The sequence below is a fragment of the Pseudoalteromonas rubra genome (assembly GCF_000967655.1).
GTDB lineage: Bacteria > Pseudomonadota > Gammaproteobacteria > Enterobacterales > Alteromonadaceae > Pseudoalteromonas > Pseudoalteromonas rubra_A.
Genome location: NZ_JXYA01000004.1, coordinates 1 through 115,343, shown reverse-complemented (window position 1 = coordinate 115,343; position 115,343 = coordinate 1). Strand labels below are relative to the sequence as shown.

Sequence of the window (115,343 nt, the reverse complement as noted above, 5' to 3'; positions counted from 1 at the left end):
TCAACCGCAATTTCACCGGCTGAATTCATTCCTATCGCGGAGGAAGTGGGCTTAATCGAACAAATGACGACGCAAGCACTGCGTCATGCACTTGAGGAGCTGGCGCCGTTTTTCCGCCAGCAGGCATCGTTTTATTTGTCGCTGAACCTCTCTCCACAGCACATTATGCACGACAACCTTGCCACTTCATTAAACACCATTGTGGCAGAGTTTGGACTGAGTAATCACCAGCTCAAGCTTGAGATCACCGAAAACAGTTTTCTGGCAGACAGGCACAAAGCCGGAAAAACGCTGGCCGAGCTCAAGAAATTTGGCTTTACCCTGCTGCTAGACGATTTTGGCACCGGATATTCGTCGCTCACTTACCTGAGCCAGTTCCCCATCGATATTATCAAAATCGATCAGAGCTTTATTCGTACTTTGGAAACCCATCCGCATAACCGCTCAATCGTGAAGACCATTTATATGCTGGCACAAAACCTCCATATGGCGTGTATCGCCGAAGGCGTAGAAACCGCACAGCAAGTAAGCTTCCTTCGGGATTTGGGCTGTGAGTATATGCAGGGGTATTATTTTTCCAAACCCTTAAGCGCAAGCGGGCTGCTTGAACAATATCCGCCGGATGTCGCCGAAGTCGGCTAACGATTTTGCCATCGGTTCAGACACTGGTAGAGCGCATCCGGCTCTATGGGTTTGGAAACAAAATCATCCATTCCCACTTGCAGACACTTCACTTTATCCTCGTTAAAGGCATTGGCTGTAATCGCAACAATATGCGGCGCGCCGTATAGATTGGGGTTTTGCCTGATCCGGCGCGTACAATCAAAACCATCCATATTTGGCATCTGACAATCCATCAGGATAAGCGGAAATCCGGCCCCTTCCAAAATGGCCAGGGCATCCAGGCCATCATTGGCTTTGGTCAGGCTACATCCGGTATGTTCCATCAGTTTGGCTGCAACAATTTGGTTGATTGGATTGTCTTCAACCAGCAGTATGTTTACACCGCGCAAGTCTGGTGCGCTGATCTGCTGTTTCTCCTCAACCTGAGCCTCACCCACCGGTGCAGGAATGACCACAGTGAAGGTGCTACCTTTACCCCAGGCACTGTCCAGATGAATGGAGCCACCCATGGCTTCTGCCAGGCGCTTACAGATAGTCAACCCAAGTCCGGTGCCGCCGTATTTACGGGTTGTCGATACATCCGCCTGTATAAACTCACCAAACAACAGCTTTTGCTTCTCCTGTGCAATACCAACGCCAGTATCTGTTATGGCAATATGCAAGGCTTCATCAACATAACTGGCAGTCAGCTTGATGTTGCCCTGCTCGGTAAACTTGCCGGCATTGCTCAACAGGTTGTTGATGATTTGCGTGACTCTAAGTTCATCCAGTTTGAGATAGTTTGGCACTGCATCACTCACCTCATAACTGAATGTCACCCCGGCTTTGACGCCGGTTTTACAAAATGAGGTAGTCAACAAACGCAACATTTTACGGCACTCAACATCGTGCCGGTCGAGCTCCAGTGCGCCCGCCTCAATTTTCGAGTAATCAAGGATGTCATTGAGGATCAACAACAGATTATGCGCCGACTGGTAGATGATCTGCAAAGACTCAGCAACTGACGAATCATGGGTTTGACGCTGCATATCTGCGGTCATACCAATAATGCCGTTGAGCGGAGTGCGAATCTCATGGCTCATATTGGCCAAAAACAAACTCTTCGCCGAGCTGGCTTTGTTGGCTCTGTCCAGCGCGTCAATCAGCTCTTCCGTTTTCTCCTGCACCTGAGTTTCTAACTGAGCATTAAAATTCTTCAGCTGGGCGTTAAGGGACTGGTTTTCCTGATTCGCCTTTTGCAACTTTTTAAAGCTCATGGAGAGCTTAAACGCCAGCTGAGTGAACTGCTGTTGCAGCGTGATCACTTCAAGAAACGTGGCTTCCTCACGAGGTGACAAGTCATCATTACGGCTGGCGGGGTCGAAGCCATTCAGGCGGGTGCTCAAATCATGCATCGGATTGATCAACATGCGGGTCAGCTTGCTAACCAGCACACTACTCAGGGCAATTATGAACAAGGCCAAGAAAAAAGACTGCCCCCAGGCAGAGGCAACCGCCAAATTGACGTACTTTCGCTCAATCAAGCTGATAACTTGCCAGCTAAACTCCTCTGAGCGTACACTGCGCCTGTAAAACACCTCTTCTGTTTTGCCGATATACAAATTCTGGTTGTCGTTTGTCAGCGCATTCAGTGTTTCATCATCCAATGCATCCAGGGTATTAAAGTCAGACTTCAGTGAGCTAAAGACCACTTTATTGTCGCTATCGAGGATCATCAGATGGCCCGTATGCGATAAAACGCGGGGAATAAACTGCTCAAATGTATTAAAAAATACCGAGCCTTCGACAATGCCGGCAAAGTCCCCTGAGTTGTAAATCGGTGCGGAAATGGCCACAATCGAATCATCTCCAAACCCTCTGCCTCTGAAAATACCCGATACAAAGCCATTGGGATAATAAGGTGCCTGGATAAAATACTGACGATCGGATACGGCCGGCACTTCGCCCGCTAAACTGGTCCTCAATGTATCGGGATAAAAGTGGCTGACCAAACCGCTTGCGTCGGCAGTAATAGCGGTGCGAATATTCGGGTATGACTCAACCAGGCGGGTGATCGTCTGCTGTGGGTCCAGTCCGGCTTCAATATTGTGCGCCGCATCCGCCAGCGCCCGGCGATGATTACCTAAAAAGCCATCTATACGCTGTGCGGTTGTGTTGGCCACATCACTTAGCTGTGCCCGCACCTCAAACTCAATTCGTTCGTAGTGACTGTTGGTCAGCATAATAGTTGTCACCAGCACCACCAGAATAATGAGGTGACTGATCATGTAATTGAGGATGCGATAGAGCGGTTTGGCCTGCCACAACTGTTTAAACAAAAACAGCGACAGCAGGTCAACAATGACCAGACAAATGGCGGCATTAATGAAGTATTTGGCCAGAGCAGTCACTATTACCAGCAGATTGAGATCCAGCGCAAACTTACCAAACAGGAAGAGCAGCGGGATCCCGAACAGTATCCAAAACGCCAGCCCCCGCATAAACAAAGGTTTATTGGGCCTGACACAAAATATCTGCAACCAGGCTATTTCTAACAAAAACACCATCGAGGGCCAGCAATGGCCCCAGCGGTAAAATATGAAGGCAGCGCCTATGGCAACGCACAACAAGGCAGAGCGCCATCCCAGCGACATTAGCGCCAGAATAACAAACAGCTGCCCCAACAGAAACTCTGAACTATCCAGGAACCATAGCGGGAGCAGGTTAGCAAAACCACCTAATAACCCCAGCACAACCGCAATTGCGATCTTAGGTAACGCGATTATTTTCCCGAACAATACTCAGGCTCCTCTTGTTCCCAAAACCTACAGAGCTCTGACACAGCAGACATACTGTTAAGTTCCGGTGCGCCAGCCAGCGCTACAAGCTTTTGAGCGCACCACACAAACTATGCTGACTGAATCTCGCTGACTGGTGATTTTTATTTTATTGATACTGTTAAAAAGTAAAGGAAAAACTGAGTTTTGCCAAGTTTAGTGATCAGGACAATCGTGGCTTTCTATTTGTAATACGCATTGTTTGACCGCATAGGTCTTCATCAAAGCGCGCTCAACCTCCAGCCGACATGCCTCATCATGCATTTCAATTGTACAATGGTGTTTAAGCACAATATGCGCACCCACCGTTAACTGATTGTCCAGATTAGTCACAGTAACATTATGGACACTCTCAACATGCTCCGTCGAGAGGATCAACCGCTCCAGCTTTTCGACCGCCGGCAACAATTGCGACTGTTCTGTCAGACCCTTAATACAGGTATAAATAACCTTAATACCCGTAAACAAAACAAACACGGAAATCAGCATGCTCGATATAATATCGATAACTTCCCAGTTGGTGAGGTGGATCAGTACGCCTGCCACAAAGGTCGAAATGGTAGAAAGTAAATCAAAAAAGGAATGCAGAAAAACAGCGTACACATTAATGCTGTCTTTACGTCCTTTATACAGCACCCAGGCCGACGCCCCGTGAAACAAGAACCCAACGGCCGCAATGCTGGACATGGCAAAGGCGTTCACATTGAGATCATGACCATCGCCGTGATGCCCAAGCCGCTCGCCACCTTCAAGCAAAATGATGGCGGCGATAGATAAATACAGTAACCCATTGAACAGGCCGCCAGTATACTCGGCTTTTTTGTATCCGTCGTTATAGGTTTTCGCTAACTTGATTGCAACTGCCGAAGCGATCAAGGCAATGAGCAAAGAGCTGTTGTGTACAAATAAATGTCCGGCATCGGCCAGAACCGCCAGGGAGTTCGCGTAATACGCACCAACAACCTGAATAATCATAAAGGTACAGGTGAGTGCTAGTGCGATTAGAAGTCGATTTCGAGACGCTTGGTGTGTTGTCAGATCGGTCATTCGAGCAGTTTAATGCCTTATAAAATACAGCAGGGGAAATGATATACAGTCGCAATTGTACCCTGATTTCAATGACTGCGCATCAAAAATGTCAGCTGTAACCAACAAATCAGGCGCTTAATCTCTTATTGTGCTCTCCATAACTTAAAACAGCCTGCTCAAATATCCGCACCTGCTCATGGCTAAACTGACATCGGGTATACCTGAGAATATCTAAAGACACTTCGCTGACTTTACAGCAATCGGGCGGCCGGGTTGGGCTAAACTCAGCATCATCGGGGAATACCACAATCCAGCGCACGCCAAATGGCGTATTTAATACACCAGCCAGTGTTGCAGCACGTTGCGCCGCGGCTGTCAGAGGGTTTGCCAGATAGTGGGTTTTATTTTTATGCCGACAGGGCCAAACCTGACTATCTGTTTCAACGGCAATCAGACCGCTTTGCTCTGCAACAACGACGACAAACACACCAAACGGCGATAACACCACACAGTCTACCGATAGCGCGTCGAGCTGATTGGGGTATAAATGTCGGCTAATAATGGTGTAATTTTTCGCATCCAGCGACGTGGCCAGGCTCTGATACACCTGCCATTTATGCCTGTCAGCTTCGGCTTTATCGGCATCGCGTTTGCGCATCAACAGATAACGGCCAAGTGTCCACACCAGGTAAGCCACAAAACACAGGGCTATCAGGTTAAGGGCGGTAAACTCTGTTCCAACGCGCGCTGTTGCTTCAACCTCAGCCAGCTCACTAGTTTGCTGCTCGGGCGCTGCACTGAATAAATGCCTCTGCGCGTCTTTACCAGCCGCGTTGTCGGGAGTCGCCGCCGCGCCACTGCCGACAATCAATAAGCAAACCAAAATCCATCTAATCATGCCCTCACCTTCTTTAGCGTTGAGCCAGTGCGTTGAGTGTCCACGCCTCCAAAATACCATCACTACTTAAGGTCAGAAGCGTATGTCTGTCCGCTGCATACATGTCCACAATGGTTGCGCCATCGTGAACAAAATTGATTTGCCAGGTACCCAGCTCTTCACCATTTTGCGTATTCCAGATACTTAAATGCGATTTAGATGAAGACGTTGCAAGCAGTTCACTACCTTTTATAAACAAGGCTTTACGAAACACTTTAAAACGCGACATATACTGCAACTCGCTGATGCTCTGTCCGTCGGTCAGTGATGTCACCACCTGTTCGTTCAACGCATCCGAGGCAAATAAGGCTGAAAAATCGTCGCTCACGGCCACACTGGTCACCCGATGATCAAACTCTTTCATAAAAATAGGCTCAGCTGAGCCAAATTTCCACAATGCCAGTTTGCCGTCCTGCGCACCGGTCACAAATAGCTCGCCTTTGTCATCCCAAAAGACATGCTGAACAGGCCGCGAATGTGGCGCAAAACGGTTATTAATCTGAGTATGCAAATCGGCCATGTTAATTGTGCCATCCGCCATGGCGACAATGGCTTTGTCATTTTTCGGGGAAATGGCCATGGCCGTGATCACCGCGCCCGGTGTAACGCCGCCAAATGCGACTTTCGTCACCAGCTTCCCTTTACTCAGTGACCAAAACGCCAGCTCTGTTTCGCTGGCAATCACCAACATCTGCAAGTCTTCGGACAGCGCGATATCTCGTACAAATTCGGGGGTCTTGTCCTTGGGCACGGTAAATTCTACTTGTTGATCAGCGACATTCCAGACCTGGATTTGTTTTTGATTATCAAAGGTGACAAGCTTAGTGCCATCTTTTGAAAAATGGCCCATCACAATACCACTGTCATTCAGCCTGCCAATGTTGCCCTTACTGAGCTGGATCTCGTCATTACACGCACCCAATATCAGTACACACAACAGGACCAGCCATCCCCTAAACCACATAACTCTACTCATGACACCACTAAAACCGCCATTATACGTGTATTCACTGAGAGTAAAAGTACACCTCTGCTTTCGCCCTGCCGGGAGGGTAATCAATTGTGGCGTCGGCTTCTATTACATCTCAATAACACGCTACCTGGCTAGTCGCAGCAAAAACCACACCAGCCTTTATTGGTGATTTAGTAAGGTGCTGATCTGCCAAAACTCTATAAACCCGTCACTGCTCAGCGTTAGCAGCTGACCTTGCGAATCGGTATACATATCCATAATGGTGGCATCGCGACTCAGGGCCTTGATATAAAAAGCGCCAATTTCCTGACCATTTTTTGCATCCCATAACGTCCACCAGGCTTTGGATGAGCCTGTGGCCAGATAGCGTTGATCGGCACTAAAGGCTGCGGCTCTGAACCACCTGAAACGCTCCGGATAACGCAGGGTCACATCATAGTCAGCGTCTGAATAAACTGAAAAAATACGCTGCTCATTCAGTGCGTCGGATGCAAACATGCTGGCTTCGTCGGGGCTTTGAGCCACACTGGTAATGCGCCTGTCGAATGTAAACCGCCGCTTGGTGGTCAGGGTGTGCGCATCGTACAACAGTATTTGACCGTCGTGCCCTGCACTGATCACATTCTGACCTTGGGCGCTCATCGCGATATGCATGACTTTACTGTCGTGGGCCTTTGCTTTTTTAACTAACTGATTATCCAAGTCAAGCAAGTTAATGGTGCCATCGTTTAAGCCAACCAATAATAAATATGGCCGGTTGTATAAGCGCAATGTCGATATTTTGGCAAGCTCTGAGGTGGGATGTACGGACACTGTCCCCAATTGCTTACCCTGCTCGATATCCCACAATTCAACCGATGTAAGATAGCCAATCGCCAGCTGCTTGTTGTCTTCACTCAAACTGAACGCCAGGATTTTGCCTTTGGTATCCCGCGACTGTGTGATTGGGTCGGCCTTGGTAAATATCAGGCCGGCTGTGGCAACATCGAAAACGGCGAGCTTATCGCCCGGGTTGTGCAGCACAACGTAACGGCCATCAGCCGAAAACTGACCCGCTACAGCGCTATGCCCAAGGTTTATTAGTTGAGTGTCATTATTCTCATGGGCAGCATCACAACCGCTCAAACTAAGCACCGTAAGCACACCCAGGCTAACTAACAGATGTGTTGCAAATTGCGCCATCTGAAACACCTCCCGTCTTTCGTGTAATCGGCTGTAATGTACAAAAATCACCCAGCCGTATACCTTTTGACCTGCCTGCCGTGAACTGGTTCATCTGGCAGCGTCTCTTATTTCCCCTGGCAGCGCAGTCAGCTGCCAGTCTTTTGATCAGGCGCTATACTTGGTTAAAGGTGTCTGTTCAGGAGGTTCTTATGCCCAGCCCACCAAAACGTGCAGCCAAAGGTCATGTTTCTGATCATGGCTCAGCATTAAATAAAGCGCTCAGCCCGGACAAGCGCAGGCAGTTTGCCCAAAAAGCCAATCAGGCCTATGAAAAAAAACACCCTGAGGAAACCAATATAAAGAAGGAGATAGCCAAAAACAAGGCAGAGCGGGAAGCCAAGTCGGTTGTTTATAAACTCGAATTGGTGCTGTTTTTTATCGTATTAGGTGCCATCCTTTTTAGAGTTGTATTTATGGATTGATAAGTCGGTCATGCCACCGGCGTGACATGACCGCGATCTTTAATCTTCCAGCAGCTGATAAAAGCGACTGGTTACCCCGTTGGTCCAGCCAAAGCCTTGCTGCACCAGGTACTCACCACCGCCAGCGCGCACACCGGGCACAACCACATTGTACTTTTCAAGCAAACAACCGTGCTGCTCGAAATCGCGCTCCAGCATTGCCAGCCAACGCCTCGCAACACTGGTTGCGAGCTTCTGATAGCCGTAGTTCATCAGCCCTTTGACCGCAAACCATTGCAGTGGCGCCCAGCCATTTGGGCTATCCCACTGTTGATCGGTCTCGGTCAGCGTGGTCACAAGCCCGCCCGCTTTTAGAAAGTCTTGCTCCAGTCGCTGCGCCATGGCTTCAGCTTGCAGTTGGCTGGCCAGACCCAGGAACATGGGCACCACTGCGGCCAGAGACATCACCTGGCTACGCGTTTGCAAGGCGGTATGATAGTCCATAAACCAGCCCTGCTCTTTATCCCACAAATAAGCCTGGATAAGACGCTTTCGCTGCTGAGCCAGTTGCAGGAAATGGGCGCTTTGCTGCGCCTGACCGAGCGCGGCATAACACTCACTGATCTGCCACTCCAGTTGATGTAACAACGCATTGAGGTCGACGGGGATACGTTGCACCGTATTGATACTGCACAGTTGCGCAGGGTCATCCAGCCAGCGGCTGCTGAAATCCCAGCCCGACTCACAGGCCGCGCGAATGTTACGATAAAACGCAGCACGATGCTCAGGCTCCAGTAAATCCGCAGCTTCAATGTCCTCTTTATAGGATTCAGGTCGTGGCTGCGCGCTGTCATCCCAAAAGCGGTTCATCACACCGCCGCAGGGCATGCGCACTACGCGCCTGCTTTCGCTCAGCTCATCGTTGAGTTTGTCACTGTCTGCCATCCAAAAAGCATGCTCGGCTTGCAACGCCTCGGTCACTTTTTGCAGCCAGGCCTGGTCCTGATGATGCGTTTGCCACAGCAAAGATACCATTAACGCAGTCACCGGCGGCTGCGAGCGACTGGTATAATAACTGCGATTGCCATTGGGCACATGACCAATGCGCGTTATCAGGCTGACAAAATTATCGAGCATGTTCGACACTTGCTCGGTACGACCGGCATCCAACAACCCCAGCGCGGTAAAATAACTGTCCCAGTAGTAAATCTCATTAAAGCGACCGCCGGGGACCGTATAGCTGGCGGGTAAGTCCAGTAACGACGAGGCATTGCCTTCGCGTGGCGCGCGCTCAAGACGCGACCATAACTGGCTGATGTAATCTTTCACCGACGTCGCATTCAGCGCCGCCAGTTCAGGTTGCGGCGCAAACTCAAAGTGCTGTGCAACAAAAGCTGCCAGATCTTCGGGCATCTCGTGCTCGTACTGCGCGCAGGCCTGCTCCCAGCTGACTTTTGGAATGGCATCGGCAAAGTGTTTGCTGTCGGCAAAAATGGCCTGCATTTGCACCGCTTTAAACAAGTTTGACTGTTCAAACTGCATCGAGAACTCCTAGAGTGCGCAAGCGCTGGCTTGTGCCTGAGCGCGTCGCTTAAACAAAAATAACGTAATGGCAATGCCGAACATGGGGATCAGAGACAGATAAAACGCCTGCTGGCCGCCAATGTATTCGAAGACAAACCCGGTGATCAGCGAGCCTGTAGTGCCGCCAAGGGCCGAGAAAACCACAATCAGGCCGGTCATTGGGGCATGCAGACGCTCGGCCAGGCTGCTCAGCATCACTGAGTTAATCACCGGGTAAATGGGTGCCATCAGCAGGCCAATCAAAGGCATCAGGTAGGCCGCAAGGGGCGCGTCAAACAGGCTATTCACCGAACGTGGTTCAAGGTTTTCAGTCATGGGTAAGGTCAGCAACACCAGCGCCGCCATGCCGATCAGGCACACATTCAGTAGGCTGTACCAGTGAACATGCTTGAGTAACTGACCTGCCAATAGTCGGCCCACCGCCAGACTGGCAGCAAAAATACTGGTTAGCTGAACCGCAATATCAACTGGTAAATTTAAAACCTGGTTGTTGAATGTCGGCAGCCAGGTCCCGACCCCCTGCTCAATCAGCACATACAAAAAGGCCGACAAGATAAACACCAGTACCAGAGGTTGATAGGCCAGCTTCAGCATACCAACAAACTCATCTTTCAGCGGCAGCTCTTTACTGTGTTGCGGCTTTTTCATCGGTGCACTGATCACCAATAAAGCAGTAACCAGCGTCAGCGCCCCAAGCAGGTAGTAAACATTAAGCCAGGACAAAGAGTCGGCCTGCTCACCGATAAACGCCGCAAAGATCCAGTAGCCGCTGAGCACCCCAACCATAAACAAGCCTTCAATGGTGTTGAGCAAGCTCGAATGTCCCTTAGCATCTTCTGTGACCTGGCCTATCAACGCATACACTGTCACTTTGACAATGGCGAAGGCACAGCCAACGCTGGCAAACAAGGCCTTTAATGCCCAGAAAGCGCCCAGCACAGGTGTGAGCAAGCACATGAGTGCGACCAAAAACAGCGCGCCAAGCAGCGCCAGCCGATAACCGATACGCGGAATAAACGAGGCAACAAGGAAAGACACAATGGCAATCGGTATGTCTTTAAAGCCTTCCAGGCTGGCAGCCTGAGCTTTTGACACGTCAAAGGAGTTGATCGCCTGCAATATCACGGTGCCGACACTGTTGAGCAAAATCGCAAACAAAAAGTAGCAGGCCGCCATGGCCAGCACGACTCTGGTGTGCTTCATAAGGGTACTCTGTAACCATTCAATAACAGTCAGTCTAGCCGCGACAATTTACTTTTGCAATCGTTTGCAATTCTAAAATTAAAATTTTGTACGGATTGTTTACAGACTCAGATGCAACAAGAAGATGGCACATCTTATCCTTGTAGTATTGAGCACTCTGTGAAGCTTAGCTCGACTGGCGCTTGATCAGTTCCACGTCCAGCTGCGCAGGCTGAGGCTTATCACCTTGCAACTGCGCCAGTAATTTATCGACCAGCACTTGCCCCGCCAGACGGGTATTTTGTTTGATGGTGGTCAGCGACGGCGAACTGATATCCGCCATAGCTATATCATCAAAGCCGACGATGCGCACATCATTGGGAATGCTGACGTAACGCTCTTTGAGTGCTTTCATCGCGCCCAGGGCAACCATATCACTACAGGCAAAAATGCCATCAAAGCTTAGACCTTCGCTCAGCAGCGTGTGGTTAATAACCTCGTATGCGGCCTGGCTGGTTATGTCGATTTTCAGTAGCGAGGCCGTTGCATCGGGCGTTTTATCTACCTGTTCGCAAAAGCCACGATAACGCTCTGCCAGTTCGGCGTGAGCCGGGTCGCCCATAAACAACACTCTGCGTGCACCCTGATCCAGTAAATGCTGAGTGGCCATACAACCGGCCCGATAGTTATCGCTGCCAACAATGGGATAATCCCCTTCGGTTTTAGGGTCGCCCCACACCACCAAAGGCGTGCCAGCACTGGCCGAGCGCTCGATACGAGCCTGCTGTTTACCCTGACCGACCACAATCACCCCGTCGGCGCGACGGCCATCAATAAAGTATCCGTGCCAGTCATCACCAGCCATATAAGAGTTTGACAGCAGCAGCTCATAGCCCTGACGATTCACTGCCAGATTAATGTCACTCACCACTTTAAGTAAGAACGGATCATCAATCGACTGCTCCGTTTCGGCATCGAAGTTGATCAGCACCGCAATAACATTGGTTTTTTGTAACCTGAGACGGCTTGCCGCTGCATTAAGGCTAAAGTTGTGCTTCTTCGCCAGTGCCTGCAACTTATTGCGGGTTGCTTCTTTGATCAGCGGATTATTATTCAATGCCCTTGATGCGGTAGACGTCGACACGCCTGCCAATTTTGCCAAGTCCGCGAGTTTCATTTTTTTTGACTGCATCTTTACCGCACCACCAAAGAACTATTGTAACAAGTTGAAAATATTAATTTTAAAGACAGTGTTAATGCCTGTACACCGCATTATAGCGCAGCGCTTACTCACCTGTCTTACCTTTTCTGAACGCATTTAAGCACTCATCGGTCCAGTAACAAGTTTGCACAAGCGTGCTAAAAAAGTTGCGAACACCCTATTGCAAACGTTTGCATAACGTTCTATTTTAAAATGACGCCGCGTGCAACCTCTGCTCTTTTGTGTTTTAAACACACCCAACTGAGCCTAACCGGCGGCGCATAACAATAGCAATGAGCACAGCCAAAGCTGTGTAGACACTGACAACACATATGACAACCAAGGGGGCAGTTCCTGTGAACCTAGGCAACAAATACTCTTTAATCGCATCCGCGGTGGCCGCAGCCATAACCGTATCGGGCGCTGCACAGGCGGAGCAACAAGCCGCAAAGCAAGACAAAAAAGTCGAAACCATCATTGTATCGGGTACTCCCGGTGGTGCCGGTATTCGTAAGCTGGACGCCAGCTTCGCAGTTACGAACGTCGATGCCGTACAAATTGAGCGCCTGGCGCCAAAAAGCACGGCGGATCTGCTTAAATCAGTTCCTGGGATCTGGGTTGAGAGCTCAGGCGGTGAGTCTGGCGCTAACGTATTTGTGCGCGGCTTTCCTGGCGGTGGCGATGCCCCATTTTTGACTGTCAGCCTGCAAGGTTCACCTATCTACCCGGCCCCGACTTTGTCATTCCTGGAAAACTCGTCTATTTTCCGACTTGATGAAACCATAGCCCGCATGGAAGGCCTGCGTGGCGGACCAAACCCGGTTGTTTCAAACGGCCAGCCAGGTCTGACAACCAACTTCCACCTTAAGCGCGGCTCAGAAGATACCGAAGGCACAGTAAAATACACCACCTCTGACTACGGCTTGCAACGTATTGATGGCGTACTCAGTGGTGAACTCAGCGACGATTTCTACTACATGATTGGTGGCTATGCAAAACGCTCTTCGGGGATCCGTGATGCAGGCTTTACCTCAGAAAAAGGCCATCAATTCACCATTAACCTGACTAAAGAATTCGATAATGGCGAGTTCAACGTCTACACCCGTCAAACCGATGACACCGGCGCCTGGTACTTGCCAACTCCGCTCAATGTTGAGGGCGTCGATGCTGGCTTTACCCAACTGGGCACCCTGAACCGCCAGGCCGTCATTCATGTTGCCGGTCAGGACATGGAGATTGATTTGGGTGAAGGTCGCGGCTGGAAGGGCCATGTTTCGGGTGGTAGTTTGAAACTTGAACTGGCCAATGGCTGGCAACTGATTGACCGCTTTAGCCTGACAAAAGGCGACGCAAACACCTATGGTCTGGTGCCTGACGGTGCAGCAACAAAGCTCGCCAGCGTAGCTGATGACGGTATCAGCGCAACAGGTGCTGTGACTGGCACTGTGTACGACGCCGATACCTGGGTACAAAACTATGGCCGCTGGGTTGTGCTTAAAGACATTGAGGCATTCACTAATGATTTAGCCATCAGTAAAGCGTTCTCATCAGTGAACAGCGCCTTTGGTATTTACACGGCAACCACTTCAGCAAAAGACTGGTGGAGCCTGGGTAACTCAGCTTATCACGTACTTACCGCAGGCGGCGAAGCGCTCACAGGCATTGAATGTAACAGCAGCGCCGACGGTTGTGGTTTTAATTACGACATCAACAGCACTGGCGACGCAACCACAGTGGCGTTTTACACCACCCACAGCTATCAAGCTACCGACGCGCTCACGCTGGACTTAGGCCTGCGCAGCGAAAAGCACGAAGTAGACTACTCAGTTGATGAAGGACTGGACGGCACCATAGATAAGTTTGTTACTTATGATGAGCGTAAAACCTCCTGGACCCTGGGTGCCGACTTCAAACTGGATGACCAAAGCGGTGTCTTCGCGCGTATGAACAAAGGCTACAAAATGCCTTACTTCGACGATTTTCGCGACAACTACGGTGCCTATCAGGGTGGCGAGCGTCTGATCAAAGAAGTCACTCAGGCCGAGATTGGTTATAAATATATGGGCGAAAGCAGCGATGTATTCGCGACCTTATTCGCCAATGAAGTACAAGGCGACACGTTTGTGCGCAAACCAGGTGACCCAGCGGAGATCCTGACCAACGAAGCCATGGGTATTGAAGTCGATTATAACTTCAACCACAGCTCTGGTTTTAGTGTCAACATGAATGCCACCTGGCAGACAACTGAAATCACTGAAAGTCCGAACAATGTTGGCAACGAAGCCCAGCGTCAGCCTGGCTGGCAGGTGCGCGTAACACCAAGCTACGAATTCGAGCTGGGTGATATGTTTGCCACTGTTTACGGAACTATCTCAGCCGTTGACGACCGCTTTGGTAACAACGAAAACACTGTGGTACTGGATGGCTACGAGAAGTTCGATCTGGGCTTTACACTGGAACCAACGGAGCAGGTAAAACTCATGGTATCGGTAGATAACCTGACCGATGAGCAGGGTATCACTGAGGGTGACCCACGTAATGCCGACGCACCAAACGGGCGTTACATTATGCCGCGCAGTGTTAAACTCAGCGTAAGCTACAGCTTTTAAACTTCTCGTTTAAAAACTATACAGCCCAGGCACTATGTTTGGGCTTTTTCGTTTTTATCACTAAACTCATTAATACAATAATATGATGACTCTTTGCACTGTTTTACTGACAAATAGGGGAAATATCATGAATATTGAAGACGTCCGTCACGGCGAATGGGTTGAGTATCATAAACACCCGGTCGAGGTGCTTAGCATAGATAAACAGCACAACATGGTGACAATTTACGATGCGCGTTCGCAAAGTAAGGTCGATGTGCACATTGACGAGCTGAAAGATGATCCTCAGTGTCACTGCGACTCATATTTGTATTTTTGAGGTATTTGGTCGAGTGTTGTTAAAGCGCACCCAGTCAAAGGCAGTCTGACAGCCGCCTTTTACTGGATCTTGTGAGCGTGGTTTTTTAACTTAAAATTGTTTATTCTCAAAATGCATAAACAGCAAGTGCGATACACTCGACAGCACAATTAGAGCAATACCAACCAGCCCTAAAACAGACTGAGTTTGATTAAGAAAGAGGTACCCTAAAATACTGGAAAACAGGATCTGTGCGTATTCCAGCGGCATCAACTTTGATAAATCGCTTTTGTTAAAAGCAAAAAACCTGGCTGCCAGTTTGGTGATCAACAGCGCGCCATAAACCACAATCAATAACCAGCTCCCCGTATCTAGCGGAGTCCAGACAAAATACATGACCGGCAGTAAGAGCAATGCTGAGTACAAGGGTCCAAATACCATTTGAGGTATCACTTTTTCCGCATTACCAATGCGTTTCAGGTTCACGTTGTAAATCACTAACGCTGTAACAGCGCATAGAGAGAACGCTAACCCTGTTAAGGGGCTTTCACTATTGCCAACCTCATTGAGCAACTTAGGTGAAAGCATCAACAGTACCCCAGCCAGATTTAAAACAATTGCCCCATAAACATAGTGCTCAGGTTTTTCTTTGAAAATATAGACAGATAACACCGATGTGATCAGAGGAACAAAAAAGTTGATTGCAGTTACTTCGGCCAGGCTCAGATACTGCAAGGCATAAAAAAGGCACACGGTTGAGCTAACGCCAAGCGCGCCTCGAAACACATGCAAAGACATATTAGTTGGCCGGATATTTTCCCATCGCCCTTTTGAAAACAAGGTAATAGCAGCAATCGCCGCCATGGCATTAACCAAAAAAACAACCTGAAATGGACTCACGGACTTGCCCAGGATCCCACCCAGTAGCAACATAAGGCTAAGAATAAATGAGTCAGATAAAATCCAAAATACGGCCGCTTTTTGATTTTTATCCATAAAATTGCTCTTGATAAATCCCTTAACTTGAGTCCATTAAATGAGCCCTTAGTATTGCTCATTTCAGTCAAAAATACAGAGTGGTTACTATCCAGCCCACTTTGATTTATAAAATAATTAAGCACGATAAAAAGACAGTTTCAAGTTAAATAAAAAAGCAAAAATTGTCAGTACCAATGAATAAAACAAACAAAGTTACAAAGCGTCAACTCCTATTAAGAAACCTTACAAAAGACATTTTAAAACAGCACTTTATGCGCATTTAAATAGGCCATAAAACCCCAAAAAAGCCACTCATGTATTGGAAAAAAGTCAATAAGGTCATTTAAGGTGTTATGGCCCCCTGCCGCAACAATTTAAATTTTGCTGTCCACAGGGTTAACGACAGAAATGAGACGCCGACTATGTCTCGACTGCAATAATAAATGAACGTTTCAGAGAAAAAGTGGCGCACCTGAGCACCATTTGCAGTACTGTAGATAAGCTCTTTTTGTACGCCTCATCATGTGCTTATTTTTAGAGAGATATAGAGAAAATAGAATAGTGTGCCCGAATATTGGGCACACTGGGCTGATAAAACGCAAATACACTATCGGTATTCAATCATCCATTTCGCATTGTCGTTACTTGCTTCACCATGGCGGTTCAGATGTAGCTGCTGTGTGCTGGTATCAAGCCACACATACTGGTCCCAATGGGTATTTTTGAGATTCCAGACCCCACCCTGGTCTATTAAATCAAACCCGGATTCTTTCGCAGAATCCCATAGCTTGACGTAACCACTCGATGACGCGCTGTAGCTCAAAAATAATTCAGCATTGTAACGGCTGCGAAAATACACTTGCTGATCTTTGCCCGTTACCTCCAAAAACTCCACCGGCTGTCCGCCGCTGGCTTTTAGTCTTGCGTTGTTTTCAAGCCCGGACTCGCTCGACACGGTCAGGCCAGTTTCAGCACTTTTAAGGATCATGGCCTGAGATGCATCGGCAGGTAACTCGGGTGCCGTCCAGCCGTCAGGCGCGGTTTTCCAAAATGGCGATTTCCATTTCCAGTTATATGGCATGTCCATCAGCGGATCGTTCACGTCTTCATAGCCCTCTACAGCCTCTACATTATAAAGGCACTGACGACGCTCTTCATCTAGCTGCGCAACGCGTTCAAGTTGGCTCACCGTGCCCACATTCAGCTCAGCCATACACTGTTCAAGAGATTTACCTTTACCTGATTCACCCGGTGCCAGGACATAGGTGTGATCGCGACGACTTTCGTCGTCATACCACTGACGCATTGCCGTTTCGTCGAATGATAGCCAGGCGTCGACCAGCATCTGAGCTTGCGTACGTGCATAGCTTTCTCGCTGTTCAACTGGCATTGCCATAGTGCGGATAAACGCCGCCCAAAGGTCTTTACTCGCTTCCAGCGCCACCAGTGCCACGGGTTTCATGTTACTCGGACGATAGCCATCCCAGCTGCCATCCGTACGTGTACCTGGGTGCCAGATCACATCACCACTTTCATAGTTGATGGCATCGCCGGTTGCATGTGTGTGCTGCTCTGCGCCTTCAGAGCATAAATAGGCTTTTACCTGCCACACTTTTTCGTAGTTGTCTTCGGGCAGGCGCACAGTATGCTCCGGGCTGAATGAATCCTGGAACAAATGTACAGCACGACCGAACAGGAAGTAGTTGTGGTCGACCTCTACAGCACTGGCATAACCACCGCCATCCCAGACCTTGATCTGCTTGCTTTGTGCCATAGCGGCATTCACAAAGTGATCAATAAAACGCGCCTGTCCGCGCTTAGCCGCATCGACGCCACCAGCGCCGCCTACGTCGTCATAACGGCGCATAAAATGATCTTGTTGCAGATCGGCTGGCTCCTGAGCCACTGCGTTAAAACAATTCGGACCGGTCGGGTCAATACTGGCATTGGTAACGTTAAACCCGGCAATATCGACCCAACGCTCACCCACAATGGCGGCAAAAATCGCATCGTATTCTGAGTAGTAAGTGTTGTCATTACGACGATTGGCAAGAATTTTTACGACTTCCGTTTGTGCGATGTTCAGCTCTGTTGATTTCGCCAGGCCCTGCTCCCAGCTTAGACGCGGATCGTTCGCATCTTCCACTTTAGTGTCTTGAGCCAGCAACTCAAGCGCTGAGGTTCTGGTGAGCCATTCGTGGCCTATGGGCATAACGCCGCCGCCACCGAGCTGGGTAAATGCGCCGACTTGAGCACTTGCTGCAACTGCAACAATACAAGCAAGATGTTTTAACTTCATAATTACTCCTTAACTAATTTTGCCCACACATTGTCACACAATTGAAATATGAAATCTTTAATAAAACATAAAAAATTCATCAAAATCACATCAATTAGAATATTAAGTGAACAAAAAATCCGTTTGAGTATATAAATTCATCGAAAATACGTTTTTGAGATATACGAGAAGGAAAGCTCAGGCCCTGGCGACCCGATAAGGCAATGCAAGTTCGCAAAGAGAAATGTTAACAGTTTTCTTGGGTTGAAAGGGGTCACGTTCGCCCTTTCCACCCACATTATTTACCTGACCGACACAGTGCCCGCTCAGCGTAAGTCTGCAGGCGTTGGGTAATCCGGATGCTCAACGTCTCTGTGTGACCAAACAGCCGGGATGGGTGGCTCCCACTTTTCTTTGATCAGGTTCACCAAAGTGGCCAGCTCGTATTGCGGTTCGCCATAAAAAGCCAGCCAATCTGCAGGTACGTCTTTAGGGTCGGCCCTTTTGATGACATGCGCCATCCATTGCTTTCTGAGTTCGGCCCATTGCACGCTTTGTTTACCACTTTCGGCTATCCCTTCGACAGGACGCAGTTCAATATAAATCGTACGCCGCACACCTTCGCTTCTTTTTGGCTCAGAGCTGTGCAGTATCATCATATCCTGCACCAGAATATCGCCCGCTTTTGCTGGCTGCTGAACAACGCCGGGAATTTGCCAGCCATGCTCACTGGAAAGCGTATAGATATCTAAAATTTTGTGCTGGGAGTCGGGAATATACCTTAAACAGCCATCATCAAGATCGGCATCATCCAGATAGACGCCTACATTCAGGTACGGGTAGTTCCTTGGGTGTGGTGCACCATGATGCCAGGCAATGTGCGGATGCGGGTGCGGATATTTGTACACCAGATCAAGCTGCATAGGCACACAGCCAAGGCCCACCATGCTTTCGCATATTGCCAGCATAGTTGGACTGGCGAGCAGCTCTAACACCAATTCAGGATCATCAAAAAAGAGATCATTGTAACGAAACAGCCTGGGCTCTCCCGATTCATTCGACAAATAGTACTGATTGCGCACCGCACCATCTGCCAGCTCTTGTTTTGCCGATGCTTCTAATCTGACCGACAATTCTCTCAGGCGCTGTAACAATTCTTGCGACAACGCGTGTTCAAAGCGCACAAAACCATTTTGCTCGTAAAAGCTCAACTTTTGTTTTTCTATAGAAGCCATAACCAAACCCTCTGTCCTTATATTACCAGTCACTTAGCTTTGCTCATTCTTTTCAATATAGCAATTACGCTCGGTTACGCCAAAGCCTTGTTTTTCCTAAGCGAGCGATGTATTGAGTGCACTTTGTACATGAATAGCGGTGGTGTCATAAAGAGGAATATCAACATCGGCGTCGCCAATAAGTAAGGCGATTTCAGTACAACCCAGAATAACCGCCTCAGCCCCCGACTCTTGCAGCGCTTTGATGATACGTATGTAATCCTGCCGCGCGCTGTCAGTTACCTTGCCAAGGCAAAGTTCCTGATAAATCACATCATGGACACGTTGCTGGCAAGACTCCGCTGGTACACACACTTCCAAGCCAAACTGGTCCGCCAGACGAGTGCGATAGAAAGCCTCTTGCATGGTGAAGCGTGTCCCCAGTAGTCCCACCTTCCTGATCCCGTCTCGTACCAGGGCCTGCCCGGTTGCATCCGCAATATGCAAAAGTGGGATCTCTATCGCCTGGCGTACTTCCTCTGCAACCTTGTGCATCGTGTTGGTACAGATCAGAACAAAGTCTGCCCCAGCCGCTTCAACAGACTGAGCAGCGCGCGCCAAAAGTGCGGCGGCCCCTTGCCAGTCTCCTTCTCGTTGCTGCGCTTCAACTTCAGCAAAATCAACACTGACTAATACGATTTTTGCCGAGTGCAGCCCACCCAGTGCTGCTTTTACTCCCTCGTTCAGCAAACTGTAGTAGCTTAAGGTTGACTCCCAGCTCATGCCGCCTATCAATCCGATGGTTTTCATTGTGTTCACCCTGTTGTATTCGTGCTTACCACACCAGACTCTCACAGCGGGTGGTTAAAGTGCAGCTTTTTGTTACCCAAAATAGTCTATCCATCGATAAGCCGGCAAGTATCTCCCTGTCATCATTTCGTTATTGTACCCGTTTAGATTGACCTTGATTGCTTCCATACTCAATTTGCCAGAGCCCACGGAGCTCTGGCCACACTAATTAAAAGGATAAAACAATGAAATGTGCTACCAAGAGTCTGCTGACATTGTCGGTGATATTTGCCCTAACCGCCTGTGATGGCGACAATGGGAAAGACGGACAAGCGGGAACGAATGGTAAAGATGGCAATCACGGTAGTGCCGGGCAAACTGGCAGCAAAGGCACTGACGGTGCCAACGGGATGACTAGTTTGCTAAACCAGCTCACCTTACCTATGGGCAATGAGCACTGCTATTTTGGTGGCATTGCGCTGCAATCGGGTATTGATAGCAACAGTGATGGCAAACTAAACGAACCAGAAATCAAGCAAACCAATTATGTATGCCAGCCTTCGCCTGTGACAAGCCAGGGCGCTGTGCTACCTTATACAGCCATGCGCAGCGACCTGCAAAATGGGGATATTGCGGGAAGCACCTTTGAAGTGCGCAATGGGGGTTATGGCTCCGACATGGTTGCCCACCCTACCAAAAATACGCAATTCTATGCACTCACCGATCGTGGCCCCAATGCCACCTACACAGGCGATTACGGCAAAGGAAAAAAGTTTCCAACTCCAGACTACACTCCCCGTATCGGCTTATTTGAACTACAAAACAATGGCCAGATAGTTAAACTAAAAGAAATTCTGCTCAAACGTCCCGACGGCACGCCCATCACGGGCTTACCCAATCGCTCTGGCCTCGGTGGCACCGGCGAAACCCCATACGACGCCAACGGCACCCCCATTTTGGTTGATAACACGCAACCTTATGATCCCGTAAATAACCCGCTCAAACTCGACGACTACGGGCTGGACGGTGAAGGTCTGGTTGCCTTGAAAGATGGTACTTTTTGGATCAGTGATGAATATGGCCCACATCTTGTTCATTATGATGCTAACGGTGTTGAACTATCACGTATCAATGCATTTACAGGAGATGACCGGGTCGAACTAAACCTGCCCGCTGAATTTGCCAACCGTCGTGCAAACCGCGGCATGGAAGGCCTGGCCATTACACCGGATGAGAAAACCCTGGTCGGTATTATGCAATCTACTTTGTATAACCCGTCTAAAACCGTTAAAGACTTAGACATAGTTCGTATTGTAACAATTAACCTGGAAACCAGAGCCGTTGGGCAATATTTGTATAAACAGGAAAAAAACCAAAACTCTAACTCAGGGATAGTCGCCCTGTCTGCGACTGAGTTTTTGGTAATTGAGCGCGATGGCGCGTTTTACAACACCACACCAGATGCTATGAAACGCATTTATAAAATCGACCTGAGTGACGCCACTAATCTGGAAGAGGTCGCTTCGTCAGGACAACTGACACAGGATGAAGAGCGGGGTTTATTGCTACAAGATAATACCCTCGAGGAAGTTGTGCTGGAACAAGGCTGGGACGCTTTAAATACCGCAGGCATAGTGCCTGTAAGCAAGTCGCTGGTGCTCGATTTGGTTGAACAAGTGAGCTATCCGCACGATAAACTCGAAGGTATGTGGCTTATTGACTACACCAGGCTTGGCGTACTCAACGATGACGATTTTGCCACCTGGTCTACCAATGGCACACTGGAGCAGAAATATCTGGATGCAGGAAAAACACAAGTGGATGGGAATCGTCTTTACTTGTTTGAGGGGTTAATACTCAACAAGTGATAGACAAACTGAACCCAACAATATGCTGGCTGTTGGGTTCAGAACTTTTTGCTGTTAATGTTAGTCTGCCGACGGGCACGTCATTACAGGCTGTTCAGCGCCTGGATCAGCCTGTCGATATCTGCACGACTCACACCCAGATGCGTAACCAGACGCATTCCCTGATAACCCGGCGTGATCTGGATCCCCTGCTCAATCAAGTCTTTAGCAACCTTATGAATATCAACTTGATTTGCTACATCAACATAAACCAGATTGGTATGTACTGGATAAGCCGAGGTATCAAACCCAGGCAGTTCGTTCAGTCGCTCGGCCAGATAACGCGCATTATCGTGATCTTCACGTAAACGCTCTACGTTATTTTCCAGCGCGTACCTGCCTGCCGCAGCTAATATGCCCGCCTGGCGCATACCACCCCCCAGCATTTTTCTTAATCTGCGGGCCTTGCTGATAAACGCCTTGCTGCCCAGTAACAAAGATCCAATCGGAGCCCCCAACCCTTTAGACAAGCAAATGGTCATAGAATCGAAATGCTGTGCAATGGCCCGGATGTCGACCTCAAGTGCCACTGCTGCGTTATATACCCGGGCACCGTCAAGATGTAGCTGCAGCTTGTGTTGATCGCAAAACGCGCGTGCCTGAGCCAGATAATCCAGGCTCAACACTTTGCCGCCAATGGTGTTTTCCAGGCTTAGCAATTTAGTGTGGGCAAAGTGAAAGTCATCGGGTTTGATATAGGTTGCCAGTTTTTGCAGATCCAGGCTGCCATCCGGCTCGTTTTCTACTGGCTGAGGTTGAACCGACCCCAGTACCGCCGCACCACCGGCTTCATAGCGATAGTTATGGGCGCTTTGTCCGCACAAGTACTCATCACCACGCTCACAATGGGCCAGTATCGCCAATAAATTAGCTTGTGTGCCTGAGCTGACAAACACCGCCGCCTCAAATCCATGGCGCTGCGCCGCAAACTGTTCCAACTGATTGACCGTAGGATCGTCACCATAGACATCATCGCCAACCTCTGCCTCAACCATAGCCTGAAGCATGGGTTTACACGGTTTGGTTACGGTATCGGATCTGAAATCTATCATGGTTGTTTTTCCTTTTACGGCAATAAATTAAAGCGCCAGTAGAAAACATTTTTCACTTTTATACAAGTCTCATACGCTGGCCGGTTTTACTCACCGGCATAACGCTTTTCAACTCGCCATGGTGGATTAAGGCGATTTTCGCCCGCCCAGTATAGCTTGATCTTATTCCCGGATGGGTCGGCTACTATTGCTTCACGCCACAAATAAGGCTCGTCGGTTGGGGCCTGTAACAAAGTGATGCCACGAGACTCTATCATTGCAATCCACTGCTCCAGCGCTTCATGTTCAAAATAAATGGTGGTGTTATGCTGGAGCTCGTCCTCAGACAATAACAGCGAGAAGGTTGCATCGCCATGCGGGCACACAAAACGCGCATAATGGGGCGTTTCCACAATTTGCGTAAAGCCCAGCTTAAGATAAAACTCAACCGCTTCGTCCATATCATTCACACTCAAAGTTACCTGATTTAAGTTCATATTCCTCTCCTTTGTGGTTGTCACAACACTATGTTGCGCTGAAAGAAAGGCAAAGATAAAACCTCAAGATAACTTTAGGTCAATATGTTTTTTAGAAATGTTTTTTATTGATGACGACAGAGCGCCCCTAAACCATTGATTTGGGGGCGCTCAAGCGGACTAGGCTTTGGCCTGTGATTCACTCAGGTGGTGTTGAGCTGCTAGGCCTCTGTCTTCGAGGATCACATATAGGCAGGGCAGGATAAACAGCACCAATAAAGAGGACGCTGCAATGCCAAACAGCAGGCTTACCACCAGGGGCTGTAAGATCTGTGCCTGCAAGCTGGTTTCTAAAAGCAGTGGTAACATGCCAGCCACTGTGGTCGCGGTGGTGATAAAGACTGCCCTGAAGCGCTCCCGCGCCGCCTGCACTGCTGCCTGATGTGCATCCAGTCCTTGCTTTTGATGCTCCTTGATATAAGTCACCAGCAAAATGGAGTCATTCACAACGATCCCGGCTAAGGAGACGAACCCCATCATGCTGGGAATGGTAAAGTCGTAGCCGAGCAGCACGTGCCCCCACAGCGCCCCGATCAGCGCCAGTGGGATGGCCAGCATGACCATTACAGGCTCCATATAGCTTCTGAACTGAAAGCTCAAAATAATGAAGACACCCACCAGCCCCATCAGGAACTTTTTGCCAATCGACGAGCCGGTGCTGCCACCTTCTTTTACTTCCCCTTCATAGCTCACAGACAGCGACGGATATTTGGCCAGTAGTGACGCCACTACGGTTTGGTCAACCGCGGCGATGATCTCACCGGTATTGGCAATGGCCGCGTCAACGTCGCCAATTATGGTTACCGAGCGCTGACCATCAACCCGGTTAATCCGCGCATAGCCCCGCGCGGGGATCAGCTCAGCCACTGCCGACAGCGGGATCTGCCTGCCATCGGCCAGCGTGATCGGGTAATTCTGTAACTGCCACCAGGACGATTTATCTGCTTTTCTCAGCCTGACGTCCAGCTCAATGGTTTCATCACCACGCTGAAACTCATCGGCCTTTTGACCAAAGAAAGCGGTTCTTAGCTGATTGGCGATGGTTGCGCCATCCACGCCCAGCGACATTGCCCCGGGCAGCAGACGCACCAGCCATTCTTCTTTACCCGGACGCAGGTCGTCCATCAGGTTTTGCACCCCATCATATTCAGCCAGCGCCTGCTGAATTTCGAACGATGCACTCGACAACATGGCCAGATCGTCGCCATACAGGCGGATCTCAATGGCGCGCCCGGCAGGCCCCACTGCAGGCTGCTTAAATGCCAGTGCCAAGGCACCGGGAATTTCACCAACCGCTTCGCGCCAGCGGTCCTGTAACAACAGCAAACTGGTATTGCGTGTTTCAGCCGTCAGCAAATCGGCACGTACAGTCGCTACGTGGGTGCCCTCCTCACCGGCATCCTGGTTGCTGTTGTATTCCACAATCACGTTTTGCACCAACGCCTGTTGTTCTGGTTGCTCCGGCGTAAACGCTTCATCTAATTTGTTTAGTTCATTCACGGCTCGAGCAACCAGCAGCTCTGTTTCATACAAAGGCGTGCCCTGTGGCATCAGCAGGCGCATTTCAAGAATATCGCCCTCAAGTTCAGGAAAGGCTTTAAACTTCAAAAAGCCCCCTGCCATCAGAGAAATACTCAGGAAGAACAGCGCAAGTACCCCGCCCACGGCCGCATAACGGTATGTCACTGCGCGTTCCACCCAGTCGACCAACACCTCAGTGCGAAAACGTTCAAAGCGCTGGTTAAACCGGGCCTTAAAACCAGATGCCGGCGCATCCTGTTTTTTATGCAGTGAATGCAACAGATGGTTGGGCAGAATAAGGAAGGCCTCAACCAGGCTCACAACCAGCACGGCCAGCAACATTTGCGGAAATACCTTCATGATCTGGCCAATATCGCCCGCGATAAATGCCAGCCCGACAAACACAGAGGCGGTGGTCAAAAACGACGACAATACGCCAGGCGCAACCTGTTTAACGCCTTTGATCACCCCTTCTTCGATGCCTTCGCCACGCTCAACATGACTGGCAATGCTTTCGGCAATCACAATGGCATCGTCCATCAAAATGCCGATAGCCATTAACATGCCCACCATAGAGATCATATTGATGCTGACACCCAGCACCGTCATCAGCCAGAATGCGCCAAGAAACGAAATAGGCAAACCCATAGATACCCAGAACGAGTAACGCCAGGTAAAAAACAGCCACATGACGGCAAACACCAGTAAAAAGCCCTGCCAGGAGTTAGTCGTAAGCATAGCCAAACGGTCAGAGACAATTTTGGCCTGATCTGAAGTCAGTGCCATCTCAATCCCTACGGGGATCAGCTTGCGTTCCAGTTCAACAAATTCATATACCTGCTCAACCAGGTCCAGTGCATCCTGCGCTTTGGTTTTCTTGATTTTCAGCAAAGCGGCCGGTTTACCATTAAACTCAACTTTTGCCTCGTCCAGTTCAAACCGCTCGGTCACCTGACCTAAGTCTTTAAGCTTAAGTTGCCCGCCCGACTGAGTGCTGGCTATTACCAGCTCGCCCAGCTCTTTGGCCGTGACACCCTGCTGGTCAAAACGAATTTGCAGTGTTTTACCCTGGGTTTCTAAATTACCGGCGGGCAGTTTGATATTTTGTCGCTCAATGTGACTGACCACATCGTTAATCGACAAACCGTACTGGCGCAGTAAAGCCAGAGACAGTTCAACTCTGAGCTGGCGGTCAGAAAAGCCGTGGATCTCTACCAAAGAGATATCCGGCAGCCGCTGCAATTTGCGCTTAACCGACTCAGCATAGTCTTTTAACTCAGCCGCAGGTAAATCGGCACTGATAGCTAACGTGATCAACGACTCAGTGCGACCAAGCTCTTTAATAACCGGGCTTTCGGCCTTGTCCGGAAAGGTGTCGATGGCGTCGACCTCGGTTTTTACATCCGACATCAGCCGGGTAATATCGCCACCTTCTTGTATTTCAACAATCATTTTGGCCATGCTTTCGCGTGCTTCGCAGGTGATCTGCTCAATATCACTGAGTCCGTCCATGGCTTCTTCGAGCGGTACACATAACGCAAGCTCAGATTCTTCCGGGTTGGCACCTGGGTATGGCACGCTCACCTGAATTTGACTTGGTGCGATCTCAGGAAAAGTTTCTCGCTTCAGCTGAGGGAGTGCACTCAGCCCAAGCACAATAATGGCCAGCATCAGCAGGTTGGCCGCTGTCGGATGACGGGCAAAGTATGCAATCATAACGTTTGCTCCTTGGCCACCTGGCTTTGCGCACGTAAGGCGCGCCCGGGCACGGCAGGGATCACATCACTTAGTACAATGACATCGCCTTCGCTAACGCCGCTTTTAATCACAGTCCGGCCATTCGATTCAAATGCAACTTCCACATGACGGATCGCCAGCTTTCCGTCTTCGAGCAAATATAATCTGTCGCCATGAAGTGCATCCGATGGTACTGATAATAACGACAATGACGCACCTTTTACTTTAACCTGGACATACATATCGCTAATCAAAGGAGGGCGTTTACCGGGTTCAAACGCTTTGTAGTCAAATGCCACATCCACAATCAAAGTGACGGTATTGCCTTCGGGGTCGATGCTTTCACCCACGCTGGTTAGTTTGCCCTGCCAGCTAAACTGCTTACTACCAACGTACAAACTGGCTTCGGCGTCCAACTGCCAGGTTTGCACATCCGGATATTCTCCCTGAATCAGCTTAGGTGCAATATACTGTCCAAAATAACGCATATCGCTTAGCGCAACCTGTACAGGGATCTCCATCAAGTCGGTTCTATGTGCTGTAACCAGACTTTCGCGCTCTGCAACTACCTGTTGCATTTCAACATTCACAGCCGCAATTTGGGCATCAAATGGCAAAGTAATCGTAGTTTTTGCTAATTTACGCTCGGCCTCAGTCAGTTTGGCCTGTGCCAGTTTCACTTTGGCCTCAGCAACCGCTATATTGTCGGGGTGCTGATCCACAGCGTTTTTCACATCCAGCACTTTTTGTTCCTGAGCCCAGACATTAGCCTGCTCGGAATCAACGGTAGATACCGACACTGAACCTGATTTAAGCAGACCCTGCTTTCGTTTAAGTTCCTTTTGCAGCACACTCAAGCGCTGCTCTTCCAGTCGTAACGATAACGCCAGCTTTTCGTCGTTAAGCTGAGTACGAGACAATTCAGCCTTAGCAGAATTAAGATCGGAACGGGCCTGTGCCAACTTAAGCTCATAATCAATTGGGTCTATTTTAAGTAACACAGTACCAGCCGTGAGCACTTTACCCTTTTCCAGATTAGGATGGCGGTAAATAACCCGACCCGTCACCTCAGATAGCGCTTGCCAACGCTCCTTTGGTCGTGCCCGGCCAAACCCCGTGACATAAGGCTCAATCAGCTCCTTTTTAACTTCTACTGTTTCGACCAGTAACGCATCTACCCCATTATTATGTTTTTGAGGTGGCTTTTTACCTGATGCCAGGGCAATTAAAATCGCAACGCCCAGCAGAGGAAATACAAGCAGCCAGCGCCTTTGTTGCCAATTAATTTTCATCTTTTACTCGCTCTTTAAAACAACCGTACTTAAACATGTTTGCGTTGTGAGTTGCCATTCTAGACAGCTGTTCATCGTTAAACTCTATGCCCATTTCTGTTGCCATATTCTCACGCATGTACCAAGGAAATATCATCAACCCCATCAGGTTCAATATAAGCAATCGCTCATCCAGCTCTTCTCTGATCAGCCCTTGCTCCTTTAGCTGAGTTAAAATACTCAGGAAAAACGGCTTGCGGGTCCTTTCGATTTTTTCAATCAGATAGTCACGGCAGATCCCCTGCTCCAGCACAATTTCCTTAAACATTAAAATAGGAAATGACGGCGACTGTTTGATCACGTCATAGAAGATGTGAAAGATATCTTCCAGGTCAAATGGCTTATCATCACTAATTGCTTGCTCAATGCCCGCAATAACCTCTCCGGTTACCTCCATAAACATGGCTTTGTACAAGCCTTCTTTATTTTCAAAGTAATAGCGGATCAGCGCAGCATCGACACCAGCCTCTTGCGCCAGCATACGCGTAGTCACCTGAGAATAAGGGGCGGTGGTAAAACAGCGCCTGGCAGCCAGCACCAGCCGTGCTCTGCCATCTTCATCGTTTTTATCGGGACGACCTCGGGATTTCATAATGCTCCTGTTTACACCTGCGCTGACGCTGCGGTTTATATACCACACCAAACGCAGGCGATTAATTCAACACCTGATGAATAAGCTAATTCTAGGGCACAGATAATTTTTGACCACAGAAACAATTCTTCAAGTCAGGGGCGTTTGATGAATTGCCAGGGTTGGAGTGGCGAGAAAAGCTGCCTGACATGTTGTTAGCGAGCAGATCCCGTAGTTGAGCGCTGAAACGACCAGTACATACCCAAAACAGTCACCCGACAATGCGGATCACCAGTTCAAAAAAGAAACATTTTGATAACTTAAACCCCGTTCAACCTGATAAAACCAAGCTGGGTAGTAAGTTTCCCGTTAAAAAAGTTACAAATGATGAACACATTAATATTCAACTGGGCTATTATTTAACACCATAACAACAGTTGCACGCACTTACTTCAATCACAGTGAAATGAAAGTGAGCATAGCGTAAGTCGTAACCTCAAAAGCTAACTTATTGAATAACAAGACTTGAAGGAGCCAAGACATGTTTGAACAGTTTAAATCATGGGCAACGTCAGCCCATAAGTCAGGCACAGACATGTTTACGTCAAACCTAGTGCCATTGAGCGATGTCCAGATCAAAACTGTGTTTAACCAGGGGGTGCACGACATTGCTAAGTACTCGCGCAATGGCCGCTCAGTGTACATAAAGCATGTGTATCTTAATCGTCTTAACGAGACGGTAAAGCCCAATATCAGTGCCAACGATATCGACTTCTTTCGTTCATTAGACCAGATTTTTCAATATTGCTATGTGCTGGTTTATGTCAAATGCAGTCGTTCTAATAAATACGATACCGCATTCTTCCTTGATGATTACGAAGCAATACAGGGGATCAGCAAAAGCGAAGCCATGCAGCGCCAGACCGATCTCACCTCCATCGCCAGGATCATCAGAAGCGAACTACTCTGACGCCCTGCCGCCTGGCCTCGGGGTTACAGTCTAAAACAGTAAAACGCACTTAACATTCCCCCTAAAACCGGTGCTCAGTAAGTTTCTGCCGCGTTATCTGGGCATAGCTATTAGTAAACCGGCTCTCTCGCGTTTCAAAAATTGACTGAACCTGAGCAAATCCAAGTAGATCACATGGGTTTTTCTGCTCGAGACGCATATAGTGCTTTAATTGCGCTCGGCCATGCTGTGAGCTCATAAGGTAGTAAACAAATCCCCAGCTACTCCTGTATATCAGGCTCTGAGACTTGCCTTTCCATGAGCCAGCGGCTTCAAACAAGCCATCAGGGTGCACCAAGCTGCCAACCAGATAGTTATTACGAACCCAGGCGCCATTTGGCTTGAGCTGGCTCAGATTCATAGACGTTTCGATATACTCAAAATACTCCGCAGCCCCTTCATTAAACCAACGCGGCGTATTGCCAAGTACCGCCTGATTAATCGCGTGTACCGCTTCATGAATAGCAGTGCGCATAGCTTGCGCCTCGTTGCGATACTCAACCACCGCAATGTTATGGGCTGCTTTGTAAATCCCCTGATTGCCTGCGGCACTGGAGCCGAGCACCTCGAGCATCTTGCGATAAGCGCGGCGATTATTTGCAATCACTATACGCAACTTAACCTTGCGCATAGCTTCCAACCCAACAATCCCAGTGTAAGTACGAAACACCGCGTTCAATCGGGCCTCCAGACGATTGCGAAAGTCATGGCTTAGGGCGCCATAATCGAGCTCAAGATCAAAATAGTCCAACGCCTGATTAGACTTAAACTGGTATTCAGTCGCACCTTGTTGTGGTGGTCTGTCGCCAAAATGAGTGATGCCTCTGTCATCCTGCCAGGTGTAAATCCCATCAGCACTTTGAATTTTTACCTTGCCCAGCGCCGCACCATTGCACCGATACTGGATTGGGACGCCACAGGCTGCATGTTCTGTGTGATCTGAATCCGGCTCAGCTGAATGATGTGCGGTTCTTGACCCAAGGCTATGAAGCTCTGCATTGCTGGCTCCTGACTGCTCGGTTGCTTGAGGGGTGGCCAGTAATCGGGTCTCCAGCCACCTAGCAAGGGCTTCCCGATTCAGGTAAAGGGCTAACAATACGAGCCCGGTCAGTAACAGGTTTGCTTTCCAGTCTCTCATGCTCCGTCTCCTTGGCAACTGAGGTATCTTGGGTGATGCCTCATATCATACCAACAATTTGCACAAAATTCGTATTACTCCTTTTGCTCTGCGCTTTGCCAGTATTCTCTTATTTGCTGGTAGCGACCCGTCTGGATCAGTTTGGTCAGGCTGGTGTTAAACGCGTCTCTGAGCTGCGCATCTTTGAATGCAACATAAAACCACAGCGGGTTATTTTCGAAGGGCAGCAGCACCTTGCCCCATTGGTTATTGATGTATACTGAGGATGACCGGTTAAGTTCAGACAGGTGCCAGCGCAGCAGCGTGTCGTCAATCAGGATCACATCACACTTACCATTGAGCCACTCAATTACCTGGTTTCGTTGCTGGGGAAATTCCAGATAATCTTCTTTTCCCGCTACGATTTCGCTGAGCTCCAGATGCTCAGACGCGTTCTGCCACGCGCAGATACTGTGCCTGGCAAGCTCCTGCATAGAGTTCAGTACAAATCCGGGATTGCGGCTGTGGATGGCATAATTGCTGTAGGAAATAAAAGGAATGGAGTAATGTAAACCGGGCTGAGCACGTGACATTTCTACCGCAACATCTATCTCGCCCCGTTCAAGTAACCGCTCCATGCGCTTGATGGAGACAAAGAGTGTTTTGTATTGCCAGCCCAGCTCCCCGGCAGTTTCCTTAAATAGCTCTACACTGATCCCAGAGCCACTGCGTTCATCCACATAGGGCGGGCGGCTAAGGCCAAACGCGACCACTAACTCCTTTGCCCACACCGCATGACTAACCAGCACCATATAAGATGTGATAACCAAAGCAATCAATGGCTTAAAACGTTTACCCATGCAACAGCCATACCTTGTTACAGCCCGACCCAAATTTGAGTCTAGCATATAATTTACCGGCGCTCGGTTATCCGGCAGTCACATGGTTGGCTGAAACTCTGTAAATACAGCCGAGAATAATGAGAACCTTAAGACGTGGCTGTATTAGAAGATCCCGGCATCCCGTGCGCCAACACGGGAGCTGCTTACCGGCAGCTCAGTGGCTAAGACAAAGCAAAACCTGCAAAAGCCACACGGTCATCCCGTGAACCAACACGAGAGCTACTTACCGGCAGCTCTGTGGCTAAGTTAATGCACAACCAGCAAAGCCACGCCGTCATCCCGTGCACCGACATGGGATCTACTTACTGGCAGCTCTATGGCTAAGTTAATACACAATCAGTAAAAGCCACACCGTCATCCCGTGCACCAACACGGGTTCTGCTCACAGGCAGCTCAGTGGCTAAGATAAAGCACAACCAGCAAAACCAACGAAGTCATCCCGTGCACCGACACGGGATCTGTTTACAGGCAGCTCTTTGGCTAAGATAAAGCACAACCAGCAAAACCAACGAAGTCATCCCGTGCACCGACACGGGATCTGTTTACAGGCAGCACTGTCGCTAAGTTAAAGCACACTAGCACCACCACACCGTCATCCCGTGCGCCAACTCAGGATCAGCTTACCGGCAGCTCAGTGGCTATATAAAGGCTTTAAAAAACAAAGAAAACTAAGGTAGGTTATTGGAGTCTTCGCGCCAGTCGTAGTTGCGGGCATCATACAAGCCCGCATAAGGGTCTTTGCGCACATGCCCCATGGTCAATGAGCCTTCTTCAAGCATTTTGAGTATAGGATTGCCTTTTCAAGTGGGCCTTTTACACAAGGGCCCCACACCATTTTTTTGTCTTCAACATACTCAAAAGGTTGATCGGCCCAGCGCTTTGGCTTTGGTTTCGACCTTCTGGTGAACAATCTAACAAGCCGAGCTATCATGATTGATAAAGCCCGTTACTTCTGGCGTAACCAGAACAAGCTGCCTTCAACACTCAGCCAGGCTTTTTTGCCACCCGCCTCTAGGTAAAAATCTACCTCTTCTTCGCTGCCAGGTGAGTACGAATCATGACAAGGTTTAGTTCGTTTCTGGCCGGTTGCAACTTTCAAAAAGTGGCTGTTGTGCTCTTTAAGGGCTCTTTTGGCTTCGCGACTGTGGGCTGTGTCGCCCTCGGTGGCATACGACATAAGTGCATGTGCGGCCTGTGTAAAGGTGGAGCATTCGCTAAGCTGCCCCAAACAATCTCTGAGCTGTGCCCAATCCTGCATCACAATAAAACAGTTCAGCAATAAATACCGGTTGCCCTGATTGTCGTTGGGGTTTAGCCGCAACAGATCCTGAAGCTCTTCAACCGCTTTTTCTGGCTTGCCGTAACACAGGTTAAGTTGTGCCCGCTTGGCGCGAAGCATCATGTATGGCCGAGTCTCGTGCATTTTCCAGAAAACCCCCATGTTCTCTGTGACATACTCGGGGGTGATCATGTTTTCTTCAAACCGCATAACCAGGCGGTCGTAATCTGCAATCGCCTCTTCATCGTCACGGTCTAAGACCTCTTCGAGCATCTCATTGAAAGCTTCGTGCGCCTGCTCCAGCATTTCTTCGTCGGTAATGCCATACTCGCCGAGCACTTCAACCATATCATCGGCAAAACGCATTGCATAAGCGGTATTGGCCACATAAGTTGGGATCATACGACGCTGCTTAAGCAGCACTTTGCCAAAGTCCTGGCCCTCGTCGTCAAACTCCCGCCGGGCCTGCTCATAGCTGGTAAAACCGCGTAAAATCTCTTTCAGCCACTGTAGCTGCTGGCGCTGCTCCGCATTGATATGCTCTGTATTGATCCAGGTAAGCGCGCGCAACATGCCCATGCAATACAAAGACAGTGGCTTATCGGCGCCCAGGCTTTCTTCAGGAGCGGTTTTAGATAGCGCACATTGCTTAGGTAAGGCATTTTCGTCGCGGATCATTTTGCGAAAGCAGATGGTATGAAAATCCATCACCGCTTCTAACTGCTTGGCATGCTCAAGCGTGTAGTGACCAAATAAGTGCTCAAGCCATTCGCTTGGCAAAGGGGGCTGCAACGCAACACCCAGCCCCATTAAATATCCTTCAATGTAAAGAATATCTGGCTGGAGCTCACTATTTGCCGACAAGGCTTTTACAGCTTTTTTAATCAACTGAATAGACATAGAAATTTGTTTTTGCATGAGTTTAGAGTGTTATACCGTCCAGCAGCGCGAAGGTAAAGGCATTAACCATTAAATAACAGCTGTTATACAAAAAAAACGGTTGTTCGCTCATTAAATGCGCACTTATACAGCGTTACGGATGGCTAGCCTTGTATAATCACCAAAGTAATAAAACATAAAAAAAGCAATGCCACACAGGGAGCCTGACATTGCTAAAAGGGCCATCTGACTATCCAGATGGTTCACATGAGACAGGAGTTAACAGACACCTGTTTTCAGCATGGTGTACATTGAGCTGGCCAGGCCACCCGCAACTAGCTTGGTCGCGGTACTGCCCAGCTCAGAGTCATCCAGTTTTTTGATCACTTTTTTATTCAATTTAATCTTCATCAGGTCCCCTCCTAACTTTTATTCTTCCAATAACGCTACTCATCAATTACGGCAGCCTTTTCAGCCAAGCTAGTTGCATCGAAACACAACTCTGTTGCCTGACATAATTTAAATCGTTCACTTTACCGACAAACAAAAACAACGCTGTCATTTATGACAATGCTCGTGCGGTCATAGCCAATTTTATTAGCAGTAGCGCTGCGATGTAGCTGGCGTATAACAAGGTCCGTTATAGCTGTTAGAGCCACCACCCGTGCCACCGGCCACTTGATTGGTCAGCAACTTAGTCAATGCAGCGTTATCCAGATTTTTAATAATTTTCTTGTTCAGGCTCAGTGTCATTTTTTTAGTTTGCATTGCTTTTCCTTGTCAATGTAATGAATATATTCATGCTCATGCGCAAAATATATGTGCTTGCTCTTTGCGTGTAACCTGCCAGCTGCGGCCTGTTTAAAACACCAGGCTTTCACAACCCAGTGCCAAAGCAATTACAGACGGTTACAATATAACCACATAAAGGGTACGCAACAAAGCCTGGTGATATTAGATTATAGTCTTATAGCCCTTCGCATTAAGGCTCGTAATACGCGATGGGCAAGATGCGCCAAAGTAAGGCAATACATGCAAATGGGGGTTTAGGCCTAAGCAATCCAAAACAGACAGAAACAACGACCGGTAAAAAACAAAAAAGGCCGCGAATGCGGCCAATGCTCACTTAAAATGCGTTTATTAAAATTAGATGGCCAAAAACCCCCATCTAAAACGCAAATATTAGTAGTTTACGCAAGTCACTGATTCAAGCAGTGCATAACACTGATTTTTTGAGCCGCTGTCTTTTTGCACCCACTTAGTGCCACCGGCATAACGAGCAAACGTAGACTCGTCTTCACCACACTTAATGGTAAAACGCACCGCATCGTCAAACCCATTAATATGACAGTAGCCATACGCATTGTAAGCACTTGCCCATACATCCAGCTTTACCGTGCTGTTCGCATACACGCTTACATTGTGCAGCACCACTTCGCCAGCCACAGAAGAAAACGCACACGTACTCAATGCCGCAGCAATAATCAGCTTTTTCATTTCTTAATCCTTTTACTTATTTTTAGTGTTTAGTTGATGGGCAATTTGCTACCCACATTGATGGTAAAATGAACTGATTTAAATTTTGCTGCATAAATATGAATAAAGAGTTACTGAAATTGCGTTCAAAACAAGCCCAAGCTCTTTATCCAACTACATAAAGCCTTTAAACTAGCTGGGTTTCAAGCACATAAAAATAATAAGGATAACCCGTGCAGCAGTTTGGCATTTACGAACAATTGATCACTCAGGTGGTAGAGCAGCAACTTGACCGAGAACGCTTTTATGTCGGCGAACGTCAGTTAGAAAACGGTGAAGCGGCCATCTGGTTATCACGTTTTATGTCAAAGCTGATGCAACTTGCTATCGACAGCATCCCCACAGGTGAAAAAAACCGCTTGGAGCAACAGATCCAACTTGCTAATAAGTTTGTTTTTTGGCTTAAAGATCAACTAAGTGAAGCGCACTGTATTGAGGAGAACTTAGTTGATACAAAGGGGAAAATACTCACGGCACTGTTCGATAGACGCAACCCCTTAGCAGCAGACTTGGAACAATATAGCGATGCCATATTTCCTCAAACAGGACTGACACAAAGTGAGTTATTCTCTGGCGCCAATGCCGGTTTATCTTTAGAAAGCGAGCTAAAGCGAGAAATACAATCAGCAGACACAATATACTGGCTAGTCTCTTTTATACGCTGGACAGGGATCCGCATATTCAAAGATGTATTACATGACTTCACCCGTAGCGGCAAACAGCTAAAGATCATTACCACCTCATATATGGGCGCAACAGATCAGCGCGCAATCGACTTTCTGGCAGCTTTACCGAACACCGAAGTTAAAATCAGCTATAACACACGCCAGGAAAGGCTTCACGCCAAGTCTTATTTATTTTTGCGTAACAACGGTTTTCATACGGGGTATATTGGTTCATCTAACCTCTCTTACTCAGCGCTGTCAAACGGGCTTGAGTGGAACCTGAAGATCACCAATCAGGAAATTCCGCATGTAATTAAAAAGTCACTCAGCACGTTTGAAACCTACTGGGAATCCGGCGAATTTGAGTTATATACAGGTCAGGAAACCTGCAAGCAAAAGCTCAAAACAGCCCTGTCGGGCAACAAAGATCAGATCAGTGATACCAGCAGCCACTATTATTTTGACTTGGCACCTAAGCCCCACCAGCGCACCATACTTGATAAACTCAGCGCAGAGCGAATGCTTCACAACCGCACTAAAAACCTGGTAGTGGCAGCAACCGGCACTGGTAAAACACTAATTTCCGCGTTCGACTTCCAGCGATTTATTAAAGACAAACCGAATGCCAACATACTCTTTGTGGCGCATCGCGAAGAAATATTAAAACAAGCCCGAGGCGCCTTCAGAGCCGTTTTAAAAGACAACCAATTTGGCGAGCTATGGGTCGGCAACCACAAGCCAGATAGCTATCGACAGCTGTTTGCGTCAGTCCAAACACTCAACAACCAGCTTGATTCATTAAACCTGACAGCCGATTACTTTGACTACATCGTTATCGACGAAGTGCATCATATTACGGCACGTAGCTATCGCGATATTTTAGCGCACTTTAAACCGCATATATTGCTGGGACTCACAGCCACACCAGAGCGACAAGATGGTGGCAATATACTCAATGATTTTGGTGGAGTAATTGCAGCAGAACTACGATTGCCAGAGGCCATAAACCAACGACATTTATGCCCTTTTCATTACTTTGCGGTGGATGATGACACTGACTTGCGCACCATTCCCTGGAAACAAGGCCGTTATGAAATAGCCGCACTTACACAGCTTTATACGTATAACGACCAAAGAGCACGTAAGATTATCGCCAATATGCAGGATATCCTCGTCGATGTGCACAAAATCAAAGCGCTGGCGTTTTGTGTAAGTAAAGTTCACGCCGATTTTATGGCAAAGCAATTCAATTTAAACGGCATAAATGCAAATGTTTTAACCAGCGATAACACCAAAGAAAGACACACAATGCAAACCGCTTTGAGAAAAGGCGACATCAATATTTTGTGTGTGGTCGATATTTTTAATGAGGGTGTCGATATTCCAGAAGTTGATACGTTGCTGTTCCTGCGTCCAACAGAAAGTCTCACGCTGTTTTTACAACAACTGGGACGGGGTTTACGCCTTAGTAATAATGAAAAAGAATGTTGCACCGTGCTCGATTTTTTCGGCAATGCCAGGCCAGAGTACGATTTTGCAGCCAAGTTCAGAGCCTTAATTGGTAAAACAAACACGGCAATTGGGCATGAGATTAAAGGCGGATTTCCGCATTTACCGCTCGGTTGTCGCATTGAACTACAAAAACAAAGCAAAGAAGTTATCCTCGATAATATTCGTAAGGCAACGAATGACTTAAACAGGCTCAGAGCTTTAGTTAATCGCTTTACACAAGACACCGACCTGCCATTAACCCTGGCCAATTTCCTAAAAGTAAACCCCAGCGTCACGCTTGAAGACCTCTATAAGCCAACACAATCTGGAGTCAGCCGGTGGCATAGCCTTACTCAACCTGAACTGGTCGAGCGTGAGTTATCGCTTATTAAGGCTTATAACCGGGCAATCAGTACCCAACTGCTGGCGTGTAACTCACTGACCTATCTGAGCTTTTTGCTTGCTTTGTGCGACAATCACTTTGATATGTCGCAAATCACTCAGTTTGATAGCAAAACAAAAGATGCGATGGCTATGATGGCATTTTACAACTTTTGGGAAACGCCACAGAATCAGGCAAACTCAAAGTCTGTGGCCGAGAGCCTCCAAGCGTTGGCCTACCCCGTTCTAACAACCGAGTTAAGAGACGTTTTGTCTATTTTGCTCAATCGTATCGAACACATAGAACAGCCATTGTCATCTTTACCAAACAAGGCATTGCAACTACACAGCCGGTATACCCGCGAGCAGATCTTTGCGGCCTTGGGCGAACACACCTTTGAAAAACGTTCATCAGCAAGGGAAGGCGTGAAAGAGTTTAAGTCTCTGAATATTGAAATCTTGTTTGTCACTTTAAATAAGTGCGAAAAAGTTTACTCACCCACCACTCTGTATAACGATTACGCTATCAGCCCTACCCTTTTCCACTGGCAAAGCCAGAACACCGCCCGCCCGGAGCGCGGTAAGGGATTGAGTTATATCGAGCACAAACAAAAAGGAAAACGGCTATTTTTGTTTGTTCGCGAACAGAACACCGACGAAAACGGCAGAACCATGGGGTTTGTCAATTTCGGGGAGGTTAGCTACGTTCAGCATCAAGGCAGCCAACCCATGGATATCACCTGGAAATTACACCACCCCATGCCGAATGATATCTGGCATGAGGCGGGGAAATTGGCGATGGGGTGAACGACTAACGAGTCACTCTCCATAATCACGCTTATATGGCTGAAGGTCTTTCAGCCAAGTGGAAAGAGTATTTGCTCTTCTAACAGCAGTACTCCTTTTCAATCCCCGAACGCATTGTGAAATGAACAACTTAGAAGAAGAAGGATCAAGGTCAGAAATACTATTGACTCCAGCCCATTGCATCCAAGACCAACCGAACTCTGTACTTTCAAACCTATCATATAGGTATTGATACTTTGCAGCTTTCCCTTCTAACAAACAAACAAACTTCCCAGCAGCGGTTAGAGAATGATTTTTATTCATCAATCCTAAGCATATTGCTGCAGTAAAATGATAATCTAACTGCCTCTGTGAACTTATTCCATCAATACATTCGTAGGTAATATGTTCGCCTTTTTCTTTTTTAGATAAAACCTCTAATACTCTTTGAAGATTGTTGGCTTGGGGAATTTTACTTGAGTCAACAAAGGTTAGGTTGCTATTAGCTAGAGTCTGAATTAAGTCATTCAACCCGCTTCTACCAAACTCAAAAGGCTCAGCTAAAAACTCACTAGTCTTAGGCGAAAGTGTTAAAACAATATAATTATCCCTAATTATTTCTGATAGTTCTTGCAAGCGATAAGGATCTAAATTCAATTGATGCAGTTCCTGCTCGAGGTTTGTAGATTCAGAAACCAATCGTTTTATTTTTTCAACAGCCATGCAAGCAGCTTGGTTGTGAGAAGTTTTCAAACTTACTTCAAAAGACCCAAAGCTTGCCTCAAGAGGATAAACACTGGCTGATTTTTTGCCAATAATATCCTGCATTAGCTCTTCTAACATTACGCTGAAGGAGTCCATAATTCTAGTAACGACAGAACGCTCTGGTGCTACATGTTTTTTGGACTTTTTGCTTATTCTCAGCTTAAAGCCCCACTCTGATTCAGGCATGTGGCATGTTATCAACTCTGGATCGATGAGCATTCCATCAGGGGGGATAGATAGAGTGTAATCTCTTTGCAATATGCTGACTTCCGTTGTCCCTTCTTCATAATAGATTTTGATATCAAAAACTTGTTTATTTTCAGGGTTAACATACGCACTTCTCACACACCTGGCCTGACGGGTAAGTTCATCGAGCCTTTCTGATGTGACTAGTACATATAGCCACCGGCTATAATCTTCATAGTCACCGCCCCAGTAAGCCAGAAAAAACTGGCCAAATTGATTTTTAAGTGAAAAGCATTTAGGCCCCATGAAGTCATCGTAGACCTCGAACACCTTTAGCTTTCCCAAAAAAGTATCTTTAGGTAGTAAATGGGTCATGTTACTTCCTTGCATTCGCACTTAGACGGACATTGTCCTACTTGCTTCCAGAGACTAATATGGTTTTTTGAGGGTTGATCAACAACCATCATACCCAGATCTGCTTTGAAGTTAACCTCTGCGATTAACTTACTTCCAAACTGTTCAGGGGAAGGGTACCTATCAATAATTTTCTGAACGGCGTGTTTTGAGTCCCAAAATGATACACCATACGCAAATTTTTTATACTCCTTTGAAGGAGAAAATCCCTTGTTCTCATCCCGATACATTTGAAAGTCTTCACTTGAAGGAGGAAAACTGTTAACTAACCTATATGCAACTCCCATTGCTGGAACAGCGCTATCACACGGAACATTTTCAGGGAAATACTCAGGCCAATGATAATCATTGCTTTGCATCAAATTCAATCCTTAACTTCACAATGTATTTCAACTAAACAACCTTGCCAGCAACAAGGCAAATCAATACAATAACAAAAAAAACAAATGATGAACACAAATTTGACTTTTCTAGCTAGAGTACTGATTTTTATATTTATTATGGTTTATACCATTATTCCGCTTTTGGGCCTGTTTGATATCTGGTTTAATAGCTTCTATTCAACTAATGATTATATCCAGCATTTAATTCCAGTATTCGAGAATGGAAAAGCAATCAGATCCTTATTTTCATGTATTTGGGGTGCAGCTCTTGGTGGCGCAGTTTTGGCAATTATTTCTTTCCATAACCATATAGCTGTAACTAAGGAGTTTGACAGCTCACATACTTGGGGATTTTTACTGTCACCTTTACTAACAATGTCTATTGGTGTAATAACCTTTCTGCTCTTAAACGGAGGTTTTATATTTCTTACCGGCAATGCAACTGCCAGCTCTGAAAGTCAGCCTTATGGCTATACCCTCATAGGTTTTATAATGGGTTATAACTGGGACGTGACAATAAAATACATAGAAAAGCTATCCAAAAAAATTGCAACTGAAAAGAAGAGCCAAAACAACAACTAGTCGCCTCTCTTTTAATTGAAACCCAATAACCGTGATAATTGAAGGACAATTTAGACCTTTTTCACTTCAACCGCGCAAACGTTACTAAACTCTCGTCCGCGATAATGGTTTCGTAATCCGGATTACGGGCGACCAGCAGGTATCTGGCTTCGCCCTGTTCGTTATATTCTTTTTGCACGTCGCGCAGTAAAAACTGGGCGTCGCCCGATTCATCAAATCGTTCAATAGCAATAGTAGTGCCCGTGAGTGAACCGGCATTGTCGCTGCTGATGCGCTCCAGCAGCAGTAAATCACCATCCAGAATGGGGTTTTTACCACCGTTCATTGAGTTGCCGCTGGCGTGGGCCAAAAAGTGTTTATCCGGGTCTACCCTGCCAGCACGGTCAGGTGCCGGGCGCCATGTCATGTGGCTGTCGTCACCCGTTTTAAAGTGACCGCAGGCAATTTTCAGATTAGGGAAATACGGCAGCTGAACCACATTGGTGCTGTCGGGTTCGCTTTGCTGCGCTGGTATGTCTGGCTCTTTTTTATCAGAGGCTTTTTCCGGCTCTGGGATTGCTGCTTGCGGCTCTGAAATACGCTTGTTTTCAATGCGCTGGGTGTATTCAGCTAACCTGAGTTCAATAAGCTCTGCAACACAGTCGGCCAGCTTGTCGAAATCCTGTTCCGGCAGCTGGCCAGCGTGCACGTTCGCAACCAGCCGCGCAGCTTGCAGATCTTCGCCGTTTTTTTCGACCTTGAACCAGGTTGTGCCTTGTTTGGCTTTTTTTAGCCCGGTAAAGGCTTCTATCGGGTTGCCCAGCCAGTAGCTGAACCACGCTTGGCTGTTTGGCTCCAGTGTTCGTTTGGATTCTGGCAGGTCATGTGCTTTAAGGTGCGGGTAGCGCGCTAAAATTGCAGCACTGACTTTGGCCAGTTCGCTCAGGGTTGGCGCAGCTCTGAAGCCGTCGAGTTGTATAAACGCTTGCAGCAAAATGACCTTAAAGCATTTGGTCATACTGGTTTGCTGTACAGCATTAAACAGAAAATCTGCGTATGGTGCTAACCAGTCTGCGTTAATTTCGTCACCGATATCGGCCAGCATCGCAAACCAGCTACCATGTTGTTTATTGACTTTTTTCAGGTCGCCGTAGTGGCGATAGAACTCGCTTGCACTTGGGTTATGCCCAAGCAGCTGTGCCAGATGCTCATAATCTTCCAGTGCTGTGGTGCGTTGTATTTTGGCCAGCTGCTGCCAGAAATCGGTGATCTCTAGGTCAAAGTTGATGAAGCACCCTTCGGGCAATTTGGGAGCTTTCAGCGCTTGTGTCACGCCCTTTGCGCCTTGCGCGTTAAGCAACGCCGCCGGCTTATTTAAAAAGCTATGATGGTTGCCGATAAAATCCAGCACGGTGAGGTGGGTTTTGCCTTCACAAGTGCGTAATCCCCGGCCAAGCTGCTGTAAAAATAGAATCTTGGAATCGCTGGGCCGCAGCATCAGTACGGTATCAATGCTGGGTAGGTCGGTGCCTTCGTTAAATAAGTCCACTGAGAATAAAATCTCAATCTGCCCTTGCTCAAGCTGTTCGAGCACATCATTACGGCGTACCAGGGAGTCACTGTGTATGGCCAGCGCCTTAACACCAGCATGATTAAAGTAATCGGCCATGTGCTCGGCATGACGTTTAGAAATGCAAAAGGCCAGCGTGCGTTGTTGCTTGCGCGCTTGCCACTCTTTTAATGCATGTGCCGCTCGCTTGCTGGTCGCAAACTGGTTTTCCAATGCGTCCGGGTCAAACCGGCCATTGCGCCAGGGAATTGCGCTGTAGTCAACGTCCTGATCCCAAATACCATAATACTGAAATGGCACCAGTGTGCCGTTATCTATTCCCTGAGTGAGGTTGCGTTCAAACACCAGGTTGTTATCGCACAGTCCGAGTATATCGGCCCGATCAGTACGCTCCGGTGTGGCGGTTAAACCCAGCAAGAACTGAGGGGTAAAGTGGTTGAGTAATGCGCGGTAAACCCGGGCACTGGCGTGGTGAAATTCATCTACCACAATATAGTCAAAATGCTCCGGTGCAAAGCGCTGCAAATGACGCGCTTGCCCTAACGTCTGGACTGAGGCAAAAAGGCAATCGGCGTCCGAGTCTTTCTTTTTGCCCGTGTATAGTCCGGTTTTGCATTGTAATAATCGCGCAAAGGTGCGCTGGGCCTGAGTCAGGATCTCCTCGCGGTGGGCTACAAACAAAATACGCTTTGCACGCATTTGTTGCGCATCAAATACCGAAAGCCAGGTTTTGCCCATACCGGTTGCGAGCACTACCAGGCCCCGTTTAAAGCCCTGGCGGCGCGTTTTTGCCAGCGCGTCCAGCGCCAGCTGTTGGTCAGCACGCGGTGTGACGGGCTCTGTATCGCTGTCGTCTTCCGCTTCACCAGCGACAATAAACTGCGGCGCTTTTCGTCTTTGTATATAGGTATCAATCCAGCTATGACTGAGTGTTTTAACGTTGTTATGAGAAAACAGCTCGGCAAATGCCCGGCGAATATGATTAAATTCGCAGGCGCCCTTGCTACCCGGCGGATGAGTATAGTCATGGCGAAAACACCACTCCAGCCCTGTAGTCAGTGCACTTTTACTAATATTGTTTGAGCCAATAAAGGCACAACCTGCTGCAATTTCAGCGCTGTTTGTCTGGGTTTTGACAAAAATGTACGACTTCATATGAAAGCTTTGATGTTTGTCACTTTCATAAATGCGAATATCAGCGCCACGCTCAACCAGTGTCATTAGTTCGCGTAATGCCACCGGGCTGGTGATGTCGAGATAATCAGAAGTAAGCAGTTTGAGCTGCGCGCCACTGCGCAGAGCCTCCAATAACGGGTCAAACAACAGCGCCAGCCCACTAGGCTGGATAAAAGAGACTGTGATTTCAATTTCGTCGGCATGGTTAATGGCATGCACCAGTTTTGGCAATAAGGGATCGGTGCCGCCCGCCGTCAGTTGACGCGCGCTGTTTTGCAATAAGGTGCTCTGACTAAAACTATTCACCACCTACCCTTTCCAACAAAGCATTAAGCCAGCGTTCGTGTTCACGGCCGGGGCGTTGGTCGCCGGTCTGCCAGGTTTTGCAGGCTTTAAGGCCGGTGTTTTGGGCAAGTAAGGTGTTCAGGCTTTGCTCGGTGAGGTCGGTGAATGCGCGGCCGTCCGCGGTGCGTTCGCCCTCGCCGTATTTGAATGAGATATAAATGATGCCGTTTGGTTTGAGTGCGTTTTGCAGGCGCTGGAATACGTCTGGCAGCTGTACCTTTGGCACGTGTAGCAGACTGGCGCAGCACCAGATGGCATCAAAGGTGTTGGTTGCTCTGAGTTCATCAAAGCTGAAGCAGCCGACGGGTTGTTCCAGGTGGAAGCTGGCGATGTTGGCAAGCTCTGCGCAGGCGTCGAAGGCATCGACCCGGTAGCCGAGGTTTTTAAATGCCAATGCGTCGCGGCCAGAGCCGCAGCCGGCATCGAGGATTTTGCCGCCTTTGGGTATGGCGGGTAAAAACTCGTCATACAGTGGCTGCATGTTCACTGCAAAAGTCGCCTCGGCAAAGCTGACGGCATTGCGGCTGTAGTATTCTAATGTGGAGTCTGACATCACTCACCCGTTTACTCTGTGGTGCAGCTGGTAAGGAGGTGATGCATGGGACAGGTTTGGTGCCAGAGTGATCTATGGCTCCTTTTCTGCTGATCGGCGGTTACAACTTCCTTTGCGCGACACTTTAAAACTATTCTTGTTGTGTGCCTGCCCTTTTTTGGCGATTATCAGTTAAACCGTAATCAAGTGAACCATCATTTGGTGCAGACGCATGAATAATTTACAACACTTTTTTCTGGTTGAGTAGCTTTTTATCCGCAGTGATTAGCGATTTTAAAACAATTGCTCAACTTTTGATTACAAATTGGATTGTGGGCCCGAAATGCTTGGAGATTGGGGGTTTGAACGAGTCTTTGGTTAACTTTTTATCATAACTCAGTGCGCTTTTTTGTGGCTATTACAGTAGATTACACTGGAAAGAAGACGGTGCAGGGTTTTGAGCGGTACGGGTAATTCAGGCTTTGGGTGTTTTCGGTAGGTGGTTCCCGGCTCGGAGGCCGGGATTACAAGGGGATCGAAAGCCGGGATAACGGAGTTTGAAGCAAGATCTCAGCCCTAAATTGGAACACGGGCAACTTATTGGCCAGGATGACGAGGCTAGAGCCTTGCCCGGCTCTGATATACACGCCTGAGCTGGGGTTGTGCTTGATCACACGGTGTTCCTATTTGACCAAAAAGTCTGGCAGCACGTCGAGGTGCAAAAACGGGTTGAACTCTGGTTGCTTCAGGTGCCCTTTTAGCTCCGCTTTCATGGCTTTCACGGTTGTGCAGTTTGCCAGTAAGGTTTCTATGGCCATGCATTCTTGCTCCAGCGCGGCTTTGTGATTGAGCATCTTGTCTCGAATACGCTTTTTACTGGTGTCTTTAAACTGCCGCCACACCAGTGTCTCAATGTCGTGGTTGTCTTGTAAAAAACGATATTCGCTGTTTAACTCTCTAACCTTTTGTTCCAGCAAAGGGATGAGGTTATCTTTGGTGGTTTGGTCAAATTCAGGGTCGTCGTCAAAATGCGCCAAATAGAGCTGCAAAATGGTAAAGCCGTCTTTTGCTCTGCGCGCCTCAGAAAGCTCGTGCATCAGGTTATGTTTTTGCGCTTTTCGCGCCGGATCGGGCTCTTTGTCTGGATGTAATTTTGCGGCCAGGCGCTTATACATTTTATTGAGCTGACTGCCTTTGAAGAGTCTGTCGAGTCTGTTTTGTTCAACCTTTGCGAAATCCCGATACTGCGCATCGTCATCGGGTTCAAACTGATTGTAAAATCCGTTGGCAAACGGGTCATCATCAAAGGCTTCCTCGTTTGCTGTTTGCTCCCCTTCGTAGCGTGCTGCCTGCATGGCTTCAATGTGTTCGAACAGGACGGCGGGGTCGGCAATACAGGCTTTTAGCTGCTCATCACTGAGTGTGAGCCACTCACCAAATTCGTGTTGTAGTTCTGCTCGCAGCGCATTGATTTGCGGCTCAGACACGCTTTCGGCCAGTTGTCCCTGACGAGTTTTTAATTGCTCAAAAATATACTGAGATAACTCGGCTACCCGAGATTGGTCTGCAAATGGATTAACCTCCAGATAATCCATATCTTCCGAGATCCACTTCATCAGTGCATCGCGCTCTGAACTGGTAAAAGATTTACGCGTAACAAAAGAGGACAGATGCATTATCTGCTGACAAAGAAAGTCAATCTGCCGTTGCTCATGGGGTAAAACCAGCTCGCAAAATTGCTGATAATTTGCTGCTACTTTGTTTTTGTAGTTTTGATTGCGCTTTTTATGCTTTTCTATCCGCTGCCACAAAATCTGAAGTGGATCGCTTGGTTGGTCGCTTCCTTGTTTGCTGTTTGGCAGGCTGAGTGCCTTTAGATTGTTCATATCATTTCCCTGTAAAAACATAACTTCGCATAGTTTGATACGGCCAGACGCGGTTTAAGCGCTAACCTATCACAACTCAGCTTAGCTGATAAGCATCGATTGTACAGAGGATGGATAGCGGCTAATACGAACAGGCAACTGGATAAAATAGCGGCGTAAAAGCTTGTTTTATAGAGAATGATTTATGTTCGTTGGGAAATAGTCGAACTGTTTACAATAAGTGGTGAGCAGGCGCTATTGCAGGTTACAAGAGCAATAAAAAAGGCACATCCAATGTGCCTTAATACAAGTACTCTCAATTACAGTCACGTCACTCTGGCCACCTTTAGCAGGCTACCCTGACCAGAGATTGTACCTGTTTACTCTATTTACTCTTTTAATCAAGCGCAGACAGATTATCAAACCATTGCCTTAAGGCGAATAGAAACGCGAAATGATCCTACCCGGAATAATACAGCTACGCTGAGCAAGTCCACGCAGGAGGGGCCCGTTGGCAACAGTTCTAAGAACAGTTGAGAGTAATAACCCTGCTATCAGGACTTTTGTTACTTTTGTCTTCATTGTTATTCCTTTTTTATTATGATGTGTACCTAAACAGCACAAATTCACGGCCATTAAACAAGAGTAAAGACGTAATAACCAGACAACAACAAATCATTAAATAGCAACAAAAGAGCAAAACTTGCCGTTTATATAGCAACATCTGCCTCTCAATAAAGTTAGATAGATTTATGAACAAAGCAGTCACAACATACTAGAAAAACTCTATATTGCAGCCTCACCAAGTGGGGAAATAAGCAAATACTATTTTGGTAAAACAGCACTTTACAAACGCCTGTTTAAATGCAAAAGTATTGTTAATTAATAAAAAAGGAAGACCACTATGAAACTGACTGTGAAAGCAAAAAAGCTAAAATCTTTGTCATCTAAGGAAGCACTGCAATCTAAGTTAACACCCCTTGTTCAGGGCGGACTCCTCGCCACTCCACAAAATGGTGATAAACCCTTTGACACGCAATCTGACTTAGGCACCTGCTCCCCGGATTATTATTAAAAGCTTTCATTTGGCACATCGGGTATTTTAATACTTGCCTGATATGCCAAACCTAGTAAGTATTCGCCTTGCTTCATATCTGCATGCTTTCTTCTGACGCCACTCACGATGGCTCCCCTGACTCAGTAACTTACCTGATATATTACATTTGAAAAAACAAACTCGACTATAAAATAGCTACCAAAATAAGTGGATAAAAAAGCTTAGCCTCGTGATTCTCTGCATTCGTCGAAACTAACAATGGCCTGCAATCTGTTTCAGATAGTCAACTACCACTCATTTCACCTTGTTCTTTAACACTATTTTCACTTAAGAACACTCCCTAGATGGGGGTAGGAACAAGTACTTATTTTGGCAACATCGCCGTTTACAAGCATCTGATTAAGTGTAAAAGTAATCCCCGGTGACATAACAAAACGGAGACCATTATGAAACTTACGCTAAAAACAAAAAAGATGAAGAAACTGTCTGGTAATCAAGCAATGCAGGCACAATTGACACCGCTCGTGCAGGGAGGAGCAGACGCATTCCAACCAAATGGTAATCCACCTGCAACAGGGTCAAATATTACAACATGTCGGGATGATTGGTGGTAAACAAAGAAGCATGTTGGTCTATATAATTGATTAAATAAAAAAAGGCACAATTTGTGCCTTTTTACGTTGATTTACTCTTGCCGCTCAGGTTCTTTCTCATACTGCTTAGTATAATGCTGCGGAGACATATTAAATTCAGTTTTAAAGCAACTACTGAAATAAGCAGGAGATGAAAACCCGACCTGGTAAGCAACCTCAGCGACTAAAGCGCCCGATTGTAACTGCGTACGTGCTTGCTCTAAACGATATTGCCTGAGCAGAGCATTTGGCGATAGCCCTGTCAGATTTCGGGTTTTGCGTTGCAGCTGTCGCACGCTCAAAAACACATGGCTGGCCATGCTCTCAGTATCAAAATTAGGGTCCTGATAATTTTGTGCAATGACTTGTTGAATTTTATCAATAAAGGGAAGTCGCTTTGTATCGCTGAGTGTACTTGCCTGAAGCGGGCTGCGTAGGATCTGATCTGCAAATAACCGCGCTAGTTTCTTACGCCCTTTAATCAAGTTTTCCATCCTATGCCTGAGCACATCAAGATCACAGGGTTTACCCATGTAATCATCAGCTTCAGCCTCAAACCCCAGGATCCGACTATCGTCATCCTCTTTTGCTGTAAGTAATATCACGGGAATATGGCTGGTTGTATCATCCCGCTTGATCTCTCGCAGCATCTCCAGCCCGGACATTTTTGGCATCATCACATCACTGATAATAAGATCGGGCAGGTCGGATTTTGCTTGCGACAGGCCTTGCTCTCCATCACAGGCGACTGTGCAATCAAACCACGCAGATAATGACTCCTTAAGCATCATTCTTAGCTGCGAGTTATCTTCTACAATCAACACGCGGGCATCAGACTCAGGTTGGTCAGCAAGCTGAAGCTGAGCCTTTGCTTCTGTTCGTACTCCGCTGCCCGTATCTTGCGCCGATGCTTCACTGTAAATAGGGATAGTCAGGGTAAACTGACACCCTTCTCCGGATTCGCTGCTCAGTACTATCTCTCCTCCACAGTCGCTTATAAGCTGATGAACCACAGACAGACCAATGCCCTGTCCGCCTATTTCACCGTGCTCTCCGCGCACATATCGTTTAAACACATCTGTCTGTAAGGATTTACAAATACCGGGCCCAGAATTTGTAAACACGAGTTGCAGGAACCCGCCACGCTGATGCGCTTCCACATTAATCTCGCCTTTTACAGGGGTATATTTTACAGCGTTAGATAGTAAGTTTGTCACTACCTGCTCAAAGTCTGCTTCGTTCAGCAACACTTCCTGTGAATCCAGAGTATGTATTACTTCATAACGGATCTGTTTTTCGCTGGCCAGCAACTCAAATGCATGAGCCTGCTTTAGCAACACCTCTTTGGCAGTAAAGTGATGATTTTCAAAAGGGGCAACATCATCTTTTCTGGCATAGCGGATCAGGTTGTCGATGAGTTTTTCCAGCCTCAAAGCCTGTGAATAAGCCGCGTGCCATTTGCTGTTACCGTCATTACTTACCTGCTTCAACATACTTTTAATTGGCAGCATGATCACCGCCAGTGGCGTTCTCAGTTCATGGGATACATTACCAAAGAACACGTTTTTACTTTCCATTAAACTGGCAATTTGGGCACGCTTTTGCTCTATCTCTTTGGTGCGGGACAATACCTGCTTTTCCAGATGCGCGTTACGTCGCCTCAGTTGGTGTGTTCTGGCAAAAAGCAGCAAACCAATCAAGATAACCATACCCAGAGCATAGAGTGTGAAAGCCCAGCCAGTTAAATACCAGGGCGTTGCAATTTCAAACTCAAAGCGTGACTCAGTCCAGTCACTCGAAATTGCCCGGCCTCTAATCACAAACTTGTATCTACCTGGTGGCAAGTTAGTGTATGTAGCACTGCGCTGCGTTTGCTCTGCCTCCGTCCAGTTAGTATCAAACCCCAGCAGACGATACTGATAATAGACATCAACATCCCGATCCCGTTTTATATTAACGAATTCAAACTTAAAGTTTCTCTGGGTGCTATTAAACCACCTGCCCGGCACAATAGTATTTTCTGCATGCAGCGCATCCTGGTACACGGCATAGCGCTCGCCCTGAACATTGATTCTGCTTATATGTACTCCATAAGGTGCCAAAGCTTGGGTGTTTGATAATGCGGCTATCCCATTTATACCGCCCAGATATAAGGTTCCAGCTTCGGACTCAGATGCGCTGTCATATGTTTTTGCTCCAATACTCAGGCGCTTAAATGGAGTTGAGTACAGCACTTGCAGGGTATCTGACGAGACTTTGTACAGATTAGTCATATCGGCCAGCCAGATGTGCTCTGCACGATCCCGATAAACAAATCTAAATACCACGTTTGGATATACACCGTTTAGATCAAGCTGCTGTGAGCGCTTTGCCCGCAAGTCATGGAGTAATAATCCATAAGAGGTTGCTGCCCATAGTCGCCCTTTAGGGTCAATATCAGCATCATAAACAACAAGTTTCTTACTGCTTTTCGGTATCTGTAAGTTAACCTTAGTCGGTGCGCCCTGGCCCAATATGTATATCTCAAAACCACAGGCCAGGACTTCGTCATTACTGCCTTTTTTCAGATTTTTAAAATGGCCAGGTAAAAAGGACACCCGCTGCTCAGTTTGTGGGTCATATTCTACGATCCCCTGAAAGGTCAACAACCATAAGTGGCCATTTTCTGATTGCTCTATATCCCTTATGTCAAAATCGATGCCTGTATTAACGGGTGGTACATTGACCCTAGTTGCAGAGGATGCGCCCTTTTCAAGTCGGTATAAAGCTGATGATGCACCAAACCACAATGTCCCGCTCTGCCCTGCATAAACAGTGTAGACATCTAGTTCCGGATGAGCTGTATCCAGATATACAGATTCTGGTTCTGCACGGTCTTTATACTGCACATACACACGGCTTAGGCTTACAAACCACAGATTATCGTCTTCATCAAACTGTAAACCATCAATATTTGGCCTCTGAGTTATGACAGAAACTGCGTTGGCTGAGTCACTGGTATATTTAAGATCTACTTCAAATATAGAGCGGTTGGTTGCGAGCCAGACCGTCCCCTGATCGTCAAACACATTGCTTATTAGGAATATTTGTTGTACCTGTGCATCAGCGTAATAGCTGCTAACTCGGCTCACTCTGTCTTTAGAGTCTAATACTATAAGCTCAGAGGCAGTTCCCAGGTAAACCGATTGTCTCCCTGAATGCACAGAAGTAACTGCATGATGGTCAATATCACTTAAATGGATCAGTGAAGGCTGCCCGGAATCAGACTGCTCGAGCCTGAAAAAGCCTTGTTCAGACACAGCATATAAGGTGTCATCAGGTCCAGTAGTGACGATTCGAGTATCGGCAAGTGCACTGTTTTGCCAAAATTTGATAAAAGTTCCGGAGGATTTTTCAAACCAAAATACTTCGCCAAGTTTAGAGATAAACAAAGGGGCATCTTTATATAAGGTGACACTAAAACGAAGGTTATGTTTGATCCCTGAACTGTGGAGATCATATAACTGATAGGTATCTTCATCAGCAGAAAAATGGACTAACTGACCGTCATCACCCACAAGCCAAAACATATTCTGGCTATCCTGATATAAAGCAGCCGGCCTGAAGGCGTCGTTATCCATAGTACGAACAGAGAGAAAACTGTCCTTAAACAGACTTTTTCCTTTGGGCGTTTGTTGACGCAAAGTGTCCAGGTAAGGCATGAAACTGTCCTGCTGGTCATTATGCAAATACAATCCATGGCCCGTCAGCAACCACCTTCGTCCCTGAGCATCTTCAACGACTTTTCTTGCTAGCGGGTGCGGATAAAATATGGACTGATACCCATCAAACCTTAATACACCAGACGTGCCACTGATCCACAAATAACCCTGACTGTCTTGTGAAACAGAGTTAATAATGGTGACCATATCAAGTTTGTCGATAGATTGATGGTGCAGCCTGAGCTGGGCTACCTCGCGCGCCTGTATAGGGCACTGAATGATAAAGAATATGATAATTGCCAAGATCCATTTTAGCATTTTTGCGCTTACGTCCTTACTGTAAAATGCGTCATTACTTTCTATAACCTTTATAAGGTACAGTCAACCTGTTTGTTAAATATTTGACAACAAAATGGCTTTATAAGGATGAGATTTTCAAATTGCACAATAATTAAGCGCCGCATTAACAGCTAACTCCATTGCAACCCACCCTCTACCTAATTGTTTTATATACTAATAATTATATATGTCGCTTTTTCAGTGTAAGGTGTCGCTTTTCTCGTAACTGATACAGCAAAAAATTACCTAGCTTAACGGTGCAGGATAAAAAACGAAGCCTGCGATAAAACCAAAGAGCACACAGGAGTTTATATGGATTACTCAGGTAACAAAATCAGCCACACAGATAACTTTGCACTGTATCCGGAAACTGCCATTACGACCGCATTAAGCCGTTTTTCAGAGCCACTGGGGATGGATAAGTTTCTCATTGTTGGGGTGAATGGCACGGAGCCGGTATTCAGGTACCTTTCTACCTGTTCTGAACAATTCCTTCGCGCTTACTTTACGGATGGGCATTGCTTTTCTGATGATCTGATCCACTACTGTCAGCAAACACTGGCCCCGCGATTCTGGGGCACTCGCGACTATCATGGGTCAACCCTTGCGCCAAAAGCTTTAGGCAATCTCTTAACACAGGAAAACATCAACGGTGGCATAGTCATCCCTGTTCATTATGGCGGCGCCATCGTGTTGGTTAACTTCTTTTCCAGTCAACCATATGAAGAAATCAAAATGGCTTATCAGCAAAACAGTATGATATTAAGTGATATCGCTTTGACTCTGGTACCCAGAATTATCAAAGAATGTCCGGACTATCTATTTCTGCGTCCGACATTAACACCCAAAAGCAGTGAATGTTTACTGTATATGGCAAAAGGCATGACTAACCCGGAAATTTCTGAATTAATGCAGGTATCCAAAGACAGAGTAAAAGAACTGGTTAGCCAGATCCTTGTTCAGTTGGGTGCAGCGAACAGAACAGAAGCGGTACTCAAAGCAAAACAAAGTTTACTTATCCCATAAAAAAGAGGCCAACCCAGGGTAGTTCCCCCTGCGGTTGGCCTCCCGGTTGACGCTCAATTTACCTGGGTGGATTCTTAATACTCGGCAGCGTTATTGAGCATGTGGTGCTTGCCGTTTTGCCACTATGACTGGTCACCTGCAAAGTCGCTTCCAGTCGATACCCGGAGAACCGCCAGTAATCTATTTGGACTGTTGGATTTTTCGTCCCATTTTGTGTTGTGCCATTGTTAAATTGCCAACGCCAATCTCTGATCTCATTATCGCCCCCAAAGTTCGATCCGGTTAATCTGATCGTAGCGCCATTGTCATCATGTCGGCTAACATAACCGTCACAGCTGGGGATTGGAGGCCTGGAGTTTGTGTAGTCGGCTATCATAGTTCGTACATCCGAACTCATCAGATGATTAAATGCAACATTGGTGGCCCAATCCCTTGAAGCAAATTCGGTATGAGAGGCGTGATACCAGTTTTGAGTATACCAATCCGCACCGGTGCCAGCATCGAACAGACTAAACCGGCTCGATTGTCCTTCAAAATACCAGGCACCATCATTGGCACTCGAATTGGTGCCCGGCGTTGCATCAGCTAATGACCGTATACCTTTTTTCGCATCATCCATCCACTCAGGCATAAATGCCTTGCCACCAACCTGATTGAGAACCCTCAAATTCTTTTTGTTAGGGAACAATGAATTGAAGTCAGCCCTGTATGACCAGTATTGCCATTCAGAGGTAGTTGGATTTTTTACCCGCTGAAAACGGTCTGTCACTAACTCTTGCTGCACATGGTTCCCGACGGGATCAAACAAATGTAATACCAAAGGGATATCTGGGAATTCACTTTTAAAACGCTGGGCCAGACGCGTGACTAGTGCTCCGCCGCGACTATGGCCAGCCAAATATATAGATTTAAGTCGGCTAGATTTAAACTTGGTCTTTAACCAGTCATAATACGCATTGACCACACGATGCTTATTATAAGCTTGCGACTCCCAATTAAACCTCGAGTCCCATGCCGAGGCGATAAATGAATTGGATGGTGAATATACACCGCTGTTTCTTACTAATTCCGGCAGTGCATTTGACGAAAAGCTAAATGTTTGAACATGATTATCTGTCCGACTAAATTGATTATCAAAATTCTGAGTATTACCTGTGATAAAGTTCTGGTAGCTACTACCATCTAACGAACGCTGGCCACTGGCGATGAAAACAAGGTGCTCGGTATCATTTGCTGAAGGTGTATTGTAGCGCATGATATAAGTTCTTTTTTGCACTTCGTGTTTTACACCATTATTTTCCCAATGTCTGTATTCGTGCTGTGTCTTACCCAGGCACGGTAGCAACACCGTAGGTGTGGTGCAATGACGCACTTTTTCTAATGGTATTGCTTGTGCTTTGGCTCCTAGAATGCCTAAACATATCAATGCAACGCTTTTTTTAAAATTGAGCTTTTTCATGGTTTTTCCTGCTTATCGTTTAAGTTCGAGTAAAATATAGAACCTAAGAAACGAGATTATAACCCCCTAAAAAGGGAGTGTTAAAAACCATATGGATAATGCAAAAAAAGCAAATCAATCAGAAACAAAACCACCTAATCGGGTAGTTATAAAAAACGAAAAATCCAGCCATCATAAAATCGAAATCAAAAACCTAAAACGGAGTAAATAAAAATGAAATTTAAAAAATCTATTTTGTGTGGCGCTATAATGGCAATGGGTATGCAGGCAAATGCAGCAGAGGTTGTTTATAGTAGCGTAGATGCATCGGGTTTAATCGAAATGCGAGTGTGGAAAGAAACCAAAGGAGGTAATCAGCATAACCGCGACGTTAAAATCAATATTCATGAAGACTGGGTGGTTGTAGGTGGTGGTGTAGACTTAGATATCAACACCGCAGCCTTAATCACAGCTTCCTACCCGGACGTAAATACGCAGCAATCCTGGATAGTATCAACCAAAGATCATGGTTATCCCTCGCGCCATGACCTAACCGCCTATGCTATTGGTATTAAGATTAAAGGGATCTCCCGCAGTGAAATTCGCGAGCACAATATCATCAAAACCTGGTGCGGTTCGGAGCAATCTCAAACAGCAAGCCAAAACCCGAACAGCTCAACCGATATTCCTGAAAGCGGTTATCTGATGATTGGTGGCGGTGCAAGGTCAAACTGGACGGATGTACGTGCCGGCCACCTGATGTACGCATCATTCCCCAATAGTTATGGTAAATGGGTTGCAGCAACGAAAGATCATGGATACTACGAAAGAGCTACGCTTACTACCTGCGTCGTCGGAATTCGGAAAGATTTAGCAAACGCTGCGCTTGGGCATAATCTGGGACATATCGAAACGTACCAACGCATTGGTGACTTCAATTACCACCCAAGCTCTCGGATTGAGTCCACAGTAAATATGCCTAATGGCTATGTTCTGACTGGTGTTGGTGCCGAAGTAAGCAGCAATAAAAGGTATCTTGCGAAACCAGATGTACTGCTATACAGCATGCATCCCCAACAGCATGGGAACTCTTCTAAGGTTGTGTCAAAAGCCAAAGATCATATGTATGGTGCGAGCGCTTATCTCAGAAGCTATGCCATTGGTATGAAGCTGGTTAAATAAAATGAATGGCTTGACCAATTTTTAAGGCGGCGAACGCCGGGTGAGCCATTTAGGGTGCAGGAGGATAAGCAAACTGAGTAACACAGTCACCTTTTGCACCACAACACCTGATAAAAGCGATTATTAAGTTAATAAAAAAGGCACATCCAATGTGCCTTAATACAAGTACTCTCAATTACAGTCACTCTGGCCACCTTTATCAGGCTACCCTGACCAGAGATTGTACCTGTTTACTCTATTTGCTCTTTCAATCAAGCGCAGACAGATTATCGAACCATTGCCTTAAGGCGAATAGAAACGCGAAATGATCCTACCCGGAATAATACAGCTACACTGAGCAAGTCCACGCAGGTGGGTGCCCGTTGGCAACAGTTAGATATGTAAGCAGATAGTGCTCCCTCAGACCGTCCCGAAATACTAACCAATAAATAAGAACAAAATATGGATGGGTGAAGGATATTTTGCTGGCTTCACTCAGTAAAAGCCCGACAAAAAAGACACCGAAAATACATAACCCATCAAAATATTTACAAATATTACATAATGTGTCATTACTATATATGGCATTCTGCCTAATAAATAACAAGGAAATAGAAATGAAACTAAGTTTAAATAAAAAGAAATTCAAAAACCTATCCAATAGTAAAGCTGTAGGTTTAGAACAAACTCCGCAAGTTGCCGGGGGTGTTGATGTTGCCTTTCCACCAACTAAAGTGAACAAGGGTTGTCCTTGGTTTACTTATATTCAGGTATATACGTGTAACAACCCAGTCTAAGAAGCACACCTGAAAGAGGCACACCCGGTGTGCCTTTATGAGTATTTTTCGTTTACTGCCCTTCTCTTTTTAATCAGATTCTCTTTTTGTTGTCACCTACGCTATTTCTGTGCTTGTCGCAGCCGGTAGCTAATCACCTGTGCAAGATTGGTGTAAAGCCCCTTTACGAGTGCGAAGGCCGCTGGTGCATCATATGTAAGCCAGTTTGGCGGCGCTGGTTGGTAAATACCGTATCAAGTAAGGGATGACGGACGTGATATTTAGATCAATATGTCTGATTGAATCTTGGCGCTGCTGTTTGGCAGAACCAATATCAAGTACGGGATGGCTGACGTGATGTTCAGGGCGTCATAATGTAAGCCGATTTGGCGGCGCTGGTAAGGAGCCCTTCTTGAATAAAGCATCTACTTACTTATTTCCTTACTTATAAGGCGGCCGTACAAAGCTGGCGGGTTTACAACAGGGCTTTGCCGTTATCAACCCGCCTGCCTCATTGCGTTATTTATGTAATGGCTCTCCCGACTTTGCCGAGGTCATATGGTGGCTACTCATGGGCTCACCGGGCTTGATCACACTGTTAGCGTAACCCGGCTGAGGTTTTGTTACCTCCTCTGCCTTTACTAACTTGGTCACTTCCTGGCTCAGGTTGGGCGCAGGCCCACTCAGGCTGCTTTCAGTGTTGAGTATTAAGGGGAGTCCGTCTTTACCGCTGCCAATCACTACCACCTTAGCGTTGTTAGATTTGGCCAGTTCAATGGTGGCCTCAATCCCCCGCCATCTCAGGTAGGTTTCGGATATGCCACCAGCCACGGTTTCCTGAAAATCGGCAATACCTTGTGCTTCGGTTTTTTTGCGCTGCGCTTCTTTTTTCGCAACTTCAAGGCGCATTGCATATTCCTCATTCAGATAGCTCTGGTTGACCTTAGAGATAATTGCCTCATGCACTTTATCCGGCACATCCACCCGTTTAATCAGCATATCGTCCAGGTTTACTAAAGCATGCCCATCTTTCATGTGTTTACTTTCTTCCAAAATCGATTCTTCTTGAATGTGTAATTCATCAAGCACATCTTTTAGTAACCGTTTTTGAATTGCCATACGTTGATGGCTGTACACTTCCTCTGCACGAAAGTCCGACACTATCATGCGCACCGCAGACGCCACTTCGGGCAACACCATTTCTTCGAGGTAGTTTGGCCCCACTAACTGATGTAAGTATGGGACATGCTCAATCACTGGCCGATACCTGACCGTCACATTAAGCGTGATCCTGAGCCCCTCTTTGGTAATGGCATCTATGCTTTCGTGTGCAGTCTGAAAACGGCCGTTATAAATAATCAGCTTATCCCAGGGCATCACCAATACCGTACCTTCGCTGAAATGCTGGTCCAGGTAAGTACCCCCACCAAAACGCTTCCACAGTACAGCCACCTCACCAGAGTCTACCCGGATAAAAATAAACGGCACCAACGCCACGATCAGGAACAAACAGATTAAGATGGTTAAACCAGCTCTAAACCGCCAAGATAATATGCGTTTACGCCAGGCAGGTTTGTAGCGCCTGAGTACCCGCATAACCAAGTTGGAGATTAGGATCAACAGGCAGGCGCCGGCCAGTCCAATGAGCATTAAATCAGGTGGGAGAATGATATTCATGACGGCACTCCATCTGTTTCTACTTCATGATGTTCCATTAGTTGTCCTTCTACCATCTTCAAATGCACGTCTGCCAAGTGGAAATAAGCATCGTCATGTGTAATTGCGATCACGGTGTTGCCACGGGCCTTGAGCCTGGGTAGTACCTGCTCATAGAATTTTCGTCTGAATATGGGGTCCTGATCAGCGGCCCACTCATCAAAAATATAAATTGGCCGGTTTTCCAGTATGGTACTCAGCAGTGCCAGGCGCTTCCTTTGGCCAGAGGAGAGGTCTATGGTACTGAATTCGCCATCAGTCACGCTGACCTTGGCGTTCATTTCTAAAAAGGCCAGCCATTCGTCGATTTCTTCCTGGGAAGTGGCCCTGATCCCATAGAGCTGTTTAAACAGATGAAAATCGGCGAACACCGAGGTAAAAATACTGCGGAAACTCTCACGGTCGGCATCATGAACCGGTCGCCCGTCAAGAAAGATCTGCCCGGCCTGAAGTTCATATAAGCCGGTTAACATGCGAATAAAGGTGGTTTTACCGCTGCCGTTTCCTCCGGTAATAAAGGTAATTTGCCCACGTTTAACCGTTAAATCGACCGGTCCAACAAAAAATGGTCGGTCGCCGGGTTTACGATTATGCTGATAATACGCCCCTTCCAGCCTGAGCTCTTCAAAGCTCTCAATGGGCTGTACTTCCGCCTTGCGCGGTGGCGAGGTTTCGGCTTGCTCGCGTTTTAAGTCGGCTTCCAGCGCCAGCACATTTTGCGCCGCCTCTGTGGCCGTTGTGAAGACCGGAATACCACCAACAATACTGGTGATCGGGCCGATTAAAAATAAAGACGCTGTGGTTACTTTAATGACTACCTCAGGGTAAACATCGGATAACACAGGCACAAAAAACACCATGGCACCGGTTGCGGCGAAGAAGGTGATCTGCGAAAGCACAAAGTCGGTTGCAAACAAGGTTTTGGTAACCGTTTGCGCGCGCCGCGCCTTGCCTGATGATAACGCAAACTCATGCTCCAGGTCGTCTGCTCTGGGGGCGCTCAGTTTTACTTCCTTAAAACCGTCGAGCAAGTCCGACAGGCGCTGAATTAGCTGGTTTTCACTCTGAAATGCCAGCGCCATATTGCGTTGAATTTCGTTGGCTCTCAGTCTGTGAATACTGCCGCCCAGCATGATCAGCAAACTCAAAACCACAAATGCCATAACTGAGTGATAGGCAATATAGAGTGAGGTAAAAAACACCAGGCTGATCGACTGCCCGATGATCACAAAGAGCTGAGCAGACTGCGAAATGGTTTGCAACTCTTTGCTGAGCGTATTAAATATGCGCTCTTTGCCGATTTTCTCCAGCGTCGATAGCTCGGTATGTCGCACCGACTCAAACAACTCAACACGCATATGGTCAATGGATTTTTCAACCATTCTTGCGGCTTTGGTCATCAACCGCTGTTGCGTTAGGCCGTAGATCAGCACTGTCAGGGTAAACAGCACCAGATAGTAAAATACATGGTTTTCTTTGTGGATATCAGAAATGTTTTCTGCCACGTTGTTGATAAGAGCAAGCACCAGTGCATTGGCAAGGCCAGAGATACAACCGAGTAATACAAAGGTCCTTTTTTTAATTTTAATGTTTCGACTTATTAAATCGTATAATACCATTTTTATTGTCTTTTCATTGTGTTACCAGTGGCCTGAAAGTCCGCCACTGGTGATAATACTGAGCGCTACGACGCAGTCAGAACTGCAATCCTTGTTATCTTATCTTGAGGATCTACTTCCTCTGGTTTTTAGCTTGCCTATTTTTCAGTCACAATCAAGCCGTGAATGCTGGCAATGCTGAACTTACTGTTGTTCCTCCACTTCTTTTGGCTCTGCAAGACGTGTTTTAGCCAGTAATAGCACCAGTAAACTCACCAATGGGGTAAAAACCAGGCCAATGAAAAAGAAACCCACAGGGCCTGCAAACGTGTTGCGGCCCCAGTAGCCAGAAAGTACACATAACACCAGATATAAAGTAACTAACATAATTTGCTCCTATAAACTGACAATCAGTTTGGTTTAACCTGTGAGCAAATAAACCAACAGGCGCGCTGCTGGTTTATTTGTGTTTTAGCCTCTCAACTTACGCTGTAGCTTGGGTGTCTTGAGTGCTGTTGCCTTTATCTTTTCGATACTTTGCTGCAATTTCAGAGATGTCTCCCTTAATACTTGCCAGATTCAGATCTAGCAAAGTACCGCCGTTTTCAAAGTGTCGGATAAACGTAGTACCTACCGCACTGGTAGACGCTGCGGATACTACTGGCATAAATGCGATTGCGCTAAGCGTGCCAATGATTGGTACTGACTTTAAGAAGCTACTAAGTCCTGCACCGCCCAAAGACTGTGGGAATGAGCCGCCAATCACCGCACTTACCGTACCGCGGATCTTATTGTCGCTATAAGACTGACCATATACTTTGGCAATCTCACTGATCATCTTGATTTGTACCCCAGTCAAGGCCACCAAGTCGATTGCAGGTACTGGGATAAGCCCCGTACCGAAAGACCATTTGGTGTACTTGTCGACAATAATGCGCGCTACCGCTTCGCGATTCTCAACCTCAACACTGACTGAATCCTGCTTTGCAGCAGCTTCAGCAGCCGCTGTGGCCTTGTCATCCTTCGCTGTTTTTGTCGCTGTCATGTTTTTTCCTCTATGATTGGAATGGTACCAACGTCGTTAAAAATTCAGTTGGCATAAACAGTTGTTAAACCCACCAAGTCAGGTAAAGCCTAGACCCTAACTTGCCCTTTTTCACTTTCCATGTCCTAAAACACAGCAAGTAAATGCGTTAAAAATGCAGTGAATTTGATACAGACGCCCTAGTTCACTGCAGCTCTTTTATGTTTTTGCATTGGGGCCTCACTTTGGCTGCATGGCAAACTTCGGCCCCGTCACTTAATTACCCATCTGTCGTTCTGGGCCCTACCTGTCATCCCGGCCCCCGAGCTCTCGTCATCCCGGCCTCCGAGCCTGGAACCTTCAAACCGACACTCGACCTCCCCCTGGGCATTTACTCACCGCCACACAGTGGTCTTTAAGTAGTTCCCGCATCCAGTGCGGGATGACAGCGGCGTGGGTTTAGTTAACCGCCCCCACGTTTAAGCTTCATCTAATACCGTCTGACAGGCTTCGGTGCGGTGTTTATCGCTGTAAAAGATGATGTTGCGAATTTCTTCGGCAATACAGTCCGACTCTGTGCCGGTTTTCACATAGTTGCTGAACACCATGACGTTTTGATCCCGCTCCAGCAGGCGGTTAAAGCTGGTGACCCATGAATACGGATAGCTGCCTGAATACTGTAGGAATTTCTCGTACTTTCTGAGGTTGGTTTCGCTTGGATCATCGGGGCAGTCCGCCACTTTGCCGTACTGGTTAGGGTCGATATAGGTGACAAACCAGCCGTAGCCATAGTATTCACACGACGAGGAGCTGCCGGTGTTGGAATAAGGCGCGAATGCCGCCAGCTTTTGTGCTTCATTCAGAATTTTGTTGGTATACAAACCCTGATCCCATTTGTGCATGTCTTGCACGGTGGAGTACATATCACCGGCCGAGTAAAGCACGAGCGGATTGCTGTAAGGGTTAACCAAAATGTCTTCATAAGGGGCTGGCCCGCCCGCAGCCGGTGGGCGACCATTGGCCAGTGGCAGATACTGATTGTCTTTGTAGATATAGCCTGTGGTCATATCTGAATAGATCCCAATGGCGCTGAACGAGCCACTGTCGCTCATATCCAGCGGGTCGAGGATCTGCTCTTTAACGATATTGCTGAACCAAAAACTGCGGTCTATGTCGCCTTGCGTGCCGGCCGCCAGCTGTTCAATGATGTTACCCACCAGATAGTAGTTGCAGTTACTGTATTCGTATTTGCTGCCCTGGCTGAACGACGGTTGCCCGCCTTGCTCTTCACAGGTACAAAAGCGATTGCCAAACCCTTCAGGACCATTCAGGTTCAAGGTTTCATCGTACAAATATGGGCGCCAGCCCCAGTTGTTGTAAACTTCTTCGTTATCGCTGTAATTTGGGATCCCCGACGACATGGCCAGCAGGTTGTGCAAGGTTACATCTGCACACTGGTTCTTTGGATACCAGGGTAGATAGTCACCCACGGTTTCAACCCTGAGATCTTTGCCTTCGAGCATTCGCATCAGGATAGCAGCGGCAAACGCTTTGGTATTTGAGCCAATCCGGTACTTAGACTTAACCGTGTTATCCGCCTTGTACTGAATGTTTTGCGGGCCACAGTGGTATTCATAAACCACTTTGTCTATTGAAGTAATATAAATAGTGCCGAAAAACACCATGGCATCGCAGTATTGCCTGACCGAGGTGTCTATCATTTCTATTTGTGATGCGGTGATAGTAGTGTCTTTCGCCGTACTTTTGTTTTGCAGGCACGATGCCAGAGCCAGGCTTATCAGGCACATCACCATGATATTCAGCCTTGATGGGTTTAACCATTTCATTGTATTGATTCCTCAAATTTGACCACTTTGTTTGTCAACCTCAGCACCACTAACAAACCCCGAATTGCACGCCTCAACGCGCCGCTTTTGCCATTCCCACCAGCACCTTACGGGTACCGGTATAAGCCTGACGGCCGTGGGTAAATAGCATGTTGTCCAGCAGCAAAATGTCGTTACGCTGCCAGGGGTAAGAAAACGTTAGTTCACGATAGACCTGGTTGATCACATCAATGTCTTCCTTGGCAATCTCGCCGCCATCGCCGTAATAGGCATTACGCGGTAAATAATCTGCGCCAATGCTGTCGGGCATGTCCGTGTCTACTGCGGAGCAATGGAATAGATGTGCCTGATTAAACCAGACCTTTTCACGCGTTTGCGGATGCTCCATGACCGCAGGCCTGAACTGTCGGGTCTGCAACCTGCCATCGTCGAACCATTCACACTGGATGTCGTTTTTCCAGCAATACGCTTCTACTTCGTCGCGGCTTTGGGTCTGAAACACCTCCTGCCAGGGCAAGTCTATGTCGCCGTAATTGCGCACATACATAATGCCGCGCTCTTCAAAGCGGGCTCTGAGCGCTTCGGGTAGTCGCTTGTAGACTTCACGGCTGTCGGCAAGGGGTGTATCACCGCCGGTGGTGGCCGGTAAAACGCAGAAAAAGCCCATTCGCATTGGCCAGCAATTGGAGTAGGCATTTTCGTTGTGTTGCAGGATCACCTGATCGGCGTGATATTCGGTGGTCGTATAAATGTTATTTCGCAGCGCGGTACGCGGTGAGGAGCGATAAATATACTGGCTTAACGGCTCGCCAAAGATCGTTTCCAGAATGGTACTGAACTGATTGGTGCTGACGATGTTGAGGCCGCGAAGCAGCGCAAAGCCATCGCGGTCAACCCAGGCATTAATTTCCTTCACGTTCGCCTTGACCCAGGCAAGACCACTTTGCTTTTGTCCTGAGAGATCATGGATCCGTTGATCTGTAGCGGCGGAGTTTAAATCCATGTCTGGTGATAGTAACTGATCCATTTTATTCCCATCCTTTAATTAAGGTATCAAGTAAAATTTACATCGCAATTTTGACATTAATTGTTTATTTTTTACGCACAACCAAAGTCAAATCAAAACAATTTAAAAACATATTGCTAAACAATAGACTACAAATCACAGTAGCTCTCTATTATTTCCACCACAGCACCCACCTGCTGGTGCTGCAAAATTGACAAGTGGTTGCCTGCTACTTCGTGGCAACGCACTTTGCCGTTCAGCGCCTGCCAACCCATATCGGGCGCCAGAGGTCGGCCTTCAAACTCATTGGTTTCGCGCGCTTTAATTACACAAAGCGGACAGTTTAGCTCTGCGGGTAACTGCACATCGGCCATAAGCTGACCGCGAAACACCGCCTGCAACCGCTGAAGTTGCTCGGCGCTAAAGTGATAGCCCGACTGTGCCATGGCATCTGCCAGGCAAACGGTTTGTTCCTCAAGCGGTTTAGCGCCGAGTTCGCTAAGCTGCGCCGCGCACAAACCCAACGCAAAGAAGGTATTAAGGTTTTCAAGCATCAGCTGACTGGCCTGCGTAGCGCTGATAGCCACCGAACTTTGCGTGGGTCTGGGCGTATCCAGTATGGTGACTGACGCCACCGAGATATTCAGAGAGCCGCTTTCAGAGCCTTCATTCGCACTTAAGCGCTGCGCCATTGCCAGCGCAATAAAGCTGCCAAAGGAGTGGCCAACAAGATGAACCGGACCAGACTGCGCCTGCGCAAGTGCCGACAAATAGTGCTGCGCCGTGGCGTCAACTGAGCCGATTACATCGGGGTCGTGCGCCACCACATCCGGTTGCAGGCCGTACACCGGGACTCGCTTATCCAGCCTTTGCACCAATGACTGAAAGGCCATCAGCAGACCACCGGCTCCGGCTATCAGCACCACAGGTGTCACTCCCGGACTGCCAGCTTGCAGGCACAACAGGCTCTGAAGCGCCTCTGGTTGCTGCTGATTGGCCCGCTGGAAATCACTTAACGCCTGGGCCAGTGCACCAACGCGGCTATGCTGTAACAATAAGGAAATGGGCACCTGTGCCTGCAGTGCATCGCACAATTCGCTGTGCAGCCGCATCAGCAACAAAGAATGGCCACCGAGGGCAAAAAAGTCGTCGCTCAGACCTACCCGCGGGCAATGCAGTAACTCGCCAAGATAGTCACACAAATGGCGCTCGAGGGGTGTTGATGGCGCAACATAGTCTTGCGGCTCAGCCAGAGTCAGGGTCTCTGCCTCTCGCTCGAGTGCTTTTCTGTCCAGTTTGCCGTTGTGGTTATGGGGCAGCGCGGCTCGCGGTACAATCCACTGCGGTACCATGTAGGCTGGCAACAGCTCGGCCACTGCAGTTTTAAGATGAGCCACATTTGGCTCATCAGCAGCTTCAATAAAGGCTATCAGCTGCTCGTGTTTGACTATCACCGCACAGGCATCAACACCGCTTTGAGCTAGCAGTGCGCGCTCTATTTCAACCAGTTCAATACGATAACCCCGCACCTTCACCTGCTCGTCCAGCCGCCCTAAGAAGTGCAATTCGCCGTCCACCACTCTGACCTTATCGCCGGTTTTATAGCAGCGCGTTTGCGTATGGGGATTGAGCACAAAGGCCTTGTCTGTCTTCTCGTTATCGCCCAGATAACCCAGTGCCAATGCACGGCCGCTGATATACAACTCACCGGCAAAGCCATCCGGCAACGCTCTGAACTCGCTGTCGAGCACATGTGCCGTTACCCCAGCCAAAGGCAAGCCAATGGGCACAGACTCGCCCTGGAAGTCGGTCACATCCTGAAGCGTGGCCGAGATGGTGGTTTCGGTCGGGCCATAAGCGTTAATAACCCGGACAGACGCGCCATAATGTGCCTGCCAAGCCCGCAGTGCCGCGCTTTGCATTTGCTCGCCACCGACGGTGATGATGCGCATTGCGCTGCCCAAATCAACTGGATTGACCGCCAGCTGCTGCCAGTAAGCCGTTGGCAGGCTCATCAGGCTCAGCTGCGCATGACGCGCCAAGTCCGCCAGCGTCTGACTATTGAGCAATTGTTCCTGCTCGGCCATCACCAGGGTTGCGCCACTGAGTAAGGTGCAAAATACTTCTTCGGCAAAAACATCAAAGCTACAGCTGGCAAATTGCAGATAGTTGTCATCCGGTGTAATGGCATAATTGCTTTGCAAAGCAGCCACATAATTAAGCACACTGCGGTGGGCCACTTGCACGCCTTTTGGCTCCCCGGTGGTGCCCGAGGTGTAAATCACATAACAAGGCGCATCGCTGTGGCAGGTGCGCTGCACGCACAGCGCGGGCTGTGCTGATATTTCTGCCTCACACGCAGCCAGGTCTACCACAGGGCAATCCGGTGTTGCGCCCTGCCAGTTTTGCTCGGTCGTGAGCAACACCGCAGCGCTTGCATTGGTGAGCATATATTGGCGTCTTTGCTCGGGCAGCGCGGGGACCAGCGGCAGGTAGCATGCCCCCAGCTTTAGCGCCGCCAAAATGGCAATGATCAGCTGTGGTCCGGGCGCTAAACACACCGCCACCACGGACTGACCTGCCTGAATACTGTGTTGTGACAGCAGGTAATTCGCGAGCCTTGCTGCGGCGTCATCCAGCTCGGCATAAGTCAGGGTTACGGCGGGCTGCTCAATCCCGGATGGATAATAGCGAATAGCCGTACACAGCCCATAACTTGCCCTGATGTGCTCAAACGCCTGTTGTAAGGTGTTATGGTCGATGCTCTGTGCCTTTGCACCGGGCAGCCCGAACTGTGCCAGCGGTGTAATTTGCTGTGGCTTTATCAGCGATAACTCGGCCAGAGTAGCCTCTGGTTTTGCCATAAAGGCCGCCAGCAAATCGGTAATTAAAGCCAAACTTTGCTGCGCTTGATCGCTCGTTAACAGGGTTTCGCGATAGCTGAGGGTCAGCGACAGCTGACTTGCCACGCCGACCACAAAAGTGACTGGGTAATGGGTCTGATCCCGCTCAGAGCAGACTGTGACCTTGAATGGCCCAGAGTCTTGCGCCAGCGGATCGGTTGGGAAGTTTTCAAATACATACAGGGCATCGAACAGGTCGCCGCTGTTATCAATCTGGCTCCATTGCTGGACTTGTGACAGCGGCGTGTGTGCATATTGCGCCAATGACGCCTGTCGCTCTCTGATCTGCAACAGGTAGTCGTTAACCGTTAGCTGCCCTGGGGTATTAATCAACACCGGCTGAGTATTAATATACAGGCCGACACGCTCGGCTACACGAGGCAGAGACTCCGGACGTCCGGATACGGTCTGACCAAACAACACATAGTCACTCTGACAACAAGTGCGCAGCCAGTAGGCCCAGGCACCCTGGATCACCTGATTAAGCGTTAATCCTCTTTGCTTTGCAAAGTCACTTAGCTGGGCGGTGAAATCCGCGCTCAGCGTTTCTGTTATCTCACTGACGCCGTGGTTTTGCTTATCCCTGATTGCCAGGTGCTCAGTGAGCAGCGTAGGTGTGTCGACCTGTGCCAGTTGTTGCTGCCAAAACACCTGCTCAGCGTGTTTGTCGCGTTTATCTAGATACTCAACATAATCGCGAAAAGGGTCAGCAAGTGTTTGCACCATGCGCGTTTGTACCCGGGCCTGGTAGTGCTCAATCAGCTCGGCAAACAGCACCGGCAGCGACCAGCCATCCATAATCAGATGATGATACGTCCAGATCAGCCCGTGGCAATGCTCGCCAAAGGGCACCAGTCGCAAGCGCATACAAGGCGCGCGCTGCAAGTCCAGGGGCTGCTGATATTCCTGGGCTGCTATCTCGGCCAAACGCGTTTTCACTTGTTCATCGAATGGGCGTGGCTCATCCATTTGCAAAGGCAGGGCTCGCTTGTCATAAACCACCTGCGCGGGCTGATGTGCCGTGACAAAAAACGCCGTGCGCAAAATTGAGTGGCTGGCAGTCAGCTGCGTCCAGGCGTAGGTGAATGCCTCGGTGTCCAATGCGCCATCCAGCAGCATCACAGATTGCTCCAGATACGCTTTATTGTCAGTGCCTTGGGCATGAAACCACATACCCTGCTGCAATGGCGTCATCGGATAAATATCGGCCACACCCTGCCCGGCTTTGTCCATCAGCTGGGTTAACTGCGCGCGGTCAAGCTGGGGCAGTAACGGGAAGTCACTGGGCGTTGGGCTGTTTTCGGATTGTGCTAAACAGTGAGCAAGCACCTCTTCAATCGCCTGTTCAAAGTGCGCACTCAGCTGCTGTGCGTCTTGCTCGGTATAATATTCTGGTGCGCATTCCAGCGTCACAGACAGACGGCCCCCGTTCACCGCTGCAGTAATTTGCAAGGCCGCAAACACCGCATCGGCTTCGCTTCGCAGACTGCCCGTGGGCTCAGAGGCATCACCAAGCAACCCGCGGTGATCCAATACAGTGTCCAGCTGCCCGAGGTAATTAAAGAAAGTTTGCGTGCGAGTGTCTATCGTCAGTGATGCCCGCACCTTCGGATCTGGGTGGGTATAACACAGCGCCCCAAATTCACTGCCATGGCGGGTCGTCCAGGCCAGTTGCTCTTTAACGGTGCAGATCACCTCGGCCAGGGCCTGCTCAGATTGACCAACCGGGCTGCTCATGCGCAGCGGGAATAACGCGGTGAGCCAGCCGATAGTGCGACTGGCATCGAGCGCGCCTTTGAGCTGAGCGCGCCCATGGCTTTCAAGCATAACCACCTGCTCTGGACGCTCATAATAGCGCAGCGCGGTCCACTGCCAGGCACTCAGCAACAGGGTTTGAATGGTACTTTTGTATGCCCGGTTCGCGTCATTTAACAGCTGTTGAGTCTGAGCCGGGCTAAGCTGAATTTTATTGCAGATGGCTGCATCGTGCATGCTACCAGAAGCGCTGGCCCCCAGTGGCCGCTGGTTTTTTGCGGCTTTCGCGGCTTCCTGCCAGGCGGCGAGATACTGGCTTTCCCGCGCCTGCTCTTGCAGATAAAACGCAATGGCATCCAAAGAGGCACTGGCCGGTGGCAAGTGTATAGCCTGAGCGTTTTGCGCCTGAGTACATGCCTGTTCAAGGTCAGCCAGCAAAATACGCCAGGAAACACCGTCAATTAATAAGTGATGGGCAACCAGCAGCAGCCGATTGCTTTGCTCGGTATCTGGCGTGGCAATATGACACACTTTTAACAAGGGCGAGCCATCGAAGGTAAAACTTGCCTGCGCTTGCTCCCTGAGCTCAGCAAAAGCCTCCCGCCAATCTATACCTGAAGCACTGAGGTCGTTATATTGGCACACCTGAATGCTCTCGAGCTGCTCGCCAATGTACAAATGTGCATGGTTCCTGACCGTCAGCCGCAGCGCGTCGTGACAGGTCAGCAACCCCTGCACGGCCTCACATAAATGACGAAAGGAGAGTGATTTATCGACGCTCAGCATGACGGCCTGATTCCAGTGCTCGGGCACTGCAAATGCCTGAGCGAAAAACCACTGCGCAATGGGATGAGGGGTTAATTTGCCAACAAAATGCTGCTGCTCGCAGTCGCAATCGCCCTGCTGTGCGCGCGCTTCGTTGCTAACAAAATTTGCCGCCAATGCCGCCGCCGTGCTGTGCGAAAAAATATCGGCCACTGACAGGTTAATGCCCGCGGTTCGAGCCCGGCTGGCAAGCTGAATGGCCAAAATAGAATCGCCACCACTGGCAAAAAAGTCATCCTGAGCCTGCATGTCTGGTTTGTTCAGCAAGGCTTGCATCAACGCTAAAACCGGATTGTGTCCGGCTTTCGGGGCGCTCGGCGTATCTAGCTGCGTCACCTGCTCATCGCCTTCCTGCTCGGCCAGCTGCACCAGCGCGCGACTATCCAGCTTGCCGTGGGCCGTTAAAGGCAGTGCGTCCAGCATCACAAATGCGCTCGGCACCATATACTCGGGCAGTCGTGAGCGCAGCTGACCGCGCAGATGTTCAGCCAGTTCGCTCCGGGACGACAACGACTCAGACACCACAAACGCCGTTAGTTGTTTATTACCTGGCTGGGTTTGCGTTATCAGCACCGCACATTCGGCTACGGCTGTAAGTTCGCGTAGCTGGTGTTCGATTTCAGCCAGCTCAATACGATAACCGCGTAATTTGACCTGCGCGTCGTTTCGGCCCACGTAAGCAATACGGCCGCTGTTGAGTCGGCGGACCAAATCGCCACTGCGATACACGCGCACGCGCTCGCCGTTGTCCAGCGTGAGCTCAGTGAATTGCGCATCGCTCAGCTGCGGTTGATTGAGATACCCCAAAGCCAGCCCCGGACCGGCAATACAGAGCTCGCCAACCATGCCATCGGGCACACTGCGACTTTGCTCGTCAATGATATAAACCGCGCAGTTATCTACCGGCAGGCCAATATCCGGCAACGCTTCGCAGGGCTGAGCAACCTCACCCGAGGTTGCGACCACAGAGGCCTCAGTCGGGCCATAGTTATTGATCAGTTTAAAGTGATACTGAGCGCGCACGGGGTTGAGCCGGTCGCCGCCTACCAGTAAGTATTTCAGCTGAGTGGGGGCAAAGTCGGCGTCTGCCAGCATCACTTCGGCGATCGGCGTGGCCAAAAAGCAATGGCTGACCGCTTCACGGCTCAGCAATGCCGATAGTCGCTGCGGGTCATTCAGCTCATTGCTGCTGACAAAAACCAGCGAGGCATTGGCACTGAGATAAGGCCAGATCTCCCAGGTCGCGGCATCAAAGGCGATATTAGCCGTCTGACTGCCAACACTGCGCGCGTTCAGCGCAAAGGCACGCTGGTGCCAGTGACATAAATTGCTAAGCCCGCAATGCGGGATCATCACGCCCTTGGGCTGCCCTGTGGTGCCCGAGGTATAAATTACGTAAGCCAGCTGGTTTGCGTCGATTGCGGGTAACGGCTGCTGCGCATAAACCGCACATAGCCCAGGCAAGTCCGGGTTGTCCAGCCATACCTGTTTGCATGCCGGGTAAGCGTCAAACTGCCCGGCAAAGCGCGTCTGCGTCAGCAGCCACTCACTGGTGCTGTCGCTGATAATATGCTTAATGCGTGCCGCTGGATAGTCGGGTGACATGGGCACATAAGCCCCACCGGCTTTAAGCGTTGCCAGCATAGCCACGACTAGATCTATACCGGCATCGCAACTAACCAGCACCCTTTGCTGTGGCTTAAGCCCGTGCCCGACCAGATACTGCGCCAGGGCGCAGGCGCGCTGTTCCAGCTCGCCATAAGTGAGTGTGCTATTCAATTCAGGCGCTTTGATTGCCACTTTGTCGGGTGTCTGGCGTGCATGCCGGGCAAGTTGTTCAACCAGCGTGGTGCCTGGTACCGGATGCGATTGTCCGCTAATGGCCTGATAGCGCGCCTGTGTTAACGGGATTTGTGCAATATCCAGCTCGGGGCTGCGGATAACTGCGTCCAGCATCACGCCGAACGCCTCGCTCATGCGAGCAATGCTGGCAGCATCAAACAAGGCGGTGTTGTAGCACCAACTGAAGCGCAGTCCGTCGTCGGTTTGCACTGCACTAAGCTCAATGTCGAATTTGGCCGTCACAGACACCGCCTGCTCAGCCTGTACTGCAATATCAGCCAGCTGTAATTGGGTGTCCAGCTGCGGGTTGAGTGCAAAGCTTAACTGGAATACGCCCTGATGACTGAGGTCGCGTGCCACATTGAGTGCATCCAGGATCTGCTCAAACGGCATCGCCTGATGCGCCTGAATATCCATCATCAGCGCTTTTTGCTGCGCCAATAGCTCGCTAAACGTCATGTCTGGTGTAAAGCGTGTACGGATAGGTAAGGTATTAATGAAAAACCCGACCAGCGGCTGCAACTGGCTGTGCTCACGACCGGAGAATGGTGCACCGATCACCACATCAGCGCTGCGACTGTATTTACCCACAAACAAAGCAAATGCGGTTTGCAGCCAGGTAAACAGCGTGATGTCGTTATCACGGCACTGAGTCTGGATCTGCTCGCACTCTTCGGTGTTCAGGTGGGTAAGATACACAGCGCCATGATTGGCGGATGTGCGCGTTCTGGCTCTGTCCAGCGGCAACTGATGCAATGGCGGGGCATCTGCCAGATTGGCAAGCCAGAAGTCTCGGTGTACCTGCAAGGCCGCGTCATCCAGGTTAGTGCGTTGCCACTGTGCATACTCAGCATATTGCAGCGGCAATGGCTGAGACAGCCACTCGGGTAACGGTTGGCCTTTGGCAAAATGCTGATAAAACGCCGCCAGTTCAGCGGTTAAAATCGCTAAAGAGTGGGCATCGGCAGCGATATGATGCACATTCACCCGCAACTTGTGTACATCATCGGCGCATGCCATCACAGTCAGTCGCAGCATCAAACCCTGGCTTAAATCAAATGCCAGCATGGCATCGTCACGCTGTGCGCTGAGCCAGCGTTGCTGCTGCGCGCGCGGGGTCAGCGAGCGTGCATCAATATAAGTCAGCGGCACTGCAAAGTCTTCACTGACCACTTGCTGTGGCCCTTGCGCCTCATCTTGTATTATCTTGCTGCGCAGCACCTGGTGGCGGCTAAGGATCGCCCGCCATGCCTGCTTAAATGCAGCCAGATCCAGTGGTCCATTGAGCGTAAAAGTGCCGGGCATATGATACTGCGCCGAATCTGGCATCATTTGCTCGACTGTCCACAACCGCGCTTGTGCAAACGACAAGGGCAAAGGCGCGGAAGTATCAGCTCGTGGAATGTCCGCAGTCAATGCCACATCGGCGTCGCCCTGCTCTATCACTTTGGCAAGCTCAGCCACAGCGGGGTTTTGAAACACATCCTTTAACGTAACAGGCAGGCCATGCACTTCCCTGAGCTGGCTAACCAGCTGAGTGGCAAGCAGTGAATGTCCGCCGAGTCGGAAGAAATGGTCGTCCAGGCCGACCTGCTCAACGCCCAGCAAGGCAGAAAAACACCCGACAACGGCTCGTTCAGTTTGTGTTCCTGGCGCCCGATAGGCCGCCTCCTGGCGCAATACGTCCAGTGCCAGCAAGGCTTTTTTATCAATTTTACCATTGCTGGTCAGGGGTAAGGCATCCACCACAACCACATTGGTTGGCAGCATAAATTCGGGCAGTGTGCTGCGCAGATACCCTTGCACCTGAGTGAGCGGTTCATCCAAATGAACGCCACTAACTGGGACCACAAAAGCGCTGATCCGCGCGCCCTGCTGATCATTGCGATTAAGTAACACACTAACGGCCTGAAGCTGAGGATGCTGGCGCAGCTGGTTTTCAATTTCACCCAACTCAATGCGATAACCACGTACTTTAACCTGATCGTCGGCGCGACTGAAGTAGGTCAGCTCACCATCGGGCAGAAACCGCACCAGATCGCCGGTTTTATAAAGCTTTTTGTCGCCAGATGTGGCGAACGGATCAGCAATAAAGCGCTCGGCATTAAGCGCCTCTCTTTGCCAGTAACCCCGGCATACGCCCTCGCCGCCCACATACAATTCACCCACCGCGCCCATGGGCAGCAACTGTTGGTGTTTATCCAGCACATAGCATGAGGTGGTTGGAATGGCATGGCCGATATTGCTTACGCCCAGCGCCAGATCGGCTTGTGTGAGGCGTTTAAAAGTCACATGCACTGTGGTTTCGGTAATGCCGTACATATTGATCAGCTGGCAATTATCAAAGCGACTGGCCCAGGGCTTGAGCTTGCCTGGCTGTAAGGCTTCGCCGCCAAAAATCACATAACGCACCCGGCATCGTGCCTGCTCGGCCTCGGGCAAAGCGCACAGGGCTGATTGCAACACATAAAAAGCGCCCGGTGTCTGGTTAAGCACCGTGACTTTTTCGCTCAGTAAGCAGCGGGCAAAGGCCTGCGTGTCCTGACTCACCGCTTTGCTTACCACCACCAGTTTGCCGCCAAACAGCAAAGCGCCGTACATTTCCCAGACCGAAAAATCAAAACAAAATGAATGGAACAGGGTCCACACATCGTGCTCATTAAAATCAAATAAAGCAGGCTCAACGTGCAGCAGACGTACCACATGGCGGTGCTCAATCTGCACACCTTTGGGGCGCCCTGTGGTGCCCGAAGTGTAAATCATATAAGCCAGATGCTGTGGCTGAATATCCAGCGCCAGATCATCGCCAATCGCAATGTGCCTATAAATGGCCTCATCGTCTATGCTGATTATCTGCTCCGCGCAGCTTGCAAAACGTGCCTGGGTGTCGTTGTCGACTATCAGCCAGCGGCTGCCAACATCGCCAATAATGTACTCTATCCGCTCTGTGGGGTAATCCGGGTCTATGGGTACATAGGCCGCGCCGGCTTTTAAAATCGCCAGTAAGGTCACCACCATGTTCACCGAGCGGGTAACACTGACCGGCAGCATGGCTTGGGGTGTGATGCCGCTTGCGATCAGTACTCTGGCCAGTCGATTGGCGCGGTTATTTAGTGCTTCGTAACTCAGGCGCTCGTGCTCATCGACCGCCGCTACCCGCTGGCCAAATTTTTTCACTTGTGCCTCAAACAGGCTAACCAGCGTTTGGCTGGTGTCCCAGTGTGTGTCTGCATACTGGGCATGTGCCAAAATTGCCTCGGTTTGCGACTCGCTGAGCAACCCAACTTGCCCAATCGGCGTTTGCGGCGCAGCAACCAGTTGCTCAAGCATAACGGCAAAACTCTCCGCCCAGTGGGCGATGGTCTCGCTGCGATACAGGTCGCTGTCGTACTTCCAGTTGAGTGTCAGTGCATTTGTTTCATCGTCCAGGATGGCACTCAGTTCCAGGTCGCATTTAATGTCAATGTCATCACTGGCCTGGGTTTGCTCAAGGGTGCTCAGACCGGGTAAATTAAGCGCCTGCGCCGAAGTATTTTGCTCCAGCGTAAACAGGATCTGCACCAGTGGATGGTGGCTCATGTCGCGCTCACACTGTAACGCTTCGACCACTTTATCAAACGGCACCTCACGATGCTCAAACGCCGCCAGGATCTGCTCCTTTTGCTGCGCCAGCCAGGCGTTAAAAGGCATCGACTCATCAACGCTTGCCGGGATCACCAGAGTATTGACGAACAGGCCAATCAGCGGCGTCAGTTCAGGGTGGTCGCGCCCAAGCACTGGCGTACCAACCACCACCTGCTCGTTTTGCGTGACTCGGCCGATAAACAACATAAAGCTGCTCAGTAACCACATAAACGGCGTGACGGATTGCTGTGCACTGTGCGCCTGAATGTGCCCGCTCAGCGCTGCGCTTAACGTCTGACGATAAACCCGGCCGCACTGGGTTTGCACCGCAGGGCGAACAAAGTCACCAGGCAGCGACTGAATAGGATCCAAACCTTGCAGCGCTTGCTGCCAGAACGTTAGTTTGTCGGTCAGATACTCAGCCGTCAGCGTGTTTTGCTGCCAGCTGGCATAATCACCATACTGCACGCTCAGTGGTGCCAGTTGCGGGGCGTTCTGATGCCCTAACTCTGCGCTATAAAGTGCCTCAAGCTCCCGCACCAGTACTTGCATCGACGCACCATCCGACACGATATGATGCATGTTAAACGCCAGATAATGGGTCTGCTGATCTGAAATCACCAGTGCCCGCAGCAGCGCATCGTGGCTTAAGTCAAACGGCCGGGCCAGAAACTCGCTCAGCTGATCGCGAATTGCCTGCGCCCGACCGGCCCAGGGCCACACACTGGCATCTCGCCACTCAAACGGGGTTTCGAGCGTGTCGGCCACCTTTACAACCACGCCTTGTCCGCTTTCATTGCTGGTGATAAAGTGACTGCGCAGAGAGTCATGACGGGCAATCAGCGCGGCGATACTGGCTTTGAGCGCGGCAATATTCAGCGCCCCGGTGAGCACAAATTCAGCTGGCATATAATACTGGCTGCTGCCTTGCAGCTGCTCGATAAACCACAGCCCCTGCTGGGCATAACTGGCAGGCAAAGGCCCTGAACGGTCAGCAGGTGTAATCGCCGCATGCGACAATTCAGCCGCGCCGCGCTGCTGTTGAAAATACGCGATGATGTCGGCTTTATTCGCCACGATGCGCTGTTTAAGATCCGCCGGGAAATCCCCTTTTTGCTTAAACGCCAGCGCCCCGTTTTTTTCATACAAGGTAATGCCCGCTCGCAATGCATCCGCGATTAACTGCTCAATTGCTATCAACTGTTCCGTCATTACAAAAACATCTCTTCTGAAGTGTCGTTTTCGTTATCATCCTGAGCCTGCTCTGCCATCGCCCGATGGATCTCAATCCACTGCGCCAAAGCTGCCACTGTAGGGCGCTCAAACAGGGTTCTGACCGACATGCCGACCCCGAATTGTGCCTCAATCAGGCCAATGCATTGCGTCGCCAGCAAAGAATGGCCGCCCAGGCTAAAGAAATTGTCTGTTACGCTGATTGATGTGCGCGCTAATACCGATGCTAGGATCTCGGCAAGAGCTGCTTCGGTATCGTTGCGCGGTGCAATCTTCTCAGTCGGTGAGTCGCACTGCGCGCCTAAAGCATGCAGCGCTTTTACATCCACTTTGCCGTTGGTAGTCAAAGGCTGTGCAGCAATCAGCACATAGCGATACGGCACCATGTAGGCCGGTAATGACTCGCTGAGGCGCGCCGACAAGGCACCAGACAATTGCGCATTAGCCAGCACAGCTGCGCCGGGCTGTTCGCTTTTTTCATCCGAACTCACGACCAGATAGGCTTCCAGGTTATCGGCCGTTTCATTGAGTGCCACTACAGCCTGCTCAATGCGGGAGTCTTGCTGCAACTGCTCAGCAATTTCTTGTGGCTCAATGCGATAGCCTCGCAGCTTCAGCTGGTTATCAAGGCGATGACAAAACTGCAGTGCGCCAGGTGTGCCATCGTCGTTCACCGACCAGCGCACCAGATCGCCACTGCGATAAAAACGCTGCTCACTTTGCTGCGCCCCGACAGGCAACCAGACAAACTTTTCAGCGCTGAGATCGCTACGATTCAGGTAACCCTGCGCCAGGTTATCGCCACCGATATACAGCTCGCCCGTCACACCCACAGGCACCGGTTGCATTTGCTCATCCAACACCAGCAAATGGGTGTTGGCGATGGGCTGACCAATGGGTACCTGCACCAGTAAGTGCTCATGAAGCCGTGCAATTTCCGACTTATCACAGTGATAAGTGCTGGTACCTACCGTGGCTTCGGTCGGGCCGTATTCATTGACCCAGGTAACATTTGGTAATCGGGCGCTCAACTCAACCAGTAGTGCAACTGGCAGCGCTTCACCGCCTACAATCACCTTGTGCGACGCTGCAAAGCTACGCTCGTCCGACAAGCCGCATTGTTTCAGTACAGCAACCACGCCCTGTAAATGGGCCGGAGTGACTTTAAACATGCCGGCAACCTCACCACACAAGCGACTGGCAAGCTGCTTTAACATGCGCTCGTCATCGGCCAGCATGTCGATGCACACACCTTGCAACAAGGCAGGCCAGATGGCGGTTACCGTGGCATCAAACGCCAGCGGCGTGCTCACGGCACTAAAGCTGAGGTTTTCATCGACATACTCATGGCAGGCATGATCAAGATAAAGCGCCAGATTACCCTGGGTGATCGCCACGCCTTTGGGCTGGCCGGTGGTGCCCGAGGTATAGATCACATAGGCCAGGTCTGAATGCTCGCTGCTGGCAAAATGGTCGCGTACCTGCTTAGGCTGCCAACTCTCTGGCTTATCCATCTCCAGCACCGACAGCGGCGGCTGCTGTACGGCATCTATCACAGGTTTTAACTGCGCCATTAACGGGCTGCTGGTCAGCAACCAGCTTGCGCCACTGTCGCGGATCATAAACTGACATCGGGACGCGGGCAGCGTCGGATCAATGGGTACATAGGCAGCACGCACCTTAAAGGCCGCCAACATGGCCACCAGCTGGTCGCATCCTGCGCTCAGGCACAGAGCAATACGCGCGCCCGGTTTTACGCCCTGCTCCAGCAGGTAACTGGCCAAAGTACTGGCCTTATGCTCGAGCGCCTGATAGCTGAGCATACAGGCATCGGCGTCGCGCACCGCAAGCCCGTTTGCATCGTGCTTTGCCCGCGTACTGAGCCGCGTGTGAATGCACTGCGAGTTAATCGTTTTATCTGCGCCCTTAATATTCACCAGCTGCTGTTGGCGAGACTGGGTGAGTACAGGTAAACTGTGGACTGTGTGCTCAGGAGATTTCAAAATGGCGCCGATCAGCACCTCGAAAGACTCGGCCAGTGCCGCGATGGTGGCGGGTTTAAACAGGGCTGAGCTAAAGTTCCACTCCAGCTCTATGCCATCGCCGTTTTCGATGGCGTTTACCTCCAGATCAAACTTCATCATAGGCTGTTCTGGCGCTTCAACTTCAATGTGCAGCTGCGGCAGCACCAGGTCGGTCGTTTCGTTGTTTTGCAGTGCAAATAAAATTTGGAAAACAGGCTGGTGTGCGAGATTTCGCTCAGGCTTCAGCGCTTCGACCAGTTGCTCAAAGGGCAGTGCCTGATGCTTAAACGCATCCAGGATCACCTGTTTTTGCTGCTCCAGTAACTGATTAAAGCTTTGCTCTGGCTCAGTGCGCGTGCGTATCACCAGGGTGTTGACAAAGAAGCCGATTAAATTGGCCACTTCGTTGTGCTCACGCCCCGCAACCGGCGAGCCAATCACCACATCGTCACTCTGGCTATAACGCTGGATCAGCAGTGAAAACACGGTATGCAGCCACATAAACAAGGTGACGCCTTGTGCCTTACAGTGTTCGTGAACTGCCCGCGTGAGGGCAGCACTGAGCCGCTGGGTATGGCGTAAACCGCTGAGCTGGGCCATAGCCGGGCGAGGATAATCGAGCGGCAACTGATGAAGCGGCGGATAACCATCCAGTGCCTTTAACCAGTGTTGTAAATCTGCCTGACCGCCATCTTTAGCCCAAGTATTGCGCTGCCAGTAAGCAAAGTCGCCATATTGCACAGCTAAGGGCTGGGTAAGTTCCACTGGCAGCTGATAGTCGTCTTCTTTGGCAAAATGACGATAAAAGGCAATGAACTCGCGCACCAAAATCGCCATCGACCAGCCGTCGCTGGCAATGTGATGCATATTAAAATGCACCCGATAGTCGTCTTTGCCAAACTCAACCAGCAACACCCGCAGCAGCAGATCCTGGCTGAGATCAAAGCGGTCGGTTGCGTTGGCATACGCCGCCTGCTGCCAGCGCTGCTGACGAGCACGTTCACGCATTTTGGTGAGGTCGAGCTGAGTCAGCGGTAAATCGAACTGGCTGCTGACCTGCTGGACAGGCTCAGCTGAGTCCGCGACTTTTACGATCCGCGAACGTAACACCTCATGGCGCGTTATCAGGGCATTGAGCGCTTCGCTGAACGCGGCTTTGTCGAGCGTGCCGCTGAACTTAAATCCGGCAGGCATATGATATTGCGTGCTGGACGCCTGAAGCTGCTCAATCAGCCACAATCTTTGCTGTGCAAACGACAGGGGCAAGGGCTGCTGGCGCGACACAGGCACAATCGTTTGTGCGGCAGCGATTGGGTCACACCGCTCCAGCACCTCAGCCAGCGCCGCAATGGTTGGTGTTTTAAATAGCTGAGGGAGCGTTATCTCCAGGTGTTTCTGCTGGCGAATTTGGCTGATCAGCTTGATGGCCAGCAGCGAATGGCCGCCGAGGTCAAAAAAGCTGTCGTCCAGATCAAAATGCTCCGTCAGCAAAACATCGCTGTAAAGCTGATACAGATACGACTGCATGGACGTGAGGGCCGCCAGGTCGATGCTTTTATTGGCTCTGGCCTCTCGCTGCTGCGCCAGCGCTTTGAGTGCTTTGCTGTCCACTTTGCCATTGGCCGTGAGCACAATGGCCTCAACACGATTAAACTGCCCCGGGATCATGTACGGCGGCAGATATTGCGCCAAATGATTGCGTAAATGACTGTCTGGCGGGACTTTGCCGTTAAGGTAGACAATATGAGCCTGCAACAATTGCTGGGTTTCATCGACCGTCACCGCGCAGTCGCGTATGCCATCGAGTTCGCGCAGATAATGGCAAATCGCATTCAAGTCGATGCGATAGCCGCGCAGCTTAATTTGTTCGTCGCTGCGGCCACAATACCTCAGGTAGGCCAGCCGGCCCTGCTCATCGCTGTGCCACTTTACCTGGTCGCCACTGCGATAGAAGCGCACTGGCGGTTGCCCGGCAAAGCTCAGGGTAACAAACTTCTCCTCATTCAGCGCATCCTGGTTAACGTAACCCGGACTCACCACAGCCCCACCAATCAGCAGCTCCCCGGGCGTGTTGGCCGGCACGGGCTGGTCACACTCATCGACCACCACCATAGCAACGCCCGCATTGGGCAGGCCGATTGGCACATCAGGATGACGCAACGTCGTGTAAGGGTTCAGATCCGGGGTCAGCGCAAACACGCTACAGCCCACCGTTGCTTCCGTTGGGCCATATTCGTTTATCCAGGTGCAGGCTGACAGCTTTTCGCGCAGCGCGAGCAGTAAATCGGCATCCAGCGCCTCACCGCCGATCACCAATGTGTGAGGGGCACTGTTACTGCCCAGCTCATCCATCAGTGCCTGAACGGCCCGTAAATGGGCCGGTGTGAGCTTAAACAGGCGTGGCCGGATGGCATTAAACAACAGCTCAGTGATGGCCGCCAGCTGGTGCGGCCCTTGAGTCACGACTTCAACCTCACCGCCGCACAACAGCGGCGGCACCAATGCGGTGATGGTGGCATCAAATGCCAAAGGCGTGCTCACCACCGCCAGCGGTAAGGTTGTATCGGCATCCAGGTAGGTATCCATGGCATGAGATAAATACACATTCAGGTTGCCATGGGTGATCATCACCCCTTTTGGCCGCCCGGTAGAGCCCGAGGTGTAAATGATATAGCACAAGCGCTCTGCATCCGTGAGCGTTGATTCTCCCAACTCTTCGACGCCGGGCGCAGACACCGGATAACCGGAAAAGTTAGACTCAACGTCAAATAAATCATCCAGAAACAGAAAGTCGGTGGCACTTTCAATTAGTTTCTCGGTGTCATCGCTGAGTGCCAGTATCATCACAATATCAGCATCTTCAACGATGTAAGACAGGGATTTTTCCGGTGTGTCGTAGTGTAAAGGCACATAAACATGACGGGCTTTAAGAATAGCCAGCACCGCGATAACCATGGCGGGGCCTGAGGGCAATAGCAGCGCCAGGCGGCTTTGTTCTTCAAACCTCATCTCAAGCAGGCAGTGCGCCAACTGATTCGCCCTTTGTTCTACTTCAAGGTAAGTATAGGATTCGCCGTTACACCGCAGCGCAATACTGTGTGGCTGGAGCTCGGCAATGGCACTGAAATGGTGATGCCAGCCAATATCGCTGCCTGGCTCATGGTTTTGTGGTGCACTGAATGCAAGTAGCTGCGTCAGCTGGTTTGCATCAACCAGACTATGGGCACTGATCTGCTGCTGCGGCGCATCCAAACAAGCGCCCAGTAACTGCGTATACTGGCGGGCAAACGACTCAATGCTGTGCTCCTGCCACAAGGCGCTGTCGTATAGCCATTCAACGGCAATGGTATCGCCGCAGTCAATCACTGACACTTCCAGGTCCAGCTTAGCGCTGCGCACGCCGGTATCATTCACCGTGACATCCAGCCCATCCAGTTGCAGCGCTTCATTAACCTGGTTGTTAACCCGGAACACTACCTGGATCAGCGGATGAATGCCTAAACTTCGCTCACTGTTGAGTGCCTCGACCAAAGCATCAAAGGGAATATGCTGATGATTAAGCGCACTGTGCAGGGTCTCGCTGCTCTGTGTCAGTGCATCGCTAAAACTCATGTCGGGCTTGATGTGATGGCGAAGCACCAGTGTATTGATAAAGTTACCAATCACGGCTTCCAGCTCGCTGAACTCACGACCGGCAACCGGTGTGCCCAGAGCAATATCGGATTGACCAGACAGACGGCTCATCCACAGTGCAAAAGCACACTCCAGCACCGCAAACAGGGTTTGTCCGCTGCTGGCAACAAAGCCGCGTAAGGTCTGGCTTAGCTTTGCAGGCAATTCGTAGCAGTACAAAGCACCGCCGCTGATCACCTTGTTCTCTCTGGGGTTATCCTGAGGCAGCTCATGCACTTTGGGCAAATCCGCTAACTGCTTTTGCCAATAGGCTAAGCTGGTTTGCCACTGAGGCAAGGTGGCCAGATTGCGCTGCCAGTGCACATAATCTACATAACTGTGTGTCAGGCTGCCCGCCTCATGCGGCTTACCTGCACAGGCACTGCGATAGGCGGCTTCTAACGCACGACACAACACGCCGATTGACCAGCCATCCGACACAATATGGTGCATAGTGACTACCAGCACAGACAGTTGCGCATCGAGTTGCAACAACTGAGCCCGCAGCAACAAGTCCTGGCTCAGGTCGAACCCGGTATGATAATCCTCGGCCAGTAATTGACGCAGCGTGTCGGCCTGCTGTTCATCATCGAGCTCACTTAAATCGCGTTGTTGGAGCACAAAGTTCAGCGTGTCATTAAAGGACTGAACGGCTTCGCCCTGGGCGCTTTGAGCATAATTGAAGCGCAAAATGCTGTGCTGCTGAACCACCTGCTCGAAGGCCTGTGACAGCGCCGCAATATTAAGCGCACCTTTAATGGTAAAGGCGCCCTGCAAGTTGTATTGCTTGCTGTGGCCCTGCATCTGATCCACAAACCAGATCCGCTGCTGGGCAAAAGATAAGGGGTGCTCACCGGCCTGTTCAACCTTCACCAAAGTGTTACCCAGATGAATATCCTGCGCCAGTAAACAGCGCTCCAGCTTGGCAACCGTGGGGTTGGCAAAAATGGTTTGCAACGACAGCACCCGCTCAAACCTGGCGCGAATATGATTGGCAAGTCGCATGGCCAGTAAAGAGTGGCCGCCGATTGAAAAGAAGTCGTCATCAGCAGAGATTTGCGCCACACCGGTTAATTCACTGAACAAGGCGGCTAACTGCTGCTGTAGTTGCGTTTCAGGTTGCGTGTACTGGCGCTCGTCACACACAGGCAGTGCAGCCAGCTGTTTACGGTCGACCTTACCATTACCCAGCACCGGCAGCTGCGCCAGCGCCTTGAAGTGGCTGGGGATCATAGCCTGCGGTAAAAGTGCGCCAAGTGCATCACGCAAACAGGCCGCGGTGACCTGCTCGCGAGCTGCAACATAATAAGCCGCTAAGGTGTCAATACCCGCCTGTTTACGTGCAATCACAGCAGCAGCTTTTACCCCTGGCAGGGCCGCCAGCTTAGCTTCGATTTCACTGATATCGACACGATAGCCACGGATCTTGGGTTGATTATCTAGCCTGCCCAAGTATTGCAGCTCTCCCTGATGAGTCAACCGAACCCGATCGCCGGAGCGGTAAAACCGTGCAGACTGCCCATTTGGGGTCTGACATTGCACAAAATAGCGCTCGCTCAGCTGGGGCGCACGCACATAACCACTAGCCAGTGACGCACCACCAATGTAAAGCTCGCCTGGCATACCTAGCGGAACTGGCTGCCCCTGCGCGCTCAGCACTAAAACGCTGACATGGTCCAGCGGTTTGCCAATAGGATAATGCTCAATGCGGGGATCCGGGCGCTTAGCAATCGTGTGCGTGATCACCCCGATACAGGTTTCGCTGGGACCATAATGGTTAACTATGTGGGCTGTGGGATAGTGCTCCTGTAATTCGGCGACTAAGGTCACATCCAGCGCCTCGCCGCCTAAGATCCACTGTTCAATTGCAGGTTGGTTTTCACCCTGCGCTGCAATTTGCGGCAACAATTCGCGGGCGAACGATGGCGTTATCTTCAGCAGGTTCACCTGCTGCTCCGTCAGCATGTCGACCAGTTGTTGCGGTTCTGGCAGCGCACGCGTCCCGGGCATGACCACAGTGCCGCCCTGCGCGAGGGCCGGGTAGATGCCAGTCAGGCACAGATCGGTCGCAAGCCCGGTTACAATACCGGCGCGCGTGTGGCCCGAAAATTCAATACGATGAGTAACAGACTCGCAGTAGCTGGCCAGTGCGCCATGACTGACTGCCACCCCTTTTGGTTTGCCTGTCGACCCGGAGGTGAAGATCACATAAGCCAGCTCATTGGCGTTCAACTCTGTTGTCGCATCCAGCGCTTTGGCGGCTGTGTCACGCTGTAGCAGCTGCTGATACTCCCACACCACTATTTCGCGTTCATTGAGTGCAGCCTGTGCCTGTGTTGTCATTGTTTGGGCATCACAGACCACCAGGGTACGGCAACCAGCCTGCTCCATAATTTCTATGATCCGCTGTACCGGCGTATCTTGCTCTATGGGCAGATAAGCAGCTCCGGCACGCATCACGCCAAGTAAAGCAACCAGGCTTTGTACGTTACGACTGACCAGCACGGCAACCACAGTGTCGCCCGGGGCAATATCATTGAGCGCAGTGGAAAGGTTGGCGGTTTGCGTGGCTAACTCTGCATAACTCACAGACTGAGTCGGGTCATTAGCGGCAACAATTGCTGGGTGTGTGGGATTAGACTGACTGTGCGCCAGAATTTGAGGTAACAGCAAAGGCGCAGTGCCCGCATCCGGCGGGGTGCCAAGCAGCTGCTGCGCGGCATCAACCGAAGGCAGTCTAACCTCTTCGAGCGACTGAGCAGGGTTATCACTGAGCGCACTCAGCAAGGCCTGAAAATCATCGGCAAACTGGGCAATCAGCTGCGGTGCAAACAGATCTACGTTGTATTCAATTTCTGCAACCATGCCCGTCTGATGCGTACTCAGGTTTAATGTCAGGTCAAACTTGGCACTGTGGTTATTGAGTGTGAACAACTGCGCTTCCAACTCCCCTGCACGCAACGGTTCTGGCGGCACAGCGTCATAATTAAACAGCACAGTAAACAGCCGGGATGTACCGGCCAGCTTTGCCAGTGCGTCCTGCGATACGCTTTGATTGTCGAGCGCTTGCCTTATCTGAGTCTGAGTGCATTTGGTCAATTCGCTAAACCGCATATCGCCATTGAGCTGCAGGCGCAGCGGTAAAGTATGGATAAAACAGCCGATCATTGACTCGAATTCGCTGTGCTCGCGGCCCAGCACAGGCACGCCCACCGTAATATCCTGCTGCTGGCTGTAGCGATGAAGTAGCACATAAAAAACACTCAGCAGCGCAGAAAATGGTGTCACCCCCAGCTGCTGGCAACTGTGTTCAAAACGCTGACATGGTGCCTCTTCCAGTTTAAATGAATGGCTTGCCCCACGAAACGAGGCCTCAGCCTGTCTGGTATAGCTGGTCGGCAATGAAAACGCCGAAAAGTCAGCGAGTTGCTGTTGCCAGTAAGCATGCTGTTGCTGGTAACGCTCGGACTGCACAAAGCGCTTTTCCCAGTGTACATAATCCAGATATTGCAGCGGCGCAGCCTGTGTTTGCGCTTGTGTCTGTAACACATCCAGCAATTCGTTGACGAGTAATCGCACCGACCAGCCATCCGCCACCAGATGATGCAGCATCAGATAGACCCACTGCCCTTCACTTTCGTCAGGCTCGCAGATCAAAGCGCCGCGGATCGGTAGCGATTTTTGCAGGTCAAATCCTTGGCGCAACAGCGGTTGTAACTCGGTTTCAATCCGCGTCTGGGTGAGCGGCGCTGGCACCGATAGCTGCGCTAAGGTTAAAGACAGTTCGGTATTAACACGCTGACATCCGCCCTGCTCTGTGGCAAAAAACTGGCTGCGTAAAATATCATGGCGGACAAGCAGGGTATTCAGTGCATCTTCAAGCTGCGCCTTGCCAACCGGCTGCGAAAGCCTGAGCAACCCGGCCATGGTGTAGGCCACTTCACCACCATGGTATTGATCTATAAGCCAGATCCCTTGCTGGGACGCAGACAACGCCCCCTGCTTTTGATGGTGCGCCTGCATATATGCAATCAGCGCCGGCTTATTGGCTTTAATTTTATTGAGCTGCGCTGCAGGCACAGTGGCAAGGTGAGTGCGCAGTTTCAGGCGACCCTCTTGCAAATAAACATAAATCCCCTGACCATCCAGTTCGGCCAATAATGCTTCAATTGCTGAATTTTCCATACTTACAAGTCCATCTCCGTCATGGATTGATCATCCAATGCCACACTGATATCGCGACCACTGACAATATTACTCAGGCGCTCAACGCCATTGTGCAGGTCCGCCGGGCCCGCACTGATAAGCTCTTCCACCCGCACCGCCAGTTGCACTGTGCTGGGGTTATCAAAAATGTCACCAACCGTGGCGCTGATGGCAAAGTGCTGGTTTAACCGTGACACCAGCTGCATGGCCAGCACCGAATTACCGCCGCACTCAAAGAAATTGTGGCGAGTTCCCAGCTGCTCGGTGTTCAAAAGCTCACAGAAACAGGCCAGGATCTTTTCTTGTGTTGCACTTTGTGGCGCGCATAGCTCGGTTTGCGTGCCCTGGTTGGCGCTTGGCACCATCAGGGCGTTGCGGTCCAGCTTACCATTGGCCGTGGTTGGCCACTGCGTTAGCCAACACAGGTACTCGGGCAGCATATAAGTCGGTAGTTGATTTGCCAGCGCACTGCGCAGGACACTAATCGTCCAGCGCTGTGCCAACTGGTCCTGTTCAATGGCGTAGGCACACAGTGCCGACTGGCCTTGCGCCGTGGTTTTGACAAAAACTCGTACATCTACCTCGCCGAGCACCTTGCGTAACTGCGCTTCTATTTCACCTAATTCAATACGGTGACCATGCAGCTTAACCTGATGATCAAGTCGGCCATCGAGCTCAAACCGGCCATCGACCAGCAACCGGGCCCGGTCGCCGGTGCGATACAGCCGCTCGCTGCCATCACCCTCTAACTGATAAGTGACAAAGCGCTCTTTCGTCAGTTCAGGTCGTGCCAGATATCCCTCAGCCAGACCGGCCCCGCCGATCCACAGCTCGCCCCATACGCCCACAGGCTGAATTGCGGCATGTTCGTTCAGCACCACCAGGCGCGTGTTGGCCACCGGCTTGCCGATGGTGATGTCTTCGGGATCTTGTATCTGCGTTGTGGCAGACCAGATGGTGGTTTCGGTTGGTCCGTACATATTCCACAGCGCTTTTGCCTGGCTGAGCAATTGCGCCGCAAGGACCGGGGTTAACGGCTCGCCGCCACTCCACACGGTGAGTCCGGACACACAGTCCGGTTTTGCCGCCAACAAGAGCTGCCACAAGGTCGGGGTAGCCTGCATCACAGTCACCGGATGCTGCTCTATCAGCGCAACCAGTTCGTTCGGGTCGCTGCAAGCCTGTTCGCTGGCCAGTAATACAGTGGCACCGACAGTCAGCGGGCCAAACAACTCTAACAGGGCGATATCAAAGGCAATGGTGGTCACACTGAGCAGACAGTCGGACTGACTAAGCCCTGGCTCTTTGGCCATGGTATGTAACAGATTTGCCAGTGCGCCGTGGCTTATCTCAACGCCTTTGGGCTTACCGGTAGAGCCGGAGGTGTAAATCACATAGGCAGGTTGTTGCGCCGTGATTGGCTTAGCGTCGAAGGTATCTAAACAGCGGGCAATCTCAGTTTGGCAGGCGTCCAAATCGATAATATCAAGTCGGGTATTAGCAATGGCCACCGCGGCTTCGCTCAGCGCATCACAGAGTAAGAACGCTGCTTTGCTGTCGCTCAGCATGTCCTGCAAACGAGCCTGCGGGAAGCTCAAATCGAGTGGCAAAAAGGCAGCCCCGGTTTTTAGTACCGCCAGTAAGGCCACTAATAGTTCTGTGCGCCGCGGCAGTGCAATGGCCACCAACGCATCGCGACCAACGCCCCGGGCAGTCAGATAGTTTGCCAGCTGATTGACTCGTAACTGTAGCTGCTCATAAGTCAGTGACTGCTCTGAGCAAACAAGTGCGTTGTGCTGCGCGCTGAGCTTTACTTGCTCATCCAGTGCATCGAGCAGCAGAGGTTGTACAGAGCTTTGCAAAGTCTGCCCCAGCAGTTGTGCCCGCGCAGCCTCGTCGAGCAGGCTCACATCAGCATATGCCTGAGCGCCCTTTACCTTGGCAAACAAGGCGATGAGCGCTTGGGCGTAATTATCCATCATATCGCTGTCGTAGCGCGCGCTCAGGTATTCCAGCTCCAGCGTCCACTGTCCATCAACACATAACAAATTGCAGCTAAACTGGTACTGGCCAAAGCCGGTATCTGTAGTACAGGTTGATACGCTCAGTCCGGAAAACTCTGGCAGCTGCTGTACCTTATCCAGGTTAAACAAGGTCTGTGGCAAACACACCGGCTCATGAGTTAATTCACTGTAGGGCAAGTGTTGATGCTCGAAGGCTTCAAGCAAGCTGAACTGCACCTGCTTAACCAGCTCTCCCACTGTGACAGAGTCTCTGAACTCCACCACCACAGGTAAAATATTGGTGCAGTAGCCCGGTAAGTGCAGGTCCAGGTCGTCCGGGTTATAACCATCACTGAGCAAGCCGCGATCAGACACCGGGATACCAACGGCAATGTGCGTTTGGCCAGTCAGCTTGTTTAACCACAAGGCATATACGGCCAGCAAGGTTGCAAACTGGCCACAGCCCTGAGACTGGCTCAGCGCTTTGATTGCAGACAGCGCATCGAGTTTGAACACCCGTTTTTCAACAACAAAACTTTCCTGGCTGTCGGCGCCAAAGCGTGTGGGTAACGCCAGCGCTTCGCAAGGTGCCAGTTGGTCCAGCCAGTAGGCTTTATCCTGCGCATAGTCAGCGCTTTCCAAATAGCGCTGCACGCCGTCAACATAGGCGCTAAAGTGCACCACAGGCGGCGGAGTTACCTGACTGTTTGCGCTGCTATAATTGCTGGCAATGCGGTGCATCAGCTGTTGCAGGCTGAGCCCGTCGTAAAGCACATGGTGTGCACTAATGCTAAGCACATGTTCTTGTGCATCCGTTTGCAGCAAGTCGAACCGGCACAAAGGCTGGGCGCCAAACTCAAAGGGGCGATAACGCAACTCAGTCAGCGTGGCGCTGTCGGTGTGCTGAGTTAAAACAGGCTGTGCCAGCTTGACATGAGACAAAGTGAGCGGGTCGACCGAATAACACAGCAAGGGGTAATCCGAGCTCAGCTGTTCGATGGCCTGAGCCAGGCGAGCTTTGTCCAGATCTCCGCTTAAGCGCAGCACCGCTTGCAGGTGATATGCTTTTGCGCCATGTTCAGATTTAAGCGCCAGTGCCAGTAATTGCTGCTGTGCTCCTGTAAGCGGGAACTGCTCGGGTTGCGCATCAGCCGGGTCTGGCTCGCCAAAGTAACCGGCGGCTTTTAATGCCAGCACACTGTCTTTAACGGTCTGAATGATGGTATTGACGTCGGCCTCGGTGTGCGCCGCCGAAAGGAAACAATTACGTCCTTCCCAGATAAACACGCCGCGATTGAGCATTTCATAGAAAAACACATCCAGATTCTGGCTAAAACGAAACCGGAATAAAGAAGCAAAATGCTCTATTTGCATGGGGATGCCCTGCTTTGCAAAAAATGCATTGAGTGTCTGCGCCAGATACTGGGTTTTGTCACTGACGGACTCTTGCAGCTGCGGGCCTTGTTTTTTAATTTCACTCAGCACTGCTTTGGCACTGGCCATGACCAGCGGATGCTTACAGAAAGTCCCGGCAAAAAAGGTGGTGTCCGCCTGCGGATAAGACGCATCGCCATACTGCCAGACGCCACCATCAATGCCATCCATAAATTCATGGCTGCCCGCAACCACGCCCACAGGCAGGCCGCCACCGACAATCTTGCCATAGGTTGCCATATCCGCCTGGATCCCCAGCATGGCCTGCACGCCACCCGGATGGGCTCTGAAACCGGTGATCATTTCATCAAAGATAAGCGCAATGCCCAGCTCAGCCGTAAGTGCTCTCAGCGCCTGCAAAAATGCCCACGGCTGATGTGCCGGATGACGGCTTTGCACCGGCTCAACCAGAACCGCAGCAATCTCGTTGCCCTGCGCTCTGATGCGTTGCAATGCTGACTCTGCGCCGTATTCAAGCACCAGGTTGTCACTAATGGCACCGGCTCTGACGCCGCCACACATAGGCTCAACCACGTCACCACCCGGTGCGTTTTGCGCCAGCGTGCCGTCATAATGGCCATGATAAGCACCTTCAAACTGCACGATTTTGTTGCGACGGGTTTTATTGCGCGCCAGGCGCACAGCAGTCATCACAGCTTCAGTGCCCGAGTTGCAAAAGGTCACGCGCTCCAGAGCGGTCAGCTCGCTGATAAGCGCAGCCACTTCACAAGCCTGCGGGCTTGCCAGCCCCAGTTGCAGACCGTCTTCAATTTGTTGCTCCAGCGCCTCAGTGACAAAAGCAGGCTTGTGGCCAAACAAATTGACGCCAAAGTCCATGGTGATATCAATATATTCATTACCGTCAATATCCCAGATCCGGCTGCCTTCGCAGCGCTTACCAAACACCGGATAAAGCAGCTCTTTACTGGACAGACGGAACCCGGCCGACGCGCGACAATCCGCCAGATGCGGCCGATGCTCAGACACCATGGCTTTTGACAGTGGCGTTTTTGCACAGTAACGCTCTGTGAGCGATGCCAAATGACGTTGCACGAACTGGCTACTGGCAGCCGTGGTTATCTGCTTGTTGCCAAATCCAGGTAACACTCGGGTTGCGTCGCTTTGCGTTGTAGCCTGCGAAGTTGGCGTTACCTTTGCGGTTGCCACTTGTGGCGCGGGCGTAGATGCCAGTGCCACAGCAGAAGTTTGCTGTTCACCATTTAGGCCTTGTAACATGGCCAATTGACGGGCAGCGACCGCTTCAACACTTTGTGCAGCATTGCTGTTGTTCACCACAGCAGCAGCCTGTAATTGCTCACGACAAATCGTGGCAACCAGCTCAGTGGGTGCGTTAACTGACATTGCCTCCGCTGGCGCTACGCGTATTTGCTCACTGCTATTTGAGTGGCTCGGTGTAACCTGCGCGGGTGTCACCTGATAATCACTGTGTTCGATTATATAGGCCACCAGCAGGTCAACCGTGCTGAGCGTTTCATAAAACTGACGGACACTGAATTCAAGCCCAAACTCTCTCTCATAGGTGCGCACCGCGTTCATGATCATCAGCGAATCAACACCCATTTCCAGCAGCGGTACATGAGTCTGAATATCGGTGACCGGCATAGATAACAACCGAGATAAAGTATTGAGAACAAAGGCGCGGATCGCTTCTTCGCGAGAACCAGCCACCTGCTCGGTATTAGTTTGCGCACTCTGCTGTGCGCTTAACTCGGCGGGCAGGTCGGCTATCCAGTAGGGGCTGTGGTCAAACGGGTATAAAGGCAAAGGTACTTTGGGCTGGTGCTCACTTGCCGGGCTCTGCGCCAGGTCCAGCGCCAACCCGAGTTCAAACAAGCGTCCCTGCGCTGACAATAAACGGGGCAGATCTGCCCCTTTAGCATGCAATACATGCAAAAACTCGCACTGTTCAGCCGGGCGGTTTTCCTGCAACAAGCCGCACAAAACCGGCTTGGGGCCCAGTTCAAGGGCACAATAGGCATCTAACTGAGCCAGTTGTGCCATGCAGGCTTCAAACTCCACTGGCGCGCAGATCTGCTCAACCCAGTAGCTGGGGTCACACACCCGCAGCGCCTCTTGCTGACCGGTAGCAGACGAAATATAAGGGATTGTTGGCTGAGCATAATTGATTTGTGCAGCCACTTTGGCAAATTCACTGAGCATGGGCTGCATCAGCGGTGAATGAAATGCCCGCGCTGTGTTAATGGCTTTGTGGCGCACATTGGCGCTATCCAGCGCCGCGCACAACTTATCCATGGCGCTGTTGTGACCAGAAAATACCACGCCCGACTCGCCATGATAAGCCGACACCGACACCTGCTCGCTTATGTCAGCCACCAGTGCATCGGCCTGCGCGCGGTCACAACGCGCCGTCACCATGCGGCCATTGTCCGCCAGTGCATTCATCAGCCGGCCACGCTCGCTAATCAACCTGATTGCATCAGAGAGCGAAAATACGCCCGCAATGCAGGCTGCGGCATATTCCCCAACGCTATGACTCACCAGATAATCAGGTTTCAGGCCACGGCTAAACCACAACTGCGCCTGAGCGTATTCAATGGCAAACAAGCACACCTGGGTCCACTGGGTTTGAGCCAGGTATCGTTCACTCGGGTCGCTGTATAAAACCTCAAGCAGCCTTGGGCCTAGCGTATCGCCCAGCAGGCGATCACATTCATCAATGGCATCGCGAAACACATCTTGCGTCTCGTACAAGGCTTTGCCCATATCAGGATATTGTGCGCCCTGCCCGGTAAACAAAAACACTAGGTCACGCGCAGGTGCTTGCGGCTCATTTGCACAGTGAGCAAGCTGAGTGGAGTCATTCAGCGCGGCAACCAGCGCCTCGCGGGTTTCGCCAACAAAAGCGTGACGCGCTTCTTTGTAATGGGGCATACACGCGGTCTGACTCACAAGGGCATCAAACCTAGATGGCGTTGCTGCACTCAGCGCATTGGCATAACGGCTGGCAAGTGCTGCCAGTGAATTGGTGGATTTTGCCGACAATGGCAGCACATACCCCGAGTTTACTGACGAGGTTTTGCTATTCTGATCAGGGTAAGCAGGTGCCTGGGCACAGATCACATGGGCATTGGTGCCGCCAAAACCGAACGAGCTGACCGCCGCCAGCCTGGGTTTATCACCCTGAGCAGGCCAGTCCTGGGCTTGCGTTGCAACCCGTACCGGGAGCTTTTGCCATGGAATATGGGCATTCAGCTGCGCGGTATGCAGCTGGCCCGGCACCTGGCCTTTATTCAGGCACAATAGTGTTTTAATCAGCCCGGCAAGGCCTGCACCAGACTCAAGATGACCAATGTTGGCTTTTGCCGACCCCAACAGCAAGGGCTGATTGGCCGCACGCCCTTCACCATATACTTTGGCCAGTGCCGACACTTCAATGGGGTCGCCCAGCTCAGTGCCGGTGCCATGGGTTTCAATATACTGTACATCCGCCGGCGCAACTGCCGCACTGTGTAATGCTGCTTTGATCACCCTTTGCTGTGAAGCGCCATTGGGTGCGGTGATGCCATTACTGCGGCCGTCCTGATTGACCGCACTGCCCTTCAGTACCCCATAAATCGGATCCCTGTCGGCCATCGCCTGTGCCAGCGGTTTTAGTAACACGCAGCCAACGCCTTCGCTGCGCACATAGCCATCGGCAGCACGCGAGAAGGTTTTACAACGGCCATCCTCGGCCAGCATTTGGGCATTTTCGCAGGCATCCGTAACCTCATTGCTGAGGATCAGGTTCACCCCGCTTACCAGTGCCATAGGCATATCGCCTGCGCGGATCCCGCTCAGGGCATGATGTAAAGCCACCAAAGAAGAAGAACAAGCGGTATCGACAGAGAGGCTAGGCCCGGTGAAATTATAGGTATAAGACAAACGGTTTGCCGCAATACTCAGCGCCGTGCCGGTGCCGAGATAGGCATTGCCCTGTTGCGCCTTATTCGACATATTAAAGTAGTCATTCTGAGAAATCCCCACATACACGCCAACAGGCTGACCGGCCAATTCGGCTGGCATCATCCCGGCTGACTGAATGGCATGGAAGCTGGTTTCAAGCAACAAGCGGTGTTGGGGGTCTATGTATCTGGCCTCTGCTGGTGATATCCCAAACAATCCGGCATCAAACTGCTCGATGTTGTCCAGATATCCACCCAGTCGAGTCTGGCCTAACTCAGGGCACAGTGCCTGTCTAACTGCGTCTGGCACGCTGATGGCATCGCGTTTTTCCGTCAATAATTGCCAGTATCCATCGGCATCTGAGACCTGCGGATAGCGACACGCCATACCGATGACAGCCACATCCATGGTATCTGGCAGCGCTTGTGTCTCAGGCTCGCTTTGCTCAACCTCCGGCACTTCAGATTGCACTTTTGTGTGCTCAACAGGAGGCTGCCCCTGTACTTCAAGGCGTTCGCGCACTGACTCAAACTGACACAGGTAATGGGCAAGCTGGGCAATCGACGGATGCTCGTAAAGCACCGTGGCTTCAAGCTCAATATCATGCAGCTCCATCAACTCGCCAGAGATCCGCACGGCCTTCATCGAGTCCACCCCTAAAGATAAAAAGGTGGCATCAACATCCAGGCTATTTGGCTGGCGCTCAACCTCATCGCCCACGACTTGCTGTAACACCTTGCGCAGCGTGGCTTCAAGCTCTGAGTGATCTGGTGTGTTTGCTTTTCGCAACGGCTGTTCGTTCGCAGCTTGCGGCGCACGAGAGCGAGCCAGCACTTCAAAGGTATCGGCAAGATAATGACGTTTATTTTCCTGTCGCTGGATTTTACCGCTGGAGGTTTTGAGGATCCTGCCGGGTTTGATCAACACCACCTCATACGGCGTGATGCCATGCTGATCGGTAATTGCTGAGGTGATCGCGGCAAAAATCTCCTGCTCATTGAGCTTGCGTACGGCGGTGCGTTTTACCTGCTGAACGATTACCAGACGCTCTTCACCTTGCTCAGACAAATAAGAAAACGCCGCGCCACCGTTGTTATCCATAGCAGCATGTGCCTCAACCACGGTCAGCTCAATATCCTGCGGATAATAGTTTTTACCACGGAAGATCATCACGTCTTTGGCGCGCCCGGTCACATACAGCTCGTCCTGATAAACAAAGCCCAAATCGCCGGTTCGCAGATAAGGACCATCATTGTCATCGGCAATCCGGGCCTGAAAAATCTCTTCGGTTTGCTTGGCTTTGCGCCAGTAGCCCTGGGCAACACTGGCGCCTTTTACCCAGATCTCTCCGGTGTGCCCTTCAGCGCAACGCTGTCTGGTGTCCGGGTTTACTATCGCCAGCGTATGGCCATGCCAGGTGCTGCCGCACGACACCGCATAATAAGGCTGATTATCTGCCGAGTTGTTATCCGTAGCGTTTTGATCATAAAAGGATTCTGTGCTGGTTGAGGCTGGCGTTAATAACGAGGCCTTACCCTGATGCATGTCCTTGCTGTCGAGCTGCAATACGGAGGGGGTTTTCAGCAAGCGCCCGCCTGTGGCAAACAAAGTGGTTTCTGCCATGCCATAACAGGGGGCGGTGGCCTCCCGGCGAAACCCACAGCGTTTAAATTTCTGATAAAAACGCTCAAGCGTGCTGGCCCGCACCGGCTCGGCACCATTAAGCGCACTTTGCCAGTGCGATAAATCCAGGTTAGCCAGCTCCGCTTCTTTGATGGTGTCAACACACAGGTCGTAGGCAAAGTTGGGGGCACTGGAAGTAACGGCTTTGGTCTCGCTCAGCAACTTCAGCCAGCGCAGAGGTTTTTGCAAAAACGAGGTGGGATTCATCAGCGCGGCAGGTGCACCAATATAGATAGGGTGCAAAATACCGAAGATCAGCCCCATATCATGGAAATGAGGCAGCCAGCTCACAATAGGCGTATCGCTGCTGTGGCCAAAGGCAAGCTTCATCATTTCTTCGTTATCCATGATGTTGGCATGACTTACCATCACGCCTTTAGGGCTCCCCGTCGAACCCGAGGTATACTGCAAAAATGCCAGGTCCTGCGGAGCAATGCGGATATCCTCCCAGGGCATAGGCTCAACCTGCTCCACTCCCTCGCTGTCGGTGGCAATGATAGACACATTGCTAAGGCTGGCTTCGGCTTCAAATAACGGCTGGGCAATCTCGTAAATTTTATTGCTGGTCAGTGCACCGGTTGCCCCGGCATCTTCAATAATACTTCTCAGCCTGTCGGTATTTTGATTCTTTTTCGGCGGATAAACAGGTACGGCGACAATGCCGGCGTACAAACAGGCAAAGAAGGCTTCAACAAATTCAAACCCAGAATTATACAAGAGTAAGGCTCTGTCGCCTCTGTCGAAGTAAGTCTGCAAACGAGCTGCTATTTTTCTGGATTTTAAGTCGAGCTCTGCGTAGCTCAGGGAAACTGCCGGTTGGTTGTCTTCGAAGAAATACTGATATGCAATGTCATCGCCACGTGTCCGGGCCAATGTCACTAATGTAGCCACTAAGTCGTTATTCATGCCATACCCATACAAGGTTTATTGAGTAAGTTCCTTTGCTCAGAACATCTGACTCAATAACCCAAAGGTAAGCAGTTAAAGTGGCATCACCCCAGGTACTCAGCACAGCTGTTCGAACCGTAAAATTGGAAAAAACCAATTAATTACATAAACACAATGACAAAGTGTGAGGTTCTGGACTGCGAATAACCGCAAAGTCGCAGCACACTGTCAATGTGGTTTTAAAGGTTAACTAACCGCTTAAAACCGCAAGCCATGCTAATCAACTACACCTTTAACACCCGGCACCAACAAGCTTTTGATTAAATTGAAAATAATCAAAAAACTGGTGTTCAACCAGGCTTAAATTCTCTGATAGTGTTAATCTGGCGGGACGACAACTGAACTAAAAATACCATTCCCTAACGTTGTTATTTTCTTCTTTTCGCTGCTTTGCAAACAGCTAAAACGTTTCCTTTTCGATGATTTTCATATTGATGCTATCACAAAGCACTAAAAAATAAAGCAAAACAAAATACAAATTTAACAAATATGCAACCACCCAAGCTTTACCTACTCAGTAGATATGGCCATGAACCCCGCATACTGGCTGCGATAAACAGTCAGTAATGAGCGACAAATGACAGGTCTGGCTGAAGGCAAACTGTAGCGCAGTAAATTGTTTTGGTAAATTACAGCCCCTTACGTACCAATAAAGGTACTCTCACTGACGCTTTCGGTCTGAGCCATTCAAACAAAGATTGATACAAGCTGCTATTTTGCATGAAGTTTAGTCGCTCATTTTAAAAACGCACGGCTATCTTGAGCCAGCTGTATGACAATCGTTACATTGCCAGCTAACGCTTACGGTCAGCGCCATACCTAAATTGAAGACATAGTCGCTAACGAGTTTGCGCCGGATCAAATTATGTCAGTATTAAATCACTATACTCGTGGCTAACATCTTCCAGGAGAGAATCATATGAAAGCCGCGCTCGTCCATGCCTTTAAACAGCCGTTAGAAATACAAACCGTCGACAAACCGACTCTGACTCCGGGCTCAGTGCTGGTCGAAATTGCCGCCTGTGGGGTATGTCATACCGACTTGCATGCCTGCCACGGAGACTGGCCCGTAAAACCTAAGCTGCCTTTGATCCCCGGCCACGAAGGGGTGGGTACTGTGGTCGCCAAAGCACAGGATGTAACTCATCTGGCACTTGGCGATCGAGTTGGTGTGCCCTGGTTGCACAGCGCCTGCGGCCAGTGTGAGCATTGCCTGAAAGGCGATGAAAACCTCTGTCCGCAACAGCAAAATAGCGGTTACTCGGTCGATGGGGGTTATGCGCAATTTACCAAAGCTGACGCCAATTATGTCGTTAAAATCCCCGATAATGTGCCTTTTGTTGAAGCCGCGCCGCTGTTTTGTGCCGGCGTTACCACCTACAAAGCCCTCAAAGTGTCAGGTGCCAAACCCGGCGACTGGGTTTCTATTGTCGGCGCAGGCGGTCTGGGTCATCTGGCCATTCAATATGCCAAAGCCATGGGCCTGAATGTAGTCGCCGTAGACAGTGGAGAAGAAAAGCTTGCACTGGCACGTGACTTGGGCGCTGACCTGGTGGTGGACTACACTCAGCAAGAACCGGCGCAAACCATACAAACTGAGCTGGGCGGCGTTCAGGCTGTAATCTGTACGGCCGTATCCAAATCCGCTTTTACTTCATCTTTTCATAGTGTTAAACGCGGTGGCGTGTGTGTGCTCGTTGGCCTGCCTCCAGAGGAAATGCCCATTCCTATCTTTGACACTGTGCTCAAGGGTGTCAGTGTGGTTGGTAGCATCGTTGGTACACGTCAGGACCTGGTCGAGTGCCTGCAATTTGCCGCACAGGGCAAGGTCAAAGCCATCATCGAGACCAAACCCCTTGAAGCCATCAATGACGTGTTTGAGCAAATGCTGAACAGTGAAATTAATGGGCGGATCGTCCTGACGCTGGATGAATAGTGGCAAATAAAAAAGGCGCAACCGAGGCAGTTGCGCCAAACCTCATAGGAAAGGAGTGAGGAAGGGAATTAATCTACTGTGGTGATCACCGTATCAATCAGATGCACCACGCCATTGGCGGTGTAAATATCAACCTGAGTAATGTTGCTGCCTTCAACTTGCAAGCCCGACGTTGGCAAGCTCACCTGCCACCATTTTCCTCCAACGCCCTGACCCATGGCATCACCCGGGTTGGTGTCTTGTGCGAACATATACAGTGGACGACCAAGATAAGCGGCCTGCATGCTGCCATCGAGTCTAGCTATCAGCGACAAACCAGGAATATTAGCAATCTGCTCTTGTGTGGCTATCACCGGCGGCCAATTGGTCGCACAGGCATCGACACATTGACTGTTAGCAAACGTCAGGTCGTCATCAAACACGTAAAGCGTTTTACCGGCCATGGCGGCGCCATTACCAGACACCAGTCTTTGATTGGTCGCATCATACGCGACCATGTCGCTCTGTGTGTTTGCCGTTGCAACAAAGTCCACCACTTTCAGGTCCAACATATTAGTGGCCAGCGTTTCTACCTGTTTACCGTTCAGGCTGAACGCCAAAGAAGAAGACGCTTCCAGTCCCAACACATGCTGGGTAAGTACCTGAGTTAAACCTGCCTGATCGGCCAGTAATGCGTTCAAGACGTCGGCAGGGATTTTCTGGAATGCACGATTGGTCGGCGCAAAGACAGTAAACTGCTTGCTGGTGTCGGATAAGGTGTCGACTAGATTGGCAGCCCCAAGCGCAGTTACAAGCGTTGATAAATCATCGGTTTCCATTGCTACGTCAACAATGGTTTTCTCCGTCGCCATTTTATCCATTGGCGGCATAATCACTTTATCGAGAACGTGAATCACGCCATTGTCGGCCTGTACATTGGCTGTGCGGATCACTGCATCATTGATAAACAGCATGCTGTCTACAATACTCAGGGCGCTTTTGTCTGTGTTGGCCATCGCCACCATGTTATCAGCTGAAGCGGCAATACCGGCTGCGGCATCAGACATTACGCTCTGCCCTACCACCACGTGATACAGCAAAATGTCTTTAAGTTTGTCTGTATCTGCGGCCAATGCATCTAACGTGTCCTGGCCTAATGCTGCAAACGCGGCATCAGTCGGTGCAAACACCGTAAATTTGGTTGTCGGATCGCCCAGCGTCGCGTCCAATCCCGTCGCGGTGACCAGGTTTAATAAGGTATTGAAAGAACCCGCACCCGCTGCCACTTCAGGGATCAGGCCCAGCGACTCGGGCACACTGATGTTGCCTACAACCACCGCATCGAGCACATGGATCACGCCATTTGACGCAGGAATATCGGTTTGCGTAACTGTCACACCGGCGAATTTAAGCATGTCTGTTGCGGCATCAATCGCCACGCTTTGCTGATTCTGCTCTAGCGTTGTTGCGGTTTTGCCGTTGAGTGACATCGCGGTTACCGAGTCAACTTTGCCTGCAACAATATGTTGCTTGAGGATGCGACCCAGTACATCCAGATTTGCCAGTAAGGTGTTGATGGTTTTTGTACCCAGCGCAGCAAAAGCGGCATCTGTGGGCGCGAACACGGTCAAGTCGTCACCGCCCATGAGCGCGCCGGTGAGACCAGCCGTTTCGACAGCTTTAAGCAAAGTCGTAAAGTTACCCGCCTGTGTTGCAACCTCGGCGATGTTTGCGGTCGACGTTGCTGTGCTTGGCGGCATCAAAACGGCGTCGATAACGTGAATAATGCCGTTATCCGTCATGATGTCCGTCTGGGTAACCGTTGCGGTGTTGATAAGCAGGTTATCACCCGACAAAGACAAGGCAAGCTTGGCGCCATTTACTGTTGTGGTGGTTTGCCCCGCCAGACTGAGCGCGGCTTCTGCTGCCACTTTTGAATCAAGCACATGGTAGGTCAGAATTTTGCTTAGCGTGTCAGGGTCAGCAAGCAAACTATTGATGGTGTCTTCACCTAGCGCAGCAAAGGCTGCATCGGTAGGTGCAAACACAGTAAAGGTGTTGTCGGTGTTGTCTAACGTTGCAGTCAGACCCGCAGCGTCGATTGCCGCAACCAGGGTGTTAAAACTGCCAGCAGCCTTGGCTGCATCATACACGGAGTTTTCGGGTGTGGGTGTGACGACAACGTCGTGGTCATTGTCATGGTCGGAACAAGCCGCGAGCAAGGCCAGGGTGCTTATTAACATTATTTTTATCAGTGCTTTCACGTTCTTCTCCATCAAAGGTGGTCAACAATCGAGCAATACGCGACCTTGTGAAACAAAGATCAAGAAAATTTAAAAAACTTTAAACACCTGATTAAAGCATCGTTTCATTGCTGCACCTGAGGCTTAAAATCAATGCCACCTAATGGCAAGAGTGATGAGGGCTACCGGGAAGAGCGGATAATTAAGAGACACGCTGGAATTGTCGCAACTCTGTCGGCAGAGCTGTCACTTACTTGCACTTTGCAACCACAAAAACCAGAGTGACAGATTGAACTGTTTGAAAAAGCGTGATGAACAACCACGCTTTCTTTTTAAACTGCGCGTTATTTGAGTTTCGCAGCAATGCCAGCCACGTGCTGACCCTGGAACTTAGCCAGTGCGAGTTCTTTGTCTGATGGCTGGCGACTGCCATCGGCCCCGGCAATACAGGCGGCCCCAAGGGGTGAGCCACCTCTGACTTCTGAAATATCCGTTAATTCAGCCGCGGCATAAGGCAAGCCCACAACCACCATACCATGATGAAATAAGGTGGTATGGAAGGACTGAATGGTGGTTTCGTTACCGCCACCGGTGCCCGTTGAGGTAAAGACACTGCCAACTTTGCCAATCAGCTTACCCGCCGCCCACAAACCACCGGTTTGATCTAAGAAGTTGCGCATTTGCGACGCCATATTACCAAATCGCGTCGGGGTGCCAAAAATAATGGCATCATAGCTCTCAAGCTCTGCCGGGGTTGCAATTTCAGCGGCCTGATCCAGCTTAACCCCCGCGTTTTTAGCCACCTCTTCGGGCATCAATTCGGCAACTCGTTTAATTGTCACCTCTACACCCGCAACCGAGCCTGCGCCTTCAGCAACGGCATGTGCCATGGTTTCGATATGGCCATAGCTTGAATAATATAAAACCAGTACTTTCGTCATCTTTGTTTCTCCGTGCGTTACCGGGGCGTTTCCCAGCAACTTGTGTTTTAACCAGCTAAACATCTGTGATCACTTCTTTCGTTAAGTATAGGCACGCGTGCCCGTAGACCAAGAGCATGATTTCATAGTTGATCGAGAACGTAATTACGTAAAAAACGATGGTATTGTTCTACTCAGAAGAATGGTTAACGTCATGCGTAATCGGCTGTAATCGTCAGACAGCAGGAAACGGGCTAGGCTTGTCTTAGATTCATATTCACTTATCAAAGGGGTATTTTTATGGCATTTCCAACCGCAGTGAACAGTCAGATCACAGATGCAGTGACGCAGGTGAATACCAAAGTTCTGGGAGACACCCCGGCCGTTGCAATGGGCAACTTGATGCTGGCCTCAAGCCAGGCGCTCGCCAATACAGCCCAGCGCTCGGCACTGTCGCAAAAATTCTCGATGTCGCCCATCGCCCAGGGCGTAAGCAGCTTATACAGAATAGATACCGCGTCAACCGGCATCGCCACACGCAGGATTTTAAATCGCGGCTAGCATACCGAGTTATCTATCTCATTTATTGGTTTGGAACCATTCACCTAGGAAAAATAACAATTCACTCAGCTTGTTACTGAAGTGCTCTCCAAATCAGGTAAACTCTCCGTAGATAATTTACCTAATGGATTGAGATGTCAGTAATTTATTTACAGCGTAGTGAGCGGCTCATGGCACTGGCCATCATCGCCATGGTGAGCCTGTCGATTAGCTTAACCGACTGGGTGCAGCGCGCACTGCCGCTCTCGCCCCCCATTGTCTTCTCCTCACTGGCTGCTGTACTGTTTATGTACTGGTTGCCTATGCTCGTTAGTTATGTATTGATACGGCGCGCAGCAATCTCACACTGGTTTGCACAATATGGCCTGCTTTATTTGGCTATAGTTGCTGGCACTTTGGTATTTGGGGCGCTACGCGCTCAGCTGCTCGGGATCCGCGTCCTGGAATTAGCAGAAGCGCTGTTCATTGCGCTGCCATGGAGTAGCGGTATATTTGTGCTGACAAAGTTTTACCTTACCCAAAAACACCTCAAAGATGAGCAGTTACTACGCCAGCAGGCTGAGCTCAGGTTACTTCACAGCCAACTTAACCCACACTTTTTGTTTAACAGCTTAAACACCATTGCCGCACTGACTTCATCTCGTCCGGCGCAGGCCGAAACGCTGGTTCATAACCTGTCGGCTATTCTGCGCTACTCACTCAGGCACACAATATCGGGGCGTAGCGAGTCGCCCACCGTTAATCTGTCTGATGAACTCTTAACACTCCACAAGTGGTGTGAAATCGAACAGTGTCGCTTTGGGGAAAATTTGCAGATTGAGTTCAAAGTCGACGAAGCGCTGCTCAGCCTCGCCTTGCCGGCCATGGTGCTCCAGCCGCTCATTGAAAATGCCATCAAACATGGCCAGAAACGCCCGCTGTGCATCACCATTGGAGCGCACCTTGAGCAGGGTTTGGCAACCATTTCAGTCACTGACAATGGCGTGGGCTTTCCCAAGTCTGTGTTGGCGGGTGATGCTCAAACAGGCCTGGGCCTGGCGATTACCCGCTCCCGGCTCAAGCTGGAAGCCAATGCTGAACTGACGCTCTCTAACTTGCCCAATGGTGGCGCCAAAGCGCAGTTTGTGCTGGAGGAATAACAATGCTAAATATCGCCATCATCGAAGATGAACTGCCGGCATTACAAAAACTTAAAACGCAGCTGAGCCAGCTATGTCACTACCAACTTGTCTATCATGGCGAGGATCCAGCGCGCTTTTTAGCTGATTTTGACCATTATCAAATTGATTTGGTCTTTGTTGATATCAATCTGCCGGGCATGAATGGCCTGCAGCTGAGCCAGCAGTTACAAACAGCCGGATTCAAAGGTCAGATCATCTTTACCACAGCCTACAGCGAATTTGCCGTAGATGCATTTACACTTGGCGCAACGGACTACTTGCTCAAGCCCTATACCAATGAGCGACTAGCCCTGGCGCTGTCTCGGGTTACCGCACAAGGCTTGCCCGGCACTGAGCCATTAACGCTGACCAGCAAAGTCGGCGATAAGGTAACACGTATTGAAGCCAGCAAGATTGAAGTCATTAAGCTGGAACACGGCCATGCCATCGCCTATAGCGCCGAACACACTTACCCCATAGATCTGACGCTTGAAGAGCTCATGACCACACTGCCGGATGTGTTTCTTCGCATTCACCGTAACGCCATTGTCAACCGCCTGAAGATCAGCACACTGGAGCGCTGGGTTACCGGAGGGTATTTGATCAAACTGGCGCACAGTGGGCAACAGGTGATCAGCAGTCGCAGTGGTGCAAAGCTGCTGCGGCAAAAACTACAGATTTAATACCGAGTCCTGCGGCTCACCCAAACAATAAAAAACAAAGGAAACTGATATGAAAAACATAATGCCGGTCCTGCTGGCAGGGCTGCTTAGTGCCTGCAATTCAGCCACGGACCCCGATGTGAAGCGCCATTTTATTGATGATGGCCATCCGCATCCGCTGGTTGTGCTGCTTGGTGGCAGCGAAGGCGGTAACACCCTGGCGAAACCCCATTTTCAGCCCCTGATGGATAGCTTTCATAAACACGGTATGTCTGTTGCGTCGCTCGCTTATTTTGGGACACCGGGCACGCCTTCAAGACAAATTTCGTTGTCGCTGGATGACATTGCCACGCGAATTAGCAAGCTGGCAGACGACCCCAGGATCAACTCAAACTGCATTGCGGTTTACGGGTTTTCCAAAGGCGCGGAGCTGGCGCTGCTGCTGGCTGCGCACTTTGAGCACATAAACCATGCGGTAGCAGTCATGCCCAGCCATGTTAGCTGGAACGCGGTAAAAACTTTTTCCTCACAGCCGGGCTGGCAGCTTGGGCAAACCCCTTTGTCCTATGTCGATGCGCCACTGATTTCCTGGCCAATGCAAAAAGGCGTAGTCACTGGCACATATACGCCTGCATTCGAAAGCGCACTTGATGATGCAGCGGCCAGTACCCTTAATGCTGCGCGGATCCCGGTAGAAAAAACCAATGGGCCTGTCTTGTTGGTATCAGCCAGACAAGATGAGATCTGGCCATCTCATAGGATGGCAAACAACATCATCGACTCCCTTCAACAGGCTGATTTTGCCTATTTGTATGATCATATAGAGTTACCTGGCGGCCACTACAGCTTTAACCGTGAAACGCAGGCTCAGGTCAATCAGTTCTTAGCCAATACACTGGTTAAACAGTGCCAGTAACCACACTTTGAGGCGGCATTCGCCAGTTACCAGTAGGCACTGAGTAACTGGCGGCAGAGTTTAATTACAAGGCTTGTTGAATTGTCTGCTTTTGCTTGTTTAGCCAGGCCAGCTGAGACGCGTCATCCACAGATAGAGAAATCGCCTTATTCACGGCTTGTATTGCCTGTTGTGGCGCCTCCTTGGCCATAAATACCCGGCTCAACATGCCGTAAGGCTCTGCGGTATCCGGATAATAGGCTATCCATTTGTTAACGATATATTCGGCCTCTTCAATATACTCTTTAACAACCAGATAATTGCTCAGCCCCCAAAGCTCATTAAACTCAGGTACGACCTCATAACCAAGTCGCTCTGACAGCCCCTGATAATGTGCATCAAACTCGTGTTTTTTGCCTTTGATCTTCTCACCGGTGATCCACCAGTTACGAAATACATAGCGCACTGCATCATAGAGGCCAATATGGGCAATGGTCATATGATCTTCTGCTTCATACAGGTCGGCATGCCAGTTAAGTTTAGGTCCGGCATGTGCATCGAGGTTTTTTCTGAGCCGGATAAAGTTTGGGATCTGCTTTTCAAACGGGGTATCCGCTTCTGTTGCGATGATCAGCGTTTTGTCCAGTTTTAAGCGCTCCGGATACTGCTCAATGAATGGCAGCATATTACCGCTGCCCCAACCCATTGCCGGCGACAATGCAATGTACACATCAAATAGCTCAGGGGTCGACAGCATAGTGTACAAGGTAAACAGCCCTCCCAGAGAATGACCGCTGAGCAGACTGAACGAGTTGGTCCGATAACGCTGCTCGACCAGCGGCTTCACCTCAGTGCGAATAAAGTTCAGCAACGCATGATTGGCCGGTTCGGTAATTACCTGACCGTCTTCTGTATACGGGCTCAAATCCCGACTGCGTGATGGCGTCTCAATACCCACCACTATCATTTCGGAGATGCCACCTTGCAAGTAATGGATCATACTGGCGGCATGGTCCATCTGACCTCGGGCATCCGTCAGATATAGCACAGGAAAGCGTAGTGCTTTGTTCTCCAGATTAAAATAGCCCACAGGTAATGAAATATGTACCTTACGTGTTTCTTTAAATAACGCTGAGGAAAGCGCTATCTCAACCTCCCTTTCATTGCCCCAGGATAAGTGTGAAGCACATAACAGTGCGAATAGCCAAACTAACTTCATTTTTGTTTACTCCATTGTATTTATTATTTAAAAGCGCTTAAATACGCCCCAGATGGGTACACTCATAGGTTCACTCGTATGAACGACAAATTATCTGTGCGGTATCCAGGTGAGTGACTGCGCTCAGCAATACAACTAAAAACACCCAATGAAGGCGATGTAATCGTCCTAATTTTTGTCTTAGGAATTTCTTAGGCCATATAATTCAATAAGTTAAGCATGGAAAAATTAACGCACGCTTTTGTCATCAACAACATAATCATTGACCCACAACGTAACCAGGTGCAGCACTCGGACGAAATAAATTCGCTGGAACCAAAAGCAATGGCCCTGTTATGCGTGCTTGCCGGACAGCCCAATACGGTGATTGCACAAGAAACTCTGTATGAAACCATCTGGCCCGGTCGCGTTTTTTCACCCAGCTCATTGCAGCGCCTGATTGCACTGCTAAGAAAAGCGCTCAGAGACAGCAGCAAGTCGCCCGAAATCATCTTTACACATGCCAAACAGGGCTACAGTTTAGAAGCGGCTATTTCAAAGCCCCAAACCGGCACTAAAACGCCCTCCAAAGCCTTGCTATCTGCATTAGGCCTTGTTTTCTTACTCCTTGTTATTACTGCTTATATTTTTTCAAGGCCACACCCGACACTCTCTGATACTCAGGCGTTGACCTTTACCGCTTTGGCAGAGTTTAACGGCCAGTTTTCACCCGACGGTAAGGCCATTGCTTTTTTGCGTCAAAGCGCAGATAAGCAAACAGAATTAGTCGTACGGCAACTCGAAAATCCGGGCAAGGACCGGCTGTTGTCCGATGTACAGATCCGCGACTTTACCTGGCTGACGAACAAGCAGCTGCTGATTGCACAAACCGACTCTGAAGCAGGCAAGCTTATCAGAGTCAGGCTGACGCAATCCGGTATTCAACCACAGCACAGCCTGCCCGCAACCAGACACCTGCGCAACATCAGACATTTGCTCAAAGGACCAGACTCGGCCATCTACTTTGTTGCGGCTCATCCAAACGCCGCGCAAACCGACACAAAGCAAAGTGTTATCATGCAACTGGACTTAATCAGTTTTGAGCTAAAAACGCTGATGACCCTGCCAGCAGCGCACGACATCGTCGATCTGGCCGCTACGCCCGATGGCTTGTATGTATCACTATTTGAAAACAGAAAAATCAACAAACTGCTTAAAATTGAACCCGACTCGCTAAACGTCAACGTTATTAACGCTGAACTTGACGGGCGCTATAAACTGGCCTGGTCTTCACACCATAAGCGCCTGATATTATTGGACAGCTTAAAACCCGCAGTGTTTGCATTAGCAGCGAATAATCAGCTAGTAACCATTCATCACGCTCTGTCGGCGGGCGTTTTGGATGCAAACCTATATCAGGACAAACTACTTACCAGCCGGGCTCATCAAACCATTAACGTGTTCAGCAGCCAAAGCCCGGACGCGGCGCTGATACACAGTAAGTATGAAGACTACCTTGCATCTGTATCACCCACTGGCCGTAGTGTGGTATTTGTTTCGAACCGCAGCGGTTACCCGCAGCTATATATGACAGATCAGAACAATCAACCCGAAGTGATTTTTACCAACCCCGGGCGGGAAGATTTTATATCTCGCGCTATCTGGCACCCAAATGCACAGCAACTGGTATTTGCAGCGGACAAAAAAGTGTATCAATTTGACGTCGCAACTCATGAGCTTACAGCGTTACCCATAGCTCAGCCAATAACCAGGGTTGAATACTGGCAAACCTCTGACTTACCGGGAGCCGGGGTGCTTTATCTAACCCATGCAACCCAGGCAAGTACGGTGGCATATCACATCGATTCGGGCGAAACAGAATTGTTATCGGGCCCCGAACACTTTATCTATGCAAGTAAAACGCACCACGTTGGCTGGCAGGACAATACGCTCAGAACGTCCACTGGAGTGAGCTGGCAACCCGACAGCGGACAAATACGCCATGCCTTCAGTGTGGGCGAGCGTATCCTGGTGCAGATCACAGCGCCGGATGCTCAGCGCCTGCTTGAGTTCGACCATCACCTAAATATACTGTCTCAGCAACCATTGCCCGGGTCCGCTCAGTTTGTTAGCAGCGCGTTTTACACCGAGCAAAACGCCTTTATCTATTATTATTCCCACAGACAAAACACCGACAGCGACCTGATGCTCTCACGGCTCACATTCTAGAGGCGGGTTTAACGGCGCTCCTTTGATCAACGCAGGGGTTGAAATTGATATCTGGGTGCCCAGAACCATTGAAAGCATCAAAGCGCAAAGAGATAACCAGTTAGAAGCCGCCGTCGATTATTTAAAAGCTCAGTTAAAATAATTTACCATCATAAACTCACTGCGCACTGTACCTTTTGGGCCTGACTGAGCCGGGCCCAAAAGGAGCCTCCTTTACAATCGATGAAACGACAACTAGCCTGTACACGGAGTATTTCACAATAAAAAGGACTTAAATGATGTTAGAGATGCTAAGAAATGGCGACCTGCCGTTAGCTCCCACTGTGCTTGCCCTGCAGTTATGCCTGTGTTTGGGTATCAACTTACTGGTTGCTTATAAATATCAATACAGCAAAGCCGTTGCAGTCCTCGTTGCCTTTGTGCCATTTATCAATATCTATGCAACCTGTGTGTATATTGCCCTGGCCATATTTCATTCAAGGAAGGCCAAGAACACGGGTAACCCGAGCTAATATCAACGCAAGCTAGATTGAGCTGAAGCAAGTCAAGTGCTTCAGCTTTTACTACCCCTTCAGATATTTTTGTAGCACATCAAAGCCAGCCCAGAGATTTGGCTATCAGGCGGATCCCCAGCATGGCGGTTAAAATAAGCACAGAAAAGCCCAAAATATTGGACACCACCGTATTCGAGTATTTGCCCAGCATGCGTTTATTGTTCATTACATAGAGCAGAAAACCGGCGATAATAGGCAACAGCAGGCCATTGGCAAACTGGGCCAGCAAGATAATTTCTATCGGCTTAATATTGGCCATAGATAACACCGCCCCAATCACAATAATGGTGACGCTGATAAAGCGAAACGGCCTGGCATCCACTTCGGTGTCCAGCTGTAATAACTCTGTCACCACATAACTGGTGGCCAGCGGTGCGGTGATCACACTGCTCAGACCCGCGGCAAACAACCCTATACCCAGCAGATATTTAGACAAGCTACCAAATAAGGGCTCAAATACCTTGGCCATGTCAACGGCATTATTCACGCTCAACCCCAGTGTAAAGATACTTGCCGCCGCCGTAGAGGTCACCAAAATGGCGATAAGGCCGCCCAGGCCAATGGAAATTGCGGTGTCTGCGCGTGCCTGCGGAATATCATCTGGCTCAGACCAATGTGCCTTTGCCGCCGAGGCATGCAAAAACAAGTTATAAGGCACCACGGTTGTGCCAATCAAAGCAATGACTGTCAGCAAAGAGCCTTCAGGCAATTGAGGTGTCACCATCCCTTTAAGCAGGGCTGTCAAATCCGGGTCGACCAGAAAAAAGGTGACAACAAATGCCAGCGCCATGACAGACACCAGGGCTATCAGAATGCGCTCAATTTGCTTATAGGTTCCGAGAATTAAAATCACCGCGCCCAGAGCAGTAAGCGCAATGATTGAACCGCGAAAAACCCATTTTCCTGGCGTGGTGATCGCCTCAATGCCCAGCGCGGCGCCCACCAAATTGCCCGCCTCATAGGCCGCATTGCCAATACAAATGGCCACAATGATCAGAGCAAATAATGGCCATTTCCACACAGAGTCCTGCAAGGACTGATGGATCACAGCGCCAAGCCCTTGCTGTGTGACTATCCCTACCCGCGCCGACATTTCCTGTAAAATAATGGTCGCCAGGGTTGCAAACACCAGCGCCCATAACAGCGCATACCCGAACTGAGCACCAGCCAGTGTGCAGGCGGTGATCGTGCCCGGGCCGATGAAGGCAGCGGTCACAATAACGCCAGGTCCCAGGTTTTTAAATTTCTTTAGCATGACTCACGCTTTCCTAACCGATGCTGTGGCATTCACTTTGCTCCTAATTAAATCTTGAAACGATTCACGATGGCCGCCAGCTCCCCGGCCTTTTCACTCAGATTATTACTGACACTTAAGTTCTCTGTACCAATCGACACCGACTCCTTGCTTTGCTGTGAGATAGAATCGGTGCGCTCGGAAATTTCTTTGTCAACAATGTTTTGCTCCTTGGTCGCATCGGCAATATGCTCATTCACGCTCAAAATTTCATTGATGAACTGGACGATTTGCGTCAGAGACTCGGCCGCCGAGGCTGCCTTATCGACCGTAATGGCGCTGTAGCTTTTGCTTGATTCCATGGCACGTACGGCCTCTTTTGAACCGTCGGTCAGCGTGTTGATCACGCCCAGGATCTGAGAGGCACTTTTTTGCGTGCGCGTTGCCAGCTCCCTGACTTCGTCGGCGACCACCGCAAAACCTCTGCCCTGCTCGCCTGCCCGGGCCGCTTCAATAGCCGCATTCAAAGCCAGCAGATTCGTTTGCTCGGCAATTTCCTGAATAATGGATAAAGAGCCGGAGATCCCCTGAACATCCCCCTCCAGTTTTAAAATCACACTGCTCGCCTCATCCAGCTTCTCAGCCAGCGTATTCACTGAGTTCATCGCTTCATCAACAGAGTGGCGGGTATCATTTGCACTGTTATCGGCATTTTTAGCGGCAGTCGCGGCCTCATTAGCATTGCGGGAAATTTCTTCCGCAGAGGCCGTCAGCTGTGTCATCGCCGTGGCGATCAATTCGGTTTCGGTTTGCTGGCGCAACAAGATTGAATTGATATTACCAGAGGCCCCCGAGATCTGTCGGGTTTCATCGACCACCTCGTTGGTGAGTTTGGCCACTTTCTTTATCAACTCATGCAGCTGGCCAAGGAAAATATTAAAATCCCGACTCAGGCTGTCGAACTCAGGCACGGTAAAATCCGGAATGCGTACCGTTAAGTCGGCGTCTCTGGCGGCATAAATATGAATGGTGTCCTCAAATTTAGACAAAGGCACTGTGATGCTTTTACTGATAATAAGGCCAAGCCCGGCCACTCCGATGGACACCACCACAGTAAAGAGCAAAATATTGGCGATGCTCTCATAGAGTTGGACTTCATTTTTGTCCCGCATGGACTTCACCAGGGCATCGACATCATCGGTATAAAACCCGGTGCCCACTATGAGGTCCCATTTGGGTAAATAGATGCTGTATGCCAGCTTAGGTAAAGGCTCGCTCTGGCCCAGTTTAGGAAAGTAATAAACCGAATAGCCATCCCCCGTTTGCGCCGAAGAAATGATATCCCGAACCAGATAATTTCCCCGCTTATCCTGCAAATCAATAAAGTTTTTGCCTATGCCCTGGTCGCTGTCCCCCTGCATGACGCGTGTCCCGTCTGGCTTAAAGCCAAACAGATAGCCGGTTTTGCTAAATTTGATGTTCTTCAGCAAGGCAATGGCCTCTGACTGGGGATGGTCTCCCTGCATTAAGGGCGTCAGAGCTGTTTTGGCAATTTCCAGATACGCTTTTAGTTCCACACGCTTCATCCGCATCATTTCTTTACGGCTTAACTCAACCTGCACCTCATTGAGTTTTTTCGCTTCCAGATAGGTGATTAGGGTCACCACAGAGGAAATGATGATCACGGGGATCAGTGACAACAATATCAGTCTGGACTTTATTTTGAGTTTCATGTTACTCAGCCTCTTTGTTGCGCAGCTTTAAGAGCGCTCTTCAACCGCTTTACCAGTTTGTGGCGACGTGTCGTATATGGACTGCTCCTTGTTATAGTGCTTGAGATACTCTTGCAGTATTTTGTCATAGGTACCGTCTTTTTTTATTTCCCGCAGCGCCTGTTCTACCTCCAGCCGGGTTTTATCCAGCGCGCGGACCTTAGAAAACGCAATATAACTGGGGATCTCATAGCGGTAGCTGGGTACCTCGGCAACCAAGTCTTCTATGCCAAGCTGCTTAATGATCTCAAGGGCACCCAGTCGGTTGATCACCACCACTTCCACTCTGTCTGCAAGCAGCAACTCAAAGCTCCGTCGGCCCGTATCTGTCGTCACGACATTTTCAAACACGCCTCTTTTTAGCGCCATGTCGATTTCTTTGCCATAGCTCACTTTATGCATAACCCCAACCCGATAAGGCGCCAGTGAGTTAAGTCGACCGTCAAAGTGAATATTGTTTTTTCTCAGCGTGAACAACGCAATCGACTGCTCTATCAGCATCTCATCCGAGTAATCCAAAAATGCCAGTCTCTGCGGGGTTTTATAAATGGTGAAAATACCATCGTAGCGTCCGGTTTCAACTTCTCTAATCGCTCTGCCCCAGGGAAGAATATCGATGCTGTAGGGCTGCTCCATGCGCCTGAATACCTCGCGCACCAACTCCACCGCAATGCCACTGGGACCATTTTTACCCTGAAACTCATAAGGGGGATATTCAAGCGTAACCAGCCTGATAACCCGTTGCTCGGGCGCGCTGGCGCCCAACAGGCATATCACCACTAGTCCAAGCAACAAAGCGCGCCAAACCGTCATGGCGCTTCACCAGTTAGCCTGCTCTGAGATTGGGCAAAGGTTTTTGCACAATCGGAAACACAATGAGCACGCCACATAAAGCCCGTCATATATCAGAAGCTCAGCTGTACTTTGATATAAGCGCGACGCCCGCGGGGGTCGCCCGTTCTGGGGTCGTAGCTACCGGCAATACTGACATAAGGCGGATCTTCATCGGTAGCATTGACGATACCAGCGATAAGTCGGGTTTCTGAATCCTCCTTCACCAGGTCGCCCAGATTGATGCTGTATTGCAGGTCAATGGTATTGAACGAGCTGATAGATTCGCCGCTGACGTCGTTTTCATAGCTGGCAACATGACGAAGATAAATGTTGGCACTGTGCTCGCCGTCTGACCAGTTCATGCCAATGCTACCTCGTAACCGCGGAGCCGGATTACCGACCGTGTTACGGTTAAGTTTGCCCAGCCCGTCGCTAGTGTTGCCGGATGCATCCATAAGGTCGTAACTCAGCAAATATGAGGCCTTTAGTTGTGGCCTGAAATCTCCCATATCAGTGCGATAAATGGTTGTTGCGCTAATATCCAGCCCTGACGTATCAATCGCTTCGGCGTTGATGAATTTGGTATTCACAATCGAAATGGTACCGGCTGATGTGCGGATCACCCGGCTTGGATCGTTAGGGTTAGCGTTGACCACCGCCTGATGACTTTCGCGGGTCAGTACGTCTTCAAACGAAAAATCCCAGTAATCCAAGTCCACAGCGAGTTCATCTAAAGAAAAAGACAGGCCGAGATTCACCGCCTGTGAGGTCTCCGGGACCAGGTTAGGGTCGCCGACGGTTCGGTTACCACCAAATGTGGTCGAGCCATCTTCCGGATCTGTGATGTTAGCAAAGTTAGTCTGTACACCCTGTAACTGATGAACCGACGGTGCCCGGAATGAGGTGCTGTAAGTGCCCCGAAATGAAAACAGCTCGCTGGCCAGCCATAAAAACGACACCTTAGGATTGGTGGTATCACCACCAAACTCGCCATAATCCTCATAGCGCAATGCCGCGCCTATTTCTAAATCTAGTGTCAGCGGCACCAGCACCTCAGCGAACACGGCTTTTACATCGCGCTCGCCGTAAAAATTCTGATTACCAATGAGAAAGGCAAAGCTGTCTTGCTGGGTAAAAGAGTCATAGACATTATTAATGGACTCATCGCGGTACTGAAAACCGAGCGCGTAGCCGACATCACCACCGCCTACTTCAAACAACGACTCACCGGTGATCACGGCCTCGTAAACCCGCATTTCCGATTCGGCATCCCCCAAATAGTCGCCGATGATAAAGTCCCTGAGCAGCTCATTGTCCGGGTCCTGCGGATCAAAGGGGTTAAAGTAGTAGCACTCGCCTTGCCCGGCTTCGGCCACTGTGGTGCCACTGCATTTGATCCCCCCTAAACCATGCAATGCGGCCTGAAAGTTATCGGTAATAACGTCTCTTGGGTTCAGTATGGCGTCGTTCGCGGCCGCAACAAAAGAAAACTGCCAGTAAATGCCTTCGGTTATTTCACCATCGCCGCCAAAGGCAAAGCGCGAAGTCGTATGGTCGTAATAGTTGATCTCGGTTGGTTTACCGACCCCGTAAGGCCGGCCACGAAAGAAAATGTCCTCGCCATAGGGGTTGTCCGGGTGACTTGCCAGCACACTGGGGGCGTTCAGTACCGGAAAACTGGGTGACACTTCCCGGGTTATTTTGTTTCTGGCGTAGCCGAATTCAGCCCATAAGCGTGTGGTATCGCTCCAGTCCCAGGTTGCGCGCGCATAGGCTTGCAGCCGGTCTTCGTTCGGCACGGCGGTAATTTGCGGGCCAAAATCAAACAAGCAAAACGAATTGCCGTTGCTCCCTTCGGAGAATATCCCGCCATTAGCAACACAGTTTGGATCTGCCACAGTTAAACCATTGGGGTTGTTTTCATCCGCACGTGAGGGAATGACAAAACTACCCGGGTTACCAAAGCTACTGGTGGCGGGCTGTAACCAGTCAACTTCGTCAAGCAACAAACTGGAGCGCTCAAGAAAACTCACTGCAAACAGCATGTGTCCGGTATCACCCACATAGCCACCATGGGCAAAGTCAATTTTGGTATCTTCCTGATCGCCATCACTCCAGCGGGTACGATATTCGTATTGCAGCTCGCTCCCCTCTAAGTCGTCCCGGGTAATAAAATTCACCACCCCGGCAACGGCATCTGAACCATAAATGGCGGAAGCACCGTCTTTTAATATTTCGACTCGCTTGATAGCTAAGGTGGGCACCAGAGAGGCGGTATCAACAAAACTTGCACCCTGATCGGTCACCACTGCCGACGTGACCTGCCGGATCCCATTCAGTAACACTAAGGTTGACGATACGCCCAGCCCCCGTAGGTTGACGTTCGAGGTGCCCGCGGTAAAGTTTTGCGACAAGTTATCCGAGTTGTTCTGCGATCCGGCATTAAAGGGCAAAACTTCAATCAGATCTCTGACATTGTTTGCGCCAATATCGGTCAGATCACTGAGTTCCGTGCTGGAAATGGGCGAGGCACTCTCTGACTGAATAGAGCGCTTGATCCGTGAACCCGTTACTGTGATGGTTTCGATGGCACTTTGGTCGTTACTTTGTGCATTAGTGGGTGTTTCGGCAACGACTAATACCGGACAGAGTAACAAAGGCAGAGTCCGCAATAGCAAAGACTGGGCTCTGAGCGAGGAGTTGCACATGATTTCACCTTATTGTTGCTAACGGTAAATTTGCTCAAGTGCTATGTGTCCCTGGAGTATCACTCCCACAGCATTCTCATATTGCTGTTTTAATCATAGTCGCAGATTTCAAAGTCATAGCAAAACTGGCGTGTTTTTTTACCCATAGCGGGCTATCTGGAGTAAGTGAGCGCACAGACTGTGCCTGTGCGCTCACTCAAAATTGCGACTAGCGTGGCCGATTATTTACTCACACGCAATGTGTAGCTACCAGCCCCGGAGTAGGAATACACCACAAAGCGGTAATAGCCAGACCCGGCACTGTAGTTAATCGATTCTGCAGAAGAAGGCGACTCAGAAATCGCAACCTGTTGCCAGGCGCCGTTTAACCACTTTTCTATTTTCAGGTCAAAATCGGCACTGGCGGGGCCACTCAGGGGGGGGCCAATCGTGCCGCCGCCGGACTGAA

66 protein-coding genes and 1 pseudogene (1 of these 67 running past the window's edge) are annotated in these 115,343 nt (G+C 49.8%); 20 read left to right on the top strand and 47 right to left on the bottom strand.

All coding sequences use genetic code 11. The annotated features are described in order from the left end of the window. A protein-coding gene (locus TW77_RS02540) for an EAL domain-containing protein (RefSeq protein WP_046003408.1) crosses the window boundary here: on the top strand, window positions 1–642 show its 3' portion. It extends 3,855 nt beyond the left edge of the window; the window shows 642 of its 4,497 coding nt (coding positions 3,856–4,497); the start codon falls outside the window, past its left edge; the stop codon is at window positions 640–642. Here the strand turns inward: TW77_RS02540 and TW77_RS02535 are convergent. The 5 genes from TW77_RS02535 to TW77_RS02515 form a co-directional block, all read right to left on the bottom strand. Then, a complete protein-coding gene (locus tag TW77_RS02535) occupies window positions 639–3,401 on the bottom strand; it encodes an ATP-binding protein (RefSeq protein ID WP_082078794.1) in 2,763 nt (920 codons plus the stop codon). The genes TW77_RS02540 and TW77_RS02535 overlap by 4 nt on opposite strands. Window positions 3,402–3,596: 195 nt before the next feature. Then, window positions 3,597–4,487, bottom strand: a complete 891-nt coding sequence (locus TW77_RS02530) for a cation diffusion facilitator family transporter (protein WP_046003407.1) — start codon at window positions 4,485–4,487, stop codon at window positions 3,597–3,599. A gap of 109 nt (window positions 4,488–4,596) precedes the next feature. Further along, window positions 4,597–5,367 (bottom strand): NERD domain-containing protein, encoded by a 771-nt coding sequence (locus TW77_RS02525; protein WP_046003406.1) that lies wholly within the window; start codon window positions 5,365–5,367, stop codon window positions 4,597–4,599. Window positions 5,368–5,380: 13 nt separating this feature from the next. Beyond that, window positions 5,381–6,370 carry a WD40 repeat domain-containing protein gene (locus tag TW77_RS02520; protein ID WP_082078791.1) on the bottom strand — a complete coding sequence of 330 codons (990 nt, stop codon included), beginning with the start codon at window positions 6,368–6,370 and terminating at the stop codon, window positions 5,381–5,383. Between the two features lie 168 nt (window positions 6,371–6,538). Next, a complete protein-coding gene (locus TW77_RS02515; protein WP_046003404.1) occupies window positions 6,539–7,561 on the bottom strand; it encodes a WD40 repeat domain-containing protein in 1,023 nt (340 codons plus the stop codon). Here TW77_RS02515 and TW77_RS25050 point away from each other — a divergent pair. Then, a complete protein-coding gene (locus tag TW77_RS25050; RefSeq protein WP_156158584.1) occupies window positions 7,543–8,025 on the top strand; it encodes a hypothetical protein in 483 nt (160 codons plus the stop codon). The genes TW77_RS02515 and TW77_RS25050 overlap by 19 nt on opposite strands. A gap of 39 nt (window positions 8,026–8,064) precedes the next feature. Here TW77_RS25050 and TW77_RS02505 read toward each other — a convergent pair whose 3' ends face one another. The 3 genes from TW77_RS02505 to TW77_RS02495 form a co-directional block, all read right to left on the bottom strand. Next, a complete protein-coding gene (locus tag TW77_RS02505) occupies window positions 8,065–9,546 on the bottom strand; it encodes a trehalase family glycosidase (protein WP_046003402.1) in 1,482 nt (493 codons plus the stop codon). Window positions 9,547–9,555: 9 nt separating this feature from the next. Then, window positions 9,556–10,791, bottom strand: a complete 1,236-nt coding sequence (locus TW77_RS02500; protein WP_046003401.1) for an MFS transporter — start codon at window positions 10,789–10,791, stop codon at window positions 9,556–9,558. A gap of 166 nt (window positions 10,792–10,957) precedes the next feature. Next, window positions 10,958–11,962, bottom strand: coding sequence for a LacI family DNA-binding transcriptional regulator (locus TW77_RS02495; protein ID WP_046003400.1), 1,005 nt, complete (start codon window positions 11,960–11,962; stop codon window positions 10,958–10,960). 365 nt (window positions 11,963–12,327) lie between these two features. Here TW77_RS02495 and TW77_RS02490 point away from each other — a divergent pair, with 365 nt between their 5' ends. Both TW77_RS02490 and TW77_RS02485 read left to right on the top strand, forming a co-directional pair. Then, entirely contained in the window at window positions 12,328–14,580 is a 2,253-nt protein-coding gene (locus TW77_RS02490) for a TonB-dependent receptor (RefSeq protein ID WP_240479449.1), read from the top strand. A gap of 127 nt (window positions 14,581–14,707) precedes the next feature. Then, window positions 14,708–14,899, top strand: coding sequence for a hypothetical protein (locus TW77_RS02485; RefSeq protein WP_046003398.1), 192 nt, complete (start codon window positions 14,708–14,710; stop codon window positions 14,897–14,899). A 90-nt stretch (window positions 14,900–14,989) separates the two neighbouring features. On the opposite strand, the gene TW77_RS02480 is transcribed toward TW77_RS02485, so the two are convergent. From TW77_RS02480 to TW77_RS02465, 4 genes are all read right to left on the bottom strand, one after another. After that, entirely contained in the window at window positions 14,990–15,874 is an 885-nt protein-coding gene (locus TW77_RS02480; RefSeq protein ID WP_046003397.1) for a DMT family transporter, read from the bottom strand. 589 nt (window positions 15,875–16,463) lie between these two features. Then, window positions 16,464–18,155 (bottom strand): hemolysin D, encoded by a 1,692-nt coding sequence (locus TW77_RS02475; protein ID WP_046003396.1) that lies wholly within the window; start codon window positions 18,153–18,155, stop codon window positions 16,464–16,466. Between the two features lie 305 nt (window positions 18,156–18,460). Beyond that, window positions 18,461–19,369, bottom strand: coding sequence for a phytanoyl-CoA dioxygenase family protein (locus TW77_RS02470; RefSeq protein ID WP_046003395.1), 909 nt, complete (start codon window positions 19,367–19,369; stop codon window positions 18,461–18,463). 96 nt (window positions 19,370–19,465) lie between these two features. Further along, on the bottom strand, window positions 19,466–20,158 hold the full coding sequence (locus TW77_RS02465) for an aspartate/glutamate racemase family protein (RefSeq protein WP_046003394.1): 693 nt from the start codon (window positions 20,156–20,158) through the stop codon (window positions 19,466–19,468). 224 nt (window positions 20,159–20,382) lie between these two features. On the opposite strand from TW77_RS02465, the gene TW77_RS02460 reads away from it, so the two are divergent. Next, window positions 20,383–22,005, top strand: a complete 1,623-nt coding sequence (locus TW77_RS02460) for an esterase-like activity of phytase family protein (RefSeq protein WP_046003393.1) — start codon at window positions 20,383–20,385, stop codon at window positions 22,003–22,005. A gap of 83 nt (window positions 22,006–22,088) precedes the next feature. Here TW77_RS02460 and ltaE read toward each other — a convergent pair whose 3' ends face one another. The 5 genes from ltaE to TW77_RS24085 all read right to left on the bottom strand — a co-directional run bounded on the left by ltaE (window position 22,089) and on the right by TW77_RS24085 (window position 28,792). Continuing rightward, entirely contained in the window at window positions 22,089–23,096 is a 1,008-nt protein-coding gene (gene ltaE, locus TW77_RS02455) for a low-specificity L-threonine aldolase (protein WP_046003392.1), read from the bottom strand. Between the two features lie 86 nt (window positions 23,097–23,182). Further along, window positions 23,183–23,572 (bottom strand): VOC family protein, encoded by a 390-nt coding sequence (locus tag TW77_RS02450; protein ID WP_046003391.1) that lies wholly within the window; start codon window positions 23,570–23,572, stop codon window positions 23,183–23,185. A 159-nt stretch (window positions 23,573–23,731) separates the two neighbouring features. Beyond that, window positions 23,732–26,848, bottom strand: a complete 3,117-nt coding sequence (locus TW77_RS02445; RefSeq protein ID WP_046003390.1) for an efflux RND transporter permease subunit — start codon at window positions 26,846–26,848, stop codon at window positions 23,732–23,734. Next, on the bottom strand, window positions 26,845–28,161 hold the full coding sequence (locus TW77_RS02440) for an efflux RND transporter periplasmic adaptor subunit (RefSeq protein ID WP_046003389.1): 1,317 nt from the start codon (window positions 28,159–28,161) through the stop codon (window positions 26,845–26,847). Before TW77_RS02440 ends, TW77_RS02445 begins: the two co-directional genes overlap by 4 nt. After that, complete coding sequence (locus TW77_RS24085; protein ID WP_052713004.1) at window positions 28,151–28,792, bottom strand: TetR/AcrR family transcriptional regulator; 642 nt, start codon at window positions 28,790–28,792, stop codon at window positions 28,151–28,153. The genes TW77_RS02440 and TW77_RS24085 overlap by 11 nt, the downstream gene beginning before the upstream one ends. A gap of 520 nt (window positions 28,793–29,312) precedes the next feature. Here TW77_RS24085 and TW77_RS02430 point away from each other — a divergent pair. Continuing rightward, window positions 29,313–29,741, top strand: coding sequence for a hypothetical protein (locus TW77_RS02430; protein WP_046003388.1), 429 nt, complete (start codon window positions 29,313–29,315; stop codon window positions 29,739–29,741). 61 nt (window positions 29,742–29,802) lie between these two features. Here the strand turns inward: TW77_RS02430 and TW77_RS02425 are convergent, their stop codons facing one another. The 6 genes from TW77_RS02425 to TW77_RS02410 form a co-directional block, all read right to left on the bottom strand. After that, the gene (locus TW77_RS02425; RefSeq protein WP_052713003.1) at window positions 29,803–30,918 is read right to left on the bottom strand and encodes a DUF4124 domain-containing protein; all 1,116 of its coding nucleotides are present in this window, start codon (window positions 30,916–30,918) and stop codon (window positions 29,803–29,805) included. 74 nt (window positions 30,919–30,992) lie between these two features. Then, the gene (locus TW77_RS02420) at window positions 30,993–31,757 is read right to left on the bottom strand and encodes a substrate-binding periplasmic protein (protein ID WP_046003387.1); all 765 of its coding nucleotides are present in this window, start codon (window positions 31,755–31,757) and stop codon (window positions 30,993–30,995) included. Between the two features lie 988 nt (window positions 31,758–32,745). Then, window positions 32,746–33,996, bottom strand: coding sequence for a hypothetical protein (locus TW77_RS02415; RefSeq protein WP_162197934.1), 1,251 nt, complete (start codon window positions 33,994–33,996; stop codon window positions 32,746–32,748). 240 nt (window positions 33,997–34,236) lie between these two features. Further along, the gene (locus tag TW77_RS25910) at window positions 34,237–34,368 is read right to left on the bottom strand and encodes a hypothetical protein (RefSeq protein WP_275041923.1); all 132 of its coding nucleotides are present in this window, start codon (window positions 34,366–34,368) and stop codon (window positions 34,237–34,239) included. A gap of 186 nt (window positions 34,369–34,554) precedes the next feature. Beyond that, complete coding sequence (locus TW77_RS25045) at window positions 34,555–34,725, bottom strand: hypothetical protein (RefSeq protein WP_156158583.1); 171 nt, start codon at window positions 34,723–34,725, stop codon at window positions 34,555–34,557. 414 nt (window positions 34,726–35,139) lie between these two features. Continuing rightward, window positions 35,140–35,454 carry a hypothetical protein gene (locus TW77_RS02410; protein ID WP_046003385.1) on the bottom strand — a complete coding sequence of 105 codons (315 nt, stop codon included), beginning with the start codon at window positions 35,452–35,454 and terminating at the stop codon, window positions 35,140–35,142. 212 nt (window positions 35,455–35,666) lie between these two features. On the opposite strand from TW77_RS02410, the gene TW77_RS02405 reads away from it, so the two are divergent. Beyond that, window positions 35,667–38,837 carry a DUF3427 domain-containing protein gene (locus tag TW77_RS02405; RefSeq protein ID WP_046003384.1) on the top strand — a complete coding sequence of 1,057 codons (3,171 nt, stop codon included), beginning with the start codon at window positions 35,667–35,669 and terminating at the stop codon, window positions 38,835–38,837. A 12-nt stretch (window positions 38,838–38,849) separates the two neighbouring features. Here the strand turns inward: TW77_RS02405 and TW77_RS02400 are convergent, their stop codons facing one another. Continuing rightward, a complete protein-coding gene (locus tag TW77_RS02400) occupies window positions 38,850–40,142 on the bottom strand; it encodes a DUF6575 domain-containing protein (RefSeq protein ID WP_046003383.1) in 1,293 nt (430 codons plus the stop codon). Beyond that, window positions 40,139–40,540, bottom strand: a complete 402-nt coding sequence (locus TW77_RS02395) for a hypothetical protein (protein WP_046003382.1) — start codon at window positions 40,538–40,540, stop codon at window positions 40,139–40,141. The genes TW77_RS02400 and TW77_RS02395 overlap by 4 nt, the downstream gene beginning before the upstream one ends. Before the next feature lie 87 nt (window positions 40,541–40,627). Between TW77_RS02395 and TW77_RS02390 the strand changes: the two genes are divergently transcribed. Next, the gene (locus tag TW77_RS02390; protein WP_046003381.1) at window positions 40,628–41,146 is read left to right on the top strand and encodes a hypothetical protein; all 519 of its coding nucleotides are present in this window, start codon (window positions 40,628–40,630) and stop codon (window positions 41,144–41,146) included. Window positions 41,147–41,207: 61 nt separating this feature from the next. On the opposite strand, the gene TW77_RS02385 is transcribed toward TW77_RS02390, so the two are convergent. From TW77_RS02385 to TW77_RS02375, 3 genes are all read right to left on the bottom strand, one after another. After that, on the bottom strand, window positions 41,208–44,177 hold the full coding sequence (locus TW77_RS02385) for a DEAD/DEAH box helicase family protein (RefSeq protein ID WP_046003445.1): 2,970 nt from the start codon (window positions 44,175–44,177) through the stop codon (window positions 41,208–41,210). After that, window positions 44,170–44,769: a class I SAM-dependent methyltransferase gene (locus tag TW77_RS02380; RefSeq protein ID WP_046003380.1), complete on the bottom strand. Its 600-nt coding sequence runs from the start codon at window positions 44,767–44,769 to the stop codon at window positions 44,170–44,172. Before TW77_RS02380 ends, TW77_RS02385 begins: the two co-directional genes overlap by 8 nt. A gap of 662 nt (window positions 44,770–45,431) precedes the next feature. Beyond that, entirely contained in the window at window positions 45,432–46,634 is a 1,203-nt protein-coding gene (locus TW77_RS02375; RefSeq protein ID WP_046003379.1) for a J domain-containing protein, read from the bottom strand. Window positions 46,635–47,517: 883 nt separating this feature from the next. Here TW77_RS02375 and TW77_RS25040 point away from each other — a divergent pair. Next, window positions 47,518–47,688 carry a hypothetical protein gene (locus TW77_RS25040; RefSeq protein WP_156158582.1) on the top strand — a complete coding sequence of 57 codons (171 nt, stop codon included), beginning with the start codon at window positions 47,518–47,520 and terminating at the stop codon, window positions 47,686–47,688. Window positions 47,689–48,116: 428 nt separating this feature from the next. Next, on the top strand, window positions 48,117–48,284 hold the full coding sequence (locus TW77_RS25035; protein ID WP_156158581.1) for a hypothetical protein: 168 nt from the start codon (window positions 48,117–48,119) through the stop codon (window positions 48,282–48,284). A 71-nt stretch (window positions 48,285–48,355) separates the two neighbouring features. On the opposite strand, the gene TW77_RS02370 is transcribed toward TW77_RS25035, so the two are convergent. Beyond that, complete coding sequence (locus TW77_RS02370) at window positions 48,356–52,321, bottom strand: hybrid sensor histidine kinase/response regulator transcription factor (protein WP_046003378.1); 3,966 nt, start codon at window positions 52,319–52,321, stop codon at window positions 48,356–48,358. A gap of 333 nt (window positions 52,322–52,654) precedes the next feature. On the opposite strand from TW77_RS02370, the gene TW77_RS02365 reads away from it, so the two are divergent. After that, window positions 52,655–53,368, top strand: a complete 714-nt coding sequence (locus TW77_RS02365) for a response regulator transcription factor (RefSeq protein ID WP_046003377.1) — start codon at window positions 52,655–52,657, stop codon at window positions 53,366–53,368. Window positions 53,369–53,426: 58 nt separating this feature from the next. Here the strand turns inward: TW77_RS02365 and TW77_RS02360 are convergent, their stop codons facing one another. After that, window positions 53,427–54,827: a hypothetical protein gene (locus tag TW77_RS02360; protein WP_046003376.1), complete on the bottom strand. Its 1,401-nt coding sequence runs from the start codon at window positions 54,825–54,827 to the stop codon at window positions 53,427–53,429. A 213-nt stretch (window positions 54,828–55,040) separates the two neighbouring features. Between TW77_RS02360 and TW77_RS02355 the strand changes: the two genes are divergently transcribed. Then, a complete protein-coding gene (locus tag TW77_RS02355; protein ID WP_046003375.1) occupies window positions 55,041–55,988 on the top strand; it encodes a hypothetical protein in 948 nt (315 codons plus the stop codon). 596 nt (window positions 55,989–56,584) lie between these two features. Continuing rightward, window positions 56,585–56,764, top strand: a complete 180-nt coding sequence (locus TW77_RS02350; RefSeq protein WP_046003374.1) for a hypothetical protein — start codon at window positions 56,585–56,587, stop codon at window positions 56,762–56,764. 498 nt (window positions 56,765–57,262) lie between these two features. Here the strand turns inward: TW77_RS02350 and TW77_RS02345 are convergent, their stop codons facing one another. From TW77_RS02345 to TW77_RS02305, 9 genes are all read right to left on the bottom strand, one after another. After that, window positions 57,263–58,420 carry a prohibitin family protein gene (locus tag TW77_RS02345; protein WP_046003373.1) on the bottom strand — a complete coding sequence of 386 codons (1,158 nt, stop codon included), beginning with the start codon at window positions 58,418–58,420 and terminating at the stop codon, window positions 57,263–57,265. Beyond that, window positions 58,417–60,078: a cyclic peptide export ABC transporter gene (locus TW77_RS02340; protein WP_046003372.1), complete on the bottom strand. Its 1,662-nt coding sequence runs from the start codon at window positions 60,076–60,078 to the stop codon at window positions 58,417–58,419. The genes TW77_RS02345 and TW77_RS02340 overlap by 4 nt, the downstream gene beginning before the upstream one ends. 183 nt (window positions 60,079–60,261) lie before the next feature. Next, window positions 60,262–60,444, bottom strand: a complete 183-nt coding sequence (locus tag TW77_RS02335; protein ID WP_046003371.1) for a hypothetical protein — start codon at window positions 60,442–60,444, stop codon at window positions 60,262–60,264. A gap of 97 nt (window positions 60,445–60,541) precedes the next feature. Further along, complete coding sequence (locus TW77_RS02330; protein ID WP_046003370.1) at window positions 60,542–61,102, bottom strand: YcjF family protein; 561 nt, start codon at window positions 61,100–61,102, stop codon at window positions 60,542–60,544. Between the two features lie 458 nt (window positions 61,103–61,560). Beyond that, window positions 61,561–62,928 (bottom strand): serine hydrolase domain-containing protein, encoded by a 1,368-nt coding sequence (locus TW77_RS02325; RefSeq protein WP_046003369.1) that lies wholly within the window; start codon window positions 62,926–62,928, stop codon window positions 61,561–61,563. A gap of 73 nt (window positions 62,929–63,001) precedes the next feature. Then, window positions 63,002–63,955, bottom strand: coding sequence for a TauD/TfdA family dioxygenase (locus TW77_RS02320; RefSeq protein ID WP_046003368.1), 954 nt, complete (start codon window positions 63,953–63,955; stop codon window positions 63,002–63,004). A gap of 128 nt (window positions 63,956–64,083) precedes the next feature. Next, complete coding sequence (locus tag TW77_RS02315; RefSeq protein ID WP_046003367.1) at window positions 64,084–76,095, bottom strand: non-ribosomal peptide synthetase; 12,012 nt, start codon at window positions 76,093–76,095, stop codon at window positions 64,084–64,086. After that, window positions 76,095–85,997 (bottom strand): non-ribosomal peptide synthetase, encoded by a 9,903-nt coding sequence (locus tag TW77_RS02310; protein WP_046003366.1) that lies wholly within the window; start codon window positions 85,995–85,997, stop codon window positions 76,095–76,097. Before TW77_RS02310 ends, TW77_RS02315 begins: the two co-directional genes overlap by 1 nt. A 2-nt stretch (window positions 85,998–85,999) precedes the next feature. Next, window positions 86,000–95,968: a hybrid non-ribosomal peptide synthetase/type I polyketide synthase gene (locus tag TW77_RS02305; protein ID WP_046003365.1), complete on the bottom strand. Its 9,969-nt coding sequence runs from the start codon at window positions 95,966–95,968 to the stop codon at window positions 86,000–86,002. 961 nt (window positions 95,969–96,929) lie between these two features. On the opposite strand from TW77_RS02305, the gene adhP reads away from it, so the two are divergent. Then, the gene (adhP, locus tag TW77_RS02300; protein WP_046003364.1) at window positions 96,930–97,946 is read left to right on the top strand and encodes an alcohol dehydrogenase AdhP; all 1,017 of its coding nucleotides are present in this window, start codon (window positions 96,930–96,932) and stop codon (window positions 97,944–97,946) included. A gap of 68 nt (window positions 97,947–98,014) precedes the next feature. On the opposite strand, the gene TW77_RS02295 is transcribed toward adhP, so the two are convergent. Then, window positions 98,015–100,168, bottom strand: a complete 2,154-nt coding sequence (locus TW77_RS02295; RefSeq protein ID WP_428838736.1) for a fasciclin domain-containing protein — start codon at window positions 100,166–100,168, stop codon at window positions 98,015–98,017. Between the two features lie 344 nt (window positions 100,169–100,512). Continuing rightward, window positions 100,513–101,109, bottom strand: a complete 597-nt coding sequence (wrbA, locus tag TW77_RS02290; protein ID WP_046003444.1) for an NAD(P)H:quinone oxidoreductase — start codon at window positions 101,107–101,109, stop codon at window positions 100,513–100,515. Between the two features lie 279 nt (window positions 101,110–101,388). On the opposite strand from wrbA, the gene TW77_RS02285 reads away from it, so the two are divergent. The 4 genes from TW77_RS02285 (at window position 101,389) to TW77_RS02270 (ending at window position 104,387) form a co-directional block, all read left to right on the top strand. Continuing rightward, window positions 101,389–101,649, top strand: coding sequence for a RebB family R body protein (locus TW77_RS02285; protein ID WP_046003362.1), 261 nt, complete (start codon window positions 101,389–101,391; stop codon window positions 101,647–101,649). A 134-nt stretch (window positions 101,650–101,783) separates the two neighbouring features. Further along, the gene (locus TW77_RS02280) at window positions 101,784–102,788 is read left to right on the top strand and encodes a sensor histidine kinase (RefSeq protein ID WP_046003361.1); all 1,005 of its coding nucleotides are present in this window, start codon (window positions 101,784–101,786) and stop codon (window positions 102,786–102,788) included. Window positions 102,789–102,790: 2 nt separating this feature from the next. Further along, entirely contained in the window at window positions 102,791–103,492 is a 702-nt protein-coding gene (locus tag TW77_RS02275) for a LytR/AlgR family response regulator transcription factor (protein WP_046003360.1), read from the top strand. 49 nt (window positions 103,493–103,541) lie between these two features. After that, complete coding sequence (locus TW77_RS02270; RefSeq protein WP_046003359.1) at window positions 103,542–104,387, top strand: acyl-CoA thioester hydrolase/BAAT C-terminal domain-containing protein; 846 nt, start codon at window positions 103,542–103,544, stop codon at window positions 104,385–104,387. 64 nt (window positions 104,388–104,451) lie between these two features. Here the strand turns inward: TW77_RS02270 and TW77_RS02265 are convergent, their stop codons facing one another. Continuing rightward, window positions 104,452–105,585: an alpha/beta hydrolase gene (locus TW77_RS02265; protein WP_046003358.1), complete on the bottom strand. Its 1,134-nt coding sequence runs from the start codon at window positions 105,583–105,585 to the stop codon at window positions 104,452–104,454. A 219-nt stretch (window positions 105,586–105,804) separates the two neighbouring features. Between TW77_RS02265 and TW77_RS02260 the strand changes: the two genes are divergently transcribed. Both TW77_RS02260 and TW77_RS02255 read left to right on the top strand, forming a co-directional pair. Beyond that, the gene (locus TW77_RS02260; protein ID WP_046003357.1) at window positions 105,805–107,793 is read left to right on the top strand and encodes a winged helix-turn-helix domain-containing protein; all 1,989 of its coding nucleotides are present in this window, start codon (window positions 105,805–105,807) and stop codon (window positions 107,791–107,793) included. A gap of 275 nt (window positions 107,794–108,068) precedes the next feature. Next, window positions 108,069–108,305 carry a hypothetical protein gene (locus tag TW77_RS02255; protein WP_240479448.1) on the top strand — a complete coding sequence of 79 codons (237 nt, stop codon included), beginning with the start codon at window positions 108,069–108,071 and terminating at the stop codon, window positions 108,303–108,305. Between the two features lie 79 nt (window positions 108,306–108,384). On the opposite strand, the gene TW77_RS02250 is transcribed toward TW77_RS02255, so the two are convergent. From TW77_RS02250 to TW77_RS25370, 5 genes and pseudogenes are all read right to left on the bottom strand, one after another. After that, the gene (locus tag TW77_RS02250; RefSeq protein ID WP_046003355.1) at window positions 108,385–109,602 is read right to left on the bottom strand and encodes an Nramp family divalent metal transporter; all 1,218 of its coding nucleotides are present in this window, start codon (window positions 109,600–109,602) and stop codon (window positions 108,385–108,387) included. Between the two features lie 47 nt (window positions 109,603–109,649). Next, window positions 109,650–111,314: a methyl-accepting chemotaxis protein gene (locus TW77_RS02245; RefSeq protein WP_046003354.1), complete on the bottom strand. Its 1,665-nt coding sequence runs from the start codon at window positions 111,312–111,314 to the stop codon at window positions 109,650–109,652. A gap of 27 nt (window positions 111,315–111,341) precedes the next feature. Then, window positions 111,342–112,166, bottom strand: coding sequence for a substrate-binding periplasmic protein (locus TW77_RS02240; protein WP_046003353.1), 825 nt, complete (start codon window positions 112,164–112,166; stop codon window positions 111,342–111,344). A gap of 92 nt (window positions 112,167–112,258) precedes the next feature. Beyond that, window positions 112,259–114,895 carry a TonB-dependent receptor domain-containing protein gene (locus tag TW77_RS02235; RefSeq protein WP_052713002.1) on the bottom strand — a complete coding sequence of 879 codons (2,637 nt, stop codon included), beginning with the start codon at window positions 114,893–114,895 and terminating at the stop codon, window positions 112,259–112,261. A 221-nt stretch (window positions 114,896–115,116) separates the two neighbouring features. After that, window positions 115,117–115,343, bottom strand: a pseudogene (locus TW77_RS25370) (M6 family metalloprotease domain-containing protein); the annotation flags it as partial.

Bases quoted from the DNA above. Each gene is read 5' to 3' on its own strand.
- TW77_RS02245 (WP_046003354.1), bottom strand. From the start codon at position 111,314: ATGAAACTCAAAATAAAGTCCAGACTGATATTGTTGTCACTGATCCCC.
- TW77_RS02485 (WP_046003398.1), top strand. From the start codon at position 14,708: ATGAATATTGAAGACGTCCGTCACGGCGAATGGGTTGAGTATCATAAA.
- TW77_RS02410 (WP_046003385.1), bottom strand. From the start codon at position 35,454: ATGAAAAAGCTGATTATTGCTGCGGCATTGAGTACGTGTGCGTTTTCT.
- TW77_RS02365 (WP_046003377.1), top strand. From the start codon at position 52,655: ATGGATTACTCAGGTAACAAAATCAGCCACACAGATAACTTTGCACTG.
- TW77_RS02350 (WP_046003374.1), top strand. From the start codon at position 56,585: ATGAAACTAAGTTTAAATAAAAAGAAATTCAAAAACCTATCCAATAGT.
- TW77_RS02260 (WP_046003357.1), top strand. From the start codon at position 105,805: ATGGAAAAATTAACGCACGCTTTTGTCATCAACAACATAATCATTGAC.
- TW77_RS02235 (WP_052713002.1), bottom strand. From the start codon at position 114,895: ATGTGCAACTCCTCGCTCAGAGCCCAGTCTTTGCTATTGCGGACTCTG.
- wrbA (WP_046003444.1), bottom strand. From the start codon at position 101,109: ATGACGAAAGTACTGGTTTTATATTATTCAAGCTATGGCCATATCGAA.
- TW77_RS02515 (WP_046003404.1), bottom strand. From the start codon at position 7,561: ATGGCGCAATTTGCAACACATCTGTTAGTTAGCCTGGGTGTGCTTACG.
- TW77_RS02275 (WP_046003360.1), top strand. From the start codon at position 102,791: ATGCTAAATATCGCCATCATCGAAGATGAACTGCCGGCATTACAAAAA.
- TW77_RS02420 (WP_046003387.1), bottom strand. From the start codon at position 31,757: ATGGGTAAACGTTTTAAGCCATTGATTGCTTTGGTTATCACATCTTAT.
- TW77_RS02370 (WP_046003378.1), bottom strand. From the start codon at position 52,321: ATGCTAAAATGGATCTTGGCAATTATCATATTCTTTATCATTCAGTGC.
- ltaE (WP_046003392.1), bottom strand. From the start codon at position 23,096: ATGATAGATTTCAGATCCGATACCGTAACCAAACCGTGTAAACCCATG.
- TW77_RS02340 (WP_046003372.1), bottom strand. From the start codon at position 60,078: ATGGTATTATACGATTTAATAAGTCGAAACATTAAAATTAAAAAAAGG.
- TW77_RS02380 (WP_046003380.1), bottom strand. From the start codon at position 44,769: ATGTCAGACTCCACATTAGAATACTACAGCCGCAATGCCGTCAGCTTT.
- TW77_RS02295 (WP_428838736.1), bottom strand. From the start codon at position 100,168: ATGTTAATAAGCACCCTGGCCTTGCTCGCGGCTTGTTCCGACCATGAC.
- TW77_RS02240 (WP_046003353.1), bottom strand. From the start codon at position 112,166: ATGACGGTTTGGCGCGCTTTGTTGCTTGGACTAGTGGTGATATGCCTG.
- TW77_RS02310 (WP_046003366.1), bottom strand. From the start codon at position 85,997: ATGGAAAATTCAGCAATTGAAGCATTATTGGCCGAACTGGATGGTCAG.
- TW77_RS02470 (WP_046003395.1), bottom strand. From the start codon at position 19,369: ATGGCTTCTATAGAAAAACAAAAGTTGAGCTTTTACGAGCAAAATGGT.
- TW77_RS25910 (WP_275041923.1), bottom strand. From the start codon at position 34,368: ATGAAGATTAAATTGAATAAAAAAGTGATCAAAAAACTGGATGACTCT.
- TW77_RS02415 (WP_162197934.1), bottom strand. From the start codon at position 33,996: ATGCAAAAACAAATTTCTATGTCTATTCAGTTGATTAAAAAAGCTGTA.
- TW77_RS02355 (WP_046003375.1), top strand. From the start codon at position 55,041: ATGAAATTTAAAAAATCTATTTTGTGTGGCGCTATAATGGCAATGGGT.
- TW77_RS02460 (WP_046003393.1), top strand. From the start codon at position 20,383: ATGAAATGTGCTACCAAGAGTCTGCTGACATTGTCGGTGATATTTGCC.
- TW77_RS02330 (WP_046003370.1), bottom strand. From the start codon at position 61,102: ATGACAGCGACAAAAACAGCGAAGGATGACAAGGCCACAGCGGCTGCT.
- TW77_RS25045 (WP_156158583.1), bottom strand. From the start codon at position 34,725: ATGCAAACTAAAAAAATGACACTGAGCCTGAACAAGAAAATTATTAAA.
- TW77_RS02265 (WP_046003358.1), bottom strand. From the start codon at position 105,585: ATGAAGTTAGTTTGGCTATTCGCACTGTTATGTGCTTCACACTTATCC.
- TW77_RS02530 (WP_046003407.1), bottom strand. From the start codon at position 4,487: ATGACCGATCTGACAACACACCAAGCGTCTCGAAATCGACTTCTAATC.
- TW77_RS02475 (WP_046003396.1), bottom strand. From the start codon at position 18,155: ATGAAGTTAAAACATCTTGCTTGTATTGTTGCAGTTGCAGCAAGTGCT.
- TW77_RS02400 (WP_046003383.1), bottom strand. From the start codon at position 40,142: ATGACCCATTTACTACCTAAAGATACTTTTTTGGGAAAGCTAAAGGTG.
- TW77_RS02325 (WP_046003369.1), bottom strand. From the start codon at position 62,928: ATGAAATGGTTAAACCCATCAAGGCTGAATATCATGGTGATGTGCCTG.
- TW77_RS02440 (WP_046003389.1), bottom strand. From the start codon at position 28,161: ATGAAAATTAATTGGCAACAAAGGCGCTGGCTGCTTGTATTTCCTCTG.
- TW77_RS02500 (WP_046003401.1), bottom strand. From the start codon at position 10,791: ATGAAGCACACCAGAGTCGTGCTGGCCATGGCGGCCTGCTACTTTTTG.
- TW77_RS02495 (WP_046003400.1), bottom strand. From the start codon at position 11,962: ATGCAGTCAAAAAAAATGAAACTCGCGGACTTGGCAAAATTGGCAGGC.
- TW77_RS02335 (WP_046003371.1), bottom strand. From the start codon at position 60,444: ATGTTAGTTACTTTATATCTGGTGTTATGTGTACTTTCTGGCTACTGG.
- TW77_RS02425 (WP_052713003.1), bottom strand. From the start codon at position 30,918: ATGAGAGACTGGAAAGCAAACCTGTTACTGACCGGGCTCGTATTGTTA.
- TW77_RS24085 (WP_052713004.1), bottom strand. From the start codon at position 28,792: ATGAAATCCCGAGGTCGTCCCGATAAAAACGATGAAGATGGCAGAGCA.
- TW77_RS02280 (WP_046003361.1), top strand. From the start codon at position 101,784: ATGTCAGTAATTTATTTACAGCGTAGTGAGCGGCTCATGGCACTGGCC.
- TW77_RS02520 (WP_082078791.1), bottom strand. From the start codon at position 6,370: ATGTGGTTTAGGGGATGGCTGGTCCTGTTGTGTGTACTGATATTGGGT.
- TW77_RS25040 (WP_156158582.1), top strand. From the start codon at position 47,518: ATGAAACTGACTGTGAAAGCAAAAAAGCTAAAATCTTTGTCATCTAAG.
- TW77_RS02315 (WP_046003367.1), bottom strand. From the start codon at position 76,095: ATGACGGAACAGTTGATAGCAATTGAGCAGTTAATCGCGGATGCATTG.
- TW77_RS02285 (WP_046003362.1), top strand. From the start codon at position 101,389: ATGGCATTTCCAACCGCAGTGAACAGTCAGATCACAGATGCAGTGACG.
- TW77_RS02320 (WP_046003368.1), bottom strand. From the start codon at position 63,955: ATGGATCAGTTACTATCACCAGACATGGATTTAAACTCCGCCGCTACA.
- TW77_RS02250 (WP_046003355.1), bottom strand. From the start codon at position 109,602: ATGCTAAAGAAATTTAAAAACCTGGGACCTGGCGTTATTGTGACCGCT.
- TW77_RS02465 (WP_046003394.1), bottom strand. From the start codon at position 20,158: ATGAAAACCATCGGATTGATAGGCGGCATGAGCTGGGAGTCAACCTTA.
- TW77_RS02375 (WP_046003379.1), bottom strand. From the start codon at position 46,634: ATGAACAATCTAAAGGCACTCAGCCTGCCAAACAGCAAACAAGGAAGC.
- TW77_RS02345 (WP_046003373.1), bottom strand. From the start codon at position 58,420: ATGAATATCATTCTCCCACCTGATTTAATGCTCATTGGACTGGCCGGC.
- TW77_RS02445 (WP_046003390.1), bottom strand. From the start codon at position 26,848: ATGATTGCATACTTTGCCCGTCATCCGACAGCGGCCAACCTGCTGATG.
- TW77_RS02395 (WP_046003382.1), bottom strand. From the start codon at position 40,540: ATGCAAAGCAATGATTATCATTGGCCTGAGTATTTCCCTGAAAATGTT.
- TW77_RS02430 (WP_046003388.1), top strand. From the start codon at position 29,313: ATGTTTGAACAGTTTAAATCATGGGCAACGTCAGCCCATAAGTCAGGC.
- TW77_RS02255 (WP_240479448.1), top strand. From the start codon at position 108,069: ATGATGTTAGAGATGCTAAGAAATGGCGACCTGCCGTTAGCTCCCACT.
- TW77_RS02305 (WP_046003365.1), bottom strand. From the start codon at position 95,968: ATGAATAACGACTTAGTGGCTACATTAGTGACATTGGCCCGGACACGT.
- TW77_RS02525 (WP_046003406.1), bottom strand. From the start codon at position 5,367: ATGATTAGATGGATTTTGGTTTGCTTATTGATTGTCGGCAGTGGCGCG.
- TW77_RS02360 (WP_046003376.1), bottom strand. From the start codon at position 54,827: ATGAAAAAGCTCAATTTTAAAAAAAGCGTTGCATTGATATGTTTAGGC.
- TW77_RS02450 (WP_046003391.1), bottom strand. From the start codon at position 23,572: ATGAACTTAAATCAGGTAACTTTGAGTGTGAATGATATGGACGAAGCG.
- adhP (WP_046003364.1), top strand. From the start codon at position 96,930: ATGAAAGCCGCGCTCGTCCATGCCTTTAAACAGCCGTTAGAAATACAA.
- TW77_RS25035 (WP_156158581.1), top strand. From the start codon at position 48,117: ATGAAACTTACGCTAAAAACAAAAAAGATGAAGAAACTGTCTGGTAAT.
- TW77_RS02480 (WP_046003397.1), bottom strand. From the start codon at position 15,874: ATGGATAAAAATCAAAAAGCGGCCGTATTTTGGATTTTATCTGACTCA.
- TW77_RS02390 (WP_046003381.1), top strand. From the start codon at position 40,628: ATGATGAACACAAATTTGACTTTTCTAGCTAGAGTACTGATTTTTATA.
- TW77_RS02505 (WP_046003402.1), bottom strand. From the start codon at position 9,546: ATGCAGTTTGAACAGTCAAACTTGTTTAAAGCGGTGCAAATGCAGGCC.
- TW77_RS02270 (WP_046003359.1), top strand. From the start codon at position 103,542: ATGAAAAACATAATGCCGGTCCTGCTGGCAGGGCTGCTTAGTGCCTGC.